Genomic DNA, 113,865 nt, shown 5'->3' with positions numbered 1-113,865 from the left:
CCCTGACAGTGGAGGACCGGCCGCGCCGGCGAACGGGCCCTATTCCCTTCATCGGCCTTCTTCTGCCGGTGGCGCTGGCGCTCGGCTGGGAAGCGGCGGTGGCGGCCGGGATCGTGAACGGACGGTTGATGCCGCCGCCGTCCCGCATCGCCGACACGCTCTGGTTTCTCGCCTCCACGGGCGAGCTCTGGCTGCATGTCGCGGCGACCGCGTGGCGCGTGGCGGTGGGCTTTGCCGCCGGGGCGCTGGCCGGCATTCTGGCGGGCGCGGTCACCGGGTCCTTTCCGGGCGCGCGGCGTCTTGTCGATCCCACCATCCAGGGCCTTCGGGCCATCCCGTCCATCGCCTGGGTGCCGCTCTTCATTCTCTGGTTCGGCATCTACGAGACCTCGAAGGTCACCCTCATCGCGACCGGCGTGTTCTTTCCGGTTTACCTCGGCGTCGCGAGCGCGGTTCTGTCGGTGGACCGCAAGATCGTGGAAGTCGGGCGCGCCTTTCGCCTGTCGCGCCTCGCTCTCGTTCGTCGCGTGCTTCTGCCGGCGGTTCTGCCGCAAACCGTGACGGCCCTGCGCACGGGGCTCGGCCTTGGCTGGATGTTCGTGGTGGCCGCCGAGTTCATGGGCGCGTCGGAAGGGCTCGGCTATCTTCTGGTGGACGGCCAGCAGCTCGGCAAGGCGGACCAGATCGTCGCCGCCATTCTCGTTTTCGCGCTTCTCGGCAAGATCAGCGACTGGCTGCTCGCCGCCGCGTTGAGCCCACTCCTGTCATGGCAGGACCGCCACGGCGAAGCGGAGGGCTGAGCTCGTGCTGACCATCCGCAACCTGAGGAAGACCTATCCGAACGGCACTGAGGCGCTCGCCGACATCTCGCTCGACTTCCAGCGCGGCGAGATCGTCGCGCTTGTCGGCAGTTCGGGCTGCGGCAAGTCCACGCTTCTGCGGCTCGTCGCCGGCCTCGACCGGCCAACGGGCGGCGAGGTCGCGATCGATGGCGAGCCCGTCACCGCCCCGCACCCGGCGATCGGCATCGTGTTTCAGGAGCCGCGCCTCCTGCCCTGGCTCACCAACGCTGAGAATGTCGGCTTCGGCCTCGCCGACCGGCCGAAAAAGGAGCGCGACGCGCGCGTCACCGAAGCGCTCGCCCGCGTGCGCCTGTCGGAGGCCGGCCCGCGATGGCCGAAGGAATTGTCGGGCGGTCAGGCCCAGCGCATCGCGATCGCCCGCGCGCTCGTTCCCCGTCCCTCGGTTCTGCTTCTGGACGAGCCCTTCTCGGCCCTCGACACATTCACGCGGGCCCGCCTCCACGAGCATCTCCTCGACCTTTGGCAGGCCGACCGGCCGACGCTCGTTCTCGTCACCCACGATCTCGACGAGGCCCTGACGCTCGCCGACCGCATCGTGGTGATGCGCCCTTCGCCCGGCCGCATCGCCGCGCGCTTCGCGATCCGCCTCGACAGACCCAGGCAAAGGGGCACGCCCGCCTTCGAGACGGAACGGCGGCTGATCGCCGAGGCGCTGGAGGCCACGCTCGTCTCCGAGCGCCTTGCTTCCTGATTATCCACCGCCGCCAACCATTCCGATGGTGGATTATCCGCCGCTGGCCCGATACCCCTCGTTCATCCACGATTCGGTCGACATCCCATGCAGAACGCAAAATCGCTTTTCCTCGGGGCCACGATCCTGGCGAGCCTCGCTTTTTCGCCGGCCGCTCTCGCGCAGGAGTTCGACCCGGATGCCGCGATCCGCATCGGCTCGCTCTACGAGCCGCAGAACCTCGACAACACGGGGGGCGCCGGCCAGGGCATCAGCGAAGCCTTCAACGGCAATGTCTACGAGGCGCTCTTCAGGCTCACCGACGAGGGCAAGGTCGAGCCGGTGCTGGCACAGGACACCAAGGTCAGCGAGGACGGCCTGACCTACACCTTCACGCTTCGGGACGGCGTGACGTTCCATTCCGGCGATCCGCTGACGGCAGCGGACGTCAAGAACTCCATCGAGCGGGTGAAGGCCGAGACATCCAAGAGCTCGCGCAAGAAGAGCCTCGCCACGATCGCGGGCATCGAGGCGCCGGACGCGCGCACCGTGGTCGTGAAGCTCTCGGCCCGCTCCATCTCGCTGCCCTACAACCTGTCCTATGTCTGGATCGTCAACGACGCGGCCGGCGACATCACGGGCAAGGAGGACGGCACCGGCCCCTATAAACTTGCCGAGTGGCGGCGCGGCTCGGCACTCGCGCTCGCCCGTTTCGATAAATACTGGGGCGCCAAGCCCTCGAACGGCGAGGTCGTGTTCCAGTATTTCACCGACGCGACCGCGCTCGGCAACGCGCTCCTCACCAACGCCGTCGATGTCGTGACCTCCGTGCAAAGCCCGGATGCTCTGGCGCAGTTCAAGGACAACCCGTCCTTCACGGTGGCGGAAGGCCAGTCCACCACCAAGGAGCTTCTGGCCTATAACGACCGCGTCGCCCCCTTCGACAAGGTGGATGTGAGGAAAGCCCTCGCCCGCGCCGTGGACAAGAAGCGGCTCCTCAACTCCATCTGGGGCGACTACGGCACGCTGATCGGCTCCTTCGTGCCGCCGACCGATCCCTGGTATGTCGACCTGACCAACGTCGACCCCTACGACCCGGCGAGCGCCAAGGAACTTCTGGCCAAAGCCGGCTACAAGGACGGCTTCGAGTTCACGCTGGATACGCCGGACTACGACCCCCATCCGGTTGTGGCGCAGTTCCTGCAAGCCGAACTCGCGAAGGTCGGCGTGAAGGTGAAGATCAACATCATCACCGCCAACGAGTGGTACACGAAGATCTACCAGCGTCACGACTTCCAGGCGACGCTGCAGGAGCACGTCAACCACCGCGACATCGTGTTCTACGGCAACCCGGACTTCTACTGGGGCTACAACAATCCGGCCGTCGTGGATCTCGTCGCGGCGTCCGAAAAGGCGTCGAGCGAGGCCGAGCAGACCGAGAAGCTGAAAGAAGCCAACAAGATCATCGCCGAGGACGCGGCAAGCAACTGGCTCTATCTCTACCCGCAGATCGTCGTCTCGGCCGCCAATGTCACAGGCTATCCGGTGAACGGCCTCAACTCGCAGTTCTTCGCCGCCAACATCAAGAAGGCCGACTGACGGTCCGCCTTTTTTCCCGAATGCGGCGGCCTTTCCAGAGGGCCGCCGCCCGCATCGCGAGAGTGCCGCCATTTCGTCCTATCTTCTGCGCCGCACGGCAATTCTTCTCGTTTCGCTTTTCGCGGCGGCTCTCGTTCTCTTCGTGCTCCTGCGCCTTCTGCCCGGCGATCCGGCCAATGCGCTTCTGGGCGTCGGCGCGACGCCCGAACAGGTCGCGGCCGCGCGGGCGGAACTCGGCTCCGACCAGCCCCTCCCCGTTCAGTTCGCGTCCTTTCTCGTCAGTCTCGCGCGGTTCGATCTCGGCACCTCCTTCGTCAGCCGGGCTCCCGTCGGCGATGAAATCGCGAGCCGCCTGTCGGTGACCCTGCCTCTCACCCTTCTCGGCTTCCTTCTCGCCCTTCTTCTCGCCGTGCCGCTCGGTGTTCTCGCCGCCGTGAAGGCGAACCGATGGTATGGGGCGGCGATCTCGGTTCTGTCGCAGCTCGGCATCGCGGTGCCGGTCTTCTGGATCGGCATCCTTCTCGTCACGCTCTTTGCCGTGAACCTGCGCTGGCTTCCCTCCGGCGGCTTTCCCTTGCGCGGCTGGAGCGATTTTCCCAAAGCCGCGACGGGCATGGTGATGCCGGTTCTGGCGATCGGCATCGTGATGGGCGCTTCGCTCCTGCGCTATGTGCGCGCCGCGACGCTCGGGGTTCTCGGCAGCGATCACATCCGCACCGCTCGCGCCCTCGGCGCCGGCCTTCCCGAAGCGCTTTGGCGCCATGGCCTGCGCAACGGCGCGGTGCCGGTGGTCTCGGTTCTGGGCCTCGAAATCGCCAGCACCTTTCTCGGCGCGGTGGTGGTGGAGCGCGTGTTCAACCTTCCCGGCCTCGGCTCCATGCTGCTTCTCGCCATCCAGCAGCGCGATTATCCGAACGTGCAAGGGGTCCTCTTCGTCTCGACGCTGCTCGTGCTCCTTGTCGGCTTCGCCGCCGACATCGTGCAGCGCCTTCTCGATCCGCGCCTTCGCGACAGGAGCGCGCCATGACCGCGCCGCTGGGCCTCGCCGCCCCGTCGCGCCGCGCCCGTTCGTGGACGTTGACGGCGGGCCTCCTTCTTGTCGGCCTCCATCTCGGCGCCGCCCTTCTGACCTTGGTCTGGATGCCCTTCGACCCGGCCGAGATGGCCGGGCGACGCCTTGAAGCCCCGAGCCTCGTTCACTGGGCGGGAACCGACCGGCTGGGGCGCGATCTTTTCAGCCAGATCATGGTCGGCAGCCGCATCGCGCTGCTTGTCGGCATCGGCGCGGTCGCGATCGGCGCGTGTCTCGGCGGATTGCTCGGCATCCTCGCTGCCTTCGCCACGCGCTGGCTGGACGATGCGCTGGCCGCGGCGCTCGACATCTTGATCGCCTTTCCCGTCCTCCTCATCGCCATGCTGGTGGTGGCGGCAAGCGAATCCGCCAGTCTCTGGACCGCGATCCTGGCGCTCGGGCTCGGCCTTTCGCCGGTCGTCGCGCGGCTGACGCGCATTCTCGCCAAGCGCGTCCTCCTCATGGACTTCATCACCGCCGCGCGCACATCCGGTACCTCCTGGCCGGGGATCGTCGCGACCCATGTCCTCCCCAACATCTGGCCACAGCTTTCGGTGAACCTTGCGCTCCAGTTCGGCCTTGCCGTCATCGCCGAGGCCTCGCTTTCCTATCTCGGCCTCGGCAGCCCGCCGCCGAACGCCTCCTGGGGCCGGCTGCTTCAGGAAGCGCAGGGCACCGTCTTTACCGCGCCGGTCGGGGCGATCGCGCCGGGCCTCGCCCTTTTGACCCTCGCCATCGGCATCAACCTCCTCGCCGATGGGTTGCGCGAGCGAAGCGACCCGGCCGGGGACCGCCGATGACGGCGCTTCTCGATATCCAAGGCCTCGAGATCGCGAGCGCCGACAAGCGCCTCGTCTCCGGCCTGTCGCTTCGCATGGCCCCGCGCGAGCGCGTCGGGCTGATCGGCGAGTCCGGTTCCGGCAAGTCGCTGACGGCGCTCGCCATCGCCGGCCTTCTGCCGCAGGGCCTCAGAAGCAGCGGTTACGTGCGCTTGTCCGGCCAGGAGGTGGTCGGCGCGAAGGAGCGCGCGTTGCGCCAGCTTCGCGGCACGGCGCTCGCCATCGTCTTCCAGGAACCGCTGACCGCGCTCGATCCCCTGATGCGCGTCGGCCGGCAGATCGCCGAACCCCTTGTCCGCCGCGCGCGACGCGACGGTGAGACGCTCGGCAAGAAAGAGTTGGAACGAGCGGTTCTCGCCGCGATGCAGGACGTGTCGCTGCCCGATCCCGAACGCCTCGCCCGCTCCTATCCGTTCGAGCTTTCCGGCGGCCAGCGCCAGCGCGTCGCCATCGCCATGGCGCTCGCCTGCCGCCCGCGCTTGCTTATCGCCGACGAGCCGACCACCGCTCTCGATGTCACAACGCAGAAGGAAATTCTCGCCCTTCTCGACCGCCTCGTCACCGAGCGCGACATGGCCCTCCTCTTCATCGGGCACGATCTGCCGGTGGTCGCGGGCGCGGTGGATCGCGTCGTGGTGATGCGCGAGGGCGTGGCGGTGGAGGAAGGCACGACGGCCGAGGTCTTCGCCGCGCCCCGCCACGCCTATACGCAGAGCCTTTTCGACGCCGCCAAACGTTTCGACCAGGCCATCGGGGGCGGCCGATGAGCCTTCTTTCCGTCGAGAACCTGTCCTTCGCCTACGGTCGGGACCGGCCGATCCTGTCCGGCGTTTCGCTCGACGTCGCGGAAGGCGAAACGCTCGGTCTCGTCGGGGAATCGGGCTCGGGCAAGACGACGCTCCTGCGCCTGCTTCTCGGCCTCCAGCGCCCCCGTTCGGGCTCCATCCGCCTCGACGGCCGGGTTCTCGATCCGTCCGACCGCCGCTTCATGCGCGAGTTCCGTCGCCATGTTCAGGTCGTGTTCCAGGACCCTTATTCCTCGCTCGACCCTCGCCAGCGCATCGGTGCCATCGTCGCCGAACCGCTGCGCTCCTTGCGGATCGCGGGCAACCATCGCGAGATGGTCGGAGAAGCGCTGGAAGCCGTCGGCCTGTCGGCGGACATGGCCGCGCGCTATCCGCACCAGTTCTCCGGCGGGCAGCGCCAGCGCATCGCCATCGCGCGGGCGATCGTTTCGCGGCCGCGCCTGCTTCTCGCCGACGAGGCGGTGAGCGCCCTGGACCTCACGACGCGCATCCGCATCGTGGAGCTTTTGGCGGGCCTTGCCGCCACGATGAGCCTCGTTTTCGTCAGCCACGATATCGGCGCGGTCGCGGCCCTGTGCCGGCGCGTCGCGATCCTGGAAAAGGGCGCGATCGTGGAAGAAGGCGACACCGCCGCCGTTCTCGCCCATCCCCGCCATCCCTATACGCGCCGGCTGCTCGATGCCGTGCCGCGCCTTCACGGAGCCTGACCCCATGAGCGACGCCGCCGCCGAATTCGAAGCCTGGAAGGCCCGCCGCCTCGCCGCCCTGACGGCGCCGGACGGCTGGCTCACCATCATCGGCCGATATCCGCTGACGAATGGCACCGCGACGGTTGGAAGCGCGGAGGACAACGATATCGTGCTGTCCACTGGGCCCGCCCATGTCGGCAGCCTGACGCAGGATGCGGGCGGCGTCACCTATCGCCCCGCCGATGGCGAGGCGGAGCAGAAGCTCGTTCTCGACAAGTCGAACCCGCCGCGCTTCACGAGCGGCGACCTTCTTCTGGAAGTCACCACGCTGAACGGCGAGAACGCCCTTCGCGTCCGGCACACGGCTTCGCAGGCGCCGAAGGATCTTGCGCCGCTCACCTATTTTCCCTTCGATCCCTTCTGGCGGATCGTCGCCGAGTGGCTGCCCTTCGCCGAGCCGCAGCGCCTCACCGTCGACACCAGCAAGGCGGTCCGCACCGAGGTCTCGGCCACCCACAAGGCCGTCTTCGAGCACGGTGGCCAGCGCTTCGAACTGATCGCCACTCACGGCACGCCGGACCGGCCGCAATTCGTGATCCGCGACGCGACCGCGGGCGCGGAAACCTATCCAGCCGCGCGCTTCGTGTTCGGCGAGGACGTGACCGACACCACCCTGGTCCTCGACTTCAACCGCGCGGTGAACCCGCCCTGCTCCTTCACCGATTTCGCGGTCTGCCCGCTGCCCCCGCCGCAGAACGTCCTGCCGATCCGGGTCGAGGCCGGCGAGAAGCGGGCGGCGCACTGACGAAGTGAAACACGGACAGGAGCACGGAACCGCCCGTGCTCTCGCAATCCATAAATTTGGTATATTATTCCTCTTCCCCTGCGACGCTCCCCGCTAACCTCTGAGGCAACGGGATCGCAGCAGGGGATACGAAACACCCTGCCGGCATCCGCCTTGCCGAAAAGGGTCGTCCGCATGAACCGTCGTCAGTTTCTCGCGAGTTCCGCCTTTGCCGGCGTGGTTCTCGCCACCGGCCTGCCATTGAGGGCCGCCCGCGCCGAGGGCACCTTCAATATCGGCTTCCAGAAGAACGGCGTTCTTGTCGTCGCGCGCAACCAGCGCCTCATCGAGAAAGCGCTGGAGTCGCAGGGCATTTCGGTGAACTGGATCGAGTTCCAGGCCGGCCCGCCGCTTCTGGAGGCCATGAATGTCGGCGCGGTGGATTTCGGCACGACGGGCGACACGCCGCCGATCTTCGCGCAGGCCGCCAATGCCGCGATCCTCTACGCCGCCGCGCTTCCGTCCAAGGGCCGCAATTCCGCGATCCTCGTGCCGGAAGGCAGCGACATCAAGGACCTCGCCGGGCTGAAGGGCAAGAAGCTCGCCTTTACCAAGGGCTCCAGCGCCCACAATGTCGCGGTGGTCGCCCTCGAAAAGGCGGGCCTCACCTACAAGGATATCGAGCCGGTCTACCTGTCGCCGGCCGATGCGGGTGCGGCCTTCGCATCCGGCTCGGTGGATGCCTGGAGCATCTGGGACCCGTTCTATGCGGGCGCGGAGCTGAACCAGGGCGCGCGGGTGCTCGCCAAGGGCGACGAGCTTCTGGGCACCACCAACTCCTTCTTTCTCGCCAACGAGACCTTCGCCAAGACCCGCGCCGATGTCCTGAAGGCCGCGCTCGGCGGTTTGAAAAAGGCTGGCGAATGGGCGAACGCCAACAAGGACGGCGTCGCCGAAGCCCTGTCGACGGCGACCGGCGTGCCGGTGGAAATCCAGAAGCTGACGGCCGAGCGCGGCGAGTTCACGGTGACGCCGGTGACGCCGGAGATCGTCCGGTCTCAGCAGGAGGTCGCCGACCGATTCGCCAACCTGTCGCTCATCCCGGAGAAGATCGAAATCGCCTCGCGCGTTTGGTCTGAGACCGCGTCCTGAGCCGGCTGCGAAGGAACCCGCCATGAATGCGCGCTTTCCGGCACGAGACCGGCTCCTCCCCTTTCTCCTGCCGCTCGGGCTTCTCGTTCTGTGGCAGGCGAGTTCCTCCTTCGGCTGGCTGCCGCGCAACGTCCTGCCTTCGCCGCTCGGCGTGGGCCAAGCTGCGGTGAAGCTCGGCGGCAACGGCCAGCTCTTCGATCACCTGAGCGTCAGCCTGTGGCGCGCGCTCGGCGGCTTTGCCATCGGCGCGTCGATCGGCTTCACGCTCGGTCTCGCCAACGGTCTGTCGCGGGTGTCGGAAACGCTGCTCGACACCAGCCTCCAGATGGTGCGCAACGTGCCGCATCTGGCGCTGATTCCGCTCGTCATCGTGTGGTTCGGCATCGGCGAGGAAGCCAAGCTCTTTCTTGTCGCGCTCGGCGTGTTCTTTCCGGTCTACGTCAACACGTTCCACGGCATCCGCTCCGTCGATCCGCAGCTTCGCGAGATGGCGCGGGTCTATGGCTTCTCGGCCGGCGAGATGTTCGCCCGCGTCGTTCTGCCGGGCGCCCTGCCGTCGGTTCTCGTCGGCCTTCGCTACGCGCTCGGCATCATGTGGCTGACCTTGATCGTGGCGGAAACCATCTCGGCCTCGTCCGGGCTCGGCTACATGGCGATGCAGGGCCGCGAGTTCATGCAGCTCGACGTCGTGGTTCTCGCCATCCTGATCTACGCCCTTCTCGGCAAGCTCGCCGATGCGGTGGTGCGGCTTCTGGAAGCGCGCGCCCTGTCCTGGCATCCGGCCCACGCCCGCTGACCTTTCAAGGATCTCCGCCCATGGTCGCCGCCTTCATCACGCCCGTTCTCGGCCTTGCGCCCTGGTCCAGAACATCCGAAGCCGAAGACGCAGCCGAGCCGACCGCCCGTCCCGCTTCCCATGCCGAGCCCAAGAACCATGCAAAAGGCGCGGGGCTTGAGGTCGCCGGTCTCGCGAAAAGCTTCGGCGACAAGGAAGTGCTTCGCGACATCGACCTCCATGTTGCGCCCGGCGAGTTCGTGGCGATCGTCGGCCGTTCGGGATGCGGAAAGTCGACGCTCCTGCGCCTCGCGCTGGGGCTCGAAGCGCCGAGCGCCGGCACGGTAGCGATCGAGGGACGCGATCCGCGATCGGGCGGCGGAACCCATGCGCGCTTCGTGTTTCAGGAGCCGCGCCTTCTTCCCTGGCAGCGCGTCGCGCAGAATGTGGCGCTCGGAACGCCCCAGAACTTCCCCCGCGCCGAGCGCCTGCGCTTGGCTGAAGAGCAACTCGCCAAGGTCGGCCTTGCCGGCCGCGGCGGGGAATGGCCGGGCGTCCTGTCGGGCGGCCAGCGCCAGCGCGTGGCGCTCGCCCGCGCTCTGGTCACAACGCCGCGCCTTCTCGCCCTCGACGAACCGCTCGGCGCGCTCGACGCCCTGACGCGGATCGAGATGCAGGACCTTCTCGAAACGGTGTGGCGGGGAAGCGGCTTCACCGTTCTTCTCGTCACCCACGACGTATCGGAAGCCGTGGCGCTCGCCGACCGCGTTCTCGTGATGGAGGACGGGCGCATCGCGCATGAAGAGCGCGTCGACCTCCCCCGCCCCCGCCGCCATGGCGATCCGGAAACCAGCGCCATCGAGCGGCGCATTCTCGACCGGGTGCTGCGCCGCGCCCCTTGAGCCGCCTTTTTCGCGTTACCCAGCTTCGGATTTTTGCCGCGCACGGTTCGCGCGGAAGGACGCAGGGGCGGAACCACCTTCGGGCTCATCTCCTTGCCTCCCTCGATATGGCATCGGCCGCGAGCCTTCGCGTGCCGGTGCTCCCGAGGTGATCGAGCACGGAAAACCCGAGATGAACGACCAGACCCTGTCACGCCGCACCATTCTCGGCGGCGCCGCCATGGGCCTCGCGGCCGCCGCAGCCACGGGCGCCAACGCGCAAGGGGCAACCGGCACGGCCGCTGCCGGCGGCGGTGGCCCGGTGCTGCGCGACCCGCGCACCAAATATACGAGCGAGCCCTTCCCCGAGCAGAAGCAGCCCTGGCCCGCCCTCCAGTCCAAGATGAACCCCGTGCCCGATTGCGGCGAGTCGAGCTACAAGGGTTCGGGCAAGTTGACCGGCCGCCGGGCGCTCGTCACCGGCGGAGATTCCGGCATCGGCCGCGCAGCGGCCATCGCCTTCGCGCGCGAGGGTGCCGATGTCGCGATCAACTATTATCCCGACGAGGAGCCCGACGCGCAGGAGGTGGTGAAGCTGATCCGCGACGCGGGCCGCAAGGCCGTGGCGCTGCCCGCCGACATCCGCACGCTGGAAGCCTGCGAGAATACCGTGCGCCAAGCCGCCGAACAGCTCGGCGGGCTCGACCTTCTCGTCAACAACGCCGCCTACCAGCAGTCCAAGGAAGACATTCTGGAAATCTCGGACGAGCAGTTCGTGCGCACCTACGAGACCAACGTCTTCCACACCTTCCGTTTCGTGAAGGCGGCCGTGCCGCTTCTGCCGGCCGGCTCCGTCATCATCAACACGGTGTCGGTGAATTCCTATGATCCGGGCGAGGAGCTTCTGGACTACGCCTCCACCAAGGGCGCGATCCTGATCCTGACGAAGGGCATGGCCAAGCAGCTCATCAAGAAGGGCATCCGCGTCAACGCGGTGGCCCCCGGCCCGGTCTGGACGCCGCTTCAGGTGGCGGGCGGCCAGCTTCCGGGCAAGCTCGGCGAGTTCGGCAAGGAAACGCCGATGGGCCGCGCCGGCCAGCCGGCCGAGCTCGCCTCGCTCTATGTCGCGCTGGCATCCGACGAGGCGAGCTTCTCGTCGGGAACCGTGGTCGGCGCCCATGGTGGCCATGGCAACCCGTAAGGGCTGACAGCCAAGGGGCGGAACGGCGAAAACCCGTCTCGCCCCTGCCCGATGCGTCCTTTGCCGCCCGCCTCGCCCAGAAAGCATATCCCTTGCAACAGGCCTATCTCAACCGCATCGCGACGGCGGTGCCGGGAAACGAGGTTCACCGCTTCTTTCTCGGCTTCGCCAATTCCCAGTTGAAGAACGACCCGCGTCGTCAGGCCGTGTTCAACCGCTTGGCCGACAAGGGCGGCATCGAGTGCCGTTATTCCTTCATCCGCCCGACCGGCGATCCGAACGGCCCGACGGTGGATGTGGAAGGCGTGTTCCGGCGCGGCGGGTTTCCGGGCACCGCGCGGCGTATGCAGATGTTCGAAGCGAACGCGCCGAGGCTTGCCGTGGAAGCGGTGGAGCGCCTCGGTCTCGGCGACGAGCTTTCCACGATCACCCACCTGGTGGTCGCAAGCTGCACCGGCTTTTCGGCCCCAGGCATCGATCTGGAGATCGTCGCGCGCTGCGGGCTGTCCACCTCGGTCGAGCGCACCATGATCGGCTTCATGGGCTGTTATGCGGCGATCAATGCCCTGAAATTCGCCCGCCACGTCGTGCGCTCCGAGCCGGATGCGCGCGTTCTCGTCGTCAATGTCGAACTCTGCACGCTGCATCTCCAGGAAACGACGGACCTCGAAAAGCTCCTGTCATTCTGCCTTTGGGGCGACGGCTGCTCGGCCGCGCTCGTTTCAAGCGAGGCGTCGGGCTTGCAGCTCGATGGATTCCACGCGGCGGTGGCCGCCGACACGCGCGAACTGATGTCCTGGACCGTCACCGACGACGGCTTCGACATGGTGCTGTCGGGGCGGGTTCCAGGCGCGATCCAGACCGTTCTCCAGGCCGACGACGGGCGGTTCCTCGGCGGCATGGCCCGCGAGGAGGTCGCGCTCTGGGCGATCCATCCGGGCGGGCGCTCGGTGCTCGACGCGGTGGAACGGGCGCTTCACCTCGATCCGGCCGCGCTGACGCATTCGAGGAACGTCCTTCGCGACAACGGCAACATGTCGTCGGCCACGGTGATGTTCGTGTTGAAGGAAATGCTCGGTGAAGCCAGCGGTCAGGCGGGATGCGCGATGGCCTTCGGGCCGGGCCTCACCGCCGAAACCATGACCTTCCAGACGGTCGGCTGACGCCGCCATGGCATATCTCGGCACCCGCCGTCTCGTGCCGGAGCTTCTGGACGAGCTTTCCCCCGACGACCCGGCCGCGATCCGCTCGCGCCGCGATCTCGTTCTCGTCAACGCGCTGATGTTCCAGCCGCCGATCATGGCGCGGCTCCTGCGGCAGGGGTGCTCGACCGCGCCCCGGCGGCTTCTGGAGATCGGCGCGGGAGACGGGCGTTTCGCGCTCGCCCTCGCCCGTCGTCTGGCGAAAAACTGGCCGGGCGTGGAGGTGACGCTGCTCGATCGGCAGGACCTGCGAACCGACACCCTTGCGGCAGCGTTCGACCGTTTCGGCTGGCGGGCGCGATTTCTCGTCGCGGATGCGTTTGCCTTCGCGCAAGAAACCGACGAGCGGTTCGATGCCGTCTACGCCAATCTCTTTCTGCACCATTTCGAGGACGAGCCCCTAGCACGACTCCTGCGGCTCGTCTCCAACCTCGCGCCCGTCTTCGCCGCATGCGAACCGCGCCGGGCGGGCTTTCCCCTTCTCGGCTCGCGCCTCCTATGGGCAGTCGGCGCCAACCACGTGACGCGCCACGACGCACCGGCCAGCGTTCGCGCGGGCTTTGCAGGCAGGGAATTAACGAAGCTTTGGCCGGAAGGAGAGGCCCAGGACGTGACCGAAGAGGCGAAGGCACTCTTCACCCAAACGCTTCTCGTCCGGCCGTGGGGGAACGCCGATCCATGAGCGATTTCGACGCCGTCGTGATCGGGGCGGGCCCCGCCGGGTCCACGGTGGCCGCCGGCCTTGCCCGCGCCGGCTGGCGCGTGGCGCTTCTGGAGCGATCCGCTTTCCCCCGCTCCAAGGTCTGCGGCGAGTTCATGTCGGCGACGAGCGCCGCCGTTCTCGACCGCATCGGCGTCGGGGAAGCGTGGCGGGCAGAGGCCGGGCCGCCGGTGCGCCGCCTCGGCCTTTATCGCGGTGAAACCATCGTGGAAGCGCCCGCGCCGGGACAGGGCGCGGCGGACGGTTTCGGCCGGGCGCTCGGCCGCGACCGGCTCGACCCGATGCTTCTCCAAACGGCGATCGAGGCCGGCGCCACGGTGATCCAGCCGGCTAAGGCCTCCAGCTTCGAGCGAAAGGGGGATGAAGCACGCATCCACTTCGCGACGCCAAACGGTGAGGAAAGCCTGACGACGCGCGTGACGATCGCCGCCCATGGCTCCTGGGAACCCGGCCCCCTGCCGAGCCATATGGCCAAAAGCCACGGTCCCGGCGATTATCTCGGCTTCAAGGCCTATTTCCGCGACGCCCACCTGCCGGAAGACCTTCTTCCGCTTCTCGCCTTTCCCGGCGGCTATGGCGGGTTGGTGACGGCCGACAATGGGCGTGTTTCCCTGTCGCTTTGCATCCGCCGCGATGTTCTGGAGACGCTTCGCGCCGACAGCGGCTCGGCCAGCGCCGCGCAAACCGTCCATGCCCATCTTCTCGCCTCCTGCCGGGGCGTGCGCGAGGCGATCGGCGGGGCGCGGCTCGACGGGTCGTGGCTTGCCGCCGGCCCGATCCGTCCCGGCATCCGGCCCCGCTTCGCTGATGGCGTCCTGCGCGTCGGCAACGCGGCCGGAGAGGCCCATCCAATCATCGCGGAGGGCATTTCCATGGCGGTGCAATCCGGCTGGCTGGCGGCAGATGCCTTGAGCAGGACCGATCCGGCGCGGCCGGACACTCTCGCCCAAGCCATCGAGCGTTATTCGGAAAGCTGGCACCGCCAGTTCGCCACGCGCATCCGCGCCGCCAACGCCTTTCGGATCGTCGGCGCGGGTCCCCGCACGGCCGCCGTCGTGGAGCGGGCGATCCGCCTCGCCCCCGGCCTCCTCGGTCTGGGCGCAAGGCTCGGCGGCAAGACGAGGCCGATTTGAGTTAGGCCGCGACGCCCCTCGCCTGCGCCGCCTGCAGCCGCTGATATCGCCCGCCGGGCCGCACAAGGAGTTCCTCGTGCCGGCCTTCCTCGACGATGCGGCCCGCTTCCACCACGAAGATGCGATCGACATGGGTGATGGTGGCGAGGCGGTGGGCAATGACGAGCGTGGTGCGCCCCTGCGAGAGTTCGGCGAGCGAGGCTTGAATCGCACGCTCGGTTTCGGTGTCGAGCGCCGAGGTCGCCTCATCGAGGATCAGGATCGGCGGGTTCTTCAGGAAGATGCGGGCGATGGCAAGGCGCTGCTTCTGCCCGCCCGACAGCTTCACGCCGCGCTCGCCGATCACCGTGTCGAGCCCTTCCGGCAATTCTGCGATCACCGTGTCGAGCCGAGCCCGGCGCGCGGCGTCCAGGATCTCCGCTTCGCTGGCATCGAGGCGGCCATAGGCGATGTTCGCGCGCAATGTTCCGGCGAACAGGAACACGTCCTGCGCCACGATGCCGATCTGCCCGCGCAAGGAAGCCAGCGTGAAGTCGCGGATATCCGTGCCGTCCACGGTGATGCGGCCTTCGGCAACCTCGTAGAAGCGCGGCAGAAGCGAGGCGACGGTGGTCTTGCCCGCGCCCGACGCGCCGACGAAGGCGACCGTTTCGCCGGCCCGGACGGTGAAGTCGATGCCGTCCAGCACCGGGCGGCCGTTGCCGTATCTGAAACCCACCTTCTCGTAGCGGATCTCGCCCTGGAACGGCCCGGCCTCGCGCGCGCCTTCGCGGTCGGCGATCTCCGGCTGGATGGACAGGAAGTCGACATAACGACGGAAGCCGGCAAAGCCCTTCGGATAGGTCTCGATCACCGAATTGATCTTTTCCACCGGGCGGAAGAACACGTTGACGAGAAGAAGGAAGCCGACGAAGCTACCGGCCGAAAGCTGCCCTTGCGTGACGAACCAGGCACCCGCCAGCATCACCACCACCTGCACGAAGCGCATGGACAGGTAGGACAGCGAGGAGGACGCCGCCATGACCTTATAGGCGGCGAGCTTCGTCGCGAAATAGTTGCGGTTGCTGTCGGCGAAGAGCGCGCGCTCGTGATTCTCGTTGGCGAAGGCCTGGACGACGCGGATGCCGCCGACATTCTCCTCGATGCGCGCGTTGAAGTCGGCGACGCGCCCGTAGATGCCGTGCCAGGTCGTCGTCATGCGCGTGCCGTAGAAGCTCGTGACGAAGGCCGTCACCGGCACGATGGCCGCCGTGATGAAGGCGAGCGGCGGATGCGCCCACAGCATCAGAAGGAACGCGCCGATCAGCGTCATGATCGCGATGAATAGATCCTCCGGCCCGTGGTGGGCGACCTCGCCGATCTCCTCCAGGTCCTTGGTCAGGCGCGCCACCAGATGGCCGGTCTTGGCGTTGTCGAAGAAGCCGAAGGACAGCTTCTGGAGATGGTCGAAAGCCTTGCGCCGCATCTCCGTTTCGATGGAAACGCCGAGCATGTGGCCCCAATAGGTCACCACTGCCTGAAGCGCGGCGTTCACGAGATAAACGAGAAGAAGGCCGATCGCGGCGAGCGTGATGAGGCCAAGCTGGCCGGTGGGGAGCAGCCGGTCGATGAACAGGGTCACGGCGACTGGAAAAGCGAGTTCCAGCATACCGGCCGCAACCGCGCTGCCGAAATCCAGCGCGAAGAGCCCGCGATGCGGACGGTAATAGGCTGAAAAGCGCTTCAGGAGATCGCGTCGCGTCGGGGCCATGGGGCCTTCTCAAAGTCTGGTGGTCGGGCGGATGAAGCGCGGACCATCGAACATCCGCAACCCTCGCCTCAGGCCGTCGCCAAGTCGGAACAGGCTTTACGGTCTTCGTTCGGAGGAATCAAATATGACTATGCTTCTCAACTTTTCTCGGTTTTCGCGCGGTCCGGGCGATCGACGTCGCTCCGTCAGAAGCCGGATCGAGCTCAACCATGTTCCCTCCAAGACGCCTTCTCGCTAGGCTTTCCCTCGAGAGTCGAATTTTCCGGAAGAACGCGAACGTGCCTGCATCCGCCTCCCGCATCCCCGTCTTCGACGGCCATAACGACACACTCCTGCGCTTGATGGAGGACGACACGGGAGAGGCTTTCGCGCGCTTCTTCGACGGCGGCGCGGGCGGACATATCGATGCGGCGCTCGCGCGCGAAGGCGGGCTGATCGGCGGGCTCTTCGCCATGTTTCCGCCGTCCCGCGATTCCGTGTCGCTGTCGCAGTCGATGGTGGAGCCGCCCTACGCCTTGCCGCTCCCTTCTCCGCTCGTCCAGGCCGAGGCGGTGGAGCCGATGGCACGCATGGCGTCCCTGCTTTTCCGCTTGGCAGCGGCATCGAACGGCGCTTGGCGCGTTTGCCGTTCGGTGGCGGAGATCGAGGCCGCCAATGCCGCCGGCGCCTTTGCCGCCGTTCTTCATATCGAGGGCGCGGAGGCGATCGACGCCGACCTCACCATGCTCGATCTCTTCCATGCGGCCGGCCTTCGCTCGATCGGCCCCGTTTGGAGCCGGCCGAACGTCTTCGGCCACGGCGTGCCGATGCGCTTTCCCTCCTCGCCCGATACGGGGCCCGGCCTCAGCGATGCCGGCAAGCGGCTGGTGAAGCGCTGCAACGAATTGCGGATCCTCGTCGACCTGTCGCATCTCAACGAAAAGGGCTTCGACGACGTGGCGGCGCTTTCCGACGCCCCGCTCGTCGCGACCCATTGCAACGCCCATGCCGTCACGCCGCACAGCCGCAACCTCACCGACCGGCAGCTCGCCGTCATCCGCGACAGCGGCGGGCTGGTGGGTCTGAACTTCGCCACCGCCTTTCTGCGCCCCGACGGGCGGATGGACGCAGAGACCGGGCTCGACATCATGGTGCGCCATCTCGACCATCTCCTCGAACATCTCGGAGAGGACAGCGTCGGGCTCGGCTCTGATTTCGACGGCGCGACGATTCCCGCCGCAATTGGCTCGGCCGCCGGTCTGCCGAAGCTGCTCGACGCGATGGAGGGCGCGGGCTACGGCCGGGATCTCATCGAGAGGATCGCGTGGCGCAACTGGCACTCGGTGCTGCGCCGCATCTGGGGCGGCTGAAACCGCGAAGGGGCCGTTTCCGGCCCCTTTCATTCACGTCGGCGGCTCAGCCCGCCTTCGCGCCGAAATGCTTGTCGACGTAATGGCCGATGCGCTCGCGCATGAAGCGGCCGGACGCGTCGGCGCGTTCTTCCCAGCCGAACACGCAGGCCGTCACGATCCCGTCGAAGCCGACCGCGGCAAGCGACGAGAAGAACACGTCCCAGTCCACCTCGCCCTGGCCGATGTCCATGTGCTGGTGGATCGTCACCTTGGCGCCCGGAGGGTTGACGATGTAGCGAAGGCCCGAACTTGCCTTGTGGTTGTAGGTGTCGGCCACATGGACATGCGCGATCAGGTCACCCGCCTCGCGGATCATCCTGGCCATGTCGTCGCCGAAATAGAAGGTGTGCGGCGCGCAGTAGAGGAACTTGACGTTTTTGGAGCCGATCGTCTTCAGCATGTCGATCGCCGGATGCAGCGTTTCGCACCAGTCCTCGGGATGCGGCTCCATGTTGAGGGTGACGCCCTCCTTCTCGAAGACCGGCACCAGTTCTTCCATCGAGCGCCACCAGGAGCTTTCCGAATGCTCGTGGCTGAAATGGCCGCCGCAGCAGTTGGAGCGGTGCGAGCGGTCCGGCGACGGCCCGCGCCCGAACTCGGAGTTCATCGTGTCGCAGTCCATGGCGACGGCCGCGCGGATGGCCTCCTTCCAGTAGCCGACGGCGGCTTGGCGCTCGTCCTCGTGGGGGCTTGCCCATCGGTACATCGGCAGAACGGACGCGAGCTTCACGCCGTGGTCCGACAAAGCCTTCCGGAACTCGGCCACCCGCTCCTTGTGGGCTCTGGGGCGTACCCACCAGGGCAGGAAGTCCTCGCGGGGGCTCATCTCGATGTAGTCGTAGCCGAGCTCGGCCGTTTTGCGGCAAAGCTCGGGCAGCGACAGGTGCCGGTGCATATAGGGGTCGAGGGCGATCTTCATGTGTGAGGCTCCTCTTGCCGTCAGTTGAGCGCGCGCTGGAAGGCGCGGTTCTTCTCGTATTTCGCCCTGGCGGGAGCGATCTCGGCGCGTGTGGAGACTTCCGGCACGGCGACGTCCCACCAATGGCCGCCGGCCTCCGTCGTGATCAGCGGATGGGTGTCGATCAGGATGACGGTGGAGCGCTCGTTCGCCTTCGTACGCACCAGGGCAGCTTCCAGATCGGCGACCGACGACACCTTCTCGGCCATGGCGCCCATCGCCTTGGCATGGGCCACGAAGTCGATCTCCGGGAAGACCTCGTAGCGGCAGTCCTCCAGGAGATTGTTGAAGTTCGCGCCGCCGCATTCCATCTGCAGCCGGTTGATGCAGCCATAGCCCCGGTTGTCGAGAAGAACGACCGTGATCTTGTGGCCGAGCATCACCGAGGTCGCGAGCTCGGAATTCAGCATCATGTAGGACCCGTCGCCGACCATCACGATGACGTCCTTGTCGGGCCGCGCCATCTTGGTGCCGAGCCCCCCGGCGATCTCGTAGCCCATGCAGGAAAAGCCGTATTCCATGTGGTAGCCGCCGGGCTTCGTCGGCGCCCAGAGCTTTTCCAGTTCGCCCGGCAGACCCCCGGCGGCGCAAACCACCACCGTGTCCTCCGTGCCCCGCGCCCGCGCCACCGCGCCGATCACCTGCGCGTCGGAGGGCAGTTCGGCATTGGTCGCGGCCAGCGCCTTGCCCGCAGCCTCGAACCATGTGGCCCGCTCGTTTTTCGCCCGCTCCGCCTGCCCCTCGGCCCGCCAGTCGCCGAGCGCCTGGCTGAGAAGCTTCAGCCCCACCTTGGCGTCGCCCACCAGCGGGACACCGCCATGCTTCACCGCGTCGTAGGGTGTGACGTTCAGCCCGACCACCGTCAGTTCCTCTTCGCGAAACAGCGCCCAGGAACCGGTGGTGAAGTCCTGCAGCCGCGTGCCGACCGCCAGAACCAGATCGGCGTCGACGGCCAGCGCGTTGGCCGCGCTCGTGCCCGTCACGCCCACCGCGCCGAGCGACAGGTCGTGGCGCTCGTCCACCGCCGACTTGCCGGCCTGCGTCACCGCGACGGGAAGGCCGTGCGTTTCAGCGAACTGGAGAAGCTCGTTCGTGGCCTCCGAATAAAGAACGCCGCCGCCCGCGATCAGCATCGGGCGCTTGGCCGCTTTGATCAGGGACACGGCATGGGCAAGCTCGTCCTCGTCGGGCCGGGGCCGGCGCACCGTCCAAACCTTTTCGGCGAAGAGCGAAACGGGGAAGTCGTAGGCTTCGGCCTGGACGTCCTGGCAGAGCGAAAGCGTGACCGGGCCGCAATCCACCGGGTCGGTGAGGACCTGCATGGTGCGCTGCAGCGCCGGGATCAGTTGCTCGGGCCGCTGGATGCGGTCGAAATAGCGCGACACGGGGCGGAAGCAGTCGGACGCCGAAACCGTGCCGTCGCCAAAATCCTCGACCTGCTGGAGAACGGGGTCCGGCAGGCGGTTGGCGAAGACGTCGCCGGGCAGGAACAGAACCGGCAGGCGGTTGACATGGGCGACGCCCGCCGCCGTCACGAGGTTCAGCGCACCCGGCCCGATCGAGGTGGTGCAGGCCATGAAGCGGCGGCGAAAGCTCGCCTTGGCGAAGGCGATGGCGGCATGCGCCATGCCCTGCTCGTTATGGGCGCGATAGGTCGGGAACTCGTCTTTCACCCCGTGGAGCGCCTCGCCGATCCCCGCCACGTTGCCGTGACCGAAGATCGCCCAGCAGCCCGCGAAGATCGGCAGCGTTTCCCCGTCCACCACCGTCTTCTGCGCGATCATGAAGCGCACGAGCGCTTGCGCCACCGTCAAGCGAACCGTCTTGCCCGTCATCGTTTCAAATCCTTTCCAGCCTTGCCCTTGGCTCATCACCGCGTTTCAGCGGTAGAAGTCGGGCTTGGTCCCGGTGTCGATCGACACGATCGCGCCCGATCGCTTGGCCTCGACGCAGGCGTCCGAGGTCACGGCGGCGAAATAACCGTCCCAGACCGTCGGCCCCGTGACCTTGCCCTCCACCGTCGCATGTACCCATTCCTGAAGCTCGACATCGTAGGAGTCGATGAAGCGCAGCTTCCAGTCCATCAGGATCGGCCTGCCCGCAACGGAAGCCTTGCGCAACGGCACGGTGGCGGGTTCTGGCAGGTTCGCGGTGCCGTCCTCGCCGACGATCTGGCACTGGATGTCGTAGCCGAACTGGCAGTTCACGAAGATCTCGGTGTCGATCACGATGCCGGTCTTGGTCTTGAGGACGACGATATAGGGATCGTCGAGACCGTTCAGCGCGTGGCGCGTGCGCTTGCCCTGGATCACCTGCGCCGACACGTAGTCGTCGTCGACGAGCCAGCGCAACACGTCGATCTCGTGGATGAACGTGTCGGTGATGCCCATCTCGCCGACATAATGGGCGGGAACGGTGGGGTTGCGGTGGGCGCAATGCAGCATCAGCGGCTCACCGATCTGCCCCGATGTCACGACCTCCTTCAGAAGGCGGTAGCCGGCATCGTAGCGGCGCATGAAGCCGACCTGCACGAGATGGCGACCCGTCGCCATCTCAGCGTTCACGATGCGCTTGCAGGCCTCGGCGGTGGTCGCCAGCGGCTTTTCGCAGAAGACAGGCTTGCCGGCCGCGATCGAGGCCAGCACGAACTCCTCGTGCGACGGACCCCAGGAGGTGACCACCACGGCATCGACTTGCGGGTCATCGATCAACCCTTGGCCCGTCGCATGAACTTTGGCGCCGGGGCAAAGGCGCTCGGCGACGGCCTCCGCGCTTTCGGGGTTGATGTCGTTGACGGCGGTGACGCTCGACCCGGCGAGCTTGCCGTTCAATCGCGCGATATGCTCCTGGCCGATGGCTCCGGTGCCGATCACGCCGATCCTGAGGGTCATGGGATGGATTCCGACTGAGGTTGATTGGGGAATATTTGGAGGATCGTCAGGGAGCCACGTCCACCCAGCGACGCTCCTCGTGCGAGCGCGCCATGGCGTGGACGGTTTCCTCGATGGCGAAGCCCGTCTCAAAAGTGACGATCCGGCTCTCGCGGCCGTCGATGGCGCGAAGCAGTTCGTGCGCCTCGATCACCTTCAGGTCGTTGAAGCCGAGGCCGTGGCCGGGCGCTGGGACAAACAGCCCGTAGGGTTCATGGACCGGGGCCGTCAGAACGGTGCGGAAGCCTTGTGTTCGTTCATCGCCTTCGCGGGTGAAGAGCTGGAACTCGTTCATCCGCTCCTGGTCATAGGCGATCGTCCCCTTCGAGCCGAAGACCTGGATTGCGATCCGGCCCTTGCGGCCCCAGGCCGCGCGGTTGGCGACAAGGAGACCGGACGCGCCGTTGGCGAGCCGCAGCAAGGATGTCGCGATCTCGTGCGTTTCCACGTTCCGCCCTTCGCGGGCGGCGTAGGGCTTGGCTTGGTCGGTCATCACGGAAGCGACCGGACCGGCGAGCCGCCAAAGGATCGAGAGCGGATGCACGGCGAAGTCGTCGAGCGCGCCATAGCCGGAGGACGCGCCGTTCTTGAAGGCGAAGGGCGCGTCCGGGTCGGCCATGAAGTCCTCGTCCATCTCGAGGCGCACATGGTTCACCGCGCCGATCGCGCCACCGGCGATCAGCTCCTCCATCTGGCGGATCGCCGGGTTCTGGATATAGTTGTAGCCGAGCGCCGCCACGGCTCCTGAGCGGGTTTGCGCGTCCAGCATCCGCCGCGCGTCCTCGCGGCTCGTCGCCATCGGCTTCTCGCACCAGACATGCTTGCCGGCCTCGAAGGCGGCACACGCCATCTCGGCATGGAACGGATTGGGCGCGGCGATCGAGACGACCTCCACCTCCGGATCGGCGATCAGCGCCCGCCAGTCTTCCGTCGCCTTGGCGAAGCCGAACTCGGCGGCTTTCGTTTGCGCAAGATCGGCGCGCGCTTCGGCGAGGTGGACGAGGCGCGGACGCCGCGCTTCGCCGAAGGTCGCCGCCACCGCGTTCCAGGCGAGCGCGTGGCACTTGCCCATGAAGCCGGTGCCGATGAGGCCGACACCGATCGTTGACTCGGACATGGATCTATAGACCTTGCGGATGACGGATGGTTTTCAAGCTCTCGCCCGCTTGCGCTGGCGATACTGGTCGACGACCACGGCGGCCACGATGATCACGCCCTTCACGATCTCCTGGTAATAGGCGTCGATGCGAAGGAAGGTGAAGCCGGAGGTCATCACGCCGAGGATGATGACGCCGATCACCGTGCCGGTGATGCGCCCGACGCCGCCGGCGAGCGACGTGCCGCCGATGACCGCCGCCGCGATGGCGTCGAGCTCGTAGGAAACGCCCATGCCCGCCTGGCCCGAAACGGCGCGCGCCGAGGTGACGATGCCGGCGAGGCCCGACAGGGTTCCGGCGATGGCGTAGACGAGGATCAGGTGGCGCGGCACGTTGATGCCCGACACCACCGCCGCCTGCCGGTTGGCACCGACGGCATAGGTGAACTTGCCGTAGCGCGTGTAGCGCAACGCGATGTGGAAGATGAAGGCGACCACGAGGAAGATGATCACCGGCGTCGCGCCCGCCCCGATGGACGCATAGGACGTCGACAGCATGGAGACCGGCTGGCCGCCCGTATACCACTTGGCCGCGCCGCGCGCCGCCACCATCATGCCGAGCGTCGCGATAAAGGGCGGGATGCCCGTATAGGCGATCAGCCAACCGTTGACGAGACCGGCGCCGAGACCGACGAGAAGACCCGCCACGACCGGCACGATCACCGGCAGGCCCGTCAGCGTCGGATAAACGGCGCGGGCATAGTCGGGATTCTGCGCAAGGCTCGCCGCCACCATCGCCGTGAAGGCGACCACCGAGCCGGAGGAAAGGTCGACGCCCGACGTGATGATGACCTGCGTCACGCCGACGGCGATGATGCCGATCACCGAGACCTGGAGGATCATCACGATCAGGCGCTGCTTGTTGGCGAGGAAGCTCTGGCCGATCAGCATCCAGCCGAGCGCCTCGAAAACCAGCGCGATGCCGAGGAGAACGAGGAGGATGGAAACCTCGGTCGGCAGCTTGCGCCGCCGCTTCGTCGGGCGGTCCATGGCCGGAGCCGGCGGCACGCCGCCATGCGTCGCTTCATGCAAAGTCATCGTTTCCTCCCGAATTCTGGCGCGATGCGGTTGGCCGACCCGTCCTCGGCCGCCTCAGCGCTCGCTCGATCCTTCAAAGACCCGTCCGGTTCAGGCCGAGGCGAGGTCCATCACCTTCTCCTGGGTGGCTTCGCCGCGATCGAGGATGCCGGTCACGCGGCCGGCGTGAACAACCATGATCCGGTCGCTCATGCCCAGCACCTCCGGCAGTTCGGAGGAGATCATGATCACCGCGAGACCTTCGCCCGCGAGCTTGGAGATCAGGCGGTGGATTTCGGCCTTCGCGCCGACGTCGATGCCCCGTGTCGGCTCGTCGAGGATGAGGATCTTCGGATCGGTGAGAAGCCAGCGCCCGATCAGCACCTTCTGCTGGTTGCCGCCCGACAGGTTCTCGATGCGCTCGTCGAGGTCCGGCGTCTTGACGCGCATGGCCTTGGACATTTCCTCGCAGCGCGCGTTCACTCGGTTCTGCGAAACGAAGCCGCCCTTGGTGAAGCGCTCCTGGATCACCGCCATCTGCATGTTCTCGGTGATCGAAAGCGGCAGAAAGCAGCCGGTATCCTTGCGGTCTTCGGTCAGGAAGGCCATGCCGTGGCGCATCGCGACGCCCGGATTGGCGACGCGAACCTCCTTGCCGAACAGCGAGATGGTGCCGGATGTCGCGGGCGTCACGCCGAACAGCGCCTCGGCGATGTTGGAGCGGCCCGAACCGACGAGACCGGCCAGGCCGAGGATTTCGCCGGCGCGAAGATCGAAGGACACGTCCTGGAACACGCGCCCGAGCGAAAGGCCCTCGACCTTCAGGACGACCTCGCCGATCCTGGCCTCTTCCTTGGGGAACATCTGCGTCAGCTCGCGCCCGACCATCATGCGGATGATGTCGTCGCGGGTGACGGTCTTGGCGTCTTCCGTGCCGATATATTTCCCGTCGCGGAAGATCGACACCTCGTCGGCGATCTGGGCGAGTTCGTCCATCTTGTGCGTGATGTAGACGATGCCCTTGCCCTGCGCCCGTAGGTGCCGGACGATGCGGAAAAGGTGCTCGACCTCGCGATCCGTCAGCGCCGAGGTCGGCTCGTCCATGATCAGGACGTCGGACTCGTAGGACACCGCCTTGGCGATCTCCACCATCTGGCGCGACGCGATGGAAAGGGTCTGCGTTTCGACGTCCGGATCGATGTCGATCGACAGTTCCTTGAAAAGCTTTTCGGTGCGGCGGCGCAATTCGCCATGGTCCACGAAGCCGAGGCGATTCTTGGGCTCGCGCCTGATCCAGATATTCTCGGCCACCGTCATGAAGGGCATCAGGTTGAGTTCCTGATGGATCATGGCGATGCCGTTCTCGAGCGCGTCGAGGGGCCCTTTCAGGCGGATCTGCTGGCCGCGCAGGCGGAACTCGCCGCCGTCCGGCGTATAAACGCCCGCGATGATCTTCATCAGCGTCGACTTGCCGGCCCCGTTCTCGCCCATCAGGGCATGAACCGTGCCCCGCCGGACGCGGAATTGCACGTTGTCCAGCGCGACGACGCCCGGAAACACCTTGCGGACGCCGTCCACCTCCAGAAGGTAGTCCGCCCCCGGCACCGCCCCGCTCTGGCGCACCGCCCGCATCGTCGTGGGGCTGATCGTTTGAACCGACATCTTGGCCTCCTCTCCCGGAAGATCGCGGCGTGGACGGACCATCGAGGGTCCGCCCGCACCGCCGAGCCCTCAATTGGTCTTGGCGTATTTCTGCATGTTGGCGGGCGTCACCAGTTCGAAGGGCACCCAGATGTTGCGCTCCACCGTCTCGCCCTTGGCGAGCTTGACCGCGGCATCCATGGAGGCCGCGCCTTGAGCCGTGGCGTTCTGGAACACGGTGACGTCGAGGTCGCCGTCCTTCATGGAAGCGAGACCGTCGGGCGTCGCGTCGATGCCGGCGACAACGACGCTTTTCGGATCGCGGCCGACGGCTTTGAGCGCCTGGATCGCGCCGATCGCCATCTCGTCGTTGTTGGCGATCACGGCATCGAACTCGGCCGAGGAGGAAAGCCAGTTGGTCATGACGTTCTGGGCCTCGATTCGGTCCCAGCCGGCGGCCTGCCGGTCGACGATCGAGATGCCCTTGCACCGATCCGTCGCCAGAACGTCCTCGATGTCCTTGGTGCGCACGATGGAGGAATGGTTGTTGAGCGGCCCCATCAGGACATAGGCCGCGCCCTTGCCGCCGAGGAGCCGGCAGACTTCCTCCGTCTGCATGGTCCCGGACTGCTTCTCGTCGGAGCCGACAAAGGCGGTCTTTGCGGGAAGCGCATCGAGATCGGCGGGCGGATGCACGGCGTAGACGATGGGGATGCCGGCATCCGTCGCGAGCTTCGTCATGGCCGGCGTTCCGTCGCCGTCGACGGCCGCCACGACGATCGCGTCGACGCCGGCGGCGATGAAGTTCTGCACCTGGTCGATCTGGCGCTGCGGATCGTTCTGCGCGTCCTCCACCTGGACGGTGACGCCCGGCAGTTCCTTGGCGCGCGCTTCCATGCCCTGGCGCAGAATAGTGAGAAACACCGAATCCGCCCGCGCCATCGTCACGCCGACCGTCTGCGCGGAAGCGGGCGCGGAGATCGCGGTCAAAAGGGTTGCGGCGAGCGCCGCGCGAATCATCGTCCTGGTCATGGGACGCCTGCCTTTCCCGAACGGAGAAAACCGGGCGCCGCTTCGAACGGCGCCCGGAGGGATCAGTTCTTGGCTTCGTAGGTCGCCATGTTGGCGGGGGTCACGAGTTCGAAGGGCACGTCGACGTTCTTCTCGACGCTTTCGCCCTTGATCAGCTTCTCGATCGTCTCGACGGCGCCCGCGCCCTGGCCGGCGGCGTTCTGGAAGACGGTGACCTTCAGATCGCCGGCCTTCATGGCGGCCAGACCATCTTGCGTCGCGTCGATGCCGGCGACGATCACGTCGCTCATCCCGGCCGCCTTCAGCGCCTGGATCGCGCCGATCGCCATCTCGTCGTTGTTGGAAACAACGGCGGCGGGCTTCAGGCCGGCCGAGATCCAGTTGGTCATCAGGTCGGTCGCCTGGGTGCGCTGCCAGTTGGCGGTCTGCTTGTCGAGGATCTTGATGCCGGTGCAGGGCTCCTTGGCAATGACGTCCTCGATGTCCTGCGTGCGCTGGCGCGCCGCCTGGTTGGACAATTCGCCCATCATCACGACGATGTCGCCCTTGCCGTTCATGAGCTTGCAGACTTCCTCGGTCTGAAGCGTGCCGGACTTCTTCTCGTCGGAGCCGACAAAGGCGACCTTGGCGGGAAGCTGGTCGATATCGGCGGGCTGGCGGTTGACGTAGACGAGCGGGATGCCGGCATCGGCGGCGAGCTTCGTCATCTGGGCGGTGGCGTCGGTGTCGACCGGGTTGACGATGATGCCGTCGACGCCCTGCGCGATGAAGTTCTGGATCTGGTTGAGCTGCTTGCCGATGTCGTTGGTGGCGTCCTCGAACTGGATCTGCATGCCTTGCTTCTCGGAAGCCGCCTTCTGGATGCCGTTGCGCACGACCGTCAGGAAGTTGTCGTCGAAAAGCGCCATCGACACGCCGATATTGGCGGCCTGTGCCGAGGCCATCGTGGCGGCCGAGACCGCGAGCGCGATGAGAATGCGTTTCATGTGTTCATATCCTCCCGTTGTTCCGGGCCACACGCCTTTGCGGTGCGCCCGGTCTTTCGAAACATGCCGCCGGCCTCCACACCGGCGGCTCGAAACTTCAAGCGGCGTCGGCCTTCAGGCCGTCCGCGACGAAGGCGATGCTGGCGGCGAGATCGCCCGCGATGTCGGGGCTCGCCGCGATCTCGGCCGCGAAAGGCTCGAAGGACACGGCCCCTCGATAACCGCCGGCGTGAAGCGCGCGAAGCTGCCCGACATTGTCGATAAGGTCGCCGGGGCCCACCAAAACGCGGTGCGGATCGCGCATGGCCTCGCGCGGCACCGCGCGGTCCTCGACGCCCGAAATGTGGACGAGCCCGGTTCGCTCGGGAAAAAGTTCGGTTTCACCGGCGACGAAATGGTGGAACGTGTCGTGGACGAGCTTGAAGCGCGCGGCCTCGTTCACCGCGTCGATCGCCGCGACCGCCTCGCCCTTCAGGCGCAGCGAGCATTCGGCGAAGCCGAGCGGCTCCACCAGACCGACGAGACCCGCTTCCGCCAGGATAGGTGCGAGGCCAACCAGCGCTTCGCGCAGCGCGGCGGAACGATCCTCGTCGCGCTCGCGCCAGCCTTCCTCGTTGACCGGGCACAGCACCAGCGCCTCGGCGCCGGCTTCCCTTGCCTGACGGGCGAGCGCCTTCGCTTCGGCCGCGCGCGCCGGCGTCCATTCGTTGAAGCGCTGGAGGGCGTTGATCGACAGGACGCGCAGGCCCTTGGCAGACGCGGCTTCATCGACCTCGTTCGCGGGCGTGCCGTCGGCCAGCGCGATGCCGGCGAGGTCGTTGCGAATCTCCACCGCCTTGACGCCGAGACGCTCCGCCAGATCGAAGAAGGCACCCGTTTCCAGGCGCGGCGCCACCATATGATTCAGCGCGAAATCGACCATGCTCACCACCCTCCCAGGCCCCGGCATATTGGTTCGACGCCTGCAACTCGCGTCGATAATTTCGGAACGCATATGCCGTTTTATTCGAATTTGGAAATATGTATTCCACGCCTCGGAAAAGTGTCAAGCATTGTTTCGCCTGTTGCAACGCAGCATGTGTAAGCACCCAAACTCTGGCCCGGCCTTCGCCGCTAATGGAACTCTGCTTCCATATTGACCAAGATTGGACCGTGTGCTTCATGGAATAAACGTCGCATCCGAAATTTTCCGGCAAAATGGCCGGCACCGCGAGAAAACGGCTCGACAATCCCTCGAGAAGCGGGGCGCGCAGCCGGGGAGAGGAGACATGGCCAAGCCACTCGACGTCGTTACGATCGGTCGCTGTTCGGTCGATCTCTATGGCCAGCAGATCGGCTCGCGGCTGGAGGATATCGCCTCCTTCGCCAAGTCGGTCGGCGGCTGCCCGGCCAACATCGCCATCGGCACCGCCCGGCTCGGGTTGAAATCGGCGCTCCTGACGCGCGTCGGCCCCGAGCAGATGGGCGGCTTCGTGCGCGAGCAGCTCGCCCGCGAAGGCGTGGAAACGAAGGGCGTCACCACCGACCCCGAACGCCTGACGGCGCTCGTGCTCCTCGCCGTCGAGGACGAGGGCGTGTCCCCCATGATCTTTTATCGCACGGACTGCGCCGACATGGCGCTCTGCGAAGAGGACGTGTCGGAGGAACTGATCGCTTCGGCGGCGTCGATCGTCGTCACCGGCACGCATTTCTCCAAGCCCAACACCGAGGCCGCCCAATTGAAGGCGATCCGGATCGCCAAGGCCAACGGCGGCAAGGTCGTGTTCGATGTGGATTACCGGCCCAATCTCTGGGGCCTTGCCGGTCATGCGGCGGGCTTCGAGCGCTATGTCGCCTCCGACGCCGTGTCGAAGAAACTCCAGGCCGTTCTTCCCGATTGCGACCTCGTGGTCGGCACGGAAGAAGAAATGATGATCGCAGGCGGCGTCGACGATCCGCTGGAAGCCTTGAAGGCGATCCGCGCAGTGTCGTCCGCGACGCTGGTTCTGAAGCGCGGCGCCATGGGCTGCATCATCTTCGAGGGTCCGATCTCCTCGCTGGACGACGGCATCGCGGGTCGAGGCTTCCCGATCGAGGTCTTCAACGTTCTGGGCGCGGGCGACGCCTTCATGTCCGGGCTGCTGGCCGGCTGGCTGCGCGGCAAGTCGCCCGCCGAATGCGCCACCATGGCGAATGCCTGCGGCGCGTTTGCCGTGTCGCGCCTTCTTTGCTCGCCCGAATATCCGACAATCGCCGAACTCGACGCCTTTCTGGCCAAGAGCGAGGTCAAGCGACGCCTGCGCCAGGACGAGGACCTGAACCACATCCATTGGGCGACCACCCGCCGTCCCGGCCCGGAGCGGCTGATGGCGCTCGCCTGCGACCATCGCATGCAGATCGAGGAGATCGCCGACGCCGCGGGCGTGTCGCGCGACCGGATCGAGGACTTCAAGGTCCTCGCCGTGGAAGCGGCGGCGGCAGTTGCCGGCGGCGAGCCCGGCTTCGGCGTCCTTCTCGACGGGACCTACGGCCGCCGCGCCTTGTTCAAGGCGTCCGCCCACGGGTTCTGGATCGGGCGTCCGGTGGAAAAGCCCGGCTCGCGTCCGCTCGACTTCGACCAGATGGCCGATCTCGGCAGCCATCTGACGCAATGGCCGCTCGACCACGTGATCAAGTGCCTGTGCTTCTATCACCCGGACGATTCGGCCGACCTCAAGGCCCGGCAGGAACGCGAACTCCTTCGCCTCTACGACGCCGCCCGCACCGCCGGCCGCGAGCTTCTGGTGGAGATCATCGCCGGCAAGCACGGGCCCCTCGCCGATGACACGGTGGCGACGATCGTGGAGCGCATCTACGATCTCGGCATCAAGCCGGACTGGTGGAAGCTCGAGCCGCAGAAGAGCGCGGCGGCCTGGGAGCGCATCCAGGGCGTGATCGCGGCCCACGATCCTTATTGCCGGGGCATCGTGCTTCTGGGCCTCGAAGCGCCGGAAGCCGAACTCGCGGAAGCCTTCCAGGCGGTCGCGGCTGTGCCGATGGTGAAGGGCTTCGCGGTCGGGCGCACCATCTTCAGCGACGCCGCGCGCCGCTGGTTCGCCGGCGAGATCGGCGATAAGGAAGCCGTGGACGACATGGCGCGGCGCTTCGGGACCCTGGTTTCGGCCTGGCGCGGCTCCCGCGAACAGGCCAAGGCTGCCTGACAAGACAACACGACGATCCATCGGGAGGAATGGAAATGATCCGCATCGGCGCGAACCCGATCTGCTGGACCAACGACGACCGCCAGGACATCGGCGGGCATATCAGCCTCGAACAGTGCCTGTCGGAGGCGAGCGCCATCGGCATCGAGGGCATGGAACTCGGCCACAAGTTTCCCAAAGAGCCGGGAGCGCTGAAAGCCAAACTTGGGCAATACGGCATGGACTTCGTCGGCGGCTGGTATTCGACCTTCCTTCTCGACCGCGACGCGGAAGCCGAGTTCGAGGCCGCGCGCGACCACATCGCCCTCGTGAAGGGCGCGGGCACCGACATCTTCATCGTCTGCGAATGCACGAACACCGTCCACGGCGACGAATCCACTTCGCTCAATGCGCGCCCCGTTCTGAGGCAAGAGCAATGGCAGGTCTTCCTGCCCCGCCTCACCCGCTTCGCCGAGCTTTTGAAGGCGGAAGGACTGCGGATCGCCTACCATCACCACATGGGAACGGTGGTGCAGACGGGTGAGGAGATCGACCGGATGATGGCGGGCACCGGCCCGGCCTTCACGCTGCTCCTCGATACCGGCCACGCCACCTGGGGCGGCGCCGATCCGGTGGATCTGGCCCGGCGCTACCGCGACCGCATCGTCCACGTCCACGTCAAGGATGTCCGTCCCGACGTCGCCAAACAGGCGATCAGCGAGAACTGGAGCTTCCTCACCTCGGTTCTGGCCGGCGTTTATACCGTGCCGGGCGACGGTTCGGTGGATTACGTCTCGGTTCTGAAGGAACTGCCGGACTATTCCGGATGGATCGTGATCGAGGCCGAGCAGGACCCGGAAAAGGCGAACCCTCAGACCTATGTGAAGATGGGCTATGAGAACCTCACCCGCTTCATCGAGGAAGCCGGTTTGAAGCGCGCATAAGGAAAGCAGCCATGTCGAAGCTTCTTGTCAAACCCGCGAGCGACGCGGGCAAGGTCGTGGACGTCACGCCTGAAAGCGCCGGCTGGACCTATGTCGGCTTCGCCCTTCACAAGCTGAAGGCGGGCGAAAGCGTCGATGGCGGCGAGGAAGGGCGCGAAGCCTGCCTCGTTCTCGTGTCCGGCCGCGCCGCGATCTCGGCGGGGGATCAGGACTTCGGCACGCTCGGGCGGCGCATGTCGCCCTTCGACGGCAAGCCCTCCTCGGTCTACGTGCCGGCCGGCACCGAGTGGCGCGCCGTCGCCGAAACGGATGTGGAACTTGCTGTCTGCACCGCGCCCGGTACGCCCGGCTCGCGCCCCGCACGCGTGATCGGCGAGGATGACAACGGCCAGGAAGTGCGCGGCAAGGGCTCGAACGTCCGCCACGTCACCAACATCCTGCCCGAAACCGCCGAAGCCGACGGCCTCCTCGTGGTGGAGGTCATCACACCCGGCGGCAACACGTCGAGCTATCCGCCGCACCGGCACGACGAGGACGATCTGCCAAGGCAATCCTCCCTGGAGGAAACCTACTACCACCGCCTGAACCCCGCTCAGGGCTTCGCCTTCCAGCGCGTCTACACCGACGCCGACGAGAAGGGCGTGCGCGAGCTGGACGAGGTGATGGCGGTGGAGGACGGCGACGTGACGCTGGTGCCGAAAGGCTACCACCCCTGCGCGGCCATCCACGGCTACGACCTTTATTACCTCAACGTCATGGCCGGCCCGAAGCGCACGTGGAAGTTCCACAACGCGCCCGAGCACGAATGGCTTCTGAAGAGCTGACAGTTCGAGGAAGGCATCTCGTGGCCGGCCCGAAAGGCTTGCCGGCCACGGATCGCGCCAAGATGGCGCAGGATCGACGGAGACTCGGGCGGCGTTAGCCATTTATGCCAGCTTTGCCCGAATGGTCGCCGGACCCTTATATCCTCACCCTCACCGGCTTCGGGCTCCTGATCGCCCTCGTGGCTTGGCTTCCGCTGGCCCTGCGCCGGCTGCCTTTGTCGCTTCCGATCATCTGCGTCCTGATCGGGGCCGGCATCTTTCTTCTGCCGATCACAGGCGTCGCGCCCCTTCCCCTCGATCATCCCGAGATCGCCGAGCGCTTCACCGAATTCGTCGTCATCATCGCGCTGATGGGCGCGGGGCTGAAGATCGACCGGCCATTCAGCTTGGCGACCTGGGCGACGACGTGGCGGCTCCTCGGCATCACCATGCCGCTGTCCATCGCGGCCATCACCGCGCTCGGCGTTTATATGCTCGGCCTTTCCCCGGTCATGGCGTTGCTGCTGGGCGCCGCGCTCGCGCCGACCGATCCGGTGCTGGCCGCCGACGTGCAGGTCGGCCCGCCCAAAAGCGGCGAAAAGGACGAGGTTCGCTTCGCGCTGACCTCCGAGGCGGGCCTCAACGACGGCTTCGCCTTTCCCTTCGTGCATCTCGCCATCGTGCTCGGCCTTTCCGCTACCTCCGGCGAGCCGTGGCTGGTGAAATGGCTGACCTACAACGTCGTCTGGGAGATCGCGGCGGGCGTCGGCGGCGGCTGGCTCGTCGGCTACGTGTTCGGCTGGCTGACCTTCCACATTCCGGCGGAAACCAAGCTGTCGAAGACCGGCGACGGGCTGATCGCCGTGGCGGCGACCTTCGTGTCCTATGGCCTGACCGAGATGATCCACTGCTACGGCTTCCTCGCCGTTTTCGTCACGGCCCTCAGCTTGCGCGCGTCGCATCGCGACCACGAGTTCCACCGCGACATGCACGACCTCACCGAACAGGTGGAGCGGCTCGCCATGATGGTGCTTCTGCTTCTGTTCGGCGGGGCGCTGGTCAGCGGCCTCCTCGGACCCCTGCAATGGATCGACGTCGTCGCGGTCGCCGTCATCCTCCTTCTGGTTCGCCCCTTGTCCGGCATCCTCGGCATGATCGGGTCGAAGCTCGACTGGAGCGAGAAGCTCACTTTATCCTTCTTCGGCATCCGGGGCGTCGGCTCGATCTATTACCTCGCCTATGGCCTCAACCGGCTGCCGGGCGAAGGCGGCGAACGGCTCTGGGCCGTGATCGGACTGGTGATCGCCCTGTCGATCCTTCTTCACGGCCTCACCGTCACACCGATCATGCGCAAGCTCGACCGCAGCCGGGGCATCGACCCGGACGCCGGGATGCACTGACGCCCGTTCATCCGTGTTTGGGCCCTCATGCAGCCGAACCGTCCTTTCCGCCGTTCGGGGTGAAGAAGACCGCCGGCAGCTCGGCGGCCGAAGGGAGACGGCGCGTGAAGCTTTATTGGGGACCCCATACCTGTGCGATCGGCACGCACATCCTTCTGGAAGAGATCGGCAAGCCCTACGAGACCGAGAAGATCGACGTCCAGGGCGGGCAGACGCACAGCCCGGAATTTCTGGCCATCAACCCCAAGGGCAAGGTGCCGGTGCTGGTGCGCGACGACGGCTCGGTGCTGACGGAGTTCGGCGCCATCGCCAAATGGCTGGCGATCGTGAACCCGGAAAGCCACCTCGTGTCGCGCGATGCCGACGAGGACGTGCGCGCTTCCGCGATCATGGACTACGTCGTCGGCACCATCCACGGCCAGGGCTTCGGCCGCATCTTCCTGTCGGAGCGTTTCGAGCCGCAGGACCCCGTCCACCAGACGCTCGGCCTCGGCACCGGTTCGGTGAAGAAACAGGGTCGCAAAATGGTGGAGGAAGGCTTCGCCATTCTCGACCGCCAGCTCGACGGGCGAAGCTATGCCGCGGGCGACAAGTTCGGCATCGCCGACGCCACGCTCTTCTATGTCGAGCGCTGGGCGCCGCAGGTGGATATCGAACTGCCGGCGAACCTCCAGGCCCATTACGCACTGGTTCGCGAGCGGCCCGCCGTGCAGCGCGTCCTGAATACCTGGGGCGAGAAGTGACCGGCAGCAGGATCATTCCTGGCTTCGAGCACCATCGCCTGCCCGGCGACGGCGTGGAGATCGACGCCCTTGTCGGCGGTTCGGGGCCCCCGCTCCTCCTGCTCCATGGCTGGCCGCAAACGCGCATGTGCTGGGCAGCCGTCGCGCCGGCCCTCCTCGAAAGTTTCACCCTGGTGGTGCCGGACCTGCGCGGCTATGGGCGCTCCGACAAGCCGGCCTCTGGCGACGGAACGCACGCGGCTTACTCCAAGCGCGCGATGGCGCTCGACCAGATCAGGGCGATGCGCGCACTCGGGCTCGAACGCTTCGCGGTCGCCGGCCACGATCGCGGCGCGCGCGTCGCCTACCGGCTGGCGCTCGACCATCCCGATGCCGTCACGCGGCTCGCCTGTCTCGACGTGGTGCCGACCGCCGACGTGTGGTCCGGGATGGGGCCTGAGGAAGCCGTAAAGATGTGGCATTGGCCGATGCTGGCGCAGCCGGGCGGGCTGCCCGAGAAGCTGATCGGCGTCGATCCCGGCTGGTTCGTGCGCTATATTCTCGCTCACCAAAGCGGCGAAGGCTTCGAGTTCCCGGCGGAGAACCTTGCCGACTATGTCGCCGCCGCCGACGATCCCGCGACCGTTCATGGCTGGTGCGAGGACTACCGCGCCGGCTGGACGGTGGACCGCGACTCGGACGAAGCCGATCGCGGCCGACGCATCGCCGCGCCGCTTCTGGTTCTATGGGGCGAAAGCGGCTCCTTGAAGGGCAAGGACGCGGTGGCACTCTGGAAACCCTGGAGCGAAAACGTCGAAGGCGAGCGATTGCCCGGCGGCCATTTCGTGCCGGAGGAACAGCCGGAAAAGGTGATCCGGCATTTCCGCCGGTTCTTCGGCGGTTGAGAACGGGGCGCGGCGGGATGAACCGCCGCGCCCTTCGTCCTATTTCTCGCCCGGCAGAACCGAAGCCAGCATCTGCCGCGCGGTGTCCGTGATGATGTTGCCCTCGCGCTGATCGCCCTTCAGAAGGGTGGAGGCGAAGGCTTTGGCCTGGGCGAAGCCGATATGGGGCGGCAAGGGCGCGACTTCCGGGTCCGTCTTCACTTCCAGAACCACCGGGCGGCCCGCCGACAGAGCCTCGTCCCAGGCGGCGCCCAGCTTTTCCGGGTCGTCCACGTAGATGCCCTTGAAGCCGATCAGCTCGGCGAACTTGTAATACGGGAAGTTCGGGATTTCCTGGGACGCGACGAATTTCGGATCGCCCTCCATCACCCGCTGCTCCCAGGTCACTTGGTTCAGGTCCTCGTTGTTGAAGACGCAAGTGACCCAGCACTTGTTGGGGAAGCGCTCCCAGTATTTGGCGAGCGTGATGAGTTCGGCCATGTTGTTCATCTGCATCGCGCCGTCGCCGACCAGCGCCACCACCGGGCGGTCCGGATGGGCGAACTTGGCCGCGATGGCATAGGGCACCGCCGCGCCCATGGACGCGAGACCACCCGACAGCGAGGCCATCATGCCCTCGCGCATCTTCAGGTCCCGCGCGAACCAGTTGGCGCAGGAGCCGGAATCGGAGGTGACGATGACGTTGTCCGGCAGGCGTGGCGAGAGTTCCCAGGTGACGCGCTGCGGATTGACGGGTTTTGCTTTCGCCATCGCCCGGTCTTCCAGTGTCTTCCAGGATTTGGCGACGCTCTTCTCGACGCTTTCGCGCCAGGAGCGATCCTCTTTCCGCTTCAACAGCGGCAGCAGCGCTTTCAGCGTTTCCTTGGCGTCGCCCTGAAGGTTCACCTCCATCGGATAGCGGATGGACAGCATGTCGGCCTTGATGTCGATCTGAACGCCGCGTGCCGCGCCCTCCTTCGGCAGGAATTCCGAATAAGGAAAGCCCGAGCCGACCATCAGCAGCGTGTCGCAGCCTTGCATGAGGTCCCAGCTCGCTTCCGTCCCCAGAAGCCCGATGGAGCCGGTGACGTAAGCCAAGTGATCGGGCAGCGCGGCCTTGCCGAGAAGCGCCTTGGCGACGCCTGCGCCAAGCGCCTCGGCCACCGCCTTCACTTCCTCGCCCGCGCCGAGCGCGCCGGCTCCGATCAGCATCGCGACCTTGCTTCCCTCGTTCAGGACATCGGCCGCGCGCTGAAGGTCGCGGTCGAAGGGCACGACTTTCGGCGCCGTGTAGCCGATGCCGGAAAACACCGCGCCATGGGCGCGCGGCGGCTCCTCGTAGGGAAGGTCCTGAAGGTCGTTCGGGAAGATCAGCGCCGCGACCTTCCGCTCCGCCAGCGCGGTGCGGATGCCGCGATCGATCATGTGGCGCACCTGCGCGGGCGCCATGGCGGTCTGGACATAGGCACCGGCGACATCCTTGAACATCGCCTGGAGGTCGAGTTCCTGCTGGTAATGCGCCCCGACGGCGGTTCGTGCCTGTTGGCCGACGAGGGCGAGAACCGGCTGGTGGTCGAGCCGCGCGTCGTAAAGGCCGGTGAGGAGATGCGAAGCGCCGGGGCCGGAAGTGGCGATGCAGACGCCGAGCTCGCCGGTGAACTTGGCATAGGCAGAGGCCATGAAGGCGGCCATCTCCTCGTGCCGCGCCTGGATGAAATCGATCGTGCCGGGCGAGCGCCCCATGGCGCCGAACACGCCGTTAATGCCGTCTCCGGGATAACCGAAGATCCGTTTCACGCCCCAGGCGGACAAGCGCTCCACGATGAAATCGCCAACGGTTCGGGCCATGGAAGCATCCATTTCGGTCGAAATTGCAAAGGGCGCGACCTGCAGCCGCGCGTGTCAGGCTTCGAACCCGGCAGGCGCCCGGCCCGTTCCATCGCGCGCCCGTTGCCCGTGCTTGAAACCGCCCGCACCGCTGCTCCGTTTCGGGGCTGGCGCAAGAAAATCGGGAGGAAACCGGGGAACGGCCTCACGCCCGCACGATTGCCCATCCATGACAGACGATCAGCTCATGCAGCCCGGGTGGCGGCAAACCAGACGCCACGTGAACGGCGTCGATCTCCACGTGGTCGAGGCCGGCAATCCCGACGACCCGCTTCTTGTCCTCGTTCACGGCTTTCCCGAATTCTGGTGGGCTTGGCGCAAGCAGATCACGCCGCTGGCGGAGGCGGGCTTCCATGTCGTGGTGCCGGATATGCGCGGCTACAACACCAGCGACAAGCCGACCGGCGTTTCGGCCTATCATCTCGATACCCTCGCCGCCGATGTCGTGACCCTTGCCGACACCTATGGCGTGGCGAAGTTCCATCTCGTCGGGCACGATTGGGGCGCGGTGATCTCCTGGTGGACCGCCGCGCGCCATGCCGAGCGCCTGGAAAAGGTCGTGGTGATGGATGGGCCCCATCCAGACATCTGGTCGCGTCAGGCGCTGAAGCACCCGACGCAGGCGCTGCGCAGCACCTATGTCGCCTTCTTCCAGCTTCCTTTCGTGCCGGAGGCCTCGCTCGGCAGCTTCGATTTCGCGGGGCTCCGCAAGATGATGGAAGGCAGCGGCCATGACGACACGTTCGAGCTGGGCGCTCTCGACCGCTATGCCGAGGCCTGGGCGCATCCCGGCTCCCTGACCGCGATGCTGAACTATTACCGCGCGCTTCGCGAGCGCTCGCCGCTCGGCGAAGCGGCCCGCCTTTCACCGCCGACCCTGGTTCTTTGGGCGGGCGAGGACAGTTTCCTGGAACGCCATGTGGCGGAAGCGGGCTTGGCGCTGTGCGACGACGGTCGACTCGTGGTGGTGGAAGGCGCCAGCCATTGGCTGCATCTGGAACAGCCCGAGCGGATCAATCGCGAGATCCTCGACTTCTTTCGCCAGCCGGCCGCCGCCTGAGGCGCCCCGTCACTTCAACGGAAGGTCGATCGTGCAGCGCACGCCATCGGCTTTCAGCTCGAAGCTCGTTTTCGCCTTGAGTTGATAGGGCAGCGCTTTCTCGATGAGTTCGCGGCCGTAGCCCGAGCTTTCCGGCATGGAGGTGGAGGCCGGCGTTCCGGAAACCCCGTTTTCCAGCCATTCGACCTTCAACCGTCGACCGCCGTCGCCTTCATCGACGCCCCAGGCCACGCGAAGACGGCCGGCCGGGGCGCGCAAGGCGCCGTATTTCACCGAATTGGTGGCGAGTTCGTGGAGGGCGAGAGCGAAGGTCTGGACGGTCGCCGAGCGCAGCGCCACGCCGCCCGGCCCATCGAGAACCACCCGCCCGTCGGCTTGTGCGAGATCGACGCCATGGGCGGAAAGCTCGGTGCGAAGAAGTTCGTCGAAGGCGATGCGCTCCCCGCCTTCGAGGCGAGACAAGAGCCCGTTCACCCTCGACAATGCCGCCAAACGCTCGTGATACCGGTCGAGAAAGTCCTTCGGCCCCACGGCGGCGGCCATGGTCTTGTCGGCCATGGAGCGCACGACGCCGATGAGGTTGCGCGTCCGATGCTGGAGTTCGGCGACCAGCACCTGCTGGCGCTCCTGAAGCTCGTGGAGGTCCTGCACGTCGGTGGAGGTGCCGAGCCATTCCAGAACGACGCCGGTTTCCTCGTCGCGCACCGGCAGGGCGCGCGTTTGGAACCAGCGATAGCGTCCTTCGCCCGTGCCGAAAAGGCGCGTTTCCATGTCGAGCGCTTTTCTGCCGTCGACCGAGTTCCAGTCGTTTCGGGCGCTCTCCCGGTCGTCGGGATGGAGAGCGTCGAGCCAGCCGAGGCCCTGTGCCTCGTGCAGCGTCTGCCCGGTATAAGCGCACCATTGCGGGCTCGCCCAGGTCCATTGCCCCTTCTCGGAAGCGCGCCAAAGAAGCTGGGGAATGCCGTTGACGAGAGCCTGCATCCGCCGCCGACTGCTGCGCAGCGTATCCTCCATCTCGACGCGCTGGGTGATGTCCTGGCAAACCCCGCCCACCCGCCGGATGACGCCCGCGCGGTCGCGGATGGGAAAGCCGGTATCCTGCATCCAGCGCACGGAACCATCGGAGGGACGCACGATCCGATAGATCATCTGCACGCTTTCGCCGGCCAGAGCGCGCGGCAGGGCGGTTCTGGCCTGATCGAGGTCGTCGGGATGGACGAGGTCGCCCCATCGCGAAAGATCGGAGAGCACCGATTCCCGCCCCTCGCCCCACATCCTGTCGAAGGCGGGGCTCAGATAATCGAGCCGCCGCGTTTGCGCGTCCACGATCCAGAGGACGTTGGTGGAATGTTCGGCGAAGGAGCGGAATCGTTCCTCGCTTTCGCGCAGGGCCGATTGCGTGCGGGCGCGCTCCAGGGCCGGCAAGGTGCGCTCGGCCACTTCCTGCGCCAGCGCCACTTCCGCGTCGGTCCAGTCGCGCGGCACGGGATGATGCAGGACGATGGACGCCACCCACTTGCCGTTCTTGACGAGAGGCACGGAAACAAGCGCGCCGATGTCGAATTCGGCGAAGAGTGCGCGCTCTTCCCCGCTCAACTTCGCCTCGTTCGCGACATCGGTCATGATCAGGACGCGCCCTTCCCGACCCTCCACGGTCAGGAAGTGATCGGGCCCATGCGCGGGAAACGTCCCGATCAACTCCTTCGCCATTCCAGGCGACAGGAAGTTGTGCTCCACGAGGTATCGCTCGCCGCCCTCGCCTTCCAGAACGTCGAAATAGAACACGCGCCCGACGCCGAGGCTTTCGCCGAGAAGCCGGGCGGAGGCTTCCTGGATGGCCAGGGGGTCGGCGAGGGTGCGAAGCGCATCGCTGAGCGAAAGCAGCAGGGATTGGCGCATGCGGCTTTGCCGAAGCCGCTCTTCCGTTTCGCTTCTGGCGCGCTCGGCGAGGACGCGTGCGGTTGTCTCGAAAACGGTGACGAGCACGCCGTCCACGACGCCCGCCTCGTTTCTCAACGGGCTGTAGTAGAGCGTGAACCAAGCCTTCTCGGGAAAGCCGTTTCGCGCAAGGGCGAAGCACCGGTCCTCCAGCGTCACGCTGCGGCCCTGCCGGACGCGCTCGTAGATCGCGGCGCTGAAATTCCACGCTTCCGGCCAGCAGTCGCGGTTCTTCTGGCCGAGAGCGGCGGGATGCTTCATCCCGATGATGTTTCGGTAGGCATCGTTATAGATCTGGACGAGACCCGGCCCCCAGAGCACCAGCATCGGACAATCGGAGGCGAGGCAGAGATCCACCACCGAACGCAAGGGTTGCGGCCATTGCGAGGGAGGCCCGAGAGGCGTCGAGCCCCAATCGAGATCCCGCACGAGAACCGCCATCTCGCCCTCGTCGAGACGCCGTCCGGCCGGGATGTCGAGGCCACCTTCGCCCATCGCCACATTCCGCGAAATCATCGGCAATGGAGGAAGATGCGCCGAGATTCCGGGGCTTGCAAGCGATCCTCACCGAACGGCGGCCGGTGCCCGGTTCGGTGAGGATGGTGCCCGCCGCCCGGTCGTCACGAGGCGAGGCGGTAGAAGCGCGCCGCGTTGCCGCCGAAGACCTTTTCCATGCCGCCCGGCCCGAAATGCCGGCCGAGAAGCTCCCGCGCCGCCTCAACGACATCGTCATAGGAGGCGGCAAGCGTCGCCACCGGCCAGTCGCTGCCGAAGATCAGGCGCTCCTCGCCGAAGCACGCGGCGACGTGGTCGACATAAGGACGCAAAGTCTCGCGCGTCCAGCCGGGCCCCGCTTCCGTCACCATGCCGGAAACCTTGCAGGAAAGGTTCGGGAACCGCGCCAGCGCCGCGATATGCTCGCGCCACGGATCGAGTGTTCCGGCCGCGATGTCGGGCTTCGAGAGATGGTCGAGAACCGCGCGAAGCTCCGGGACCTTTTCGAGCGCCTTCAGGACGAAAGGCAGATGGCGCGGGAAGGTGAGGATGTCGAAGGCAAGCCCCGTTTCCGCGACGCGGCGAAGGTTCTCCAAGACGCGCGGGCGCAGGATGTAATCCTCGGGAAGGCTTTGGAGCATTGGCCGAAGCCCGACGAACCAGGGGTTCTCCCGGGACTTGGCCAGTCGCTCGGGAAATTGCTCGCCTTCCATGTCGAGCCAGCCGACGACGCCCGCGACGAAATCCGTTCTTTCGGCGATGCCGAGAAGGAACTCCGTTTCCCCTTCCGTTTCCGCCGCCTGGACGAGAACGGTGCGCCCGATGCCGTTGCGCTGAAGGATCGGGGCGAGATCTTTCGGCATGAAGTCGCGCACCAGCGGCGCGACTTCATCGTTCAACCAGCCGTAATCGCCTCGCGCCGGCATCCAGAAATGCTGGTGCGCATCGACCGCGACCGCGCTTCCTCGCTCCATCATAGAGCCTCCCTCCCCGCTCGAAATCCCCGTCGGGGTTGAAACGGGGAGCACAGCGAAGTCAACCGTGGGGGCTGAGAAAGCGGTCGGCGGTTCGCAGCGACAGGGCCATGATGGTGAGCGCGGGATTGGCGGCCAGCGCGCTCGGGAAGACCGAGTTGTCGCAGATGAAAAGGTTTGGGACAGTGAAGCTGCGCCCGTCCGAGTCCACCACGGCGCGGTCGGGGTCCGTGCCCATCCGGCAGGTGCCGATCGTATGGGCGCTGCGGGCGAGGACGATCGCGTCCTTTCCGCCGGCCGCCCCGACGATCGCCTTCATGACGCGCGTGGCGTGGGCGTCGATCGCCGTCTCGTTCTCGCCCATGGTGAAGCTCACCTGAGCCTTGGCCATGCCGATCTCGTCGCGCTCGGCCGAAAGCTCCAAACGGTTGTTCTCGTTCGGCAGGCATTCGGTGTTGATGCCGACGCCGGCCATGAAGCGGTAGTTGTCCATCGCCTCCACGAGCCGCCGCCCCCACAGCCCGCCGCCGCGCGCCATTGTCGTGGCGAGCGTCAGGGGCATGACACCGAGGCTCTGGATCAGGTAGCCGCCGGCGAAATCGGCATCGGGCGGGCGCACCATGTCCTCGGTCAGAAGCGAGGACGGATAACCGCGATAGCCCCGCATCTCGGCGTCGAAGCGGCCCCAGACCTGCGTCGCGCCATGGGCCATGAAGTTGCGCCCGACCTGCCCGTTCTCGTTGGCGAGCCCGCAATGAAGAAGAAGGCGCGGGGTTTCGACGCCGCCCGCGCAAAGAAAGAGGTTGGCGCAAGGCTGCCGGTGCTCGCGGCCGTCCTGGATGTAGAGAACGGCGGTGACACGGCCTCCGGCGTCGCGCTCGATGCCGTGGACCCGCGCTTCCGCGCGGATTTCTGCCCCGTGCATCACGGCGAGCGGCAGATAGGTCGTGTCCATCGAGGCCTTGGAGGAATTGCGGCACCCCTGATGGCAGGAGCCGCAATTGACACAGGCCTGACGCGTTTCGCCCCCTTCCTGCGGCCAGTCGCGCGAAACGATCGCGGCCGGGGCGTCGGTCGCGCGGATGCCGAGCGCCTCGCAGCCGCGCATCATCATGTCGGCCGAGGCGTTGCGTTTGGCCGGCGGCAGGGGATAGCGGCGGCCGGGGTCCCACGGATAGTCCGCCGGACCGGAAACGCCCAGAAAACGCTCCACCCGCTCGATATAGGAAATCAGTTCGGCGTGCTCGATCGGCCAGTCCTCGCCGACGCCCGTGAGGCTATGGAGCTTCAGGTCGCGGCGGTCGGGCCTCGGCGTGAAAGCCCCCCAATGCAGCGTCGAGCCGCCGACCCCCATGCCGCTATTGTTGGCGCCGAAGGCGGTCGGGGTTTCCCCGCCGGTCAGGCGCTCCTCCATCCAATTGATGTCGGAGCCTTCCATCTCGTCGGCGGTGTGGTCGCTCGGCCGGAAATGGGCGCCGGCCTCCAGCGCCACGACGCGAAGGCCCTTGGCGGCAAGCGCGGCCAGAAGCGGCGCGCCTCCTGCCCCGGTTCCGACGACAACAGCGTCGACGCACTCGTTCTCACCGTAGCGACGCATGGCGGAGGCCTTCATCGTGCGAGTTCCATCGCCGGTTCCCAGGCTTCGCGCTCACCCGCCGCCAGCCGCTCGAAGCCCTGCTTGCGCGCCCCGTCGCCGCCATTGGCGAACCCGTCGAAGCCGATCCGCGCCATGGTGGCGGGGTGGGCGAGCCATTGCCGCACGAGATCGGTGCGCGCGTCCTCGAACCAGACGGCCATCTGCGCGGGCGACAAGGTCCCCCACGAGACGTCAAAGCGCTCCGCCGCGATGTCTTGGAGAAGCGCGTCCTGTTCCGCCTCGCACCGCCCGCCGAAGCCTTCGAGCACGTCGAGGGCCGCGCGATAGGCCTCCGCATCCGGCGGCATGGTCGCGATGCGCCAGCCATCGCCCCTATCCGCCGCGAGTTGCGCGTCGACGCGGGCCGCGAGGTCGATCCGTGGGGCTTCCTGCGGCACCACACGGTCCGTCACCGCGCGAAGCGTTTCGAGTTGAGCACCATTCAGCGCCTTTGGCAGGTAGTTCGGATCGTCGGGAACGGCGCGGGCGGCGAGGATGGCGCGCGTTCGGCGACTCACGCGGTCGGACGCGATCATGCGCGCGAAATCCACCGGCGGCACCGGTCCGAGCCCCGCCGCATCGCGCCAGAATGCCGAGATCGCCTCAGCCACTTCGAGGGGGCGTTCCAGCGGCAGAAGGTGGCCCGCCCCTTCCAGCACCAGAACTTTCGCGCGCGGATAAATCGGACCGTTCTCGCGCCGCTGGCCTTTTTCCCCGAGATCGTCGCCGTCCTCGCCACCGGCCAGGATCAGGGCCGGAACGTCGAGAGTGCCGACCGCCTCGCGCCAGTCCTCGCGGCTGCCGCGCTCCAGCCAGGCGCGCCAAGCCTCGCGGGTCGTGCGCTTCAGATCGGCCCTTGCCAGCGCGTCGAGATCGGGCGGCAAGGCCGAGCCGGTATTGCCTTGGATGAACTCGCGCGCCGCCGCATCGTCGAGGCCGCCCCGCTCCGTCCAGGCCAGCATGCTCTGCCTCCGCGCCTCGTCCATGGGCTCGGGCGACGGCGGCGAGCCGGCGAGAAGCACGACGCCGGCCAGACCGAACAGGCCGGGCTCGCCTTTCATCGCGCGGGCCGCGACGATGGTCGCTATCTTGCCCCCCATGCTGTGGCCGAGAAGGAGCCAGCGCGCGGGCCCACGCGCCGCCACCACGCTCGACACATGGTCGGCCATCGCTTCCACGGTGACGCCCTTGCCCGCCGGCGCATCGCCGAAGCCGGGAAGATCGATCGCGACGATGTCGAACTTCTCACGAATAAATCCGGCGACCGGCTCGAAGGCGCGGGCGCTCGATCCCAGCGCGTGGAGGCAGAACAGCGTCGGGCGGTCGAAACGCGGCAGACCGGTCGGCATCGGGTTCACATTTTCCATCATGACCCGGCTAAAGATTAGGCGGCCGGCGGATATCTCCACCCGCTGGATCATTGTGTCGCGACAAGGCCGGCTTTCCGGGGGGAAGCGGACCAATCGACGCCCGAGCATCAACTTAGTTTGAAGCTCCGAGCCCTTCGATCGCCCTGCCCGGCTTGCGCCGGAGCGCTTCCGGGTCAATCTTCATGATGAAGGGTCGCAATCAAAATTTCCCCGGAAGTCGATTGCGTGGAGACCGACGGTCTGATCCGATCACCGATGTTGGACCGGTCGTTGAACGCGCTCTCGCGTTGGAACGGAGGCAGCATGTCGAGCCTATTGTTCGAGTCCTATTCCGAAGCCTACGAGGCACGGCGCCAAACGGTGCTGAGCTTGCCCGAATACCTGGAAGCCTGCCGAAGCGACCCCCTGATGTATGCCGGCCCGCACGAGCGACTGCTCGCGGCGATCGGCGAACCGCAACTCGTGGACACGTCCAAGGACGCCCGGCTCGGCCGCATCTTCATGAACCGCACGATCCGCACCTATCCCGCCTTCGCCGAGTTCTACGGCATGGAGGAAACGGTGGAGCGCATCGTCGCCTTTCTGCGCCAGGCCGCGCAGGGTTTGGAGGAGCGGAAGCAGATCCTCTACCTCCTCGGCCCCGTGGGGGGCGGCAAGTCCTCGCTCGCCGAGCGCATCAAGCTCCTGATCGAGGAACAGCCGATCTATGTCCTGAAGGCCGGCGACGAACTGTCCCCCATTTTCGAGAGCCCGCTCGGCCTGTTCGACCCCGACACGATGGGGCCGATCCTCGAAGAGGAATACGGCATCCCGCGCCGGCGCATCACCGGCCTGATGAGCCCCTGGTGCGTCAAGCGGCTGGACGAGTTCGGTGGCGACATCAAGCGCTTCAAGGTGGCCAAGCTCGTCCCCTCGCGCCTTCGCCAGATCGCGGTGGCGAAAACCGAGCCCGGCGACGAGAACAACCAAGACATCTCCTCGCTTGTCGGCAAGGTCGATATCCGGCGGCTGGAAATGCACGCCCAGAACGATCCCGACGCTTATTCCTATTCGGGCGGCCTCAACCGCGCGAACCAGGGCGTCCTCGAATTCGTGGAGATGTTCAAGGCGCCGATCAAGATGCTGCATCCGCTTCTGACGGCGACGCAGGAAGGCTCCTATGTCGGCTCGGAAAATATCGGCGCGATCCCCTTCACCGGCATGATCATGGCCCATTCCAACGAGGCTGAATGGCGCTCGTTCAAGAACAACAAGAACAACGAAGCCTTCATCGACCGCATCTACGTCATCAAGGTGCCCTATTGCCTTCGGGTCGACGAGGAAACGCATATCTACGAGAAGCTCGTCAGAAATTCAGAGCTGTCCGCCGCCCCTTGCGCGCCCGAAACCCTGGAGATGCTGGCGCGCTTCGCCGTCCTGTCGCGTTTGAAGGCGCACGAGAACTCGTCGCTCAACGCCAAGATGCGCGTTTACAACGGCGAGAACCTGAAGGAGGTCGATCCCAGAGCCCGCACCATGCAGGAATATCGCAACGCGGCGGGCGTCGACGAGGGCATGGACGGCATCTCCACGCGCTTTTCCTTCAAGGCCCTGTCGGCCGCCTTCAACCACGACACGGAAGAGGTCGCCGCAGATCCGGTGCATCTCATGTACGTCTTGGAACAGGCGATCCGGCGGGAACAGTTCCCGGACGACGTGGAAGCCAGCTATCTCGAATTCATCAAGGGAGACCTCGCCCCCCGCTATGCCGAATTCATCGGCAACGAGATCCAGAAGGCCTATCTCGAATCCTATCACGACTACGGGCAGAACCTCTTCGACCGCTACGTTTCCTATGCGGATGCCTGGATCGAGGATCAGGACTTCAAGGACCCGGATACGGGACAGCTTCTCAACCGCGAATTGTTGAACGGGGAACTCTCCAAGATCGAAAAGCCGGCCGGCATCGCCAATCCGAAGGACTTCCGCAACGAGATCGTGAAGTTCTGCCTGCGCTACCGCGCGACGAACGGCGGCCAGAACCCTTCCTGGACGAGCTACGAGAAGATCCGGGAAGTGGTCGAGCGGCGCATGTTCAGCCAGGTCGAGGACCTTCTGCCGGTGATCTCCTTCGGCTCCAAGAAGGACTCGGACTCGGAAAAGAAGCACGGCGAGTTCGTGGACCGGATGATGCGGCGCGGCTTCACCCAGCGCCAGGTCCGGCGGCTGGTGGAATGGTACATGCGCGTTCGGCAGGCCGGTTGAGTTCGAGGGCCCCATGCACATCATCGACCGTCGCCGCGATACGAGCGGCAAGTCCCTGGTCAACCGCCAGCGCTTCATCCGCCGCGCGCGGGGCGTCCTGCGCCAGGCGGTGCGGGACGCGGTCAAGTCCCGCGCCATCCGCGACGTCGGCGAAGGCGGCGCGGTGTCGATTCCGGCCGGCAGCGTGCACGAGCCGGTGTTTCGCTCTGGCAGCGAAGGGGGAAAACGCGACTACGTGCTGCCCGGCAACAAGAGCTATGTCGCCGGCGACCGCATCAAGCGGCCGAAGAACGGCGGGGGCAAGGGCGCGGAAGGCGCCGAGGACGGGTCCGGCGAGGACCAGTTCTCCTTTGTGCTGACGCGCGACGAGTTCCTCCAGTTCTTTCTGGAAGACCTCGAACTGCCCGACATGGCCAAGCGCCAGGTGCTTGGCGAGGACAAGGAAAAGCGCGTCGTCGCGGGCTTCCGCACCACCGGCTCGCCGGCCGCCCTGTCGGTGTCGCGCACCCTGCGCCGCAGCCTGTCGCGACGCATCGCCCTCGGCCGGCCCGATGCCGGGGAAATCCGGCGTCTCCAGGGCGAGATCGAGGGGCTGGAGCGCTCCCACAGTGACCCGGAGCGCCTCGCCGCCTTGAAGACCGAGCTGGAAGGCCTCCTGAAGCGCATGAGGACGGTGCCCTTCATCGACCCCGTGGACCTTCGCTACCGCCGGCTCAACACGGTTCCCGAGCCCTCCGCCCAGGCCGTGATGTTCTGCCTGATGGACGTGTCGGGCTCCATGGACGAGCACATGAAGGATCTCGCCAAGCGCTTCTTCAGCCTTCTCTATCTGTTCCTCGAAACGCGTTACAAGCGCGTCGCCGTCGTTTTCATCCGCCACACCCACGAGGCGCAGGAGGTGGACGAGGAAACCTTCTTCCGTAGCAGAGAAAGCGGCGGCACCGTGGTTTCCACGGCGCTGCGTGAAATGGAGCGGATCGTGTCCGTGCGCTTTCCCCCCGCCCAATGGAACATCTACGCCGCGCAGGCCTCCGACGGCGACAACATGGCGAGCGACAACGCCGTGTCGGTCGAGTTCCTGCGCTCCGCGATCCTGCCGCTGGCGCAATACTACGCCTATCTTCAGGTCGGGCGGGGCGACGAGGACCGGCCCTTCCGCTCCAACCACGAAAGCGGGCTTTGGCGCGCCTACGAGGGCCTGCTCGGAGGAGACGTGCCGATGGCCATGCGGAAAGTCGGCGAGCCGCGCGACATCTATCCGGTGTTTCGCGAACTCTTCGCGCGGCGAACGGACAAGCGGGTTTCCGCATGAGCGCCATCCCGAAAAGTCCAGCCTCAGGCCTTCTCTTCACGGGCGCGGAATGGGACTTCACCACGCTCGGCCGGATCTATGGCGGGGTGGAGCGGGTCGCCTTCGAGGAACTCGGCCTCGACATCTACCCGAACCGCATCGAGGTCATCACCGCCGAGCAGATGCTCGACGCCTATGCCTCGACGGGCATGCCGCTGTTCTACCGGCATTGGAGCTTCGGCAAGCGCTTCGTGCGCGACGAGACCCTTTACCGCAAGGGCTGGCAGAGCCTCGCCTACGAGATCGTCATCAATTCCGATCCGTGCATCGTCTACGTGATGGAAGAGAACACGGCCCTCATGCAGACCCTGGTGCTGGCCCATGCCGGCTTCGGGCACAACCACTTCTTCAAGAACAACTACGCCTTCCGGCAATGGACCGATGCCGGGGCGATCCACGATTATCTCGCCTTCGCCAAGTCCTATGTGGCTGCTTGCGAGGAGCGCTACGGGGTGGAAGCGGTGGAGCGCGTGCTGGACGCCGCCCATGCCTTGATGAACCACGGCGTCCACCGCTCGCCGGCCAAGCACGCGACCGATCTTCGCACGGAGGAAAAGCGCGAACGCGAGCGGCGCGAACATGGCGAGCGGCTGTTCAACGACCTGTGGCGCACCGTGCCGGCGGGCGCGGCGAAGGTGAAGGCGCATTCGCGCGACGAGGAACGGCGGCGCGCGATCCTCGGCCTGCCGGAAGAGAACATCCTTTATTTCCTGGAAAAGACCGCGCCGCGCCTCGCCCCCTGGCAGCGCGAGGTAATCCGCATCGTGCGCCTCATCTCGCAATATTTCTATCCGCAGCGTCAGACCAAGGTGATGAACGAGGGCTGCGCCACCTTCGTCCACCACCGTATCATGACGCGCCTCCACGAGACCGGCGCCATCACCGACGGCGCGTTCATGGAGTTCCTCCATTCCCATACCAACGTCGTCACGCAGCCCGATTTCGACGACGGGCGCTATGGCGGCATCAACCCCTACGCCCTCGGCTTCTCCATGATGGAGGACATCGAGCGCATCTGCCTCCATCCCGACGAGGAGGACCGGCGCTTTCTTCCCGACATCGCGGGCTCGGGCGACCCCATGCGTGTCCTGCGTGAGGCCTGGGCGAACTATCGCGACGAAAGCTTCGTGGCGCAGTTCCTCAGCCCCCGCCTCATCCGCAAGCACCGCTTGTTCCGCATTCGCGACGACGGCCTGTCGGAGCATCTCTTGGTGGACGCCATCCACGACGAGCGCGGTTATCGCGAACTGCGTCGCTCGCTGGCCCGGCATTTCGACGTGTCGCGCCAGGACCCCGACATCCAGATCGTCGACGTCGACCTGGAAGGCGACCGGCGTCTTCTCCTGCGGCATCACGTGGTGGACGGCGTCAGGCTGGAGCCGGGCGACGCCAAGCGCGTGCTGCAACATCTGGCCGAGCTTTGGGGCTACGACGTGCGGCTGGTGGAAGCCGACGACACCAGAACCTACGCCACCTTCGACGCCGAGCCGTCCTAGACCGAAGGTACGAAACCGCGCCGAACGCTGCCGGACGCAATCGGTTCCACACCGATTCATCCAGGGTCAATTCTTTCTGTCTACAAGTTGGGAGAAACCAATCAGATGCCTTCTCCGTGTCGACAGAATCAGCCGAGGCCGGCCTTCTCCTTTCCGAACTGCAAGCGCTGAACCGCAGCTTCGCCACCGTGGTCTTCGACCATGCCGGCCGGATCGTGCGGGCCAACAACCGCTTCCTGCGCCTGTTCGGCTACGAACTGGACGAGGTGATCGGCCAGAACATATCCCTGTTTGCTCCGCCCGACGAGACCGCCGCTGCCTATGGCGGCGACGAAGACGACGAGGATGGCACGAGCCTGTCGCGGCGCCTGCGCAAGGACGGATCGGAAATCTGGGTCCGCTTCCACCGCACGCCGATCCGCGACGCCGCCGGGCGCTTGAAGGAAAACGTCGCCATCGTGTCGGACGTTTCGTCGCAGCAGCGCCGGACCGCGGACGATCGCAGCCAGATCGAGGCGATCCACAAGTCGCAGGCCGTGGTTCAGTTCGCGCTGGACGGCACCATCCTCGACGCCAACGACCGCTTCCTCGACATCGTGGGCTACCGCCTCAATGAGATCGTCGGGTGTCATCACCGGATGCTCGTCGAGCCCGCCATCGGCGACAGCGAAGCCTATGCGGATTTCTGGGGCCGCCTTTCGCAAGGATGCCATCAGGCCGGCGAATACAAGCGCCTGGCCAAGGGCGAAATGGAGGTGTGGCTTCAGGCCACCTACAATCCGATCTTCGACCCGTCCGGCCGGCTGGTGAAGATCGTCAAATACGCTCTCGACGTCACGGCGCAGAAGCTGCGGCAGGCCGAATACGAATGGCAGATCGCGGCGATCCACAAGTCCCATGCCGTGATCACCTTCGATCTGAATGGCGCGATCCTGGAAGCCAACGACATCTTTCTCGACGCCGTCGGCTATTCCATGGCGGAGATCTGCGGCCGGCATCACCGCATGTTCGTGGAGCCCTCGCATGCCCACAGCATCGAATATGCCGGCTTCTGGCGCGATCTGAATCTCGGACGCCACCATGCCGGGGAATACAAGCGGATCGGCAAGAACGGCCGGGAAATCTGGCTTCAAGCGAGCTACAACCCGATCTTCGACATGAACGGCCGCCCCATGCGGGTGGTGAAATATGCCAGCGTCCTGACGCACGAGAAGCGGCAGCACGCCGACCACCAGGGACAGATCGCGGCCATCCACAAATCGCAGGCCGTGGTGTCATTCGGGCTGGACGGCAAGGTCCTCGACGCCAACGACAACTTCCTCGACATGATGGGCTATCGCTATGTCGAGGTGCTCGGGCGTCACCACCGCATGTTCCAGCATCCCGGCGACCGGGATACGCAGACCTCCGCCGCCTTCTGGCGCGAGCTCGGGGAAGGACGCCATCAGGCCGGCGAATTCCTGCAGATCGGCAAGAACGGCCGCGAGGTCTGGCTCCAGGCGACCTTCAACCCGATTTTCGATCTGAACGGGCGGCCCTTCAAGATCGTGGAATACGCCGTCGACATCACCGACGAAAAGCTTCGGCGCGCGGATTATCAGGGCCAGATCGAGGCGATCGGCAAGTCGCAAGGGGTCGTCACGCTGTCGCTCGACGGCACGATCCTGGAGGCCAACGAGAACATTCTCGCCGCCCTCGGCTACGACGCCGAGGAGTTGCGCGGCCAGCATCACAGCATGCTGGTGACGCCCGAAGCGGTGGGCAGCGACGATTATGCCAAGCTTTGGCGCAAGCTGCGCGCCGGCGAGTTTCACAGCGGCATGATCGAGCGGGTGGGCAAGAGCGGCCGCCGGGTTTGGCTCCAGGCCACCTACAACCCGATTCTCGACCCGAAGGGCCAGCCCTTCAAGGTCGTGAAATTCGCGACCGACGTGACCAAGAACGTCGCGCTCGCCGAAGCCTTCGAGGACGCCAAGCGCCAGGCGCAACTCGATTCCGTCACGGGCCTGCCGAACCGGGCCCGCCTGATGTCCTTTCTCGGCTCGGCGCTGAACCATTCCACGGCGCGCTTTTCGCTTTTCTACCTCGATCTCGACCGGTTCGCGGACGTCGGCGAGGCGCTCGGACACGAGGGAGCCGATGGCGTTCTGGCCGAGATCGCCGATCGCCTGCGCCGTTTCATCGAGGACGACCAGATCGTCGCGCGCGTCGGCAACAGCGAATTCGTGATCGCCGGCCCCGATCAGGAGAACGACGAGACGGAAGCGTTCTGCGACCGGTTGCTGGCCGCCATCGCGGTGCCGGTGCGCTTCAAGAACCGGGAATTTGCCTTGAGCGCGTCGCTTGGCATCGCCGTTGCGCCGGACGATGCACGCGAAGCCGACGAGCTTCTGCGCTGCGCCGACCTCGCCCTGTCGCGGGCCAAGGAAGAAGGCGGTGCGCGATACCGCTTCCATTCCGCCGAGCGCAACGCGCGCAGCGCCGCCGACCGGCGGACGATCGACGAGATGCGCCGCTCGATCGCGCTCGGCCAGTTCTTTCTGGAATACCAGCCGCGCTACGACACCAACAACCGCACCGTTCGCAGCGTCGAGGCGCTGGTGCGCTGGCTGCATCCCGAACGCGGTCGCATCAGCCCGGCGGAGTTCATTCCGCTGGCAGAGCGCAGCGGCCTTGTCGGGCCGCTCGGCGAATGGATCTTGCGCACCGCCTGCCGAACCATCGCGCCGATGTCCGGGATCGGCGTTTCGGTGAACGTCTCGCCCGTCCAGTTCAGGGACGACCGCTTCTGCGACGTGGTGGCCTCGGCCCTGGCCGAAGCCGGCATGGAAGGCTCGCGGCTGGAACTGGAGATCACCGAAGGCGTCCTGATGGAGGATGCGGAGCGGGCGCGGCACATGATCGGCCAGTTGAAGTCGCTGGGCGTGAAGCTCGCGATGGACGATTTCGGCACCGGCTACTCGTCCATGAGCTATCTCTGCGATTTCCCCTTCGACGTCATCAAGATCGACCGCCGGTTCATCTCCAACATGGAGGATGGCGGCGGGCGGGCCGTGGTGCAGGCGATCCTGGGGCTCGGAAAGGCGCTCGGTCTCGATGTCACCGCCGAGGGCGTCGAGACCAACGAGCAGCTCGCCATGCTGACCCGCGACCAGTGCCGGGAAGTGCAGGGTTTCCTTCTGGCGCGCCCGATGTCGGAAGAAGCTCTTCTCAGCAAGCTGAACGAGGATGCCGAACCGGTCCGCAGGACCGCCTCGGCCTGATCGTCGAGCCTCAGGCGGGCTGCCAGCGGATCGCGAGTTCCTCGCGAAAGGCGAAGCGCACCAGATGGCGGTCGATCACGTCCTTCAACTGGGCGAGTTCGGCCTCGCTCGGGGCATCGGCCGCCATATGCAGCGTTCCGCCTTCCGCGCGGAGACGGCATTCGCCGATCTGGAATGTGATGCGCCCCGCGGTCTCGTCGAAGGACGCGGGAATCTTGTGAGAGAAATGCTTGCAGAGCTGCTGGAGATAGCGGCTCGCATGCTCGGTCGCGACCTCGGTGACCGCGTTGTGGCGTCCGGCCACGGGTTCGATGCCTTCGCTCATTGGGTGTCCCTTTCTATCGGTTACGCTCGACGGCGCGGGCGGCTTCGTCGAGCACGGCGGCGACCGCTTCGGCATGGTCGGGGCTCAAGGGGCCTTCGCGAAGGCGCAGGCGAAGGGCGAGCTTCAGGTTTTCCATGGCACGCAGCACCGGCGGCGGCAGGTCGGGACGGCCGCGCGGCCCACCTTCGCCCCCGCGCGCCAGAAGCTCATCGGCCGCCGTCCGGTTGAGGACAAGAAAGGCCTCCCCTTCCCCCGTCACGCGGTAGCTCTTGCGGTTGCCGCCTTCGGCTTCCACCGCCGCGTAGCCCATGTCCTCCAGCCAGGAAAGCGTCGGATAGATGACGCCGGGGCTCGGGCTGTAGCTGCCGCCGAACTTCTCCTCGATGTCCTTGATGAGTTCGTAGCCATGGCGGGGACGTTCGGCCAGCATGGCGAGAACCAGAAGCCGAAGGTCGCCGTAGTCGAAGAGACGCCCTCCCATGCGCCCGCCGCGCCGGTGCCGCCCGCCCTCCACGCCCTCGTGATGACGGCCATGGTCGTGATGATGATCGGGGTGATGATGATCATGTTTCATGGAGCCGATATAAATCTCGACATAACGCAAATCAAGACATATCGAGATATATGTCGCATTGTTCATGGAGCTCGGCGGAAGCCCGCTCGGCCCGTTCACGAAACCCTTCGTCAAACTGTCACGGTTGTCGTAATAGGCCTCGCGGCGCACCCTTCGCCGAAAGCCCGGCAGGGCCCCAGCGATTCCAACCGGAGTTCAGCCCCATGAACCGTCGCCTCGGCGTTCTCGGCGTCCTTCTCGCCACCCTCGTCTCGACCGCGCCCGCTTTCGCGCAAAGCTCCAAGCTCGTTCTTTACACGAGCCAGCCGAACGAGGACGCGCAGGCCACCGTCGACGCCTTCAAGGCCAAGCATCCCGAGATCGCGGTGGAATGGGTGCGCGACGGCACCACCAAGATGGTGGCGAAACTCCAGGCGGAGTTCGCCGGCGGCAACCCGCAGCCGGACGTGCTTCTGATCGCCGACAGCGTGACCATGGAAGGGCTGAAGCGCGACGACCGCCTCATGCCCTTCGAAGCGGCGGACGTTTCCGGCTTCAAGCCGGCGTTGTTCGACGCGGCCAAGACCTACTTCTCCACCAAGCTCATCACCACGGGCTTTGTCGCCAACACCGCCGCGGAAGGCGCGCCGGCGACCTGGAAGGATCTCGCCAAGCCGGAATTCAAAGGGCAGGTGACGATGCCGAGCCCGCTGACGTCGGGCGCAGCGCTCGTTCATGTCGCGACGCTCGCGCAAGATCCGCAATTCGGCTGGTCCTATCTGGAAGCCCTCGCCAAGAACGGCACCACGGCCTCGGGCGGTAACGGCGCCGTGTTGAAGTCGGTGGCCGGCGGCGAAAAGGCCTATGGCGTCATCGTCGATTATCTGCCGATCCGCGAAGCCACCAAGGGCTCGCCGGTGAAGTTCGTGTTCCCGACGGAAGGCGTGTCGGCCGTGACCGAGCCGGTCGCGATCCTGAAGACGGCGAAGAACGTCGAGGGCGCCAAGGCCTTCGTGAACTTCCTCCTCAGCGAAGACGGCCAGAAGCTTGCCGCGAAGCAGGGCTACCTTCCGGCCCGCGACGGCGTCGAGCCGCCGGCCGGCTTCCCGTCCGTCGCCAGCATCAAGCTCCTGCCTTTCGATGCGGCCAAAGCCCTCGCCGACGAGACGGAAAACAAGAAGCGCTTTTCCGAACTATTCGGCGGCTGAGTTCAAGGTTTGCCAGCTTCGAGACAGGCCGACGCGGGCGAGCGGCTGATTCTTCTCGCCACCGTCGGCTTCGTGGCGCTCGTCAGCGTCGTTCCGCTCGCGCGGCTCCTTTGGGAAGCCTTCGCGCCGGGCGGGCGGCTCGACACGGGCGTTCTCGCCTCCGTTCTATCCTCGCGCTCGACCTGGATCGCCGCCTGGCATTCGGTGAAGACGGCGGTTCTGGGTTCGGCGATTTCGCTTGTCCTCGGCGGCGCCTTCGCCTGTCTCGTGGTCCTGTTCGATCTCAGGGCCAAGGGCGCACTCGTCTTCGCCTTCCTGACCCCGCTGATGATCCCGCCGCAAATCTCCGCGCTTGCCTTCGCGCAGCTCGGCGGCCCGGCGAGCCCGCTGCTTCGAACCTTGGGCCTTGCCCCCAAGCTCGGCACGCCGAACCCGTTCTTCAGCGAGGCAGGCATCGTCCTCGTTCTCGGCATCCAGCATGCGCCTCTGGTGTTTCTGGCCGTCAGAACGGCGCTGCGCGCCCTGCCGCGCGAGCAGATCGAGGCGGCGCGCGCGTCGGGCGCCGGACGGCTTTTCACCTTGCGCACCGTGATCCTGCCCTTGATGACGCCGGCTCTTGTCGCGGGCGGTGCGCTCGCCTTCGTGTCGGCGATCGGCAATTTTGGCATTCCCGCCTTTCTCGGCATCCCGGCCGGCTACACGGTGCTGCCGACTCTCATCTATCAGCGCCTCGCGAGCTTCGGGCCGAGCATCATCGCGGAAGCCGCCGTTCTGTCGATCCTGATCGGGTGCCTCGCCGCCCTGGGCTTTGCCGTTCAGGCCTTGATGCTGCGCCGCCGCGATTTTCGCCTCGCCGGATCGGCGCGAGCGGACGCGCATTTTCCGCTGCGCCATTGGCGCCTGCCGGCCGAGCTCCTCGCCTGGGGAGTGATCGCGCTGATCCTCGTCGCGCCGTTGTCCGGGCTTCTCGCCACCTCGCTCGTTACCGCCTATGGCGTGCCGCTTTCATCCGCCACGGTGACGCTCCAGAACTTCGCCGAGGTTTTGTTCCGGCAGGACGCGACGGTTCGCGCCTTCCGCAACTCCTTCCTGCTGGCGGGCGGGGCGGCGCTGTTCCTGATGTGCGTCGCCGTGCCCTTCGCCTATCTCGTCACCTGGAAGCGCGGGCGGCTGGCCAGCGCGCTCAACATGGCCGCCGAGGTGCCCTACGCCCTGCCCGGCATCGTTCTCGGCATCGCGGCGATCCTTCTTTTCATCCGCCCGCTGCCGCTTCTCGGCGTCTCGCTCTACAACACGATCTGGATCATCTTCCTCGCCTATCTGGCGCGCTTTCTGGTTCTGGCGGCGCGGCCCGTGGCGGCATCGCTTCTCCAGATCGACCGCGCGCTGGAGGAAGCGGCGCGCATGACCGGCGCGGGCTTCGCCTTTCGCCTCCGAACGGTGGTCGTGCCGCTTCTCGCCCCCGCGACGGCGGCGGGCGGGCTGCTTGTCTTCATGACGGCGTTCAACGAGTTGACGGTCTCGGCGCTTCTTTGGTCGGCCGGCAACGAAACGCTCGGTGTCGTCGTGTTCAATCTGGAAGACGCAGGGCGCAGCGTCCTGGCCGCCGCCGTGTCGGTCGTCAGCGTCGCGGTGACGGTGGCGCTGATGCTGCTCGCCTCGGTCTTGGGCAAGCGCCTGCCGCCCGGCACCGTGCCCTGGCGCAACTGAGCTTCACGCAGCCCGCTCGGCCGAGGCGATCTCGTCCGGCATCAGCCAGCCGTCGCAAACCACCACGCGAACCGGCGTTCCGGGCGGCAACGGCGCGTCGTTCGACACGAGAAGCTCGACATCCGGCTTGTTTTCCGGCGAAACCGCGAGAACGGCGCGCGCCCCGGTGAAGCGGCAAGCGCGGACGCTGGCGGCAAAGCCTTCGCCGAGGCGCAGGTCCTCCGCGCGAAGGCAAAGCCGGCCCGCGCCCATTCCAACCGTCCTTTCGCCGGCCCGCACGAGCGCCGGCACACCGAACAGGGACACCCGCATCCGCCCGTTCTCGGCGCGGCCGAGCACCGTGCAGTCCACCACGCGGCCATTGCCGACGAAGCGCGCCACGGTCTCGTTGGCGGGCTCGGCATGGAGGATCGCCGGCGCGCTGGCCTGGAGCAGCCGGCCGCGATCCATCACGGCGATGCGGTCGGCCATGGCCATGGCCTCGCTCTGGTCGTGCGTCACATAGACCATGGTCGCCCCGGTGCGCCGGTGGAAGGCCGAGAAGGTTTCCTCCATCGACGCGCGAAGGTGAACGTCGAGATTGGCGAGCGGCTCGTCGAGAAGCACCACGGAGGGCTCCATCGCAAGGCAGCGGGCGAGCGCGACGCGCTGGCGCTGACCGCCGGACAGATCGGCCGGACGACGGTTCTCGAAGCCTGATAGATCCACCGCCGCCAAAGCCTCGGCCACACGTGCAGCCTTGGCAGAACCCTTCACACCCCGCACCCGGAGCGGATAGCCGACATTCTCGGCGACGCTCATATGCGGCCAAAGGGCGTAGGACTGGAAGACGATGGCGACGTTGCGTTTTTCGGGGGGCACGTCGATCCCCTCCCCGGCCACTGGCCGGCCGTCGAAGAGGATGCGGCCAGTGCTCGGGGACTCGAAACCGGCGATCATGCGAAGAAGCGTGGTCTTGCCGCAGCCCGACGCCCCGAGGAGCGCCAGGAACTCGCCCTGGCGGATATGGAGCGACACGTCGCTCACGACCGCCTCGCTCCCGAAATTTTTCGTCAGATTCCGGATGTCGATGGCCGACACGCGCCCTCGCTTCGCAGATGAGCAGCCGGCGGCTCCGCACCGCCGGCAATCCCAAGTCTCAGTTGGCGGCGAGCTTGTCCAGCGTCAGGAACACGGTCTCGCCGGAAGAATCGTCGACGCCGTCATTGTCGGTGACGATGTAAGCCTTGCCGTCCGGCGCGATGGCGAAGCCCTCGACCTTGTCAACGACATAGCCGCCGCCGGCCTTCAGGTCGGGCAGAAGATCGCGCACGGTCTCTTTGCTGACCACCGGCAGCGTTTCGCCGAGCTTTGCCGGCTTCATTTCCGCCAAGGCGACGCGGGTGATGGTCTTCAGCTTCGCGGCCTGCCCGATGCGGTTGTCGCGCTCAATGAAATAAGCGTGGTCGCCGTGAAGGGCGATCTCGGACAAACCGACCCAGCCGCCCTTGCCTTCGGCCTTTTCCAAAGGATAGGCGACCGCGCCCCATTCCTTGGTCTTCAGATCATAAGCGAGGAGCTTCGTCGTGTTCTTCTCGTCATCCTTCCAAGGGCGCTGGACGGCGATCCAGAGCGTGTCGCCGTTTTTCGCGATGCCTTCCGCGCCGAAGCGCGTTTCGCCTTGGAGAAGCGTTTTGGGAAAGTCCACGGTTTCCATCACCGCACCCTTGGCATCGACGTGAACGAGGCGGTGCGGCACTTCCTTTTTGGCATCGCCCTCGCTCGCCAGCCAGAAACCGCCGGCATCATCATTGGCGATGCCCTCGATATCCATCTTCGCTGCGGGCTTGCCATCCATCGTCACCGGCATCGCATCCACGATGCGGGCGGGCTTGGCCGAAGCGTCGATCGTGTAGATCGTCGGCATCGCCTTGTAGACCGAATCGCTGACGGCATGGAGGCGCATCGGGTTGGACGGATCGACGGAAAGGCCCGACAAAGCGCCCCAGCCGATCGGATGGCCGTCCTTTTCGGTCGATACAAGCTGCGGATAAAGCGGCGTCCCCTCGCCGCGCTCGTAGATCATGACATGGGAGCGGGCCGCGCCGTCCTCCACCAGATCGGCCTCGTTGGCGGTGGCCAGAAGATTGCGCGAGGGAATCGCGACCGCGCCTTCCGGCGAAACGCCGGAAGGGAGGAGCTGCAGGAACTGCGGCGCGGCTCCCGTATCCTTGTAGACGCCGACCACGGAGCCGCGCTCGGCCAGAACGAAGATCAGCGTGTCCTCGCCGAATTTCGCGACTTCCAGGCCTTCGGGCTCGATGCCCTTGGCGTCCGAGCGCTTGTCCGGATAGTGTCCGGCCTCCGCCGCCTTCATCTCGAGGCTCGGGCCGGACTCGTAGGCGACCGTGCCGTCACGCTTGAAGATGGTGAAGCCGCGCGTGCCGCCCTTCCAATCGCCCTCGTTGGCGGTGACGAGCCGGTCGGTGCCCAGCCACTTCACGGCGTCGGGCTCGCGCGGCCGCGCCTCGATCGTGTCGGTGAAGGAAAGAGCACCGTCGTCCTCCGCGTCGACGCCGTCGAGCGCCACCGAGCCGGCGGAGAAATGGCCGGTGACCTTGCCCGTGCGCCCGTCGACGATCGCGACATGGTCGTTTTCCTGCAGCGTCACCGCGATCTCGTCGTCGGAATTGAACGAGACGAATTCCGGCTCCGGGTCTTCCGGCGCGATCGCGGCGATGCCGGAAAGATCGACCTTCTTCATCGACGCGCAGTCCGGCGCTCCGTCCTTCAACGCCAGAATGGCGAGAAAGCCCGCCGGCGCCTGCGGCAGGGCGCCGTCGTTCACGTCCTCGTCGCGCTCGTTCTCGATCGCGACGGCCAGAAGCGACTTGTCCGGCGACACGGCGACGGAGTCCGGCTGGCCGCCGAGATCGCAGGTCTCGCCGACGCTTTTCGTGGACAAATCCACCACGGACAAGCGGCCGGAAGGGCTGGCCTTCGTTTCAGACGTGTTGACCGCGACGAGCGCTTTCCCGCCGAGCACCGTGACGGAAGTCGGCTCGCCGTCCATATCCACGAAGCCGCCGGCCTTCGGGGCTTTGGGGTCGGCAATGTCGATGAGGCCGATGCCGCCGAGCGGGCTGTCGGAATATACCAGAAGCCGGCCGTCCTCGCTGGCCGCAATGATCTCGGCCGAGGTCTTGGCGGAGGCATCCTTTCCCTTCGGCATGTTGTCCGTCACCGCGAAGGACGCGACGCGGTTGAACGCCGGGTCGGCGAAAGCTGCGAGCGCGGAGGACGCCAGGAGCGCCAAAGCGAAGGGAAGAACGGTTGAGCGGACCGGCACGGGCTGGAAACTCCTGGCGAATTTGCGTGTCGCCGCCTCCTTTCAGCCGCTTGTTACAGGAGGATGACAGCGGTTCCCGAAGCTCGGCATTAACAAGTCATCGCCCTGTCATCCAAATCTGGCTCTGGTCCCGCCGCTTCCATCCGGGACCTGCCAGCTATGAAACCGATTCTTCTGTCCAGCGCCGCGCTTCTTCTCGGCCTGTCAGCCGCCTTCGCCCAATCGCCGGAGGGCGAAGCCTTTCCGGCGGTGCTCGCCGGCCAGGCCGTTCTGCCCGCCACGACCACGGTCGCAGCGCCGGCCGACGCGCCGGAATTTCTGCGCCAAGCCGGCAAGTTCTCGACGCCCGACCGCAAGCGCACGACCGAACTCGGCGCGGCCAAAGGGAAAGATGGCATCCGCCCGACCGGCGCGGGCCTGCCGGTGGACGGCCAGTCCGTTCAAGGCTTTTCCGGCATCCGCCGCATGGCGGACGGCACGTTCTGGACCATGTCCGACAACGGCTTCGGCTCCAAGGCGAACTCCGCCGACGCCACCTTGATGCTGCATCACATCGCGATCGACTGGAAAACGAACGAGGTCGAGCGGAAGGAGACCGTCTTCCTGTCAGATCCGAACAAGATCGCGCCCTTCCCGATCGCCATGGAAGGCAGCGACAAGCGTTATCTCACCGGCGCCGACTTCGACGTGGAATCGATCCAGCCGGTGGAGGGCGGCTTCTTCGTCGGCGAGGAGTTCGGCCCCTATCTCCTCCGGTTCGACCGGGAGGGCCGCCTTCAGTCCGTCCATGCCACCCGCGTCGGCGAGATGGAGGTGAAGTCGCCGGACAATCCGACGCTCGGCCTCCCCGCCGACCCGACGAAGCCGCTGCCGTCCTTCAACCTGAAGCGCTCCGGCGGCTTCGAGGGCCTCGCGATGTCGCCGGACGGCGCGCATCTCTACGGCCTTCTGGAAGGCCCGCTCTTCCGGGACGGCGCGGCGGAAAAGACCGAGGACGGTCGCACGGGCCTGCGCATCGTGGAGTTCGACACCAAAAAGGGCGACTGGACCGGACGATCCTGGATCTACCCGCTGGCGGGAGGGGGCGAGGCCATCGGCGACTTCAACATGCTGGACGCTTCCACCGCGCTCGTGATCGAGCGCGACAACGGCGCGGGTCGCGAGAGCGGCGCTTGCGCGGGCGAAGCCAAACCCGATTGCTTCGCGACCCCTGCCAAGCTGAAGCGGATCGTCAAGATCGAGATGGCCGAGGCGAATGTCGGCAAGCCCGTCCGCAAGATCGGGTACATCGACCTTCTCGCGATCAAGGACCCGCAGGGCCTGGCCAAGCAAGGCGGCCATGACGGGCTCTACGACATGCCTTTCGTGACCATCGAGAATGTCGACCGCGTGGACGACACGCATATCGTGGTGGCCAACGACAACAACTTCCCCTTCTCCGCCGGCCGCGAAGTCAACAAGACGGACGACAACGAGTTCGTGCTTCTCAGCGTGCCGGAGTTCCTCGAGGCGAAGTAACGGGCACGACCAAGCGGGCCTTCGGCCGGGAGCCGTCTTCTAAATCCCGGCTGCGCCCTTGGTGTCGGCGGGATGCGCGGCAGATATCACCGTTCGCTTCCCGCCGGCCGAGAAGGTGCCCGCATGACGTTCATCCACGACGAACCGGATCGTTTCGCCGCTGCGGCCCTGGAAGGCTTCTGCGACGCCCATCCCCGCCTCGTGCATCACGTTCGCGGCGGGGCCGTGCGCGCCACGCAAACGCCGCCGGGCAAGGTCGCGCTGGTGATCGGCGGCGGTTCCGGCCATTATCCGGCCTTCGCCGGCTATGTCGGCGCGGGCTTTGCCGACGCGACGGTGGCCGGCGATGTCTTCGCCTCGCCCTCCACGCAAAGCGTCGCGCGCATCTGCCGTCTCGCGCACAAGGGCGGCGGCGTGCTTCTCGGCTTCGGCAACTATGCCGGCGACGTCCTGAATTTCGGCGCGGCGGCCGAACGGCTGCGCGGCGAAGGGATCGACGTTCGCATCCTCGCCGTCACCGACGATGTGGCGAGCGCGCCGGCGGAAACGCCCGAGCTTCGGCGCGGCGTCGCGGGCGACGTGCCGGTGTTCAAGATCGCGGGCGCGGGGGCGGAAGCCGGCCTGTCGCTGGACGAGGTGGAGCGCCTTTCCCGCCACGCCAACCGACGCACGGTGTCGCTCGGCATCGCCTTTTCAGGCTGCCGCCTGCCCGGCGCGGACGGGCCGCTCTTCACGGTGGAGCGGAACAGGGTGGCGGTCGGCCTCGGCATCCATGGAGAGCCCGGCATTCGGGAAGAAGCCGCGATGCCCGCCGCAAAACTCGCCGAGCTTCTGGTGGCCCCGCTTCTCGCCGAGCGCCCGGACGGGGCGGGAAACCGCGTCGCGGCGATCCTCAACGGCCTCGGGGCCACGAAATACGAGGAACTGTTCGTGTTGTGGGGGCATGTGGCGCGCCTCCTTCGGGCCGAGGGGCTGACCTTGGTGGAGCCGGAAGTCGGCGAGTTCGTCACCAGTCTCGACATGGCCGGTTGCTCCCTGACGCTGACCTGGCTCGATGACGAGCTGGAGCCGCTTTGGTGCGCGCCCGCCGACACGGCGGCGTTCAAGCGCGGGACGATCGCCCCCGCCGCGAGGGCGCCCGCCCCTTCGGAGGAAGAGGAAACCGTTTCCTTCGCCCCGGCCGGTGAGCCTTCGCGCATGGCGGCGGTTCGCGCGGTTTCGATCCTCGAAAATATCGCGGCGGCGCTTGCCGAGGCGGAGGACGAGCTAGGCCTCCTCGACGCGGTGGCCGGCGACGGCGACCACGGCCATGGCATGCGGCGCGGCTCGGTCGCCGCGTTGAGCGCCGCGCGCAAAGCGCTCGATGCCGGGGCCGGCGCGGGCTCGGTTCTGTCCCATGCGGGGGATGGCTGGGCCGACACGGCCGGCGGCACGTCGGGCGCGATCTGGGGCCTGATCCTGCGCGCGTTCGGAACGAAGCTCGGCGACCGCGATGCCCCCGACGCCGCCCGGATCGGCGAAGGCGCACGCGCCGCGCTGGACGCCGTCACGGCGCTCGGCGGCGCCCGGCCCGGCGACAAGACGCTGGTGGATGCTCTCGTGCCCCTCGTGGAAGCGTTTTGCGCCCGCATCCAGGCCGGCGACGATCTGCGAACCGCTTGGCAGGCCGGGGCCGATGCCGCCACGCGCGCGGCCGACGAGACGGCGAAGCTTCGCCCGCGCCTCGGCCGGGCGCGGCCGCTCGCCGAAAAAAGCCTCGGCCATCCCGATCCGGGCGCGGTTTCGCTCGCCCTTTGCGCCCGAACCGCCGCCGAGGCGCTGGGGGCAAAGGCGGAAGGCAAGGCTTGAAAGCGACTTGAACTTTCAGCGCGGCGCGGCCATCTGGCGGCTCGACCCACCGATCAGGAACCCAGCCCACGCCCATGAGCGCCGCCACCGAGACGAACGCCACCACACGGCCCTTCGAGGCCGATGTCGCCAAGCTCCTGCACCTGATGGTGCATTCGGTTTATTCCGAAAAGGACGTGTTCTTCCGCGAGCTCATCGCCAACGCGGCAGATGCCTGCGAGAAACTGCGCTACGAGGCCCTGTCGGACGGCTCGCTCCTCGGTGAGGACCCCGACCTTCGCATCACCTTGACCCTCGACCCGGAAAACCGCCGCCTGTCCGTCGAGGACAACGGCATCGGCATGAGCGAGGCCGAGCTGACCGACGCGCTCGGCACCATCGCGCGCTCCGGCACCAAGGCCTTCATGGAGCGCGTTTCCGGGCAGAAGGAAGGCGAGAACAGCCAGTTCATCGGCCAGTTCGGCGTCGGCTTCTATTCCGCCTTCATGGCCGCCGACAAGGTGGACGTCGTGTCCCGCCGCGCCGGGTCGCAGGAAGCCTCCCTTTGGTCCTCCGACGGCCTCGGCACCTATTCGCTTTCCGCCATCGATCTCGGCGAAGCGCCCGCGCGCGGCACCCGCGTCACCCTTCACCTGAAGGAGGACGCAGCGACATTTGCGGAAAGCTACACGGCCGAGCATACGGTCAAGGAACAGTCCGGCCACGTGCCGGTGCCGATCTTCCTGCGCGAGAAGCCGGACGCCGAACCCAAGCGCATCACCGACGGCACCGCCTTGTGGACACGCCCGAAAAGCGAGATCGATGCGCAGGAATATACCGACTTCTATCGCAGCCTCGCCGGCCAGTTCGACGATCCGGCCCTGACGCTCCATTACCGCGCCGAAGGCGTGCAGGAATATTCCGTTCTCGCCTTCGTGCCCGGCTCCAAGCCTTTCGATCTCTTCGACCCCGACCGCGCGGGCCGGATGAAGCTTTATGTGCGGCGCGTCTTCATCACCGACGAGGCTGAAATCCTGCCGCGATACCTGCGCTTCGTGCGCGGCCTCGTGGACTCCAGCGACCTGCCGCTCAACGTGTCGCGCGAGATGATCCAGGAAAGCCGCGCGCTCGGCCTCATCCGCAAGGGCGTCGCCAACCGCGTCCTGTCCGAGATGAACAAGCTCACTGAAAAGGACGCGCCGGCCTACACAAGGGTCTGGGAGAATTTCGGCCCGGTTCTGAAGGAAGGCCTCTACGAGGACTTCGAGCGCCGCGACACCCTTCTCGCGCTGTCACGCTTCAAGACCACGGCGTCGGGCGGTGAATGGCGTTCGCTGAAGGACTACGTGGCGGCGATGAAGGAGGGCCAGAGCGCGATCTACTTTGCCACCGGCACCGATCTCGATCGCCTTGCCTCCTCGCCGCAGATCGAGGGTTTCCGCGCCCGCGGGATCGAGGTTCTGCTTCTCACCGATCAGGTGGATTCATTCTGGGTGACGTCCGGCCTGGACTTCGAGGGCAAGCCCTTGAAGTCGGCGACGCAGGGGCTCGCCGATCTCGGCTCGATCCCGCTCAGCGAAGGCGAGGCCGCGCCCGCGCCGGCCTCCGAGGAAGCCTCGAGCTTCATCGCCTTCGTGAAGTCGACGCTCGGCGACATCGTGTCGGACGTGCGCGCGTCCGACCGCCTGACGACCAGCGCGGTCTGCCTCGTCGCGCCGGAAACCGGCATGGACCGCCAGCTCGAACGGCTTCTCGCCAGCGCCGGACGGCTCGATAAGGCGGCCAAGCCCATCCTGGAGATCAATCCGCGCCACGACCTCGTGGAGCGGCTGAGCCGGCTGGGAGACACCGAGACGGGCTTGCGCGAGGATGCGGCCCATCTCCTTTTCGACGAAGCGCGCATTGCGGACGGCGAAGCGCCGCTCGACCCGCGCGGCTTCTCGGACCGGCTCGCCCGCGTCCTGTCCCGCGCGGCGGGCTGATCCCCAGGCGTTCAGCGAAAATCCTTCGGCGCCAGACCGTGGCGCTGAAGCTTGTCGTAGAAGGTCTTGCGCGGCAGTTTGAGTTCATCGACGGCGGCCTGCACGTCGCCGCGATGGCGCGCCAGCGTTTCGCGCAGGACTCCCGCCTCGTAGCGCGCCACCTGTTCGGCAAGACCCCCTCCTTCCGCAGCGCTCTCGATCCGCACCTCCTCGCGCGGCTCTATCCCCAAGGCCACCCGCTCGGCGAAATGCACGAGTTCGCGCACGTTGCCGGGCCAGTCGTGGCGCATCAGGCGGTCACGCAGAGCGGGCGTGAGCGGCGGCGCTTCGCGGCGAAAGCGCGTCGCCGCCCGCGACAGGAAGTGCATGAAAAGAAGCGGGATGTCGTCGCGCCGCTCGCGAAGCGAGGGAATGCGCAAGGTGACGACGTTCAGCCGATAATAAAGATCCTCGCGGAAATCGCCGCGCTGCGCGGGGTCGGAAAGATCGACCTTCACCGCCGCGACGACCCTAAGATCCACGTTGCGCGTTTCGTTGAGCCCGAGCGGGGCGACTTCCCGCGCTTCCAGAACGCGCAGGAGCTTCACCTGAAGCGCGGGCGGCATGGATTCCAGTTCGTCCAGGAACAGCGTGCCCCCGTCGGCATGCTCGATGCGCCCGATGCGCTTGCGATCCGCCCCGGTGAAAGCCCCGCGCTCGTGGCCGAAAAGCTCGGACTCCATGGTGGATTCGGGGAGCGCACCGCAGTTGAGGACGACATAGGGTTTCGCCGCGCGAGGGCTGAGATCGTGGATGAGTTGCGCCACGACCTCCTTGCCCGTGCCCGTTTCGCCCTCGATCAGGACATCCACCTCGGCCCCGGCGATCTGCCGGATCGTTTCGCGCAGGCGTTCCATGACGGCCGTGTCGCCGAGAAGCGGCGTGCCGCCGGAGCCGCGCTCGGCGGCCTCGCGCAGACGACGGTTCTCCATCACGAGACGCCGCTTTTCCGCCGCGCGCCCGACACTGAGGAGAAGCCGCTCCCCGGCATAGGGCTTGGCGATGAAATCGTAGACGCCTTCCTGCAAGGCCGCGACCGCCGTTTCGATGTCGCCGTGGCCCGTGACGAGGATCACCGGCAGGTCCGGGTCGCGGCGCTTCAACTCGCGGTGCAGCGTCAGGCCGTTCATGCCGGGCATGCGCAGGTCCGTCACCACGACGCCCTCGAAGCCGGCATCGAGCGCATCCAGCGCGGCTTCCGCCGATGGCAGGGGCAAGGGCTCGTAGCCGGCGAGTTCCAGCGTCTGGACGTTGGCCGCGCGTAAGGTCTCGTCGTCGTCCACGAAGGCGACGGGCAGGCGCTCGTTCGTCATGGTTCCTCCGGTGCTGGGGGAAGACGGATGGTGAAGACCGCGCCGTCCGCGCCGCTCGTGGCGGAAAGCGCGCCGCCGAGTTCGGTGACGATGTCGGAGGAGATGGTGAGGCCGAGGCCCGTGCCCTTGGCCTTCGAGGTGCGGAAAGGCGTGAAAAGCGTCGCCAGCATGTCTTCCGGAATGCCGGGCCCGTTGTCCCGCACCTCGATCTCGACGCTTTCTCCCAAGCGCGACACGGACACCTGGATGCGCCCGTCCTCTCGCCCTTCCAGCGCCTCGACCGCGTTGCGAAGCAAGTTGACGAGAACCTGTTCCAGCCGGATGCGCCCGCCGAGGATCACGGCCTCGCCGCCATGGCTTTGCCGCTCCACCGCGACGCCGCTTTCGCGGATGCGGCTTTTCAGAATCAAAAGCGCGCCGTCGACGATCTCCTCCACCGCCAGGGGCTCAAGCGCGCCCTTGCCGCGCCGGGAGAAGTTGCGCAGCGTTTCCGTGATCGCGGCGATGCGGTCGGTGAGGCCGATCACCGTCTGGAGATTGTGCTCGGTCCGCTCCCCCTGCCCCTTCTGCAGAAAAAGCCTGGCGTTCTCGGCATAGGTGCGGATGGCCGCGAGCGGCTGGTTGATCTCGTGGGCGACGCCGGCCGTGACCTGCCCCAGCGTCGCCAGCCGGTTCGCCTGGGCGAGATCGTCGCGCAAGGAGGCGACGCGCGCTTCCGCCGTTTCGCGCGTCGCGATCTCGCCGGTCAGGCGCGCGTTGGCGCTGGCGAGATCGGCCGTGCGCTCGTGAACGCGCCGCTCCAGTTCGCTCGCCGCGCGCTCCTTTTCGTCGCGTCGCCGGCGGGCAAGGCGCCCGCGCCGAAGGAGAAAGAACGCGCCGGCGACGACAAGCGCCAGAACAAGCGCGGTGACGAGCCGGGCAAGCCCGGCGCTGGCCGCCAGCGCGCCCTCAGCAGACACGAGGAGATGGATTTGCCAGCCCGGCAATCCGCCCGTTGCGGGCGCTTGCGCCAGGGCAAAGCGCTCGGTGCGTCCTTCCGCTTCCGCGAAAACGAGGCCGTTCGATGCCGGAGCCTTGCGAAGCCCGAGCGGGGCCAACGGCGCGTCGCCGAACTGAAGGCTTTCGCGGATGGTCGCCGCTTCGGAAGCCGGAATGGGTCGCACCGCGCGGAACCGCCATTCGGAAAGGCTCGTCGCGACGACGATCCCGCGTCCATCGGTGACGAAGACAGGCTGCCCGCCTTCCCGCCAGTCGGTTTCCACGCCGTCCAGCTCGACCTTGGCGACCACGACGCCGGCCGGGACCTCCTCCCCTTCGATGCGGGCCGAGAAATATACGCCCGGCCGGCGACTGACCGTGCCGAGCGCATATTGCTCGGCGGCTCCTTCCCTCAGGGCATCGAGAAAATAATCGCGGAAGCGATAATCGCTGCCGACGAAGCTCGTCGGCTCGCGCCAGTTCGATGCGGCGACAGCGCGGCCCTGCCCGTCGAGGATGTAGATCACGGCCGCGCGCGTGACGGCGGCCAGCCGCTCCAGCTTGGCGTCGACGGCCGTCAGGCGCGCCGGGTCGCGCGTCGCGAGCGCCGCCTGGATCGAAGGGTCCTCCTTGAGGATCTGCGGCAAGGCGCGCTGTTTCTCGATCTCGCTGCGCAGGGGCGCGAGGGCCGCCGGCAGGCGCGCGGCGGCATCGCTCAAGAGCCGCTCAGCCGTGAAGCGCTGCGCGAGCGCCCCGGCCGCTGCGACGATGGACACGCAAAGCCCGGCGACGAGAAGCACTAAAAGCGCTCGCCTCCCGCCCCGTCGCATCCCGCCCACCGCCTTACCATACCCGCCGCTCGTCATCTGTGCGGAATATCGCACACACGTGGTCGAAAGCGAGCGGAAAACCGCATTCCTGTATCTCGTTCCCTGGTTCACAGGCATCGAGAGCCCTGCATTCCTCGCATATCTGCGATGCAGACGAAATTTGGCACGTCGTTTGCATGAGGGTCGTCATCGGGAGGTGTCGGCCGTCTTCCCGGAGGAGATTCAACGGCCATGACACTCGCTTGAACTCAAGGGGAGACACGACAATGGCGACATCCATTCCAATGCACGCGGCCGAGCCGCCGGTGAAGAAGCCGTTCTACTCGCAGCTTTACGTCCAGGTTCTGGTGGCGATCGCCGCCGGCATCACGCTCGGCCACTTCTACCCGGCGCTCGGCGCCGACCTGAAGCCGCTCGGTGACGCCTTCATCAAGCTCGTGAAGATGATCATCGCGCCGGTGATCTTCCTGACCGTCGTGACCGGCATCGCCGGCATGACCGATCTCGCCAAGGTCGGCCGGGTCGTCGGCAAGGCGATGATCTACTTCCTCACCTTCTCGACGCTCGCCCTGATCATCGGCCTCGTCGTCGCCAACGTCGTTCATCCGGGCGCGGGCTTCAACATCGATCCCGCGACGCTCGATGCCGGGGCCGTGAAGACCTATACGGAAAAGGCGCACGACACGACGATCGTCGGCTTCCTGATGAACATCATCCCCGCGACGCTCTTCGGCGCGCTGGCCGACGGCGACATCCTGCAGGTGCTGTTCGTCGCGGTTCTGTTCGGTCTCGCCCTTGCGATGGTCGGCGAGAAGGGCCGCCCGGTGACGGAATTCTTCCAGGCCGTGATGGCCCCGATGTTCAAGCTCGTTTCCATGCTGATGAAGTTCGCCCCCATCGGCGCGTTCGGCGCGATGGCCTTCACCATCGGCAAATACGGCATCGGCTCGGTCGCAAATCTCGCGATGCTGGTCGGCACCTTCTACCTGACGGCCTTCCTGTTCGTGGTGGTCGTGCTCGGCGCCGTCGCCCGCTACAACGGCTTCTCGATCTTCGCCCTGATCCGCTACCTGAAGGAAGAGCTGCTGCTGGTTCTCGGCACCTCCTCGTCGGAAGCCGCGTTGCCGTCCCTGATGGAAAAGCTCGAGCGCGCCGGCGCCAAGAAGTCGGTCGTCGGCCTCGTCGTCCCGACGGGCTATTCCTTCAACCTCGACGGCACCAACATCTACATGACGCTGGCCGCCCTGTTCATCGCGCAGGCCACCAATATCGACCTGTCGATCGGCGACCAGATCCTGCTCCTTCTCGTCGCGATGCTTTCTTCCAAGGGCGCGGCGGGCATCACGGGCGCGGGCTTCATCACGCTGGCCGCGACGCTCTCGGTGGTGCCGTCCGTGCCGGTCGCCGGCATGGCGCTGATTCTCGGCGTCGACCGCTTCATGTCGGAATGCCGCGCGCTCACCAACTTCATCGGCAATGCCGTCGCCACCCTTGTGGTCGCCCGTTGGGAAGGTGAACTCGACCAGGAGAAGCTGCATGCCGCGCTTTCAGGCGAGGCTTACGCCGCCGACACCAAGGCGATCGCCGTTCCGGCCGAGTAAGCCAACGTCCAAACGAGAAAAGCCCCGGACCGTCGCCACGGTCCGGGGCTTTTTCTTTATGCGTGCTTAGAGGCTGTTATGGACCGTAGACAAGCATTGTGCTGGCTGGACTGGTTCGCCGGGTAGGAGCCGGATGCAGCCGGTAGCGGGGCTACCGGCAAACGCTGGCGACGCACTCCGGCGAGCCAGTCCAGCCAGCCCGAAGGGTGGGATGAGCGAAGCCATCCGGGGCGTCGGCGAGATTTGCCAAGCCGCAAGGCTTGGCTGCACTCGCCTTCTACCGGGCTGGACTTCGCTGATCCCACACAATGCTTGTCTACGGTCCATAACAGCCTCTAGGCGAAAAACTATCTCAGCGCACGGTCGAGATGGACATAACCGCCATCCACGAAGAGCCATTGGCCGGTCGTGTGGCTGGAGGCATCCGACAGAAGGAAGATCACGGTGTTGGCGATCTCTTCCGACGTCGTCATGCGCCGGCCGAGCGGGATGTTGCGGGTGATCTCCTCCAGTCGCGTTTCCGGGTCCGGGAAGGTCTTGAGCCAGCGCTCGTAGAGCGGTGTCATGACTTCCGCCGGGATCACGGCGTTGACGCGGATGCCGTCATCCTTCAGCGAGGCGGCCCATTCGCGGGTCAAGGAGAGTTGCGCGCCCTTGGCGGCCGTGTAGCCCGACGTATCCCCCTGCCCCGTCAGCGCCGTCTTGGAGGAAACGTTCACGATGGAGCCGCGCGACGCGCGCAGCGCCGGCAGGCAGAGATGGGCGAGCGTGTAGTAGTGGATGAGGTTGCGCTCCAGGGAGCGACGGAACTCGGCCGGCCCGGCTTCCAGCCCGACCCCGTCATTGGCCCCGGCATTGTTGACGAGACCGTCGATGCGCCCGAAGGCTTCCTCCGTCTTCGTCACCGCCAGCCGGCAGCCCTCGTCCTCCGACAGATCGACCTGCACGAACAAAGCGCGGGGCGCTCGGCTCTTCAGTTCGGTCTCGAATGCCGGCTCCAGCGGGCTGCGGCCGAAGATGACGGGCACCGCCCCTTCCGCCGCCAGGCCCAAGGAGACGCCGGCCCCGATGCCGGAGCCCCCGCCGGTGACGATGACGACCTTGTCTTTGAGCCCGAGATCCATCGCGTCAGCCCTTGAACTGGAAGTCGCGGAGCGTTTCCGGCTTCATCTCGATCGAATAGCCCGGCGCCTTCGGCGGCATGTAGGCCGCGCCCTCGATCACGCAGGGTTCCTTGAAATGCTCGTGGAGGTGATCGACGAACTCGATCACGCGACCCTCGCGCGAGCCGGACACGGCGAGATAGTCGATCATCGACAGATGCTGGACATATTCGCAGAGCCCGACGCCGCCGGCATGGGGGCAGACGAGGAGCTTGTGCTTCGCCGCCATCAGGAGCACCGCCAGCACCTCGTTGACGCCGCCGAGGCGGCATGCGTCGATCTGCACAACGTCCACCGCGCCGCGCATGATGAACTGCTTGAACATGATGCGGTTCTGGCACATCTCGCCGGTCGCAACCTGCACCGGGGCGACGGCCTCGCGGATTTTCCGGTGGCCTTCGACGTCGTCCGGGCTCGTCGGCTCCTCGATGAACCAGGGCTTCACGAAGGCGAGCTTGCCGACCCAGTCGATCGCCTGATCAACTTCCCAGACCTGATTGGCATCGATCATCAGGTTGACGTCTGGGCCCACCGCCTCGCGCGCGATGGTCAAGCGGCGGATATCGTCTTCGAGATCGCGGCCGACCTTCATCTTGACGTGCTTGAACCCAGCATCCACGGCCTCTTTCGCGAGGCGCCGCAGCTTCTCGTCGGAATAGCCGAGCCAGCCCGCCGAGGTCGTGTAGCAGGGATAGCCTTCGCGCTTCAGCGTCTCGATGCGGCTCGCCTTGCCCGGTTCGACCGCGCGCAGCATCGCCACCGCTTCTTCAGGCGTGATGCAGTCGGTGATGTAACGGAAGTCGATCAGGGACACGAACTCTTCCGGGCTCATCTCGGCGACGAGCTGCCAGACGGGCTTGCTCTCGATCTTACCCCAAAGGTCCCAGACGGCGTTGATCACGGCGCCCGTCGCCAGATGGATCGCGCCCTTGTCCGGGCCGATCCAGCGAAGCTGACTGTCGGAGGTCATGTGCCGCCAGAAGGCGCCCATGTCGCGGGCGACTTCGGCCATATCGACGCCGACAACGAGATGGCGAAGGGCGCGGATCGCGGCGCAGACGATCTCGTTGCCACGCCCGATGGTGAAGGTCAGGCCGTGACCTTCATGCGGGCCATCCGTCTTCAGGATGACATAGGCCGCCGAATAGTCCGGGTCCGGGTTCATCGCATCCGACCCGTCGAGGGACTGCGAAGTCGGAAAGCGCAGGTCGAGAACCTCGATGTCGAGGATTTTGGTCATGTCGGCGGCCTTTCGGAAATCAGGCGGAAACGGTGCGCTGGCGCTGCTCGCCAAGGCCCTCGATGCCAAGACGCATCTCCTGGCCCGCCGTCAGGAAGACGGGCGGCTTCTGGCCGAGGCCGACGCCGGGCGGCGTGCCGGTGGAGATGACGTCGCCGGGCTGAAGGCTCATGAAGCGCGACAGGTAGGACACGATCTGCTGGACGGTGAAGATCATGGTTTCGGTCGTGCCGTCCTGGTAGCGCTTGCCGTCGACATCGAGCCAAAGCTTCAGCTTCTGCGGGTCGGCGACTTCGTCGCTCGTGACGAGCCAGGGGCCGGTCGGGCCGAAGGTGTCGCAGCCCTTGCCCTTGTCCCAGGTGCCGCCGCGCTCGATCTGGAATTCGCGCTCCGACACGTCGTTGATGACGCAATAGCCCGCGACGTGGTCCATCGCGTTCTCTTCGGAGATGTAGCGGCCGCCTTTGCCGATCACGACGCCGAGCTCGACCTCCCAGTCGGTCTTCACCGAATCGCGCGGGATCTCGACATCGTCGTTCGGGCCGACCACGGCGCTCGTCCACTTGTTGAAGATGATCGGCTCGGCCGGGATCGGCGCGCCGGTCTCGGCGGCGTGGTCGGCGTAGTTCAGGCCGATGCAGATGAACTTGCCGATATGGCCGACGCAAGGACCAAGACGCAGGCCCTCCTGCGGCACGCCTTCCACGAGCGGCAGCGTTTCGGGGTCGAGAGCCTGCAAGCGCGCGATGCCTTCGGGCGTCAGCACCTCGCCGGCGATGTCGGCGACATGGGCGGACAGGTCGCGCACGCGGTTCGAGGCGTCGAGGAGACCGGGCTTTTCCTGGCCCTTGGCGCCGTAACGGAGGAGCTTCATCGCGTGGGTTCGTCCTGTTCTTGGAAGAATTGAGCGGGGCGGCGGCAAGCCGCCGCCCCAACGGAGCGTCGATCAGTCGTAAAGAACGGCGGCGATTTCCGGGGAGGCGATGTTGGTCTTGTCGTACCAGAAGAAGCCGGTATCGATCTTCGGCTCGACCTTCTCGCCCTTGGCGGCGGCAACGGCGGCCTTCACCGTCTGGTAACCGATGCCAACCGGGTTCTGGGTGATGGCGCCGGCCATCGAGCCGTCCATGATGGCCTGCTTCTGCTGCGCGCCGGAATCATAGCCGATGATGACGATCTTGCGGCCGAGTTCGCGGGCACCGTTGATGACGCCGATGGCCGAGCCCTCGTTCGCGCCGAAGATGCCCTTGAGGTCCGGATTGGCCTGAAGGATCGACTTGGTGATCTCGGTCGACTGAAGCTGGTCGCCCGCGCCGTACTGGATGTCGACGATCTCGATATTGGGATGCTTGGCCTTGATCTGGTTCACGAAACCGTCGCGACGGTCGACGCCGGTGCGGCTGGTCTGGTCGTGAACGACGAGCGCGATCTTGCCGCTATCGCCGATGAGGCCCGCCATCTTGTCGGCGGCGAGCGCCGCGGCGGCGACGTTGTCGGTGGCGGCGGTCGTCACCGGAATGTCGCTGTCGACGCCGGAATCGAAGGCGACCACGGGGATGTTGGCGGCCTTCGCCTGCTGCAGGAGCGGCGTCGCGGCCTGGCTGTCGAGCGCGGCGAAGCCGATGGCGGAGGGCTTCTTGGCGAGGGCCGCCGACAGCATGTCGATCTGACGGTCGACCTGCGCTTCCGTATCCGGTCCTTCGAAGGTGATGGAAACGTTCAGTTCGGTGGCGGCCTTGTCGGCGCCGGCCTTCACGGCCTGCCAGAACTGGTGCTGGAAGCCCTTGGAGATGACCGGCACGTACATCTTCCCGGCTTCCTGCGCGCCGGCGAGGCCGGAGCTGCCGAGAAGCGCGAGGGCCGCGCTGGCGGCGATGAGATAACGGCGATTGAGCATGAGACTTCCTCCCTTGGTGCCCCTTTTCGGAGCGGTTCGCTTGCATCCGTCCGGGCTCCTTGCCGCCCGGCCGGTATTGAGCTCTCAGACCCGCCGGCGCCGCAGCATGTCGGTGTAGACGGCGAGGATGATGATCGCCCCGGTCACCACCGTCTGCCATTCCTGCGCGACGGACAGGATGCGCAATCCGTTGGCGAGAACGGAGATGATGAGCGCGCCGATCAGCGTGCCGACGATCGTGCCGCGACCGCCCGACAGGCTCGTGCCGCCGATCACCACCGCCGCGATGGCGTCGAGTTCGTAGCCCTGGCCGAGCGCTGGCTGGGCGGAGTTGAGGCGGGACGCGATGAGAAGCCCGGCCACGCCGCAGATGCCGCCGGCCAGCGCATAGACCGCGATCTTCCAGCGGTCGGTGTCGACACCCGACAAGCGCACCGCTTCCTCGTTGGAGCCGAGCGCGAAGGTGAAGCGGCCGAGGATCGTGCGGCGCAGAATGAAATGGGCAATAAGCGCGACGCCGAAGAGAACCAGAACGCCGTTCGGGATCGGCACCTCGGGCAGCACCCAGCCGATGATGGAGCCTTGCGCGATGTCGGTGAAGCCCGGCGTCGAGTTGAAGTAGATCGGCCGCGTGCCCGAGATCACGAGCGACAGGCCTTTCAGGATCAGCATCATGCCGAGCGTCGCGATAAAGGGCGGAACCTTCAGCTTGGCGATGAACGAGCCGGAGCAAAGGCCCGACACGGTGCCGGCGGCGAGCGCGGCCAGAATGCCGAGCGGCAGCGGCATGCCCCATTTCGTCAGAACCGTTCCCGCGATCACCGCGCAGAAGGTCATCAGCGTTCCGACCGACAGGTCGATGCCGCCGGTGATGATCACGAGCGTTGCGGCCACTGCCAGAACGCCGTTCACCGAAGTCGCCTGGAGGATCGACAGGATGTTGGCGGTTTGCAGGAAGTTCGGCGAAGCGAGCGAAAAGCCGATCACGAGCACGATCAGGCTCGCGAAGGCCAGAAGCCGCTGTTGCGCGCCCGAAAAGCGTGCCGATGGGGCGGTTCCCGGCCCGGCCGTCGCGCCGCCGGCGGCGTTGCCCGTGGTGCTCATCGCGTTTCTCCCGCGGCATCAGGGGCGGAACCCCCGCGCATGGTGGCCAGATGCATGATCTCGTCTTGGGCCGCGCCGGCCGGCAGGAACCCCGTCAGCCGCCCTTCGCACATCACCGCGATGCGGTGGCTGAGCCGCAGCACCTCGGGCAGTTCGGAGGAGATGACGACGATGGCCCGCCCTTCGGCGGCGAGCGCGTTCATCAGCTTGTAGATCTCGGCCTTGGCGCCGACATCGATGCCGCGCGTCGGCTCGTCGAAGAACAGGACGTCGCAGTCGCGAAGCAGCCATTTGGCGATCACGACCTTCTGTTGGTTGCCGCCGGACAGAAGGCGCGCTTCCTGCTCGTCGGACGGCGTCTTGATGGAAAGTTCGCCGACATAGCGCCGCGCCGTGTCGCGCATCGCGCCTTCCTTCAGGAGGCCGAGGCGGCCGGCAAAGCGCGACAGCGAGGCGAGGGCGACATTGTCGCGAACGCTCATGGCGGTGGCGAGGCCGAAATGCTTGCGGTCCTCCGACAGGTAGCCGATGCCGGCGCGCACCGCATCCTTGGGGCTGCGGATGTCGACGGGCCGACCGGACACGCGGATTTCGCCGGAATCGCGCCGGTCGGCGCCGAAGACGGCGCGCGCGACTTCGGTGCGCCCTGCCCCCATCAGCCCGGCGAAACCGAGGATCTCGCCGCGCCGAACCTGAAAGGACACGTCGCGGATAGCCGCGCCCCGGTTCAGGCTGCGAACATCGAGAAGCACCTCGCCCTCGGCCTCGGGCAAATGCGGCCGGGCGTCTTCAGCCAGTTCCCGCCCGACCATCATGGAGATGATGCGCGACACGGGCGTTTCCGCCATCGGCACGGTCGCTACATATTCGCCGTCGCGCATCACCGTCACCCGGTCCGCGATGCGCTTCAGCTCGTCCATCTTGTGCGAGATGTAGACGATCCCGACGCCGTCCGCTTTCAACCGCCCGATGATGGCGAAGAGATCGGCGATCTCGGCATCGTTCAAGGCCGCCGTCGGCTCGTCCATGATGAGGACGCGCGAACGGAACGACAGGGCTTTGGCGATCTCCACCATCTGCTGCTTGGCGACGGTGAGCGAGCCGACCAACGTTCGCGGATCGAGGTCGAGCCGCATCGACTGGAAGATCGCTCTGGCGTCCGCGTTGAGCCGCGCATCGTCCAGAAGACCGAAAGCCCGTTTGGGCTCGCGGCCGATGAAGATGTTCTCGGCGGCCGAAAGATCGGGCATCAGGTTGAGTTCCTGATGGATGATCGCGATCCCAAGATCCTGCGCGGCGCGCGGCGAGCTGATCTCGACCGGCCGGCCTTGGAGAAGGATATCGCCGGCGGTCATCGGATAGATGCCGGACAGGATCTTCATCATCGTCGACTTGCCGGCGCCGTTCTCGCCCATCAGGGCATGGACCTCGCCGGCGCGAAGATCGAAGCGCGCTCTCTTGAGGGCTTGGACGCCGGGAAAGGACTTGTCGATCCCTTCCATCCGAACCAGTTCGCTCATGGCCTTCTCCCCTGGCCCGACGCCGTCAGATGGTGACGCCACCGTCCACGAGGACGGCCTGACCGGTCACGAAGCGCGATTCGTCCGACAGAAGGTACACGACGGTGGGCGCGATGTCGGACACCGTGGCGAGACGCCCCATCGGCTGGCGGGCGACGAAGTCCTTTTCCGCCTGCACGGGATCGGGCGCGCTGTTGATGCGGCCGCGCAAGGAAGGCGTGTCCACCGTGCCGGGGCAAAGGGCGTTGCAGCGAAGATTGCGCTTCACGTAATCGGCCGCGATGCTCTTGGTGACGCCGATCACCGCCGCCTTTGTCGCGCCATAGGCGAAGCGGTTCGGAAAGCCCTTCACCGAAGAGGCCATGGACGCCATGTTGAGGATCGATGCAGCTCCCGTGGCGTCCGCGCGCTCCAACAGGCCCGGCAGAAGCGCTCTGGTGACGCGGAACATGGACTTGACGTTGAGGTCGAAGGAAAAGTCCCAGTCCTCGTCGCCGCAATCGAGGATGGCGCCGTTGTGGACGAAGCCGGCGCAGTTGAAGATGCCGTCGAAGGGCGCCTGCGAGGCGGCGAAGGCGCTGATCGCGGCGCCGTCGAGAACATCTAGGGGCAAGGCCGTGATGCGCGGATTTTCCTGCGCCAGATCGCGAAGCGCTTCGGCGTTCAGATCGGTGGCGACGACCTCGGCGCCTTCCGCGGCGCAAAGAAGAGCGCTGGCGCGGCCGATGCCTTGCGCGGCGGCGGAGATGAAGATGCGCTTGCCATCCAACCGCATGACGTGCCGCCCTCCCAAGCTTGCAGTTCCGTGCTGTTCTTGTTCTTATACGAACAGAATGTTCATATGTAAACCACCGATCACGCACGCGGACAAGAGATGAGCGGAACGCTGAAACTCCTTCCCGAGCCGGAAGAGCGATACCGGGCGCCGGCTCTCGACAAGGGTCTCGACATCATCGAACTCCTGTCGGAGCAGCCGGGCGGGCTGACGCGGGCCGAGATCGTCAAGGCGATGGGCCGCAGCCCGAGCGAGGTGTACCGGATGCTGGAACGGCTGGTGGCGCGCGATTATGTCGGCCGCTCGCTGGAAGGCGACCGCTATGCGCTGACCATGAAGCTCTTCGCCCTCGCGCACCGGCATCCGCCGCTCCGCCGCCTCGTGACGCCGGCCCAGCCCTTGATGGACGACTTCTCGCGCCAGGCACGCCAGTCCTGCCATCTGGTGGCCCCCGAAGGCGGCGACGCCATCGTGGTCGCCCATGCAAGCTGTCCGGGCAACTGGGAATTCGGTATCCGGATCGGCGCGCCGATCGACCTTCTCCAAACGGGGTCGGGCGAAACCCTCCTCGCCTTCACCGCGCCCGAAGCCCTGTCCGAACTCCTGTCGCGCTGGGAAGGGAGCGAGCGGTTGCCCATGTTCCGCTCGATCGAGACCCGTCTGGCCGGCCATCGCGCCAAAGGGTATCGCACGGGCAAAAGCCGGCAGGTGCAGGGCATCGAGGATATCAGCGTGCCGATCCTGTCGCCGGACGGCCATGCGCTGGCCGTTCTCACCTGCCCCTTCGTGCACCGCCTCGACGCGCCGGGGCCGAAGATCGCCGATGCGCTGAGCCTTTTGAAGGATGTCGCGGCGCGGCTGTCCTTGTCGTAGAACGCAAAGCCGCCCACCCGGAGGAACCCATGCTGAAGACCATACCGTCGATCATCAATTCCGAGCTTCTGACGATCCTGGCCGAGATGGGCCATGGCGACGACCTCGTTCTGTGCGACCGCAACTTTCCGGCCGCTTCCGTCGCGGCGGAGACGACCTCTGGCGCCCTCGTCCAGCTCTCCGGCACGGACACGACGGAAGCCGCGCGCGCCATTCTGAGCCTGTTCCCCCTCGACGGTTTCGTGCCGGTCGCGGTGCGCCGCATGGCCGTGGTGGACGACCATGCGGCCGTTCTGGAGGTTCATCGTGCGATGCAGGACGTGGTGGACGCCGCGGAGGGCCGCGCGATGGAGATCGAGGCGGTGGAGCGCTTCGCCTTCTACGAAGCCGCGAAGCAAGCCTATGCCGTGGTGCGCACCACGGAAGCGCGTCCCTATGGCTGCTTCATCTTCAAGAAGGGCGTCGTGTTCGACTGAACGGGGCAGCCGAGGCATAGGAAGCGTTCCGCAACAACGGGACGCGGCCCAACATGCTTTTCGGTCTTTTCGTTCTTCTCGCCTGCCAACTCCTCGGCGAAGCCCTGGTCCGACTTCTCGACGTGCCCGTGCCGGGGCCGGTTCTCGGCATCCTGCTTTTGTTCGGCTATCTCGCTGTTGCCGACAGGCTGAAGGCGGGCGCGGCATCGGGGCGCGAAGCCCCGGTGGGGAAGGCGGCGGACGGCCTCCTCGGCTTCCTCGGACTTCTGTTCGTGCCGGCCGGCGTCGGGGTGGCGCAGTCGAGCGACCTGATCCTCGCCAACGGCGTCGGCATCGTGTCGGTCCTCGTTCTGTCCACGCTCGCGACGCTCCTTGCGACCGTCGCCACCTTCCGGCTTCTGCGTCGGCTCAGCGGAAAGGATGCCGCATGAGCGAGGCGTCCCCGATCTTCATTCTATGGGTCTATCTTTCCGCGAGCCCGCTTCTGTGGCTGACCCTGACGATCGGCGCGTTTCTCACTGCCCGCCGGGTCGCGGAAGCCAGCGGCAACCATCCGCTGGTCAACCCGATCCTTTTGTCGATCGCGGCGCTCGTCGGGCTTCTGCACATCACGAGAACCCCCTACGCGGTTTATTTTTCCGGCGCGCAGTTCGTGCATTTCACGCTCGGCCCGGCAACGGTGGCGCTTGGCGTGCCGCTTTATCGAAACCGCCGGCTCGTGGTGGAAACGGTTCTGCCGATCGCCGGCGCGCTTCTGGTCGGCGCATGCGTGGCGGTGATCTCGGCGGTCGGCCTTGCGACCCTGTTCGGATTGCCGGGCCCGGTGATCGCGGCGCTCGCCCCGAAATCGGTGACGGCCGGCATCGCGATGGGCATTGCGGAACAGATCGGAGCCGATCCGGCGCTGACGGCCGTGTTCGTGATCTTCACCGGCATCGTCGGAGCGATCGCGGTGACGCCTTTGATGAACGGCTTGCGCATCCGCGACTACGCGGCGCGGGGCTTTGCGGCAGGTCTCGCCTCGCACGGCATCGGCACCGCGCGGGCCTTCCAGGTGCATGACCTTGCCGGCACCTTCGCCGGGCTCGCCATGGCGCTGAACGGTCTTGCGACCGCACTTCTGGTGCCTTTCCTGATCGAAAGGCTGCATCCTTGAAGACCCGGCCGCCGCTGCATGGGATGCGGCGGCCGGGGATCGGCTCGAACTCGCTCAGGCGATGTTCAGGCCGACATCCAGATTGTTGCGCGTGGCGTTCGAATAAGGGCAGATCTCGTGCGCAGCGGCCACGAGCTTTTCGGCGTCAGCGCGCTCGACGCCCGGCAGGTCGATGGTCAGATCGGCCGTGATGCCATAGCCGCCTTCCGAGCGCGGACCGAAGCCGACTTCGGCCGTCACCGTCGCTTCCGCCGGAACCTTGACGCCGACCTTCGGCGAAATGGCGCGCATGGCGCCGAGGAAGCAGGCCGAATAGCCGGCGGCGAAGAGCTTTTCCGGGTTGGCGCCCGTGCCGCCGGGGCCGCCCATTTCCTTCGGCACCACCAGCTTGACGTCGACCGATCCGTCGTCGGAACGGGCGGCGCCGTCGCGGCCGCCACCGTTGGCGGTGGCCTTGGTCTTGTAGATCACGTCGACCGGCATGGGATTCTCCTCGTGGGGTTCGGGATGGGGGAACGCTGCCGCCCCTCATGAGGCGGCAAAGAATTTCGGGAGACGGCTAGGAAAAAGCCGTCGCGTCTCAGTTGGCCGCCTTCGCGGCGTCCTCGATGACCTTCGCCACAGCTTCGGCCTGCGAAATGTAGAGGGCGTGGCTGCCCTTGATCTCGGTCACCTTGGCGCCGGCGCGCTTGTACATGGAGCGCTGGAGATCGGAGCTCAGCACCATGTCGTCGGCGGCCACGATGCCGTAGCTCGGCCGGCCGTGCCACGCGGCCACCGGGACGGGAGCCTGAAAGGCGGACACCGCCACCGGCATCTGCGAATGAGCCATGAATTCGGCCTGATCCTTCGGCAGATCCGCGCCGAAATCGGCCGCGAACTTGGCGGGATCGAGCATCAGGAAGCCGTCGTCGGTCGGCTTGATGTCGTTGGAAGGCGAAGGCATCGACTGAACCAGCCCGGCGGTGGTCTCGCCCTTTTCCGGCTGAAGCGCGGCGACGTAAACCAGCGCCTTGACCTTCGGGTCGTCGCCGGCCGCCGTGATGATCGTGCCGCCATAGCTGTGGCCGACGAGAACGGTCGGGCCGTCCTGGCGGGCGAGAACGCGCTTGGTGGCGGCCACGTCCTGGTCGAGGCCGGTCAGCGGCTGCTGCACGACGCTGACATTAAAGCCGTCCTTCTTCAGGATGTCGTAGACCTTGCGCCAGCCGGAGCCGTCGACCAGCGCGCCATGCACGAGGACGACGTTCCTGGCGGCAGCCGCCGCGGGCGCCACGGCACCGGCGGACACGGCTGCCAAAGCGCTTGCAGCCAGCATGATATGACGGAAACTGGTCATTGCCCGATCCTTATCGCCAATTCGTTATCGCGACAACTATTAGATAGACCCATTCGAAATGACTGTCCAGCAGGAATTTATCGCGATATCATTTTTTACGAGCAAGACCATGACCGAGCGGTTCCGATGACCAAGCCAAGCCTCCCCCCACCCCTGGACGAGCAGCTCTGCTTCGCGCTCTACGGCGCGTCCATGGCGGTCGGGCGGATCTACAAGCCGCTTCTGGACGGTCTCGGCATCACCTATCCGCAATATCTGGTATTGTCGGCGCTTTGGGACACGGACGAGCAAACGGTAGGAGCCATTGCCGAGCGACTGCTTCTGGAGCCGAGCACCGTGACGCCCCTGGTGAAGCGCCTGACGGCGGCGGGCCTCGCCGAGCGCCAGCGCAACCCCGACGACGAGCGGCAGGTGATCGTTCGCTTGACGCAAACCGGGCGGAACATGCAGGAAAGCTGCTCGTGCCTCGCCGAACGGCTCGTGGAAACCTCCGGTCGCGACTTGGAGGACCTGAAGCGCTTGAACGGGGAGATCCGCGCGCTCCGCGACACGCTCGGCCGGGTTCTCCAGACAGAGCGATGAAGGGAACAACCGTGCCACCGGACATCGACGACGAAACGCTGGCCTTCGCCGGGCGGGTCTTCCAGGCGGCCAGAAACGGCGACGCAGGCCTGCTCGCACCGCTTCTGGAGGGTGGCTTGCCACCCAACCTTCGCAACGACAAGGGTGATGGCCTCCTGATGCTGGCGAGCTATCATGGACATGCCGAACTGACCGCTCTTCTCATGGCTCACGGCGCCGATCCCGACATGCCGAACGATCGGGGTCAGACACCTTTGGCCGGCGCGGCCTTCAAGGGCGATCTGGCCGTTGCCCAGGTTCTGCTCGACGGGGGTGCGGCGGTGAACGGAAGCGGACCCGACGGGCGCACCGCCCTGATGATCGCGGCGATGTTCAACCGCGTCACCCTCCTTCGACTTCTTCTCGATCGCGGCGCCGATCCGGGTTGCGTTTCGAAGGATGGAACGACAGCTTTGGCGGCGGCGACCGCGATGGGAGCCTCGGATACGACCGCCTTATTGGGAAAGCTGAACCGCGCGGAAGCGCCGGACGTTTGAACAGAACCTTTCACAACCAGACCGCACAATAACTTATGGTTGCTTAATGTTATTTATGCGACATTTCTGAGAAAATTTGCGTCACCCTTCTGACAACTTAATTGCCGCCCAATCAATCATTAAACGTATTTTTTTCCAAGGGATGGCTTGGGAAACGGCAAGCCGGTTAGTTTGGTGTCCAACAACCGGCGCTGAGTCGGTGGCTCCGCATATGCGGTCCGCCGAAATTTCTGCGAGCCAATGAAGGAGCCGGCATGTCTGTTCCTATGCAACCCCACGTAGACTCTTCGTCCGGGAAGCACTCGTTTCTGAAACCGCTCCTGTCGATCACCAAGTCGACACGGCAACTCTTCGGCTTGCTTCTGGCCGATATCGGCGTCGTGGTCGGTCAGGACCAGTTTCTTTTGCAGTTCGTGGAAGACAACCCGAAGAAGGTCAGCGAGATCGCGACGACGCTCTCCGTGCGTCCTTCCACCATTTCCAAGATGGTGGACGTTCTGGAAGCCAAGAACTGGGTTGTGCGTGATCGCGACGACAGCGACCTGCGCAAGGTGCTGGTGCGTTTGACGCCGGAAGGCATCCAAGTGCGCGCCAAGGTTCTGACGGTCTGGAACGAGTTCGAAAGCCAGCTCCGCACCTCGCTGAACGATGTGGACGCGAGCTTTTTCGACAATTTGAACAAGCTCGACGCCATTCTGGCGCGCCGGCTCGCGCGCCTGCGCTGAGACTTCGCGCCGGCCGCTTGGCCGGTTTTTCGGGAGCGAGACACGCTTTCACGCGTTGAGGTGGCGGCACGAATTTCCTGAGGAAGGCCGCCATGAGCTTCCGTTTCCAGCGTTTCGCCGCGCCGTCCCTCGCCGCGCTTCTTCTCGGCTTGGCATTCGATCCGGCCTTCGCCCAGCCCGTCACGCCCGACACCCCGCCGCCGGGGCAGGAGGATGACGAGGGAACGCCCGACAGCCAAGCCGCGCCGGACGATCCTTGCGCCATCGCGCCGGGCGTCACGCGCGACGAAGGCGACCTCACCGGCCAGTTGTCGGACTGCAACGGCGTTCTGACGCCGCCGCCCACTGCCGGGGGCGAGATGCAGGCGCCCGTGCCCGATCCCGACCCGAACACCACGCCCGTCGTGCCGCCCGGCAGCGTGCCCGAGCAACCTGCCCAGTAGAACTCAGACCCTCACGCGCCAGACGAGATCGCGGCTTTCGCCGGGAGCCAGACGAAGCACTCCCGGCTTATCGAGAAAATCGCCGTCCCAGCCGACGGGACTCGCCATGGAGAACCAGGGCTCGATGCAAAGAAAGGGCGCGCCGGCCGGCTTCGACCAGACGCCGAGATCCTTGTAGTCCTCCCAGGACACGGTGATCGCGCGCTGCTCGGCCCCGTTCTCGTCCAGCGCGAGGTAGCGCACGGCGCGGCTGCGAACGTTCGGCAGCACCAAGGCGTCGGCGGCGAACACCGACTCGCGAAGCGGCAGGACGCCATCCACGATCGGCGTTTCCGATTTCGGCGCACCGAGAAGCCCGCCTTCCACCGACAGAACCGGCCCCGGCTCCGGCGTTTCGAAGCGAAGCTCGTGCCGGTCTTTCGGGCAATCCTCGACCAGCGGCCAGCGAAAGGCGGGGTGAGCGCCGACGCCGCAGGGCAGAAGCACGTCGCCCGTATTCGTCACGCGGGACGTGACGGAAAGCGTCGCGTCCGCCACCTCGTAGATCTGCTCCAACCGAAAGGCGAAGGGGAAGCGCTCGCGCGTTTCCACGCCGTCCACCAGCCGCAGAACGGCGCGCGCCTCCGAGCGCTCCACCCATTCGAAGCGCATGTCGCGGGCAAGGCCGTGCTGCGTCAGCGTGTAGTCCCGTCCCTCGTGCCGAAGGCGGTCGCCCGTCAGACGTCCGACGATCGGAAACAGCACGGGCGCGTGACGCGGCCATTCGGGGCCGGCCTGCCAAAGAAGCTCGACGCCCTCCCCGTCCCTGACGCTCGTCAGTTCCGCGCCGTCCGCCTTGACCGCGGCCGAGATGCCGCCCGCCTCGATCCGGTGGGTATTATCCATGTCCTGCCCTCGAGTCTTTCCGTTGTCGCCGGTCGATGACATAGAGGATATCGGAACCATGTCGCCGTGCCAGGCGATCGCGCACCTTTTCGGAGCCCGAGAAAAGCCGATGTCCTCGCTGAAATTTGGAACGAGCGGCCTGCGCGGTCTGGTGACGGACCTTCTGGGCGGCCCGAGCTACACCTATTCGCTGGCCTTTCTGCGCCATCTGGGCGCAGGCGGGCGCGTCTTTATCGGGCGGGACCTGCGCTCCTCCAGCCCCGAGATCGCCGCCGATTGCATCGCGGCGGCGAGAACCGCCGGCTTCGAGCCGGTGGATTGCGGCGCGGTGCCGACGCCCGCCCTCGCGCTTGCCGCGATGAGCGATGGCAGCCCCGCCATCATGATCACCGGCAGCCACATCCCCGACGACCGCAACGGCCTGAAATTCTATTCCGCCAAGGGCGAGATCGCCAAGGACGACGAGGCCGGCATCCTGTCGCATTTTGCCCAAACGCAGAACGAACGACGGCCGGAAGGGAACGACGGCGCGCAGACGCTCGACGCGCTCGCTCCCTATCGCCGCCGCTATGTCGACTTCTTCGGCCCCGCCGCGCTTGTCGGCCTTAAGGTCGGCGTCTACCAGCATTCCTCCGTCGCCCGCGACGCCCTCCTTGACGTGGTGACGGCGCTCGGAGCCGAAGCCGTGCCGCTGGCGCGCGCCACGAGCTTCATTCCCGTCGACACCGAAGCCCACCGGCCCGAAGACGTCCGCCTCGTCGCCGACTGGGCGGCGGAGGGCACGCTCGACGCCATCGTCTCCACCGACGGCGACGCCGACCGTCCGCTCGTCGCCGACGAGCGCGGCCGCATCCTGCGCGGCGACGTGATCGGGCTCCTCACCGCCCGCCATCTCGGCCTCCGGACGATCGTGACGCCCGTCACCTCCAGCGCCGCCGTGGAAGCCTCCGGCATCGCCACGCGCGCCCTTCGCACCAAGGTCGGCTCACCTTTCGTGATCGCCGGCATGGAAAAGGCAGCTTCGGAAGGGGCCGAGGGCATCGTCGGCTTCGAGGCCAATGGCGGCCTTCTCCTGTTCTCGCCCGTCACGCGCGATGGCCGCACGCTTTCCGCGCTGCCGACGCGCGACGCGTTTCTGCCGATCCTCTCCGTTCTGGCCGAAGCCAAGGCGCTTGGAATGTCGCTTGGGCAGGTCGTGGACAAGCTCGATGCCGGACACGCCGCCGCGCACCGCCTGCAGGAAGTGCCGGCCAGCCGCAGCGCGCCCTTCCTTCAGCGGCTGGCGAGCGACGCGGCCTTCCGCGACGAGTTCATGCGCCCCGTCGGCGCGGTTCGCGAAACCAACGATCTCGACGGCGTTCGCATGCTTCTCGCCGACGGCTCCACGATGCATTTCCGCGCCTCCGGCAATGCGCCGGAACTGCGCTGCTATGTGGAAGCAGGAAGCGAGGCGAAGGCCGCCGAACTTCTCCATTGGGGCCTGGAAGCGGCGACGCGCGAGGTGCGCTGATCGGCGCTTGCGTCCCGGCGCGGCCAAGTCCATGACTGCGCGCAACTTGGATCTTGGCACCGGGAGAAGCAGATGAAGACCAGAGCCGCCGTCGCCTGGGAAGCAGGCAAGCCGCTGACGATCGAGACGATCGACCTTGCCGGCCCCAAGACCGGCGAGGTGCTGGTGGAAATCATGGCGACGGGCGTCTGCCACACGGACGCCTACACGCTGTCGGGCCTCGACTCCGAAGGCAAGTTCCCGGCCATCCTCGGCCACGAGGGCGCCGGCATCGTGCGCGAGGTCGGCCCCGGCGTTACGACCCTGCGGGCCGGCGATCACGTGATCCCGCTTTACACGCCCGAATGCCGCAACTGTAAGAGCTGCCTGTCGCAGCGCACCAATCTCTGCACCGCCATCCGCTCTAGCCAAGGCCAAGGCGTCATGCCGGACGGCACCTCGCGCTTCAAATGCGAGAGCGACACCGTCTTCCATTACATGGGCTGCTCGACCTTCTCGAACTTCACCGTTTTGCCCGAGATCGCGCTCGCCAAGGTGCGCGAGGACGCCCCCTTCGACAAGATCTGCTATATCGGCTGCGGTGTCACCACCGGCATCGGCGCGGTGATCTACACGGCGAAAGTCTGGCCAGGGGCCAACGTCGTGGTCTTCGGCCTCGGGGGCATCGGCCTCAACGTCATCCAGGGCGCGCGCATGGTCGGCGCGGACAAGATCATCGGCGTGGATCTCAACCCCGCCAAGGTCGAGATGGCGAAGAAATTCGGCATGACCGACTTCATCAACCCGAACGACGTCGGCAACGACAAGGTCGTGCAGGCGATCGTGGACCTGACGGGCGGCGGCGCGGACTTCTCGTTCGATGCGACCGGCAACACGGCCGTCATGCGCCAGGCCCTGGAATGCTGCCATCGCGGCTGGGGCGAATCGATCATCATCGGCGTGGCCGAGGCCGGCAAGGAAATCTCGACGCGGCCCTTCCAGCTCGTCACCGGCCGCGTCTGGCGCGGCACGGCCTTCGGCGGCGCGCGCGGGCGCACCGATGTGCCGAAGATCGTCGACTGGTACATGGACGGCAAGATCAACATCGACGACCTCATCACCCACGTAATGCCGCTCGACGAGATCAACACCGCCTTCGACCTCATGCACGAAGGCAAGTCCATCCGCTCGGTCGTCACTTTCTGACGAGGATGGCCGAGACCGAATGGCGCTGGCGGGAGTTCGAGGCGCTGCAGCCGCGCGAACTCCACGACCTCCTGAAACTGCGCTGCGACACCTTCGTGGTGGAGCAGCGTTGCGCCTTTCCCGAGATCGACGGCAAGGACCCGGAAGCGACGCATCTCCTTTGCCTCGCTGGACCTGCGCTCGCCGGCTGCCTCCGGGTCTTCGGACCGGACGCAACCGAGCCCGCCGCACGGATCGGACGGCTGGCGATCGCCCCCGATCATCGCGGCACCGGCCTCGGACACGCCATGATGCGCGAGGCCATCGCCTTCTGCGAGGGCCGTTTCCCTGGTGCCGGGATCGTGCTTTCGGCGCAGAGCCATCTCCAGGCCTTCTATGCCCGCCACGGCTTCCGGCCCGAAGGCGAGCCCTATCTCGAAGACGGCATCCCCCATGTCGACATGCGCCGGTCAGGTGCTTGACTTGAATAAATGTCGGTACGAATAATCCTTGCACCGACCGTCTTCTCAGCCATGTGACGCCGCAAAGGCTCCGACATGAACGCGAACCGCAAGACACCCGCATATTCTCCGGACAATCGCGACGACGCTCCGGAACTCGACGACGAATGGTTCGCCCGCGCCGATGTCCACGAGAACGGGCGGCTGATCAGCCGCGGCCGGCCGCCCGTCGAACACCCGAAGCAGCGCGTGACGCTCCGGCTCGACGGGGACGTGGTGGCCGCATTGCGCGCCAGCGGCCGGGGATGGCAGACCCGCGTCAACCAGGCGCTGAAGGAATGGATCGGCAAGGGCGCCGCCTGAGCCGAACCCGCAAGACCCGATCATTCGACAATCCCAGGAACGGATACGATGGAAACCCTCTCCACCGCGAAGGCGCATGGCGGCACGCAGGGCGTCTACCGCCACCATTCGCGCTCCACCGACACGGTCATGAACTTCGCGGTCTTCGTGCCGCCGCAGGCCTCGAAGGGCCGCGTGCCGGTGGTGTGGTTCCTGTCGGGCCTCACCTGCACCCACCAGAACGCGATGGACAAGGCCGAGTACCGCCGCGCCGCCGCCGAGCTTGGGCTGATGATCGTCCTGCCCGATACGAGCCCGCGCGGGGCCGACGTGCCGGACGAGAAGGACAACTGGAAATTCGGCTCCGGTGCGGGCTTCTATCTCGATGCGACGCAGGCACCGTTTGAGCGGAACTACCGGATGTATTCCTACCTGACGGACGAGTTGCCTGCCTATCTCGCCGTCAACTTCCCGGCGGATCTGAACCGTCAGGCGATCATGGGCCATTCCATGGGCGGGCACGGCGCCTTGACCATCGCCTTGAAGCACCCGGAGCGCTTCCGGAGCGCCTCGGCGCTTGCCCCCATCGTGCAGCCCACCACCGCCGGCTGGTCGCGCCCCGCCTTCGAGAAATATCTCGGCCGCAACCTGTCCTCCTGGCGCCCCTACGACGCGACGCTCCTCATCGAGGACGGCCACCGCTTCCGCGAGTTCCTGGTGGACCAGGGCACGGCCGACGAGTTCCTGGACGATGGCCTGCGGCCGCAGCTCCTGAAGCAGGCTTGCGAGAAGGCCGGCATTCCGCTGACCCTCAACATGCGCGAGGGCTACGACCATTCCTACAACTTCATCTCCACCTTCATGGCCGACCATCTCCTTTGGCACGCGGAGCGTTTGAAGGCCTGACGAACCGTCCCTTGCCGACTCAGCCCCTGCGCGGAGAAGATCGGCGCGGGGCTGTTCCAGGCTCTCGCCCTTCGCGCCGTTCCGCCGTCGACGTCAGGCGGGGCCGGCGTCGATCTTGATGCGAAGGATCGCATAAGGCGGCTTCTGCAGGTCTTGGCCGCGGTTGTATTCGGGGCGGCGATTGACCTGTGCGCCGTTGATATAAAGCCAGCCATCCGGCGTGATGGAGAAGGTGTCGGCCCAGATGAGGCGTGAATCGGAGCCGATGACCTCGATCGTGCCGTCCGTGCTCCGGCGACCGACCGCGTTCTGCTCCTGAAGCGCCAGATAGACGCGGTCCTTCGAATCCGCCGCGAGGCCCCCGGTCATGCCTTTCTCGCCGAGATCCTTGACGCCGGCCGCGATCTCGTCGTCTGACACGCCAGGGATCAGGAGATCGTCGGTGGAAGCCGCATACAAATGGCGGCCCATCAGCGGCGCGTAGTAAAGACGCTTGCCGTCCGGCGAAAGCGCGATGCCGTTCGCCCCGCCCTTCGGCGCTTGCGGAGGCGCATCGCCTTTTTGCAGCATCACCGGGCGGTGCTCCACGAACTTCACCAGCTTTTCCTGCGATTTGGTGCTGGCATGTCCGGCCAGCCGGCGCAGCACAGCGCCGGAATCGAGGTTCACGGCGATGATCGCGCCCTCCCCGTCCTGGCCCTGGTCGGTGACGAAGGCGACGTTGATCCCGTCCAGCCGCCCGACGCGAAGGTCGTTCAAGGACGAGGTCTTGGCGACCCCCGCCCCGAGCGGCACGACGCGGGTCGGCTTGTTTGTGGCAAGGTCGATTTCCACAAGCTTCGCCCCACCGTCCACCGGTGGGCCGGACCCGTCCGGCAGGGCCGCGTCGAGAAGCCAAAGCGTCTTGCCATCCGGCCCGAAGACTCCGTTCGGCACGTGAAACAAAGCGCTTTGCGGCTTGGAGGGATCGGGGCGGTTCGTTTCCGCATCGGGATAGGCCGTGACGGAGCCGTCTCCCGCCACTTCGCCGACCGTATAGGGCACGTCCGCGTTGAAGCGCGGCATGAACACGAAGACGCGTCCCTCGGCCGAGACCGCGATGCCGGTCGGCGTCGAAGGCGCGGCGGCAAGGCGGAACAGTTCCATCTCGCCGGCGGGTCTCGCTTCGGTCGCCTCGGCACCTGCGCCTGTTTCCTGCGCCATCGCGCCGCCCATCAACGGCAGCACGGCAGCCCCACTGAGCGCGCCCGCGATGAGTTCCCGACGCTTCAGCACCATGGCGATCGGCCTTTCCTCGTTCATTTCCGGCCGAGCCATTCGACGCCCGCCACTTTCATGTCGATCACTTGGATCACGTCGGTCGCGGCGATGAAGAGCCGGCGCCCGTCAGGTCCGCCGAAGGCGAGGTTGCCGACGGTCTTGGCCGTCGCGATCCGCCCGAGCATCCGGCCGTCGCTCCCGTAAATCCGCACGCCGTCCCCGGAGGCAGCATAGACGCGGCCTTCCACATCCACCGCCAGCCCGTCCGGCACGCCGCTGTCATAGGCCGCGAAAATACGCTTGCCGCTCAAGTTTCCTTCCGCCGAGACATCGAAGGCATGGATGCCGCGCGCCCCTTCCGGGTTCGCGCCGCCGCCCGTTTCCGACACGTAGAGGACGCGCCCGTCCGGCGAGAAACCGATGCCGTTCGGTTGGTCGAAGGCGTCGCTCTTGGCCTCCAACCGCCCGGACGGATCGATGCGGTAGACCCGCCGCGCCGTTTGTTCCGGTTCGGCAAGGATGCCTTCCGCCGGTTGCGTGATGCCGTAGGTCGGATCGGTGAACCAGATCGCGCCATCAGGAGCCAGAACCGCGTCGTTGGGAGAGTTCAGGCGCTTGCCCTCGAACGTTTCGGCAAGGGTCGTCAGCGTCCCGTCCTTTTCCTGCCGCACCACGCGGCGGGTGCGGTGCTCGCAGGTGACGAGCCGGCCTTCCGCGTCGAGCACATTGCCGTTGGAATTATTGGAAGGGTCGCGATAGGGCTCGCGCGAGCCGTCGTCCTTCACCAGCCAAAGCCGGTTCGATTTCACGTCGCTGAAGACGAGGCCGGCGAGTGCCGGCACGTAGCAGGTGCCTTCGCACCATTTGCCGCCTTCGAAGATGGTTCGGGCGCGCGCGGTGGGGTCGATGACGGATGCGAGTTCCGGGTCGTCCACCCGCACGAGCGGGGCGGCCTCGGCGATTCTCGGCATCGCGGCTAGAATGGCGCTGCCCAAGCCCAGTTTCAGGATGTCGCGCCGGTCGTATCCTGCCATGAAGCTTTCCCCGCCAATCGCCCGATCAGGGCAAGTCGGCGGGGAAACTGTGGTTCCGGCCCGAGCGATCCAGGGCCGGAACGGTCAACTTATTCGCGAGCGTCAGACCGCCGGCCAGTGGTGGTGCTGGGCGCCGTCCTTGTCGAAGCGGTTGAAGGTGTGCGCGCCGAACAGGTCGCGCTGGCCTTGCGTCAGGTTGGTCGTGCCGCGCGCCCGGCGATAATCGTCGAAATAGGACAAGGCGGCGGCCAGCGCCGGCACCGGCACGCCCGAAAGCACCGCCTTCGACACGACGCGGCGCAGCGCCGCCTGGCCTTTCGAAACGCGGCCCGAGAAGGTCGGCGTCTGGAGAAGGTTGATGACGGTCTCGCCGCTCTCGTAGGCTTTCGCGATGTCATCCAGGAAGTTCGAGCGGATGATGCAGCCGGCGCGCCAGATGCGGGCGATGTCGCCGAGCGGCAGGTTCCATTTCCACTCCTGGCTCGCCGCAGCCATGATCGCATAGCCCTGCGCGTAGGCGATGATCTTGGCGGTTTCCAGCGCTTCTTCGAGTTCCTTCAAGCCTTCCGCGTCGGCACGGAAATCGGCGGGGGCGAGGTCGAGCGTGCCGTAGATCTTCTCGGCGTCCGCCCGCTCCTTGCGCCGCGAGGATACGCCGCGCGCCGACACGGCCGATTCCAGCGTGGTCGCGCCGATGCCGAGCTTCTGCGCCTCGATCACCGACCAGCGCCCCGTGCCCTTCTGCCCCGCTTCGTCGACGATGAGGTCGACGAGCGGCTTGCCCGTTTCGGGGTCGTTCTCAGCCAGAACCGTCGCGGTGATCTCGATGAGGTAGGATTGGAGGCCGCGCGTGTTCCAGTCGGCGAAAACGCGTCCCATGTCCGGCGCGCTCATTCCTGCGCCATCGCGCAGGATGCCGTAGACCTCGGCGATCATCTGCATGTCGGCATATTCGATGCCGTTGTGGATCGTCTTGACGAAATGGCCCGCGCCGTCGGTGCCGAGCCAGGCGACGCAAGGAGCACCGTCATACTGCGCGGCGACGGGTTTGAGGATCGGCGCCAGGCGCTCCCACACGGCCTTGTCGCCGCCCACCATGATGGAGGGGCCGTGGCGCGCGCCGAGTTCGCCGCCCGACACGCCCATGCCGACGAAATGGATGCCGCTGCCGTCCATCGCCTTGTTGCGGCGAACCGTGTCGTTGAAGTCGGCATTGCCGCCGTCGATCACGATGTCGCCTTGTGCGAGAAGCGGCTTCAGATGCTCGATCTGCTCGTCCACCGGCTTGCCGGCATTGACCATGATCAAGACGACGCGCGGCGTCTTCAGCGATTGGACGAAGGCTTCCAGCGTTTCCTGCGGATGCAGCTTTTCGGCCAGCTCCGGGTTGTCGTCGCGCACACCGAACGCTTTCGATGTCGTTCGGTTGAAGAGGGCCGTTTCGAACCCTTCCTCCGCGATGTTGAGCGCCAGCATCGCGCCCATCGTTCCCATGCCCAAAACGCCGATATCGGCCTTGGCCTCGCTCATCGCACGCCTCCCCTGGTGATGACTGGCGGAGGGTTATGGGGCGGACCCCGCCGCGTCAACGGGACGCCCTTCGCCAGCCGGTGAAAAAGCGAAGGCCCCGCTTTGGTGGCGGGGCCGTTGCATGGCGTTCGGGACGCTTGTTCAGGCGGCCTTGGCGACCGGCTCCTCAGCTTCGTCCATGGCCCGCATGTAGAGGTCCAGCAGCGTTTCGTGCTCGTCGCGCTCGTCCTGGTCCTGTTTGCGGAGCTTGATGATCTCCTTCAGGATCTTGATGTCGAAGCCCTCGCCCTTGGCCTCGGCGAAGACTTCCTTCTTGCCTTCGTTCAGCTCGGCGATCTCCTGTTCGAGTTGCTCGACCCGCTCCACGAAGGAACGGATGCGGCCCCCGGAAGCCGTCGCCACATCGCTCATCTCGTTCATGGTTGCTCCTTCCTTGAAATCTGGCGGGAGCAGTCATCGCAGGCGAAGGTTAAGCGGTTACTTAAACCCGCCGACCCGTCCGCTCGTCACGGTGCGCAGCAGCGCGATGTTGCGTCGGCGACGCTCGGCATGCTCGTCGATCTCGTCCCCTTCGGTGCGCGCGGCACGCACGAGATCGTCCACCGCCTGACAGTTCGAACGCTTCAAAGCCTCCGTGGTCGAGATCCGCCCCGTCAGATAATCGGCGAGAATGATCGTCAGCGATTGATGCATCGCAGTTCCCCTCGTTCTTCAGCCCCGGACGCCAAAGTGGACGATCGAGCCGAAGAAGCAAGGCAGCGAACCTTGCCCGAAACTGGATCACGCTCGAAGCTGTAACGACATCAAACTCTTGAAGGATTCAGAAAATTTTAATGAGCGCGCCACCTTGAGCCGGCTCCTGTTTTGGCCGTAGAACGCGCGCGAACGGGGGGTTTCGTCATGGAAAAGACGGTGCGCTGGGGGGTTCTGGGCACGGCGAAGATCGCCCTGGACAAGGTGATCCCGGGCATCGGACGCGCGCGAGGCGCGGTGCTCCAGGCCATCGCTTCCCGCCGGCCGGAAGCCGCCGAAGAGGCCGCCCGGCGCTTCGGCTTCAAGACCGCGCACGGCTCCTACGAGGCGCTTTTGGCCGACCCGGACGTCGATGCGGTCTATATCCCGCTGCCGAACCATCTCCATGCGCCTTGGGCGGTGAAGGCGCTGGAAGCGGGCAAGCACGTTCTTTGCGAGAAGCCGGTCGCGCTCACCGCCGCCGAGGCCGAAACGCTCCTGGTGGCACGCGAGAAGAGCGGCGCCCAGATTCTCGAGGCCTTCATGGTGCGCCAGCATCCGCAATGGCTGCGGGTGCGCGAGCTCGTGTCGACGGGCGCGATCGGCGAGGTGAAGCTGATCCGCAGCGCCTTCACCTATTTCAACGACGACCCGGCCAATGTGCGCAACCAGCCCGGCATCGGCGGCGGCGCGCTCTACGATGTCGGCTGCTATGCCCTGGTCTTCGCGCGGCTTCTGTTCGGGACCGAGCCCCGCCGCGCCTTCGCGCTTTTCGACCACGACCCCGCCTTCGGCACCGATCGTCTGGCGAGCGCCATTCTCGATTTCGGCGAAGGGCGGCATCTCCAATTCAGCGTCGGCACGCAGCTCGTGCGCTTCCAGACCACCGACATCCTCGGCACGAAGGCGCGGATCAGCGTGCCCGTGTCGCTGAACGCGCCGCAGAACGGCGCGGTGGAGATTCTCGTGGACGAGGGCGGCGCGGTGGACGGGTCGCAGATCCGGCGCGAGCGCATCGAGCCCTGCGATCAGTATGCGCTTCAGGCCGAGACCGCCGGCGCCGTGTTTTCTGGACAGAAGGCGGCGGAGTTTCCGATCGAGGACGCCGTCGCCAACATGAAGGCGCTCGACGCCCTGTTCCGCTCCGGCACGAGCGGGCGCTGGGAAGAGGTCTAAGAACCGGGGACAGAACCCAGCGGGTCGGTCTGACGAGCCTTTCCGCCCCCGGACTTCGTTGCCGATGCTCGCCCATGCGCTGCATGGACTGCGCTCGGCGCCTCGCCGGGAACGAAAAGTCCGCGCCAGCCCTCCTCCGCCAAGTTCTGTCCCCGGTTCTAAGCCTCCTCAGGATTCCAGCGCGCCCGGCTTCTTGCCGACATCCGAAGGACGATCGCCAAGAAGCTTCATCACGTCCTCGCCGATCCGCGTCGAGCGATGGGCGCGGCGCGTCAGAACGAGGCCCGCCTGCGGCGCCCTCACCTCCACCGCGCCATCCTCTTCGCCGGGAGCGAAAAGCACCGTGACGAGAAGGTCGCCCTTCGCCACATGGTCGCCCGGCCCTGCATGAAACAAAAGCGCGCCGCCGACCGGGGCGCGAATCATCTCGACATTAGCGAGCGGCACGGCGAGGCCCTGCCATTCCTCTGCTGGGGCCACGTTTTCGTCAGCGATCACGCCGCGCAGCGCCAGGAAGCGGTAGAGTCCTTGTGCATCGGCCTCGGCGAAGGCCGGCGACACGTCGGCCCGCCCCCGGAACTCCACCGTCGTGATCGCCCGACGCTTCCAATCACCATGGGTCGCGGGAAGGTTGCGATAGGGCGAAAAGGCCGCTTCCTCGAAAGCGCCGTCCGAGGACTCGTCCCAGATCAGAACCGCCTTCGATCCAAGCGCTTGCGCCAGATCCGACATATGCGGCCAGAAGGGCGCGGGCACGTAGAGATAGGATAGGGATTCGTCGTCGCAGTGAAGGTCGAGAACGAGGTCGGCCCCGTGCGCGAGGGTAAGGAGCCGGGCCTTCAACCGTTTCTCGGCCGAGACCGGCGCATCGTCGTCAGGCAGATCGGAGACTTCCCCGACGCTGTCCAGAAGCGGGAAGTCGCGGTTGAAGTTGGTGCGCGAGTTGAACGAGAACCGGCCCATATGCTCCAGAAAGAGATGCTGGCCGGCGGCGATCGGGTTGGCATGGGGAACCACCGTGATGTCGCCGAGAATGCGCCCCTCGTCTTCGGCTTTGCGCAGGAGCGGCAGAAGGGCGTTGATCGCGACGACGCCCGGCAGTTCGTTGGCGTGGAGCGCGGCCTGGATATAGGTTTTCGGTGCATCCGCCTGCGTGCCGGTGAAACGCAGCACCGGAAAACGCCATTCGGTTCCCGGCGTATCGCCCCGCACCAGCTCGATCGTCTTTTCCATTGCCGCGCCTCTGGTCTAAGAGTGCCTAATAATAGCTCCGGGCGGAGGATGGGCGAGGGATTTTCGTCGTTCCGCGAGGCGCCGAACGCAGTCGATGCCGGCGGCATCGGCGAGGATTGGCAACGAAGCGGACGGCGAAAAGAACCGCTCAGCCGACCCCACGAGGTCTTGTTGGGCGCTCTAAACCCCGTACCGGACTGGCATAACGCGCGGCGCGCAAAACACCATGGCGGAGGGGACGATGAGTGAAGCGACGGGAAACCATGGCGGGGGCCGCGTCCTGTCGATCGGCGAATGCATGATCGAGCTTTCGGTGGAGCGCAGCGGGCTTTACCGCAAGGGGTTCGCGGGCGACACTTTCAACACCGCCTGGTATCTCCGCCGCCTTCTGCCCGAGAGCTGGAGCGTCGGTTATCTGTCGGCGCTCGGCGACGACGGCGAATCGGAGGCCCTCAGCGGCTTCATCGCCGAGGCCGGCATCGAAACGCAGTGGATCGCGCGCATTCCCGGCCGCTCGCCCGGCCTTTACATGATCCGCCTCGACGGAGCCGAGCGAAGCTTCACCTATTGGCGCGACCGAAGCGCCGCGAAGGAACTTGCGGCCGACCATGGCCGGCTGGAACGAGCCTTCGACGCGGCCGAGGTCCTCTACTTCTCCGGCATCACGCTCGCGATCCTGAGCGTGGAGGACCGGGAGCGGCTTCTTCATTTCCTCGCCGCCGCCAAGGCGGGCGGCAAGGTGGTGGCCTTCGATCCCAATATCCGCCCCCGCCTTTGGCCGAATGAGGGAGCGATGCGGGAAGCCATCGAGGCGGGCGCGCGAGCCTCGACCATCTGCCTGCCGAGCCTCGACGACGAGATGAAGGCCTTCGGCGACCTTTCGGCCGATGCCACGGCGGACCGCTATCTGCGGCTCGGCGCGACGGAGGTGGTGGTGAAGAACGGCGGCGAGCCGGCGCTCCTCGTGGCGGGAAAGGAGCGCCTTCTCGTCAAGGCACGGGCGGAGGCCGAGCCGGTGGACACGACGGGCGCGGGAGACTCCTTCTCCGCCGCCTATCTCGCCGCACGCCTTTGCAGGCGCGAACCGGCCGAGGCCGTCCGCTCGGCGCATGGCTTGGCGGGCGAAGTCGTGCGCCATCGGGGCGCGCTGATCCATGATAGAAGCGTTCTAGCCACGCTTTGCTAAAATCCGATGAACGAGACATGCATTTCGCGCATGGCAGCGCTGTGATGTTGTCGCTTCAAGAACGGGGGTGGAAGGGGCATCTATGTCTCGACACAAAGGAGACAGAGATGACCACCGCCGGCCCCGCCAAGATCCGTTCCTTGCGTTCGACGCTCGCGTCGGCTGCAACCATGATGGACGGCGCCATTGCCTGCGCGAGCGCTGCCGAGTCCGGCCGCCGTCCGTCCGACCGCGCGCTGCGCGCCGTCGGCATCGACGCCCGCCACTGGGACCGTATCGGCACCCGTTAAGCCCTTCGGCTTCAGGCGCAAACCTCCCCCGGAAATGCAGAGCGGCCCGTGGAGCGATCCACGGGCCTTTCGTTTGTTCGCCTCACGCCTTCGCTCGCGCGCTTGGGCGATCATGAAAAAGGGGCCGAAGCCCCTTTCCGTGTCTCGAAGCGATCAGTGGATCAGCCAGAGCGGGATCGTGCCCGGCCAAACCTGCTCGATGCCCTTCAGGATCATCTCGACCGCGACATAGAGAATGATCACGAGGCCGACATAGGCGATCCAGCGATAGCGCTGGAGAAGGCGCGCGATGAAGGTGGCGGCAAGGCCCATCAGTGCGATCGAGAGGGTCAGGCCGACGATCAGCACCCAGAGATGCTCGCCCGCCGCACCGGCCACCGCGATGACGTTGTCGAGCGACATGGAAACGTCGGCGACGACGATCTGCCATACGGCCTGCGACAGGGTCTTGCGCGGCGCGCCGATCTCCTTGCCTTCCAGCACCGCCTCGCCATCGGCGTCATGCTGCGGCGAGCGAAGCTCCGTCCACATCTTCCAGCAGACATAAAGAAGCAGGAAGCCGCCGAAGATCAGCAGCGAGCCGCCGAAGCCGAGCAGCCATTGCGTGCCGGCGGCGAAGATGATGCGCAGAACCGTCGCGGCGATGATGCCGACGAGAATGGCCTTGGAGCGCTGCTCTTTCGGCAGGCCCGCCGCGGCGAGGCCGATGACGATGGCGTTGTCGCCGGCCAGCACGAGATCGATCATCACGATCTGCGCCAGCGCGGTCAGGGACTCGGCGGTCAGAAAATCCATTCACGCATCTTTCAAGAATTCGGCAACGTGTTTTGCGCAACAAAAAGGCCGGGCGCAACCGCCCGGCCCCCATGCATTGCGGTTCGTATGGTCAGTCTTCGTTGGCCTGGAGCTGGTTCAGCACCTGCCCGCGACCGCGAGCCCTGAGGATCATCGGCACGACGAGGGCGGCAAGCGCGAGAAGAAGAAGCGTCACTGCCAGCCACGAATGAACGAGCACCAGCGGGTTGCCCTGCCCGATGGCCAGCGCGCGGCGAAGTTGCTGCTCGGCCATCGGCCCAAGAATGAGGCCCACCACCACCGGCGCGATCGGATAGCCGAAACGGCGGAGGCCATAGCCCATCAGACCGAAGACCAGAAGCATGCCGAGTTCCACCGCCGACGGATTGGCGCCGATCGTGCCGAGCGTCGCGAAGACGAGGATGCCGGCATAGAGCCACGGGCGCGGAATGGTGAGGAGGCGCACCCAAAGGCCGATCAGCGGCAGGTTGAGGACCACCAGCATCAGGTTGGCGATCAGAAGCGAGGCGATCAGGCCCCAGACGATATCGGGGCGCGTGGCGAAAAGGAGCGGGCCGGGTTGCAGGCCGAACTGCTGGAAGCCGGCGAGCATGATCGCGGCCGTCGCCGTGGTCGGCAGGCCGAGCGTCAGAAGCGGCACGAGCGTGCCGGCGGCGGATGCGTTGTTGGCGGCTTCCGGCCCGGCGACGCCCTCGATCGCGCCCTTGCCGAACTCTTCCGGATGCTTCGACAGGTTCTTTTCCGCCGCATAGGACAGGAAGGTGCCGATCTCGGCGCCGCCCGCCGGCATCGCGCCGATCGGGAAGCCGATGAAGGTGCCGCGCAGCCAAGGCTTCCAGGAACGCTTCCAATCCTCGCGGCTCATCCAGAGCGAGCCCTTCACGGCTTCCACCGTGTCGGGCGTCCGATGCCCGGCCGCGGCGACCGACAAGGTTTCGCCGATGGCGAAAAGCGCCACCGCAAGGGTCGTGACTTCCACGCCGTCGAGAAGCTCGGGTACGCCGAAGGACAGCCTCGCCTGCCCCGTCTGGAGATCGATGCCGACGAGGCCGAGCGCGAGACCGAGCGCGAGCGCCGTCAGGCCCCGCAGCGCCGAGTCGCCGAAGGCGGCCGACACGGTCACGAAGGCGAGCAGCATCAGCGCGAAATATTCCGCCGGGCCGAAGGACAAGGCTACCTTGACGATGGCGGGCGCGATGAAGGCGAGCCCAAGCGTCGCGATGAGGCCAGCCACGAAGGAGCCGATCGCGGCCGTCGCCAAGGCCGGCCCGCCGCGCCCGGCGCGCGCCATCTTGTTGCCTTCCAGCGCCGTGACGATGGAGGCCGATTCGCCCGGCGTATTCAGGAGAATGGAGGTCGTGGAGCCGCCATACATGCCGCCGTAATAGATGCCGGCGAACATGATCAGCGAGCCGGCGGCGTCGAGCTGGTAGGTGACGGGCAGAAGCAGCGCGACGGTCAGCGCCGGGCCGATGCCGGGCAACACGCCGACGGCCGTGCCGAGCGTCACGCCGATCAGCGCGTACAGGAGATGCATCGGCTGCATCGCCGTCAAAAGGCCCTGGCCCAAGAGGACGAAGGTATCCATGTCGTCCCCTCCCCCGGGGTCAAGTCATGCGTGGATGGGTCAGAAGAACAGGTGTTCGAGCGGGCCGGCGGGCAAGGACAGCTTCAAGGCTTGCGTGAACAACACCCAGACCAGGAAGGACAGGACGATGCCGATCGGGATCGTCTTCCAGATTTGCCCTTTGCCGAAGGCCTTGGCGGTGGCCGCGAACAGAACGCCGGTGGCGATCGAGAAGCCGGCGAGCTTCAGGGTCAGGAGCTGGAAGGCGAGGCCCGCCACGATCCAGACGATCGGCTGGATCTGGTCGTGCTCGCGCTCGGGGAAGTCGCCGCGCAGCCCCTCCACGATCGTCCAGATGGACAGGAGCATGAGCGCGACGGCGATCACGTAAGGAAAGGCCTTCGGCCCGACCGCCGCATAGCCGCCGCCGCGAAGCCCGTAGGCGTTCCAGGCGATCAGGACGCCGAGCGCGGCAAGACCGACCCCGATCACGACCGTCGCCCAGTCAGGGCGGCGGGATGCAGCGGAAACGGGCGCTTCCGTCATTGAACGAGGCCGATATCCGTCAGCACCGCCTTGGTGTCGGTGATGTTCTTGGCGAGTTCGGCCTTGAAGGCGTCGCCTTCCAGATAGGCGTTGTCCCAGCCGTTGCGCTGGAGAACGTCCTGCCATTCCTTGCTGTCGACCATCTTCTTGACGTCGGCGGTGATGGCAGCCTTCTGCTCATCCGTGATGCCGGGCGCGGCGGCGACCATGCGCCAGTTCTGGAGAACCACGTCGAGACCCGATTCCTTCAGCGTCGGCGCATCGACGCCCGGAAGGCGCTCGGCGCTGGTGAGGGCCAGAAGGCGGAGCGTGCCGGCCTTGATCTGCGACTCGAACTCGCCGTAGCCCGAAATGCCCGCCGCGACCTGCCCGCCAAGGATAGCCGCCAGCGCTTCGCCGCCGCCGGAAAAGGCGATGTAGTTGATGCCGCGCGGATCGACGCCCGCCGCTTTCGCCAGAAGGCCGGTCGCGATGTGGTCGGTGCCGCCGGCCGAGCCACCGGCAAAGGCCACGGCGCCCGGATTTTCCTTCAGCGCGGCGACGAGTTCTCCAATGGTCTTGTAGGGCGAGGCGGCCGGAACCACCACGGCCTCGACTTCGCCGGTGAGGCGCGCGATCGGCGTCACCTGTTCCAGCGTCACGGGCGACTGGTTGGTGAGGATCGCGCCGACCATCACGAAGCCGCCGACGAGAAGCGCGGACGGGTCGGCGTTCTTCTGGGACACGAACTGGGCGAGACCGATCGTGCCGCCGGCGCCGGTGACGTTCACCACCTCGACATCCTTGGCGATGCCGGCCGTCTGCATCGTGGCCTGCATGGCGCGCGCGGTCTGGTCCCAGCCGCCGCCCGGCGAGGCCGGGGCCATAATCTCGTAGTTCGCGGTCTGGGCGAAAGCCGAACCGGACACGAGCCCGAGCATAAGGGCCGCCAGCAGCATCTTCTTCATGAATTCCTCCCCCATCGCACGGCCAGCCTTCCCGCCGCGTGCGAAACCAGAATCTGCATAAGGCGAAGGCTCTGGATCGCCAAGCCTTTTTGGAGAAGTTCCACATGCTTTAAAAAAATAATAACGCTCGGAGATACCGACGAAATTCGCCTCGCAGGCGAAAGGCGGGAGCGCGCGGCGGAAACAGGCGAGCCGTCCCGCTCCGCCGATTTGACCGAAGGCACGCTTTGCCGTCAGATCGGGCGCCTTTGTTTGGGAGCCGCTTCATGTCGCCCGACGAACTGAAAGTTCTGATGGCCGAGGCATCGCCGCCGCGTTCGGGTGATGTCCTGGCCGGCCTTGGCGCGGAAAGCGCCGCCGCCCGCGTCCGCGCGCAGCGCCGTCTCGCCGACACGTCCCTTTCCGACATTCTCGACACGCCCTTGATCGATCCCGGCGAAGACGAGGTCTCCGCCCTGATTTTGGAGCGCCACGACCGGTCCGCCTTCGCGCCGGTCGCGCAGCTTTCCGTCGGCACGTTCCGCGAATGGCTCCTGTCCGACGCGGCGACGCCGGAGGCGATCGCGGCGCTGAAATGGGGGCTGACGCCCGAAATGGTCGCGGCGACCTCCAAGATCATGCGCAACCAGGATCTCATCGCGGTGGCGAGAAAACGCCCGGTGGTCACGGCGTTCCGCACCACCGTCGGCCTGCCCGGCCGCTTGTCGGTGCGCATCCAGCCGAACCACCCGACGGACGATCCGAAGGGCGTCGCGGCGTCCATTCTCGACGGCCTCCTCTTCGGCTGCGGCGACGCCACGATCGGCATCAACCCGGCCACCGACAGCCCCGACGCGATGGTGCGGCTTCTCCATCTCATCGAGGAATTGCGCCTTTCGCTGAGGTGCCCGGTGCAGTCCTGCGTCCTCGCCCATGTCACGACGGCGATCGAGGTGATGGAGCGCGGCGCGCCGGTGGATCTCGTGTTCCAGTCGATCGCGGGGACTGAGGCCGCCAACCGCTCCTTCGGCGTCGACCTCAGCCTCCTGCGCGAGGCCCATGACGCGGCAGCGGCGCTGAACCGGGGAACGGTCGGCCGGAACGCGATGTATTTCGAGACCGGCCAGGGCTCCGCCCTGTCCGCCAACGCCCATCACGGCATCGACCAGCAGACGGTGGAAGCGCGGGCCTATGCGGTGGCGCGCGAGTTCGACCCGCTTCTGGTCAACACGGTGGTCGGCTTCATCGGCCCGGAATATCTCTATGACGGCAAGGAGATCATCCGCGCCGGGCTCGAAGACCATTTCTGCGGCAAGCTTCTCGGCCTGCCGATGGGCGTCGACGTCTGCTACACCAACCATGCCGAAGCCGACCAGAACGACATGGACAACCTCCTGACGCTGCTGGCCGTCGCGGGCGTCAACTTCGTCATGGGCGTGCCGGGTTCGGACGACATCATGCTGAACTACCAGTCCACCTCCTTTCACGACGCCGCCTATATCCGCCGCACCCTCGGGCTGAAGCCCGCGCCGGAATTCGAGGAATGGGGCCAAAGCTTCGGCATCTTCGACACCGAGGGAATGCTGGCGCCCGCGACCGAGGACCATTCGCTGGAGCTTCTCGGCCGCAGCCGCCTGCTGGAGGCTTCCTGACATGACCGGACGCCCCCTTGCCCCGCCTGCCTCTCACCCGATCGCGGCGCTCCGCCGCTTCACCGACGCGCGGATCGGGCTTGGGCGCGCCGGCGCGGGCCTCCCGACGAGCGCCCATCTCGATTTCACTGAGGCCCATGCCAAGGCGCGCGACGCCGTTCATGCCGCCTTCGACCTCGACGGCGTGGAGAAAACGCTTCGGGAAGGCGGGTGCGAGCCGGTCCGGATCGCGAGCGCGGTGGGCGACCGCGCGGCCTATCTTCGCCGCCCCGATCTCGGGCGGCAATTGTCGGACGACTCGCGCGAGGCCCTTCGGCAGATCCAAGGCCCGTTCGATCTTCTCGTCATCCTCGCCGACGGATTGTCGGCTCATGCCGCCAATCTCCATGCGGCGCGGCTCGCGCTCGATGTCCTGGCTCTCGTGCCGGCCGGTTGGCGCGTCGCGCCGCCGCTTCTCGCTTCGCAGGCCCGCGTCGCCCTGTCCGATCCGGTCGGGGAGGCGCTCGGGGCCCGGCTCGTCCTGATGCTGATCGGCGAGCGGCCGGGATTGTCGGCGGCCGACAGCCTCGGCGCATACCTGACCTTCGATCCGAAACCCGGCCGCACCGATGCGGACCGCAACTGCGTGTCCAACATCCGGCCGGGCGGCCTCGCCCCGGCCTTGGCCGCACCCAAACTGGCGGCGCTTCTCCGGCGCTCGCGCGCTTTGGGCTTCAGCGGAACGCGGTTGAAGGACGTGGAAGCGGCCGAACTGCCTCCCATGGACAAGGCCATCGAAGGCGAAGCGACGGACTGAAACGCCGGCCGTTCGGATGCGTCTCGAACCCCTTCAGCGCGGCCCCATGACCACCAGGGCCGCGCCGAGAACGCAGATCGCGCCGCCGATCAGATCCCAGCGATCGGGTTGGACATTCTCCACAAGCCACAGCCAGACAAGCGAGGCGGCGACATAAACGCCGCCATAGGCCGCGAAGGCCCGGCCCGCCGCGGCGGCATCGACCCATGTCAGCGCATAAGCGAAGAGAACGAGCGCCGCGAGGCCCGGCGCCAGCCAGAACACCGAGCGCCCCAGCCGAAACACCGCCCAGAAGGCGAAGCAGCCGGCGATCTCGGCGAAGGCCGCGACGAGATAGGTGGCCGCGACAGGCATGGCCGCGCTCAGGCGGCAGGCTTTTCCGCAGCTTCGCGCAAGGCGGCGATATTGCCGGCATAGGCGGAAGCGCCGCCCTTGAACACGGCCGAGCCCGCGACGAACGTATCGGCGCCCGCCTCGAACACGGCGCGCGCGGTGTCGGGGGCGATGCCGCCATCCACCTCGATGCGGATCGGCCGGTCGCCGATAAGCGCGCGCAGACGACGAATCTTATCCAATGTCGCGGGAATAAAGGCCTGACCGCCGAAGCCCGGATTGACCGTCATCACCAGCACCATGTCGACGCGGTCGAGGACGTATTCCACCGCCGTCTCCGGCGTGCCGGGATTGAGCGCGACGCCGGCCTGTTTGCCCAGAGACTTGATCGCCTGAAGCGAGCGGTCGAGATGGCGCGTCGCCTCGGCATGAACCGTGATCATGTCGCACCCCGCTTCCGCGAAGGCCTCGAGATAGGGATCGCAGGGCTCGATCATCAAATGGCAGTCGAAGAACTTCGTTGAGGCCCCGCGCACCGCCTTCACGATGGGCGGGCCGAAGGTGATGTTGGGCACGAAATGTCCGTCCATCACGTCGAGATGAATCCAGTCCGCCCCGGCGCTGTCCACGGCCGCGATCTCTTCGCCGAGCCGCGAGAAGTCGGCGGACAGGATCGAGGGAGCGATGACGAGGGGATGGGACATGGCGGCTCTGATCCAAAGGTTGGGTCGCGGAAGGCCGGTTCCCTTGGAGATAAGGAAACCGGCCCTCCGAAAAGGGCTCAGCCCTTGCGCAGCACTTCGATGCCCGGCAATTCCTTGCCTTCCAGCCATTCGAGGAACGCGCCGCCGGCCGTCGACAGATAGGTGAAGTCGTCGGCCGCGCCGCTGGCGTTCAAGGCCGCGACCGTGTCGCCGCCGCCGGCCACCGTCACGAGCTTGCCTTCGGTCGTCAGCTTGGCGGCGGCGAGCGCCACCTTGTTCGTCGCTGCATCGAAAGGCTGGATCTCGAACGCGCCGAGCGGGCCGTTCCACAGGAGCGTTCGGCACTCACTGAGGGCCGCGATCACGGCATCCGCCGTTTTCGGCCCGACATCGAGCGCCATCTTATCGGCGGGAATGGCCTTCGCGTCGACGGTCTCGTTCTCGGCATGGGCCTTGAACTCGGAGGCCGCGACGACATCCACCGGCAGATGCAGCTTGCAGCCGGATTCTTCCGCGAGTTTCATCACCTTCAGGGCCGTGTCCTTGGCATCCGCCTCGAAGAGCGACTTGCCGACATCGAACCCTTGCGCGGCGAGAAACGTGTTCGCCATGCCGCCGCCGATCACGAGGTGATCCATCTTCGGCACGAGGAATTCGAGGACGCCGATCTTGGTGGAAACCTTCGCGCCGCCGACGACGGCGGCGACCGGGCGTTCCGGCTTGGTGAGAGCGGCTTCCAACGCGTTCACTTCCGCCAGAAGCGACGGCCCGGCATAGGCCGGCAGAAGCTTGGCCAGTGCATGGGTCGAGGCGTGGGCCCGGTGAGCGCAGGAAAAGGCGTCGTTGACGTAAATGTCTCCAAGCTCCGCCAATTGCCTGGCGAAGCCCTCGTCGTTCTTTTCCTCTTCTGCATGGAAGCGCAGGTTCTCCAGAACGGCGACGTCACCGTCCTTCAAACCCGACACCACGGTCTTCGCCGCCTCGCCGACGCAATCCTCAGCGAAGGCGACGGGGCGCCCGAGGATTTCACCGAGCTTCTCGGCGACGGGCTTCAAGGTGAATTCCGGATCGGGCTTGCCCTTCGGCCGGCCGAAATGGGCGAGGATCACGATCCTTCCGCCCTTTTCGCTCAGTTCCTTCACGGTCGGGGCGAAGCGCTCCAGGCGCGTCGCGTCCGTCACCACCCCGTCCTTCGCCGGAACGTTCAGGTCGGCGCGGATGAGAAGGGTCTTTCCCTTCACATCCACGGTGTCGATGGAAGGAAGCGCGCTCAACCGATGATCTCCTTCACAGCCTTGACGATGCCTTCCGGCGTGATGCCGAAGAGTTCGTAGAGTTTGGGCGCCGGGCCGGACGCGCCGAAGGAGCGCATGCCGATGAACCGTCCTTCCGTGCCGATGAAGCGATCCCAGGACAGGCCCCCGGCGGCTTCCACCGCGATGCGCGGTGCGGTCCCGAGCACCGAAGCGCGGTAGCCCGCGTCCTGTTCCAGGAACAGCTCGTGGCTCGGCATGGAGACGACCGCCGCTTTGATGCCTTCGGCGGCGAGCTTGTCGGCGCCGGCCAGCGCGATCTCGATCTCCGATCCCGTCGCCAGGATCGTCACCTGCCGCTCGCCATCGGCTTCGCGAAGCACGTAGCCGCCCTTCGCCGAGCGGTTCTCGGCGACATCGCCGGCCCGCACCGTCGGCAGGTTCTGGCGCGACAGCGACAGAACGGAGGGACGGTTGGCGGTCAGCGCGATTTCCCAGGCTTCCGCCGTCTCGATCGCGTCGGCCGGGCGGAACACCAGCATGTTGGGCGTCGCGCGCAGCATGGTCAGGTGCTCGATCGGCTGGTGCGTCGGGCCGTCTTCGCCGAGACCGATGGAATCGTGCGTCAGGACGTAGATGACCTTGAGACCCATCAACGCCGACAAGCGCATGCCGCCGCGCATGTAGTCGGAGAAGACCAGGAACGTGCCGCCATAGGGGATGAAGCCGCCATGGACGGCAAGGCCGTTCATCACCGCCGCCATCGCGTGTTCGCGGATGCCGTAGCGGATATAGCGACCGTCGTAATGCCCGGCCTGCACGTCGCCCATGCCCTTCGTCAGGGTGAAGACGGAATGGGTGAGATCGGCCGAGCCGCCGACGGTGAGGTCGGTCGCCTGGTTCACGACTTCCAGCGTCGCTTCGGAGGATTTCCGCGTCGCGATCTTCGGCTTTTCTTCCGAAAGCTTGGCGCGGTAGTCGGCCATGGTCTTGGCGAAGTCGGCACCGAGCTCGCCCTTGATCTGGGTGTCGAACTCTTCCCTTTTGGCGGAGGCCGCGTGGCGCTTGTCCCATTCGGCGGCGGCCGCCGCGCCCTTCACCCCAATCTCGCGCCAACCGGCCACGATCTCGTCGGGAATGGCGAAGGCTTCCGCCGTCCAGACCAGCTTCTCGCGCGTCGCGGCGATTTCTTCGGCCCCGAGCGGCGCGCCGTGGCTCTTTTCGGAGCCGGCGAGCTTGGGGCTACCGTAGCCGATGATGGTTTTCGCCGCGATCAGCGAGGGCTTGTCGGATTTCCGGGCGCGCTCCAGCGCGGCGCGGATCTCGTCCGGGTTGTGCCCGTCGACGCGCTCGGCATGCCAGCCGGAAGCCTCGAAGCGCTTCACCTGATCGGTGGAGGTGGAAAGCTCGGTCTTGCCGTCGATGGAGATGCCGTTGTCGTCGAACAGGAAGATGAGCTTCGACAGCTTCAGGTGGCCGGCGAGATCGATCGCCTCGTGGCTGATGCCTTCCATCAGGCAGCCGTCGCCGCAGAAGACATAGGTGTAGTGATCGACCAGATCGTCGCCGTAACGCGCGTTCAGCATCCGCTCGGCCAGCGCCATGCCGACCGCCGTGGTGATGCCCTGCCCCAGCGGACCGGTGGTGGTCTCGATGCCGAGCGCATGGCCGTATTCGGGATGGCCGGCGGTCTTGGAGCCGATCTGGCGGAAGTTCTTCAGCTCGTCGATCGTCATGTCGGCATAGCCGACGAGGTGATGCAGCGCATAAAGCAGCATCGAGCCGTGCCCGTTCGACAGGACGAAGCGGTCGCGGTCCGGCCAGTCGGGGCGCGCGGGGTCGAGCTTGATGAAGTCCTGGAACAGGACGGAGGCGACGTCGGCCATGCCCATCGGCATGCCGGGATGGCCTGAATTGGCCTTCTGCACGGCATCGATGGCGAGAGCGCGGATCGCGTTGGCCATGTCGCGCGGGTTGCGGTCGGTTTTGCCCGACTCTGGCTTATTGGCGACTTGCGACATCTGATCCTCTCCGTTGATCCCGTCGGGCGCTCAGAGCCTCCCGGCCCATCGACGCCCATGCTTCTCGAAAGCGAACTTAATCGGTTCGCATGACGCTTTATCGCGGCCTCGCGGCCAAATCCATCGCTTAGGCAGACATCATTCCGCCTTGACCAAATAGGAGGCGAGCGCCGCGATCTCCTCGGTCGAACCGAAGGCGAAGGGCGTCCTCGCGTGTAGGCCCTCCGGCACGAGATCGAGCATGCGCGTCACCCCGTCGCTCGCCGCGCCCCCGGCCTGCTCGATGCAGAAGGCCATGGGGTTGGTCTCGTAAAGCTGGCGCAGACGCCCCTTTTCATACCCCTTGCGCTGGTCGCCGGGATACAGGAACACGCCGCCGCGCCGGAAGATGCGGTACGCGTCGGCCACCATCGAGCCGACATAGCGCATGCCGAAATCCTGGCCGCGCGGACCTTGGCTGCCCTTGTCCAGATCGTCCACATAAGCGCGGATGCCGGCATCCCAGTGCCGCCGGTTGGAGGCGTTCACCGAATATTCCTTGGCCTTTTCCGCGATACGTGGGGCGGTGCCGAACTCGGTGAAACCTTCCGCGCCCGGCACGTGGAGGAAGACGCGCGTGCCCGCGCCGAGCGTCACCACCAGAAGAAGCTGCGGACCGTAGATGAAGAAGCCGGCGGCGAGCTGCGCCGAGCCCTTCTGGCGAAACACGGTCGAAGGATCGGCACGGTGCGCGTCCGTCACCGGCAGAAGCGAGAAGATGGTGCCGATCGAGACATTGGTCTCGATGTTGGACGAGCCGTCGAGGGGGTCGATGGCGAGCGCCAGCGGTCCGTCGCCGAAGGCCACCGCCTCGTCCTGTTCTTCCGAGCCGTAGAAGGCGACGGGCGAGGCTTTGGCGGCGGCGAGAAAGGCGCGGTCGGCGGCCACGTCCAGCGCCTTCTGCATGTCGCCGCCGGCATTCTGGTGGTGCTGCCCGGCCGAAAGGTCCTCGCCCGCCCCGCCCGAAGCGATGGTGGACTGCACCTCGATCGCGGCCTTGGCGAAATTGCGGATGGTTTCTGCCACGGGCACGAGTTCGGCCCGCGCGGCGGCGGCCTCGTTCAGAAATGCGTCGAGCGTCGAAGCCATCGTCGTGAGTTCCCCTTCGAGGATTCGGGTGGAAACAGGGTTATGCCTGGAGCGGCGCCCGGCGCAAGGCGGAAAGGTCGGCCGAGCCGGTGCAGAAGCACGCAATCCGCAACTGCTCGATGACGGTGGCGAAATGAGCGACCGCCGCCTCCGTGGAGGCCTGCGCGGCGGGAAGGCCGGCGGCCGCCTGGCCGACGAGATCGGCGCCGAGGCGAATCGCCCGCGCGGCGTCCAACCCGCTCCGCACGCCCCCCGAACCGACGAGATAAAGATCGGGGCAGGCGGCCCGCGCTTCCGCGATGGCGCGGGTCGTCGGGATGCCCCAATCGGCGAACAGGAGCGCGGTGGCCGCGCGGCCGGGATCGGACATGCGCTCGGCCTCCACCGCCGCCCAGCTCGTGCCGCCCGCCCCCGCGATATCGAGGGCGGCGATGCCGAGATCGGCGAGGCGCCGGGCGGTTGCCGCCGAAATGCCGGCGCCAACCTCCTTCACCACCACGGGCACGCCCAGATCCCGCACCAGCTCCCCGATGCGAGCCAAGACGCCGCGCCAGTCGCGGTCGCCGCCTTCCTGCACGGCTTCCTGCAAGGGGTTGAGGTGAACGATCAGCGCATCCGCCTCGATCATGTCCACGGCGCGGCGCGCTTGCCCGACGCCATAGCCCAGCGCCAGTTGCGCGCCGCCGATATTGGCGAGGATCGGCACGGAAGGCGCCAAGCGGCGCAGCGTGCCGTCGAGCCCCGCCGAGCCGCGCCCTTCCAGGGCGATGCGCTGCGAGCCGACGGCAAAGGCGATCCCGAGCGCTTCTGCCGCCTCTGCCAGATGGGCATTGATGCGCCCCGCCCGCTCCGGGCCGCCTGTCATGGAGGAAATCAGAAGCGGTGCTCTTAGCCGGCGACCGAGAAAGCGCGTGGAAAGGTCGATCGCGTCGAAATCGACTTCCGGCAGCGCCTCGTGGACGAAGCGAATCTCGGAGAAACCCGAATCGGCACGCCGGGCCTCGTGACGGGGCGACAACACGATATCGAGATGATCGACCTTGCGTGTCTCGATATCGTGTTGATCCAAATCGTTCTCGACGCTCGACAAACGCTCTCCATCCCGGAAAGTAGGGGGAATTTCTCGTTGCGGCACTAAGGCCCACTTGGCACGCCAACGTATCGCGGCAACTATCGCCATGCGGCATGAAGCCTGCACCGGCGTCAAGCCGGCGATCGAGACGGTCTTTCGGGAGGGAATGCCGCCGCATGTCATCCGACTTCAAGCTGAGCCTGGCGGATTATCGCAAACGGATCGACGAGCGGCTGGGGGTCGTCCTGCCGACGCCTTTGCCGAGCCAGGGCGCGTTAGAGCGGGCGATGCGGGCCGGCGTGATGGCGCCGGGCAAAAGGTTGCGCCCGCTCATCACCGTGATCGCGGCGGAAGACCTCGGCGGCTCCACCTCGGCGGCCATCGACGCGGGCTGCGCGGTGGAAATGGTGCATGCCGCCTCGCTGGTTCTCGACGACCTGCCCTGCATGGACAACGCGACGCTCCGGCGCGGGCTGGCGACGGTGCATCTGGAGCATGGCGAGGACACGGCCGTTCTCGTGGCGGTCGGCGCTCTGGCCGGCAGCACCCAGCTTCTGGCCGGCATTCCCGAGCTTTCGGCCGAAGCGCGGCTGGAGGCCATCGCCATCCTGTCGCGCGCCGTCGGCGTGCGCGGTCTTGTGGGCGGCCAGTTCGAGGATCTGCGCGGCGGCCCTTCCAAGCGCGGCGTCGCCGAGATCGCCGCCGCCAACGGCCTGAAGACCGGATCGCTCTTCTCGGCGGCGGTGGAGATCGGGGGCGTCGTCGCGGGCGTGCGCGACGGGGTGAAGGCGGAGCTTCGCACCTTCGCCGAGGAACTCGGCCACGCCTTCCAACTGATGGACGACCTTCTGGACGGCCGCAAGGACGCGGCCGAGATCGGCAAGGATGTCGGACAGGACCGCAACAAGTCGACCATCGTCGCGCTGATGGGGCCGCAGGGCACCAGCCGGCGGATCGAGCGGCATATGGCGACCGCCGGGCGCAGCCTGGCGCGCATCTTCGGCGAACGCTCGCGCCTGCAAGGGCTGGTGGATCACGCGATCGGCTCGGTGTTCGGACCGGCGACGCCGGTGCCCGCCCGCCGAGTGGAGGATTTCGCGGAGAACCCGGCGCAGGAAATCGGTCTCGCCTGAGGCGGTTCAGGCCGAATGCGCCCAAAGCTCCGCGGAGCGGGGCGCGCGAGAGCGTGCGCGGGGCATGAGAGCGATGAGGCCGCCCTTCGCCACTTCGCCGAGCTTGGCGGCTTTTCCTGTCGACACGCGCTTGTCCCAGGCATGGGAGCCCCGGCGCACGACTTCCACGCCGATCCGCCGATAAACGCCGAGCGCCGTCGCGATCGCCCAGGCCGAGCGGCGCGGCAAGGCCTCGATGCCGATGTGGGCGGAGGCGTAATAGGGCTCGGCGAGATCCACCAGCCGCCGGGCGAGACGCGCCACCTTTTCCCGCTCGGCCTCCTCGGTGATCCGTGACAGGTCGAGCCCGATTTCGCGAAGCCATTGCGCGGGCAGGTAGATCCGCCCGACCCGCGCGTCCGGCACGATGTCTCGGGCGATGTTGGTGAGCTGGAAGGCGAGGCCGAGGTCGGCGGCGCGCTGAAGGGTCGCCGCATCGCGCGCACCCATGATGCGGGCCATCATCACGCCGACGACGCCGGCGACGTGGTGGCAATAATCGAGAAGGTCTTCGACGCTCTCGTAGTGCCGCTCTTCCACATCCATGCGGAAGCCTTCGAGATGGTCGAGTGCCAGCGCTTCGGGCATGGCGTGACGCTTGGCGACGAGTTGCAGCGCCTGGAAGGCCGGATGCGCCACCGCTTCGCCGGCAAAGGCGCGGCGCGTGTCGCGTTCGAGTTCGCCGAGGCGTTCCCGGGCGTCGGTGGCGAGCAGCGTGCCGCCGCTTCCCAATTCCTGCCCGTCCACGACGTCGTCGCAATGCCGGCACCACGCATAGAGCATCATCGCATCGGTGCGCGTTGCCGGATCGAACAGCCGGGCGGCGGCGGCGAAGCTCTGCGAGCCTTTGGCGATGATCTCCTCCGACAACCGCGCGATCGTCGCGGCGTCAGACATGGGCGCGTGCATCCTCGATCATCAACCCGGCCGTCGCCTTGGCCGAGCCGACGACGCCCGGAACGCCCGCGCCCGGATGGGTCCCCGCCCCGACGATGTAGAGGTTCGGGATGGCGCTGTCGCGATTGTGCGGGCGGAACCAGGCGCTCTGCGTCAACACCGGATCGAGCGAGAAGGCGGACCCCACATGCGCGTTCAGCTCCGACTTGAAATCGACCGGCGTGAAGATGCGGCTCGTCACGAGATCTTCGGACAAACCCGGAATGTAGTGCTTTTCCAGATAGGCGAAGATGCGGTCGCGATATTTCGGCCCTTCCGCCTCCCAGTCGATATCGGCATTGCCGAGATGGGGCACAGGCGCCAGCACGTAGAAGGAGCCCATGCCGGGCGGCGCGAGGGAGGGGTCAGTCGCGCAGGGGTTGTGGAGGTAGAGCGAGAAGTCGTGCGGCAGCGTCTGGCCGTTGAAGATCTCGGCGATGAGGTCGCGGTAGCGCCCCCCGAAGCAGACCGTGTGATGCATGATCTCCGGCCGATGCCGCTTCAACCCGAAATAGATCACGAAGAGCGACATGGAGAATTTCTTGTTCTTCAGCCGCTTGGCATGGGCGTCTCCCCTCACTGTTCCCTTCAACAGGGTCTCGTAGGTGTGGACGACATCGGCGTTGGAGGCGACGAGATCGGCCGCGAAGTGCCGGCCGTCCTTCAACACGACGCCGGTTGCGCGGGTGCCTTCCAATTCGATGCGCTCGACATCGGCGCTGAGTTCCATTCTCCCGCCGAGATCGGCGAAAAGCTGCGCCATGCCCCGCACCAGGGCGCCGGTGCCGCCGCGCGGGAAAAACACGCCCCATTTGCGCTCCAGCGCGTGGATCAGCGCGTAGATGGAGGAGGTCGCAAAGGGGTTGCCGCCGACAAGCAGGGAATGGAACGAGAAGGCTTGGCGAAGCTGGTCGTCCTCGATGAACTCGGCGACCTTGGCGTAAACGCTCTTCCAGGCCTGCAACCGGGCGAGCTGCGGCCCGGCGCGGATCATGTCGCGGATATGGAGGAACGGCACGGTGCCGAGCTTGATGTAGCCTTCTTCGAAGACGGCTTTCGAATAATCCAGGAAGCGGCGATAGCCGGCGAGGTCCTTTTCGTTCTTCGCGCCGATCTGCCGGTCGAGTTCGGCCTGATCGTTGACATAGTCGAAGGCGTAGCCGTCTTCCCAGCAGAGGCGATAAAAGGGCGAAACGGGCAGAAGCTCGACATAGTCGGAAAGCTTTCGTCCCGCGCCCTCGAAGAGTTCTTCCAAGGCGGACGGGTCGGTGATGACGGTCGGGCCGGCATCGAAGGTGAAGCCCTGGTCCTCGTAGACAT

At 66.4% G+C, this 113,865-nt stretch carries 101 protein-coding genes (2 of these 101 only partly in view); 52 read left to right on the top strand and 49 right to left on the bottom strand.

Translation table 11 applies throughout. From position 1 onward, the window contains the following. From F9929_RS01565 to F9929_RS01495, 15 genes are all read left to right on the top strand, one after another. Window positions 1–800: the 3' portion of an ABC transporter permease gene (locus F9929_RS01565; protein ID WP_152044765.1), read on the top strand. It extends 37 nt beyond the left edge of the window; the window shows 800 of its 837 coding nt (coding positions 38–837); its start codon lies beyond the left edge, outside the window; it ends in the stop codon at window positions 798–800. A gap of 4 nt (window positions 801–804) precedes the next feature. Further along, the gene (locus tag F9929_RS01560; protein ID WP_152044764.1) at window positions 805–1,554 is read left to right on the top strand and encodes an ABC transporter ATP-binding protein; all 750 of its coding nucleotides are present in this window, start codon (window positions 805–807) and stop codon (window positions 1,552–1,554) included. Window positions 1,555–1,641: 87 nt separating this feature from the next. Next, complete coding sequence (locus F9929_RS01555) at window positions 1,642–3,132, top strand: ABC transporter substrate-binding protein (protein WP_152044763.1); 1,491 nt, start codon at window positions 1,642–1,644, stop codon at window positions 3,130–3,132. 85 nt (window positions 3,133–3,217) lie between these two features. Beyond that, on the top strand, window positions 3,218–4,159 hold the full coding sequence (locus F9929_RS01550; RefSeq protein WP_235918989.1) for an ABC transporter permease: 942 nt from the start codon (window positions 3,218–3,220) through the stop codon (window positions 4,157–4,159). After that, complete coding sequence (locus F9929_RS01545; RefSeq protein WP_152044761.1) at window positions 4,156–5,004, top strand: ABC transporter permease; 849 nt, start codon at window positions 4,156–4,158, stop codon at window positions 5,002–5,004. Before F9929_RS01550 ends, F9929_RS01545 begins: the two co-directional genes overlap by 4 nt. Further along, a complete protein-coding gene (locus F9929_RS01540) occupies window positions 5,001–5,810 on the top strand; it encodes an ATP-binding cassette domain-containing protein (protein WP_152044760.1) in 810 nt (269 codons plus the stop codon). Before F9929_RS01545 ends, F9929_RS01540 begins: the two co-directional genes overlap by 4 nt. Next, window positions 5,807–6,556, top strand: a complete 750-nt coding sequence (locus tag F9929_RS01535) for an ABC transporter ATP-binding protein (RefSeq protein ID WP_152044759.1) — start codon at window positions 5,807–5,809, stop codon at window positions 6,554–6,556. Before F9929_RS01540 ends, F9929_RS01535 begins: the two co-directional genes overlap by 4 nt. Before the next feature lie 4 nt (window positions 6,557–6,560). Continuing rightward, window positions 6,561–7,343, top strand: coding sequence for a DUF1684 domain-containing protein (locus F9929_RS01530; protein ID WP_152044758.1), 783 nt, complete (start codon window positions 6,561–6,563; stop codon window positions 7,341–7,343). A gap of 174 nt (window positions 7,344–7,517) precedes the next feature. Then, on the top strand, window positions 7,518–8,474 hold the full coding sequence (locus F9929_RS01525) for an aliphatic sulfonate ABC transporter substrate-binding protein (protein WP_152044757.1): 957 nt from the start codon (window positions 7,518–7,520) through the stop codon (window positions 8,472–8,474). Between the two features lie 22 nt (window positions 8,475–8,496). Next, window positions 8,497–9,270, top strand: coding sequence for an aliphatic sulfonate ABC transporter permease SsuC (ssuC, locus tag F9929_RS01520; RefSeq protein WP_152044756.1), 774 nt, complete (start codon window positions 8,497–8,499; stop codon window positions 9,268–9,270). Between the two features lie 20 nt (window positions 9,271–9,290). Continuing rightward, window positions 9,291–10,151: an ABC transporter ATP-binding protein gene (locus F9929_RS01515; protein WP_152044755.1), complete on the top strand. Its 861-nt coding sequence runs from the start codon at window positions 9,291–9,293 to the stop codon at window positions 10,149–10,151. A 172-nt stretch (window positions 10,152–10,323) separates the two neighbouring features. After that, window positions 10,324–11,331, top strand: coding sequence for an SDR family oxidoreductase (locus F9929_RS01510; RefSeq protein WP_152044754.1), 1,008 nt, complete (start codon window positions 10,324–10,326; stop codon window positions 11,329–11,331). Between the two features lie 92 nt (window positions 11,332–11,423). Next, window positions 11,424–12,494 (top strand): type III polyketide synthase, encoded by a 1,071-nt coding sequence (locus tag F9929_RS01505; protein WP_152044753.1) that lies wholly within the window; start codon window positions 11,424–11,426, stop codon window positions 12,492–12,494. Between the two features lie 7 nt (window positions 12,495–12,501). Further along, window positions 12,502–13,215 (top strand): methyltransferase domain-containing protein, encoded by a 714-nt coding sequence (locus F9929_RS01500; protein WP_152044752.1) that lies wholly within the window; start codon window positions 12,502–12,504, stop codon window positions 13,213–13,215. Beyond that, window positions 13,212–14,387, top strand: a complete 1,176-nt coding sequence (locus F9929_RS01495; RefSeq protein WP_152044751.1) for an NAD(P)/FAD-dependent oxidoreductase — start codon at window positions 13,212–13,214, stop codon at window positions 14,385–14,387. The genes F9929_RS01500 and F9929_RS01495 overlap by 4 nt, the downstream gene beginning before the upstream one ends. Before the next feature lies 1 nt (window position 14,388). Here F9929_RS01495 and F9929_RS01490 read toward each other — a convergent pair whose 3' ends face one another. Then, window positions 14,389–16,137: an ABC transporter ATP-binding protein gene (locus F9929_RS01490; RefSeq protein ID WP_152044750.1), complete on the bottom strand. Its 1,749-nt coding sequence runs from the start codon at window positions 16,135–16,137 to the stop codon at window positions 14,389–14,391. Window positions 16,138–16,415: 278 nt separating this feature from the next. Here F9929_RS01490 and F9929_RS01485 point away from each other — a divergent pair, with 278 nt between their 5' ends. Then, window positions 16,416–17,486 carry a dipeptidase gene (locus tag F9929_RS01485; RefSeq protein WP_268915619.1) on the top strand — a complete coding sequence of 357 codons (1,071 nt, stop codon included), beginning with the start codon at window positions 16,416–16,418 and terminating at the stop codon, window positions 17,484–17,486. A 46-nt stretch (window positions 17,487–17,532) separates the two neighbouring features. On the opposite strand, the gene F9929_RS01480 is transcribed toward F9929_RS01485, so the two are convergent. The 9 genes from F9929_RS01480 to F9929_RS01440 form a co-directional block, all read right to left on the bottom strand. Continuing rightward, entirely contained in the window at window positions 17,533–18,447 is a 915-nt protein-coding gene (locus F9929_RS01480) for a sugar phosphate isomerase/epimerase family protein (RefSeq protein ID WP_152044748.1), read from the bottom strand. A gap of 20 nt (window positions 18,448–18,467) precedes the next feature. Continuing rightward, window positions 18,468–20,321 carry a 3D-(3,5/4)-trihydroxycyclohexane-1,2-dione acylhydrolase (decyclizing) gene (gene iolD / locus F9929_RS01475; RefSeq protein WP_152044747.1) on the bottom strand — a complete coding sequence of 618 codons (1,854 nt, stop codon included), beginning with the start codon at window positions 20,319–20,321 and terminating at the stop codon, window positions 18,468–18,470. 45 nt (window positions 20,322–20,366) lie between these two features. Continuing rightward, a complete protein-coding gene (locus F9929_RS01470; protein ID WP_152044746.1) occupies window positions 20,367–21,377 on the bottom strand; it encodes a Gfo/Idh/MocA family protein in 1,011 nt (336 codons plus the stop codon). Window positions 21,378–21,423: 46 nt separating this feature from the next. Beyond that, entirely contained in the window at window positions 21,424–22,533 is a 1,110-nt protein-coding gene (locus tag F9929_RS01465; RefSeq protein WP_152044745.1) for a Gfo/Idh/MocA family protein, read from the bottom strand. A 33-nt stretch (window positions 22,534–22,566) separates the two neighbouring features. Then, window positions 22,567–23,562, bottom strand: coding sequence for an ABC transporter permease (locus tag F9929_RS01460; protein ID WP_152045196.1), 996 nt, complete (start codon window positions 23,560–23,562; stop codon window positions 22,567–22,569). Between the two features lie 138 nt (window positions 23,563–23,700). Continuing rightward, window positions 23,701–25,251: a sugar ABC transporter ATP-binding protein gene (locus F9929_RS01455; protein WP_152044744.1), complete on the bottom strand. Its 1,551-nt coding sequence runs from the start codon at window positions 25,249–25,251 to the stop codon at window positions 23,701–23,703. A 69-nt stretch (window positions 25,252–25,320) separates the two neighbouring features. Continuing rightward, window positions 25,321–26,250, bottom strand: coding sequence for a sugar ABC transporter substrate-binding protein (locus tag F9929_RS01450; RefSeq protein WP_407922198.1), 930 nt, complete (start codon window positions 26,248–26,250; stop codon window positions 25,321–25,323). Between the two features lie 74 nt (window positions 26,251–26,324). Next, entirely contained in the window at window positions 26,325–27,248 is a 924-nt protein-coding gene (locus F9929_RS01445) for a sugar ABC transporter substrate-binding protein (RefSeq protein ID WP_152044742.1), read from the bottom strand. Window positions 27,249–27,345: 97 nt separating this feature from the next. Further along, complete coding sequence (locus F9929_RS01440; RefSeq protein ID WP_328595976.1) at window positions 27,346–28,170, bottom strand: TIM barrel protein; 825 nt, start codon at window positions 28,168–28,170, stop codon at window positions 27,346–27,348. A gap of 346 nt (window positions 28,171–28,516) precedes the next feature. Here F9929_RS01440 and F9929_RS01435 point away from each other — a divergent pair, with 346 nt between their 5' ends. From F9929_RS01435 to F9929_RS01410, 6 genes are all read left to right on the top strand, one after another. Continuing rightward, a complete protein-coding gene (locus tag F9929_RS01435; RefSeq protein ID WP_152044741.1) occupies window positions 28,517–30,427 on the top strand; it encodes a bifunctional 5-dehydro-2-deoxygluconokinase/5-dehydro-2-deoxyphosphogluconate aldolase in 1,911 nt (636 codons plus the stop codon). Window positions 30,428–30,462: 35 nt separating this feature from the next. Then, complete coding sequence (gene iolE, locus F9929_RS01430; protein ID WP_152044740.1) at window positions 30,463–31,350, top strand: myo-inosose-2 dehydratase; 888 nt, start codon at window positions 30,463–30,465, stop codon at window positions 31,348–31,350. A gap of 11 nt (window positions 31,351–31,361) precedes the next feature. Continuing rightward, on the top strand, window positions 31,362–32,174 hold the full coding sequence (gene iolB, locus F9929_RS01425) for a 5-deoxy-glucuronate isomerase (protein WP_152044739.1): 813 nt from the start codon (window positions 31,362–31,364) through the stop codon (window positions 32,172–32,174). A gap of 104 nt (window positions 32,175–32,278) precedes the next feature. Beyond that, on the top strand, window positions 32,279–33,553 hold the full coding sequence (locus F9929_RS01420) for a cation:proton antiporter (protein ID WP_152044738.1): 1,275 nt from the start codon (window positions 32,279–32,281) through the stop codon (window positions 33,551–33,553). Window positions 33,554–33,657: 104 nt separating this feature from the next. Beyond that, window positions 33,658–34,296, top strand: coding sequence for a glutathione S-transferase family protein (locus F9929_RS01415; RefSeq protein WP_152044737.1), 639 nt, complete (start codon window positions 33,658–33,660; stop codon window positions 34,294–34,296). Beyond that, entirely contained in the window at window positions 34,293–35,180 is an 888-nt protein-coding gene (locus F9929_RS01410; protein ID WP_152044736.1) for an alpha/beta fold hydrolase, read from the top strand. The genes F9929_RS01415 and F9929_RS01410 overlap by 4 nt, the downstream gene beginning before the upstream one ends. 39 nt (window positions 35,181–35,219) lie before the next feature. Here the strand turns inward: F9929_RS01410 and F9929_RS01405 are convergent, their stop codons facing one another. Next, the gene (locus tag F9929_RS01405; RefSeq protein WP_152044735.1) at window positions 35,220–37,007 is read right to left on the bottom strand and encodes a thiamine pyrophosphate-requiring protein; all 1,788 of its coding nucleotides are present in this window, start codon (window positions 37,005–37,007) and stop codon (window positions 35,220–35,222) included. 208 nt (window positions 37,008–37,215) lie between these two features. Here F9929_RS01405 and F9929_RS01400 point away from each other — a divergent pair, with 208 nt between their 5' ends. Further along, window positions 37,216–38,106, top strand: a complete 891-nt coding sequence (locus tag F9929_RS01400) for an alpha/beta fold hydrolase (RefSeq protein WP_152044734.1) — start codon at window positions 37,216–37,218, stop codon at window positions 38,104–38,106. Window positions 38,107–38,115: 9 nt separating this feature from the next. On the opposite strand, the gene F9929_RS01395 is transcribed toward F9929_RS01400, so the two are convergent. From F9929_RS01395 to F9929_RS01380, 4 genes are all read right to left on the bottom strand, one after another. Beyond that, window positions 38,116–40,539, bottom strand: a complete 2,424-nt coding sequence (locus F9929_RS01395; protein WP_193227568.1) for a PAS domain S-box protein — start codon at window positions 40,537–40,539, stop codon at window positions 38,116–38,118. A gap of 125 nt (window positions 40,540–40,664) precedes the next feature. Further along, on the bottom strand, window positions 40,665–41,513 hold the full coding sequence (locus F9929_RS01390; RefSeq protein ID WP_193227567.1) for an amidohydrolase family protein: 849 nt from the start codon (window positions 41,511–41,513) through the stop codon (window positions 40,665–40,667). Window positions 41,514–41,574: 61 nt separating this feature from the next. Beyond that, window positions 41,575–43,125 (bottom strand): GMC family oxidoreductase, encoded by a 1,551-nt coding sequence (locus tag F9929_RS01385; protein WP_210251291.1) that lies wholly within the window; start codon window positions 43,123–43,125, stop codon window positions 41,575–41,577. After that, entirely contained in the window at window positions 43,122–44,498 is a 1,377-nt protein-coding gene (locus tag F9929_RS01380) for an alpha/beta hydrolase (RefSeq protein ID WP_210251290.1), read from the bottom strand. The genes F9929_RS01385 and F9929_RS01380 overlap by 4 nt, the downstream gene beginning before the upstream one ends. Before the next feature lie 324 nt (window positions 44,499–44,822). Between F9929_RS01380 and F9929_RS01375 the strand changes: the two genes are divergently transcribed. From F9929_RS01375 to F9929_RS01360, 4 genes are all read left to right on the top strand, one after another. After that, complete coding sequence (locus F9929_RS01375; RefSeq protein ID WP_152044731.1) at window positions 44,823–46,763, top strand: PrkA family serine protein kinase; 1,941 nt, start codon at window positions 44,823–44,825, stop codon at window positions 46,761–46,763. A gap of 13 nt (window positions 46,764–46,776) precedes the next feature. Next, complete coding sequence (locus F9929_RS01370; RefSeq protein ID WP_152044730.1) at window positions 46,777–48,075, top strand: YeaH/YhbH family protein; 1,299 nt, start codon at window positions 46,777–46,779, stop codon at window positions 48,073–48,075. Then, a complete protein-coding gene (locus F9929_RS01365) occupies window positions 48,072–49,610 on the top strand; it encodes a SpoVR family protein (RefSeq protein ID WP_152044729.1) in 1,539 nt (512 codons plus the stop codon). The genes F9929_RS01370 and F9929_RS01365 overlap by 4 nt, the downstream gene beginning before the upstream one ends. A gap of 116 nt (window positions 49,611–49,726) precedes the next feature. Next, on the top strand, window positions 49,727–52,873 hold the full coding sequence (locus tag F9929_RS01360) for a sensor domain-containing protein (RefSeq protein WP_193227566.1): 3,147 nt from the start codon (window positions 49,727–49,729) through the stop codon (window positions 52,871–52,873). A 10-nt stretch (window positions 52,874–52,883) separates the two neighbouring features. Here the strand turns inward: F9929_RS01360 and F9929_RS01355 are convergent, their stop codons facing one another. Beyond that, window positions 52,884–53,198 (bottom strand): DUF2218 domain-containing protein, encoded by a 315-nt coding sequence (locus F9929_RS01355; RefSeq protein ID WP_152044727.1) that lies wholly within the window; start codon window positions 53,196–53,198, stop codon window positions 52,884–52,886. A 13-nt stretch (window positions 53,199–53,211) separates the two neighbouring features. After that, window positions 53,212–53,772, bottom strand: coding sequence for a PadR family transcriptional regulator (locus tag F9929_RS01350; protein ID WP_152044726.1), 561 nt, complete (start codon window positions 53,770–53,772; stop codon window positions 53,212–53,214). A 203-nt stretch (window positions 53,773–53,975) separates the two neighbouring features. Between F9929_RS01350 and F9929_RS01345 the strand changes: the two genes are divergently transcribed. Continuing rightward, window positions 53,976–54,959, top strand: coding sequence for an ABC transporter substrate-binding protein (locus F9929_RS01345; RefSeq protein WP_152044725.1), 984 nt, complete (start codon window positions 53,976–53,978; stop codon window positions 54,957–54,959). A gap of 9 nt (window positions 54,960–54,968) precedes the next feature. After that, the gene (locus F9929_RS01340) at window positions 54,969–56,669 is read left to right on the top strand and encodes an ABC transporter permease (RefSeq protein ID WP_152044724.1); all 1,701 of its coding nucleotides are present in this window, start codon (window positions 54,969–54,971) and stop codon (window positions 56,667–56,669) included. A 3-nt stretch (window positions 56,670–56,672) separates the two neighbouring features. On the opposite strand, the gene F9929_RS01335 is transcribed toward F9929_RS01340, so the two are convergent. Together F9929_RS01335 and F9929_RS01330 are read right to left on the bottom strand one after the other, a co-directional pair. Then, complete coding sequence (locus F9929_RS01335; RefSeq protein ID WP_328595975.1) at window positions 56,673–57,695, bottom strand: ABC transporter ATP-binding protein; 1,023 nt, start codon at window positions 57,693–57,695, stop codon at window positions 56,673–56,675. A gap of 112 nt (window positions 57,696–57,807) precedes the next feature. Further along, on the bottom strand, window positions 57,808–59,997 hold the full coding sequence (locus F9929_RS01330) for an esterase-like activity of phytase family protein (protein ID WP_235918935.1): 2,190 nt from the start codon (window positions 59,995–59,997) through the stop codon (window positions 57,808–57,810). A 159-nt stretch (window positions 59,998–60,156) separates the two neighbouring features. Here F9929_RS01330 and F9929_RS01325 point away from each other — a divergent pair, with 159 nt between their 5' ends. The 3 genes from F9929_RS01325 to htpG all read left to right on the top strand — a co-directional run bounded on the left by F9929_RS01325 (window position 60,157) and on the right by htpG (window position 65,324). After that, complete coding sequence (locus F9929_RS01325; protein WP_152044722.1) at window positions 60,157–61,515, top strand: esterase-like activity of phytase family protein; 1,359 nt, start codon at window positions 60,157–60,159, stop codon at window positions 61,513–61,515. 123 nt (window positions 61,516–61,638) lie between these two features. Further along, window positions 61,639–63,363 (top strand): dihydroxyacetone kinase family protein, encoded by a 1,725-nt coding sequence (locus tag F9929_RS01320; protein WP_152044721.1) that lies wholly within the window; start codon window positions 61,639–61,641, stop codon window positions 63,361–63,363. Window positions 63,364–63,437: 74 nt separating this feature from the next. After that, window positions 63,438–65,324, top strand: a complete 1,887-nt coding sequence (htpG, locus tag F9929_RS01315) for a molecular chaperone HtpG (protein WP_152044720.1) — start codon at window positions 63,438–63,440, stop codon at window positions 65,322–65,324. A gap of 11 nt (window positions 65,325–65,335) precedes the next feature. Here htpG and F9929_RS01310 read toward each other — a convergent pair whose 3' ends face one another. Continuing rightward, on the bottom strand, window positions 65,336–66,676 hold the full coding sequence (locus F9929_RS01310; protein WP_152044719.1) for a sigma-54-dependent transcriptional regulator: 1,341 nt from the start codon (window positions 66,674–66,676) through the stop codon (window positions 65,336–65,338). Continuing rightward, on the bottom strand, window positions 66,673–68,454 hold the full coding sequence (locus F9929_RS01305) for a sensor histidine kinase (RefSeq protein WP_193227565.1): 1,782 nt from the start codon (window positions 68,452–68,454) through the stop codon (window positions 66,673–66,675). Before F9929_RS01305 ends, F9929_RS01310 begins: the two co-directional genes overlap by 4 nt. A 296-nt stretch (window positions 68,455–68,750) precedes the next feature. Here F9929_RS01305 and F9929_RS01300 point away from each other — a divergent pair, with 296 nt between their 5' ends. Then, window positions 68,751–70,085 carry a dicarboxylate/amino acid:cation symporter gene (locus tag F9929_RS01300; RefSeq protein ID WP_193227564.1) on the top strand — a complete coding sequence of 445 codons (1,335 nt, stop codon included), beginning with the start codon at window positions 68,751–68,753 and terminating at the stop codon, window positions 70,083–70,085. A gap of 347 nt (window positions 70,086–70,432) precedes the next feature. Here the strand turns inward: F9929_RS01300 and F9929_RS01295 are convergent, their stop codons facing one another. The 7 genes from F9929_RS01295 to F9929_RS01265 all read right to left on the bottom strand — a co-directional run bounded on the left by F9929_RS01295 (window position 70,433) and on the right by F9929_RS01265 (window position 77,784). Then, window positions 70,433–71,209 (bottom strand): L-fucose dehydrogenase, encoded by a 777-nt coding sequence (locus F9929_RS01295; RefSeq protein WP_152044717.1) that lies wholly within the window; start codon window positions 71,207–71,209, stop codon window positions 70,433–70,435. 4 nt (window positions 71,210–71,213) lie between these two features. Then, the gene (locus F9929_RS01290; protein ID WP_152044716.1) at window positions 71,214–72,488 is read right to left on the bottom strand and encodes an L-fuconate dehydratase; all 1,275 of its coding nucleotides are present in this window, start codon (window positions 72,486–72,488) and stop codon (window positions 71,214–71,216) included. Between the two features lie 19 nt (window positions 72,489–72,507). Beyond that, window positions 72,508–73,362: a fumarylacetoacetate hydrolase family protein gene (locus tag F9929_RS01285; RefSeq protein ID WP_152044715.1), complete on the bottom strand. Its 855-nt coding sequence runs from the start codon at window positions 73,360–73,362 to the stop codon at window positions 72,508–72,510. A 72-nt stretch (window positions 73,363–73,434) separates the two neighbouring features. Continuing rightward, window positions 73,435–74,385, bottom strand: coding sequence for an ABC transporter substrate-binding protein (locus F9929_RS01280; RefSeq protein ID WP_152044714.1), 951 nt, complete (start codon window positions 74,383–74,385; stop codon window positions 73,435–73,437). 84 nt (window positions 74,386–74,469) lie between these two features. Then, window positions 74,470–75,489, bottom strand: a complete 1,020-nt coding sequence (locus tag F9929_RS01275; RefSeq protein WP_152044713.1) for an ABC transporter permease — start codon at window positions 75,487–75,489, stop codon at window positions 74,470–74,472. After that, entirely contained in the window at window positions 75,486–77,009 is a 1,524-nt protein-coding gene (locus F9929_RS01270) for a sugar ABC transporter ATP-binding protein (RefSeq protein WP_152044712.1), read from the bottom strand. The genes F9929_RS01275 and F9929_RS01270 overlap by 4 nt, the downstream gene beginning before the upstream one ends. 25 nt (window positions 77,010–77,034) lie before the next feature. Further along, window positions 77,035–77,784 carry an SDR family oxidoreductase gene (locus F9929_RS01265; RefSeq protein ID WP_152044711.1) on the bottom strand — a complete coding sequence of 250 codons (750 nt, stop codon included), beginning with the start codon at window positions 77,782–77,784 and terminating at the stop codon, window positions 77,035–77,037. A gap of 99 nt (window positions 77,785–77,883) precedes the next feature. On the opposite strand from F9929_RS01265, the gene F9929_RS01260 reads away from it, so the two are divergent. Genes F9929_RS01260 through F9929_RS01245 form a run of 4 tightly spaced genes read left to right on the top strand, consistent with a single transcriptional unit; the run spans window position 77,884 to window position 80,289 of the window. Continuing rightward, the gene (locus F9929_RS01260; protein ID WP_152044710.1) at window positions 77,884–78,657 is read left to right on the top strand and encodes an IclR family transcriptional regulator; all 774 of its coding nucleotides are present in this window, start codon (window positions 77,884–77,886) and stop codon (window positions 78,655–78,657) included. A gap of 29 nt (window positions 78,658–78,686) precedes the next feature. Continuing rightward, window positions 78,687–79,133: an RbsD/FucU family protein gene (locus F9929_RS01255; protein ID WP_152044709.1), complete on the top strand. Its 447-nt coding sequence runs from the start codon at window positions 78,687–78,689 to the stop codon at window positions 79,131–79,133. A gap of 53 nt (window positions 79,134–79,186) precedes the next feature. Continuing rightward, window positions 79,187–79,564, top strand: a complete 378-nt coding sequence (locus F9929_RS01250) for a CidA/LrgA family protein (protein WP_152044708.1) — start codon at window positions 79,187–79,189, stop codon at window positions 79,562–79,564. Continuing rightward, on the top strand, window positions 79,561–80,289 hold the full coding sequence (locus tag F9929_RS01245) for an LrgB family protein (protein ID WP_152044707.1): 729 nt from the start codon (window positions 79,561–79,563) through the stop codon (window positions 80,287–80,289). The genes F9929_RS01250 and F9929_RS01245 overlap by 4 nt, the downstream gene beginning before the upstream one ends. A gap of 54 nt (window positions 80,290–80,343) precedes the next feature. Here the strand turns inward: F9929_RS01245 and F9929_RS01240 are convergent, their stop codons facing one another. Together F9929_RS01240 and F9929_RS01235 are read right to left on the bottom strand one after the other, a co-directional pair. After that, entirely contained in the window at window positions 80,344–80,772 is a 429-nt protein-coding gene (locus F9929_RS01240; protein WP_152044706.1) for an organic hydroperoxide resistance protein, read from the bottom strand. Between the two features lie 97 nt (window positions 80,773–80,869). Then, the gene (locus tag F9929_RS01235) at window positions 80,870–81,628 is read right to left on the bottom strand and encodes an alpha/beta fold hydrolase (RefSeq protein ID WP_152044705.1); all 759 of its coding nucleotides are present in this window, start codon (window positions 81,626–81,628) and stop codon (window positions 80,870–80,872) included. Window positions 81,629–81,754: 126 nt separating this feature from the next. Here F9929_RS01235 and F9929_RS01230 point away from each other — a divergent pair, with 126 nt between their 5' ends. The 4 genes from F9929_RS01230 to F9929_RS01215 all read left to right on the top strand — a co-directional run bounded on the left by F9929_RS01230 (window position 81,755) and on the right by F9929_RS01215 (window position 83,914). Beyond that, window positions 81,755–82,210, top strand: coding sequence for a MarR family winged helix-turn-helix transcriptional regulator (locus F9929_RS01230; protein ID WP_152044704.1), 456 nt, complete (start codon window positions 81,755–81,757; stop codon window positions 82,208–82,210). Next, a complete protein-coding gene (locus F9929_RS01225) occupies window positions 82,207–82,746 on the top strand; it encodes an ankyrin repeat domain-containing protein (protein WP_152044703.1) in 540 nt (179 codons plus the stop codon). The genes F9929_RS01230 and F9929_RS01225 overlap by 4 nt, the downstream gene beginning before the upstream one ends. Window positions 82,747–83,000: 254 nt before the next feature. Beyond that, the gene (locus F9929_RS01220; protein ID WP_152044702.1) at window positions 83,001–83,471 is read left to right on the top strand and encodes a MarR family winged helix-turn-helix transcriptional regulator; all 471 of its coding nucleotides are present in this window, start codon (window positions 83,001–83,003) and stop codon (window positions 83,469–83,471) included. Between the two features lie 92 nt (window positions 83,472–83,563). Further along, window positions 83,564–83,914: a hypothetical protein gene (locus F9929_RS01215; RefSeq protein WP_152044701.1), complete on the top strand. Its 351-nt coding sequence runs from the start codon at window positions 83,564–83,566 to the stop codon at window positions 83,912–83,914. Window positions 83,915–83,917: 3 nt separating this feature from the next. Here F9929_RS01215 and F9929_RS01210 read toward each other — a convergent pair whose 3' ends face one another. Beyond that, window positions 83,918–84,799: an aldose 1-epimerase family protein gene (locus F9929_RS01210; RefSeq protein ID WP_152044700.1), complete on the bottom strand. Its 882-nt coding sequence runs from the start codon at window positions 84,797–84,799 to the stop codon at window positions 83,918–83,920. A 109-nt stretch (window positions 84,800–84,908) separates the two neighbouring features. On the opposite strand from F9929_RS01210, the gene F9929_RS01205 reads away from it, so the two are divergent. The 5 genes from F9929_RS01205 to fghA all read left to right on the top strand — a co-directional run bounded on the left by F9929_RS01205 (window position 84,909) and on the right by fghA (window position 89,182). Beyond that, window positions 84,909–86,309 (top strand): phosphomannomutase, encoded by a 1,401-nt coding sequence (locus F9929_RS01205; RefSeq protein ID WP_152044699.1) that lies wholly within the window; start codon window positions 84,909–84,911, stop codon window positions 86,307–86,309. A gap of 72 nt (window positions 86,310–86,381) precedes the next feature. Beyond that, entirely contained in the window at window positions 86,382–87,494 is a 1,113-nt protein-coding gene (locus F9929_RS01200; protein WP_152044698.1) for an S-(hydroxymethyl)glutathione dehydrogenase/class III alcohol dehydrogenase, read from the top strand. Between the two features lie 5 nt (window positions 87,495–87,499). After that, window positions 87,500–87,955, top strand: coding sequence for a GNAT family N-acetyltransferase (locus tag F9929_RS01195; protein ID WP_152044697.1), 456 nt, complete (start codon window positions 87,500–87,502; stop codon window positions 87,953–87,955). Window positions 87,956–88,030: 75 nt separating this feature from the next. Continuing rightward, complete coding sequence (locus tag F9929_RS01190; RefSeq protein ID WP_152044696.1) at window positions 88,031–88,297, top strand: BrnA antitoxin family protein; 267 nt, start codon at window positions 88,031–88,033, stop codon at window positions 88,295–88,297. A gap of 48 nt (window positions 88,298–88,345) precedes the next feature. Further along, the gene (fghA, locus tag F9929_RS01185) at window positions 88,346–89,182 is read left to right on the top strand and encodes an S-formylglutathione hydrolase (protein WP_152044695.1); all 837 of its coding nucleotides are present in this window, start codon (window positions 88,346–88,348) and stop codon (window positions 89,180–89,182) included. A gap of 93 nt (window positions 89,183–89,275) precedes the next feature. Here fghA and F9929_RS01180 read toward each other — a convergent pair whose 3' ends face one another. From F9929_RS01180 to F9929_RS01160, 5 genes are all read right to left on the bottom strand, one after another. Beyond that, window positions 89,276–90,460: an SMP-30/gluconolactonase/LRE family protein gene (locus F9929_RS01180; protein ID WP_152045190.1), complete on the bottom strand. Its 1,185-nt coding sequence runs from the start codon at window positions 90,458–90,460 to the stop codon at window positions 89,276–89,278. Between the two features lie 20 nt (window positions 90,461–90,480). Then, window positions 90,481–91,476, bottom strand: a complete 996-nt coding sequence (locus F9929_RS01175; protein WP_235918930.1) for an SMP-30/gluconolactonase/LRE family protein — start codon at window positions 91,474–91,476, stop codon at window positions 90,481–90,483. 102 nt (window positions 91,477–91,578) lie between these two features. Beyond that, window positions 91,579–93,006: an NADP-dependent phosphogluconate dehydrogenase gene (gene gndA, locus F9929_RS01170; protein ID WP_152044694.1), complete on the bottom strand. Its 1,428-nt coding sequence runs from the start codon at window positions 93,004–93,006 to the stop codon at window positions 91,579–91,581. Between the two features lie 141 nt (window positions 93,007–93,147). Then, window positions 93,148–93,417 carry a DUF2312 domain-containing protein gene (locus F9929_RS01165; RefSeq protein WP_152045188.1) on the bottom strand — a complete coding sequence of 90 codons (270 nt, stop codon included), beginning with the start codon at window positions 93,415–93,417 and terminating at the stop codon, window positions 93,148–93,150. Window positions 93,418–93,483: 66 nt separating this feature from the next. Further along, window positions 93,484–93,699 (bottom strand): hypothetical protein, encoded by a 216-nt coding sequence (locus F9929_RS01160; RefSeq protein ID WP_152044693.1) that lies wholly within the window; start codon window positions 93,697–93,699, stop codon window positions 93,484–93,486. 207 nt (window positions 93,700–93,906) lie between these two features. Between F9929_RS01160 and F9929_RS01155 the strand changes: the two genes are divergently transcribed. Continuing rightward, window positions 93,907–94,914, top strand: coding sequence for a Gfo/Idh/MocA family protein (locus tag F9929_RS01155; RefSeq protein WP_152044692.1), 1,008 nt, complete (start codon window positions 93,907–93,909; stop codon window positions 94,912–94,914). 168 nt (window positions 94,915–95,082) lie between these two features. Here F9929_RS01155 and F9929_RS01150 read toward each other — a convergent pair whose 3' ends face one another. Next, window positions 95,083–96,147, bottom strand: a complete 1,065-nt coding sequence (locus tag F9929_RS01150) for a succinylglutamate desuccinylase/aspartoacylase family protein (protein WP_152044691.1) — start codon at window positions 96,145–96,147, stop codon at window positions 95,083–95,085. A gap of 241 nt (window positions 96,148–96,388) precedes the next feature. On the opposite strand from F9929_RS01150, the gene F9929_RS01145 reads away from it, so the two are divergent. Continuing rightward, a complete protein-coding gene (locus tag F9929_RS01145; protein ID WP_152044690.1) occupies window positions 96,389–97,333 on the top strand; it encodes a sugar kinase in 945 nt (314 codons plus the stop codon). Between the two features lie 107 nt (window positions 97,334–97,440). Further along, entirely contained in the window at window positions 97,441–97,623 is a 183-nt protein-coding gene (locus F9929_RS01140; RefSeq protein ID WP_152044689.1) for a hypothetical protein, read from the top strand. A 153-nt stretch (window positions 97,624–97,776) separates the two neighbouring features. Here the strand turns inward: F9929_RS01140 and F9929_RS01135 are convergent, their stop codons facing one another. From F9929_RS01135 to F9929_RS01120, 4 genes are all read right to left on the bottom strand, one after another. Beyond that, window positions 97,777–98,418, bottom strand: a complete 642-nt coding sequence (locus F9929_RS01135) for a TerC family protein (protein ID WP_152044688.1) — start codon at window positions 98,416–98,418, stop codon at window positions 97,777–97,779. Between the two features lie 91 nt (window positions 98,419–98,509). Further along, window positions 98,510–100,027, bottom strand: a complete 1,518-nt coding sequence (locus F9929_RS01130; RefSeq protein WP_152044687.1) for a tripartite tricarboxylate transporter permease — start codon at window positions 100,025–100,027, stop codon at window positions 98,510–98,512. A 39-nt stretch (window positions 100,028–100,066) separates the two neighbouring features. After that, window positions 100,067–100,552 (bottom strand): tripartite tricarboxylate transporter TctB family protein, encoded by a 486-nt coding sequence (locus F9929_RS01125; protein WP_152044686.1) that lies wholly within the window; start codon window positions 100,550–100,552, stop codon window positions 100,067–100,069. Further along, a complete protein-coding gene (locus F9929_RS01120) occupies window positions 100,549–101,499 on the bottom strand; it encodes a Bug family tripartite tricarboxylate transporter substrate binding protein (RefSeq protein WP_152044685.1) in 951 nt (316 codons plus the stop codon). The genes F9929_RS01125 and F9929_RS01120 overlap by 4 nt, the downstream gene beginning before the upstream one ends. A gap of 266 nt (window positions 101,500–101,765) precedes the next feature. On the opposite strand from F9929_RS01120, the gene F9929_RS01115 reads away from it, so the two are divergent. Together F9929_RS01115 and eutC are read left to right on the top strand one after the other, a co-directional pair. Next, window positions 101,766–103,130, top strand: coding sequence for an ethanolamine ammonia-lyase subunit EutB (locus tag F9929_RS01115; RefSeq protein ID WP_152044684.1), 1,365 nt, complete (start codon window positions 101,766–101,768; stop codon window positions 103,128–103,130). Between the two features lies 1 nt (window position 103,131). Beyond that, window positions 103,132–103,926, top strand: coding sequence for an ethanolamine ammonia-lyase subunit EutC (gene eutC / locus F9929_RS01110; RefSeq protein WP_152044683.1), 795 nt, complete (start codon window positions 103,132–103,134; stop codon window positions 103,924–103,926). Between the two features lie 33 nt (window positions 103,927–103,959). On the opposite strand, the gene F9929_RS01105 is transcribed toward eutC, so the two are convergent. The 6 genes from F9929_RS01105 to fni form a co-directional block, all read right to left on the bottom strand. Further along, on the bottom strand, window positions 103,960–104,280 hold the full coding sequence (locus tag F9929_RS01105) for a YnfA family protein (RefSeq protein ID WP_152044682.1): 321 nt from the start codon (window positions 104,278–104,280) through the stop codon (window positions 103,960–103,962). An 8-nt stretch (window positions 104,281–104,288) separates the two neighbouring features. Continuing rightward, the gene (gene rpe / locus F9929_RS01100; RefSeq protein ID WP_152044681.1) at window positions 104,289–104,963 is read right to left on the bottom strand and encodes a ribulose-phosphate 3-epimerase; all 675 of its coding nucleotides are present in this window, start codon (window positions 104,961–104,963) and stop codon (window positions 104,289–104,291) included. 77 nt (window positions 104,964–105,040) lie between these two features. After that, a complete protein-coding gene (locus F9929_RS01095) occupies window positions 105,041–106,237 on the bottom strand; it encodes a phosphoglycerate kinase (protein WP_152044680.1) in 1,197 nt (398 codons plus the stop codon). Beyond that, on the bottom strand, window positions 106,234–108,237 hold the full coding sequence (gene tkt, locus F9929_RS01090) for a transketolase (RefSeq protein WP_152044679.1): 2,004 nt from the start codon (window positions 108,235–108,237) through the stop codon (window positions 106,234–106,236). The genes F9929_RS01095 and tkt overlap by 4 nt, the downstream gene beginning before the upstream one ends. A gap of 138 nt (window positions 108,238–108,375) precedes the next feature. Further along, window positions 108,376–109,365, bottom strand: a complete 990-nt coding sequence (locus F9929_RS01085) for a class 1 fructose-bisphosphatase (protein WP_152044678.1) — start codon at window positions 109,363–109,365, stop codon at window positions 108,376–108,378. Window positions 109,366–109,405: 40 nt separating this feature from the next. Further along, complete coding sequence (fni, locus tag F9929_RS01080; protein ID WP_152044677.1) at window positions 109,406–110,434, bottom strand: type 2 isopentenyl-diphosphate Delta-isomerase; 1,029 nt, start codon at window positions 110,432–110,434, stop codon at window positions 109,406–109,408. Window positions 110,435–110,613: 179 nt separating this feature from the next. Between fni and F9929_RS01075 the strand changes: the two genes are divergently transcribed. Next, a complete protein-coding gene (locus F9929_RS01075) occupies window positions 110,614–111,570 on the top strand; it encodes a polyprenyl synthetase family protein (RefSeq protein WP_152044676.1) in 957 nt (318 codons plus the stop codon). Window positions 111,571–111,576: 6 nt separating this feature from the next. Here F9929_RS01075 and F9929_RS01070 read toward each other — a convergent pair whose 3' ends face one another. Together F9929_RS01070 and F9929_RS01065 are read right to left on the bottom strand one after the other, a co-directional pair. Continuing rightward, window positions 111,577–112,506: a phytoene/squalene synthase family protein gene (locus tag F9929_RS01070; RefSeq protein ID WP_152044675.1), complete on the bottom strand. Its 930-nt coding sequence runs from the start codon at window positions 112,504–112,506 to the stop codon at window positions 111,577–111,579. Beyond that, window positions 112,499–113,865 carry the 3' portion of a phytoene desaturase gene (locus tag F9929_RS01065; RefSeq protein ID WP_152044674.1) on the bottom strand. It continues 142 nt past the right edge of the window, so only the last 1,367 of its 1,509 coding nucleotides appear in the window; the start codon falls outside the window, past its right edge; the stop codon is at window positions 112,499–112,501. Before F9929_RS01065 ends, F9929_RS01070 begins: the two co-directional genes overlap by 8 nt.

It is taken from the genome of Aureimonas psammosilenae (genome assembly GCF_009176975.1).
Lineage (GTDB): Bacteria > Pseudomonadota > Alphaproteobacteria > Rhizobiales > Rhizobiaceae > Plantimonas > Plantimonas psammosilenae.
This window is presented reverse-complemented; position numbering and strand designations above follow the sequence as displayed.

Bases quoted from the DNA above. Each gene is read 5' to 3' on its own strand.
- F9929_RS01370 (WP_152044730.1), top strand. From the start codon at position 46,777: ATGCACATCATCGACCGTCGCCGCGATACGAGCGGCAAGTCCCTGGTC.
- F9929_RS01435 (WP_152044741.1), top strand. From the start codon at position 28,517: ATGGCCAAGCCACTCGACGTCGTTACGATCGGTCGCTGTTCGGTCGAT.
- F9929_RS01525 (WP_152044757.1), top strand. From the start codon at position 7,518: ATGAACCGTCGTCAGTTTCTCGCGAGTTCCGCCTTTGCCGGCGTGGTT.
- F9929_RS01265 (WP_152044711.1), bottom strand. From the start codon at position 77,784: ATGCGGTTGGATGGCAAGCGCATCTTCATCTCCGCCGCCGCGCAAGGC.
- F9929_RS01320 (WP_152044721.1), top strand. From the start codon at position 61,639: ATGACGTTCATCCACGACGAACCGGATCGTTTCGCCGCTGCGGCCCTG.
- F9929_RS01250 (WP_152044708.1), top strand. From the start codon at position 79,187: ATGCTTTTCGGTCTTTTCGTTCTTCTCGCCTGCCAACTCCTCGGCGAA.
- F9929_RS01135 (WP_152044688.1), bottom strand. From the start codon at position 98,418: ATGGATTTTCTGACCGCCGAGTCCCTGACCGCGCTGGCGCAGATCGTG.
- F9929_RS01245 (WP_152044707.1), top strand. From the start codon at position 79,561: ATGAGCGAGGCGTCCCCGATCTTCATTCTATGGGTCTATCTTTCCGCG.
- ssuC (WP_152044756.1), top strand. From the start codon at position 8,497: ATGAATGCGCGCTTTCCGGCACGAGACCGGCTCCTCCCCTTTCTCCTG.
- F9929_RS01310 (WP_152044719.1), bottom strand. From the start codon at position 66,676: ATGACGAACGAGCGCCTGCCCGTCGCCTTCGTGGACGACGACGAGACC.
- F9929_RS01545 (WP_152044761.1), top strand. From the start codon at position 4,156: ATGACCGCGCCGCTGGGCCTCGCCGCCCCGTCGCGCCGCGCCCGTTCG.
- F9929_RS01375 (WP_152044731.1), top strand. From the start codon at position 44,823: ATGTCGAGCCTATTGTTCGAGTCCTATTCCGAAGCCTACGAGGCACGG.
- F9929_RS01280 (WP_152044714.1), bottom strand. From the start codon at position 74,385: ATGCTCAATCGCCGTTATCTCATCGCCGCCAGCGCGGCCCTCGCGCTT.
- F9929_RS01215 (WP_152044701.1), top strand. From the start codon at position 83,564: ATGAGCTTCCGTTTCCAGCGTTTCGCCGCGCCGTCCCTCGCCGCGCTT.
- F9929_RS01240 (WP_152044706.1), bottom strand. From the start codon at position 80,772: ATGCCGGTCGACGTGATCTACAAGACCAAGGCCACCGCCAACGGTGGC.
- F9929_RS01105 (WP_152044682.1), bottom strand. From the start codon at position 104,280: ATGCCTGTCGCGGCCACCTATCTCGTCGCGGCCTTCGCCGAGATCGCC.
- eutC (WP_152044683.1), top strand. From the start codon at position 103,132: ATGACCGGACGCCCCCTTGCCCCGCCTGCCTCTCACCCGATCGCGGCG.
- F9929_RS01115 (WP_152044684.1), top strand. From the start codon at position 101,766: ATGTCGCCCGACGAACTGAAAGTTCTGATGGCCGAGGCATCGCCGCCG.
- F9929_RS01400 (WP_152044734.1), top strand. From the start codon at position 37,216: ATGACAGACGATCAGCTCATGCAGCCCGGGTGGCGGCAAACCAGACGC.
- F9929_RS01365 (WP_152044729.1), top strand. From the start codon at position 48,072: ATGAGCGCCATCCCGAAAAGTCCAGCCTCAGGCCTTCTCTTCACGGGC.
- F9929_RS01455 (WP_152044744.1), bottom strand. From the start codon at position 25,251: ATGTCGGTTCAAACGATCAGCCCCACGACGATGCGGGCGGTGCGCCAG.
- F9929_RS01420 (WP_152044738.1), top strand. From the start codon at position 32,279: ATGCCAGCTTTGCCCGAATGGTCGCCGGACCCTTATATCCTCACCCTC.
- F9929_RS01535 (WP_152044759.1), top strand. From the start codon at position 5,807: ATGAGCCTTCTTTCCGTCGAGAACCTGTCCTTCGCCTACGGTCGGGAC.
- F9929_RS01355 (WP_152044727.1), bottom strand. From the start codon at position 53,198: ATGAGCGAAGGCATCGAACCCGTGGCCGGACGCCACAACGCGGTCACC.
- F9929_RS01510 (WP_152044754.1), top strand. From the start codon at position 10,324: ATGAACGACCAGACCCTGTCACGCCGCACCATTCTCGGCGGCGCCGCC.
- F9929_RS01390 (WP_193227567.1), bottom strand. From the start codon at position 41,513: ATGGAGCGAGGAAGCGCGGTCGCGGTCGATGCGCACCAGCATTTCTGG.
- iolB (WP_152044739.1), top strand. From the start codon at position 31,362: ATGTCGAAGCTTCTTGTCAAACCCGCGAGCGACGCGGGCAAGGTCGTG.
- F9929_RS01385 (WP_210251291.1), bottom strand. From the start codon at position 43,125: ATGAAGGCCTCCGCCATGCGTCGCTACGGTGAGAACGAGTGCGTCGAC.
- F9929_RS01085 (WP_152044678.1), bottom strand. From the start codon at position 109,365: ATGGCTTCGACGCTCGACGCATTTCTGAACGAGGCCGCCGCCGCGCGG.
- F9929_RS01555 (WP_152044763.1), top strand. From the start codon at position 1,642: ATGCAGAACGCAAAATCGCTTTTCCTCGGGGCCACGATCCTGGCGAGC.
- F9929_RS01195 (WP_152044697.1), top strand. From the start codon at position 87,500: ATGGCCGAGACCGAATGGCGCTGGCGGGAGTTCGAGGCGCTGCAGCCG.
- F9929_RS01235 (WP_152044705.1), bottom strand. From the start codon at position 81,628: ATGACCAGTTTCCGTCATATCATGCTGGCTGCAAGCGCTTTGGCAGCC.
- F9929_RS01205 (WP_152044699.1), top strand. From the start codon at position 84,909: ATGTCCTCGCTGAAATTTGGAACGAGCGGCCTGCGCGGTCTGGTGACG.
- F9929_RS01255 (WP_152044709.1), top strand. From the start codon at position 78,687: ATGCTGAAGACCATACCGTCGATCATCAATTCCGAGCTTCTGACGATC.
- F9929_RS01230 (WP_152044704.1), top strand. From the start codon at position 81,755: ATGACCAAGCCAAGCCTCCCCCCACCCCTGGACGAGCAGCTCTGCTTC.
- F9929_RS01460 (WP_152045196.1), bottom strand. From the start codon at position 23,562: ATGGACCGCCCGACGAAGCGGCGGCGCAAGCTGCCGACCGAGGTTTCC.
- iolE (WP_152044740.1), top strand. From the start codon at position 30,463: ATGATCCGCATCGGCGCGAACCCGATCTGCTGGACCAACGACGACCGC.
- F9929_RS01495 (WP_152044751.1), top strand. From the start codon at position 13,212: ATGAGCGATTTCGACGCCGTCGTGATCGGGGCGGGCCCCGCCGGGTCC.
- F9929_RS01125 (WP_152044686.1), bottom strand. From the start codon at position 100,552: ATGACGGAAGCGCCCGTTTCCGCTGCATCCCGCCGCCCTGACTGGGCG.
- F9929_RS01325 (WP_152044722.1), top strand. From the start codon at position 60,157: ATGAAACCGATTCTTCTGTCCAGCGCCGCGCTTCTTCTCGGCCTGTCA.
- F9929_RS01450 (WP_407922198.1), bottom strand. From the start codon at position 26,250: ATGATTCGCGCGGCGCTCGCCGCAACCCTTTTGACCGCGATCTCCGCG.
- F9929_RS01440 (WP_328595976.1), bottom strand. From the start codon at position 28,170: ATGGTCGATTTCGCGCTGAATCATATGGTGGCGCCGCGCCTGGAAACG.
- F9929_RS01155 (WP_152044692.1), top strand. From the start codon at position 93,907: ATGGAAAAGACGGTGCGCTGGGGGGTTCTGGGCACGGCGAAGATCGCC.
- F9929_RS01200 (WP_152044698.1), top strand. From the start codon at position 86,382: ATGAAGACCAGAGCCGCCGTCGCCTGGGAAGCAGGCAAGCCGCTGACG.
- F9929_RS01500 (WP_152044752.1), top strand. From the start codon at position 12,502: ATGGCATATCTCGGCACCCGCCGTCTCGTGCCGGAGCTTCTGGACGAG.
- F9929_RS01150 (WP_152044691.1), bottom strand. From the start codon at position 96,147: ATGGAAAAGACGATCGAGCTGGTGCGGGGCGATACGCCGGGAACCGAA.
- F9929_RS01395 (WP_193227568.1), bottom strand. From the start codon at position 40,539: ATGGGCGAAGGTGGCCTCGACATCCCGGCCGGACGGCGTCTCGACGAG.
- F9929_RS01175 (WP_235918930.1), bottom strand. From the start codon at position 91,476: ATGGCAGGATACGACCGGCGCGACATCCTGAAACTGGGCTTGGGCAGC.
- F9929_RS01445 (WP_152044742.1), bottom strand. From the start codon at position 27,248: ATGAAACGCATTCTCATCGCGCTCGCGGTCTCGGCCGCCACGATGGCC.
- F9929_RS01290 (WP_152044716.1), bottom strand. From the start codon at position 72,488: ATGACCAAAATCCTCGACATCGAGGTTCTCGACCTGCGCTTTCCGACT.
- F9929_RS01380 (WP_210251290.1), bottom strand. From the start codon at position 44,498: ATGCCGACCGGTCTGCCGCGTTTCGACCGCCCGACGCTGTTCTGCCTC.
- F9929_RS01225 (WP_152044703.1), top strand. From the start codon at position 82,207: ATGAAGGGAACAACCGTGCCACCGGACATCGACGACGAAACGCTGGCC.
- iolD (WP_152044747.1), bottom strand. From the start codon at position 20,321: ATGACGGGCAAGACGGTTCGCTTGACGGTGGCGCAAGCGCTCGTGCGC.
- F9929_RS01405 (WP_152044735.1), bottom strand. From the start codon at position 37,007: ATGGCCCGAACCGTTGGCGATTTCATCGTGGAGCGCTTGTCCGCCTGG.
- F9929_RS01210 (WP_152044700.1), bottom strand. From the start codon at position 84,799: ATGGATAATACCCACCGGATCGAGGCGGGCGGCATCTCGGCCGCGGTC.
- F9929_RS01480 (WP_152044748.1), bottom strand. From the start codon at position 18,447: ATGAAGATCGCCCTCGACCCCTATATGCACCGGCACCTGTCGCTGCCC.
- F9929_RS01070 (WP_152044675.1), bottom strand. From the start codon at position 112,506: ATGTCTGACGCCGCGACGATCGCGCGGTTGTCGGAGGAGATCATCGCC.
- F9929_RS01275 (WP_152044713.1), bottom strand. From the start codon at position 75,489: ATGAGCACCACGGGCAACGCCGCCGGCGGCGCGACGGCCGGGCCGGGA.
- F9929_RS01470 (WP_152044746.1), bottom strand. From the start codon at position 21,377: ATGACCCTCAGGATCGGCGTGATCGGCACCGGAGCCATCGGCCAGGAG.
- F9929_RS01270 (WP_152044712.1), bottom strand. From the start codon at position 77,009: ATGAGCGAACTGGTTCGGATGGAAGGGATCGACAAGTCCTTTCCCGGC.
- F9929_RS01350 (WP_152044726.1), bottom strand. From the start codon at position 53,772: ATGAAACATGATCATCATCACCCCGATCATCATCACGACCATGGCCGT.
- F9929_RS01075 (WP_152044676.1), top strand. From the start codon at position 110,614: ATGTCATCCGACTTCAAGCTGAGCCTGGCGGATTATCGCAAACGGATC.
- gndA (WP_152044694.1), bottom strand. From the start codon at position 93,006: ATGAGCGAGGCCAAGGCCGATATCGGCGTTTTGGGCATGGGAACGATG.
- F9929_RS01285 (WP_152044715.1), bottom strand. From the start codon at position 73,362: ATGAAGCTCCTCCGTTACGGCGCCAAGGGCCAGGAAAAGCCCGGTCTC.
- F9929_RS01465 (WP_152044745.1), bottom strand. From the start codon at position 22,533: ATGTCCGAGTCAACGATCGGTGTCGGCCTCATCGGCACCGGCTTCATG.
- tkt (WP_152044679.1), bottom strand. From the start codon at position 108,237: ATGTCGCAAGTCGCCAATAAGCCAGAGTCGGGCAAAACCGACCGCAAC.
- F9929_RS01160 (WP_152044693.1), bottom strand. From the start codon at position 93,699: ATGCATCAATCGCTGACGATCATTCTCGCCGATTATCTGACGGGGCGG.
- F9929_RS01515 (WP_152044755.1), top strand. From the start codon at position 9,291: ATGGTCGCCGCCTTCATCACGCCCGTTCTCGGCCTTGCGCCCTGGTCC.
- F9929_RS01120 (WP_152044685.1), bottom strand. From the start codon at position 101,499: ATGAAGAAGATGCTGCTGGCGGCCCTTATGCTCGGGCTCGTGTCCGGT.
- F9929_RS01295 (WP_152044717.1), bottom strand. From the start codon at position 71,209: ATGGATCTCGGGCTCAAAGACAAGGTCGTCATCGTCACCGGCGGGGGC.
- fghA (WP_152044695.1), top strand. From the start codon at position 88,346: ATGGAAACCCTCTCCACCGCGAAGGCGCATGGCGGCACGCAGGGCGTC.
- F9929_RS01300 (WP_193227564.1), top strand. From the start codon at position 68,751: ATGGCGACATCCATTCCAATGCACGCGGCCGAGCCGCCGGTGAAGAAG.
- F9929_RS01165 (WP_152045188.1), bottom strand. From the start codon at position 93,417: ATGAGCGATGTGGCGACGGCTTCCGGGGGCCGCATCCGTTCCTTCGTG.
- F9929_RS01190 (WP_152044696.1), top strand. From the start codon at position 88,031: ATGAACGCGAACCGCAAGACACCCGCATATTCTCCGGACAATCGCGAC.
- htpG (WP_152044720.1), top strand. From the start codon at position 63,438: ATGAGCGCCGCCACCGAGACGAACGCCACCACACGGCCCTTCGAGGCC.
- F9929_RS01140 (WP_152044689.1), top strand. From the start codon at position 97,441: ATGACCACCGCCGGCCCCGCCAAGATCCGTTCCTTGCGTTCGACGCTC.
- F9929_RS01220 (WP_152044702.1), top strand. From the start codon at position 83,001: ATGTCTGTTCCTATGCAACCCCACGTAGACTCTTCGTCCGGGAAGCAC.
- F9929_RS01130 (WP_152044687.1), bottom strand. From the start codon at position 100,027: ATGGATACCTTCGTCCTCTTGGGCCAGGGCCTTTTGACGGCGATGCAG.
- F9929_RS01345 (WP_152044725.1), top strand. From the start codon at position 53,976: ATGAACCGTCGCCTCGGCGTTCTCGGCGTCCTTCTCGCCACCCTCGTC.
- F9929_RS01530 (WP_152044758.1), top strand. From the start codon at position 6,561: ATGAGCGACGCCGCCGCCGAATTCGAAGCCTGGAAGGCCCGCCGCCTC.
- F9929_RS01540 (WP_152044760.1), top strand. From the start codon at position 5,001: ATGACGGCGCTTCTCGATATCCAAGGCCTCGAGATCGCGAGCGCCGAC.
- F9929_RS01180 (WP_152045190.1), bottom strand. From the start codon at position 90,460: ATGGTGCTGAAGCGTCGGGAACTCATCGCGGGCGCGCTCAGTGGGGCT.
- F9929_RS01490 (WP_152044750.1), bottom strand. From the start codon at position 16,137: ATGGCCCCGACGCGACGCGATCTCCTGAAGCGCTTTTCAGCCTATTAC.
- rpe (WP_152044681.1), bottom strand. From the start codon at position 104,963: ATGTCCCATCCCCTCGTCATCGCTCCCTCGATCCTGTCCGCCGACTTC.
- F9929_RS01145 (WP_152044690.1), top strand. From the start codon at position 96,389: ATGAGTGAAGCGACGGGAAACCATGGCGGGGGCCGCGTCCTGTCGATC.
- F9929_RS01260 (WP_152044710.1), top strand. From the start codon at position 77,884: ATGAGCGGAACGCTGAAACTCCTTCCCGAGCCGGAAGAGCGATACCGG.